Annotated in this window: 107 protein-coding genes, 7 tRNA genes and 1 rRNA gene (2 of these 115 cut by a window edge); 48 read left to right on the top strand and 67 right to left on the bottom strand. The window is 52.4% G+C overall.

Annotated elements, in window-relative coordinates:
• The 4 genes in view from VB016_01555 to VB016_01540 are tightly spaced (at most 4 nt apart) and all read right to left on the bottom strand, a layout consistent with a single transcriptional unit that may run on beyond the window.
• Positions 1–430, bottom strand: partial view of an adenosylcobinamide-GDP ribazoletransferase gene (locus VB016_01555; GenBank protein ID MEA4977225.1) — the start only. It extends 944 nt beyond the left edge of the window; 430 of the gene's 1,374 nt are visible here — the first part of the coding sequence; the start codon lies at positions 428–430; its stop codon lies beyond the left edge, outside the window.
• The gene (locus VB016_01550; GenBank protein ID MEA4977224.1) at positions 427–1,584 is read right to left on the bottom strand and encodes an adenosylcobinamide amidohydrolase; all 1,158 of its coding nucleotides are present in this window, start codon (positions 1,582–1,584) and stop codon (positions 427–429) included. The genes VB016_01555 and VB016_01550 overlap by 4 nt, the downstream gene beginning before the upstream one ends.
• On the bottom strand, positions 1,560–2,582 hold the full coding sequence (cbiB, locus tag VB016_01545) for an adenosylcobinamide-phosphate synthase CbiB (protein ID MEA4977223.1): 1,023 nt from the start codon (positions 2,580–2,582) through the stop codon (positions 1,560–1,562). Before cbiB ends, VB016_01550 begins: the two co-directional genes overlap by 25 nt.
• A gap of 4 nt (positions 2,583–2,586) precedes the next feature.
• Complete coding sequence (locus tag VB016_01540; GenBank protein MEA4977222.1) at positions 2,587–3,705, bottom strand: histidinol-phosphate transaminase; 1,119 nt, start codon at positions 3,703–3,705, stop codon at positions 2,587–2,589.
• A 118-nt stretch (positions 3,706–3,823) separates the two neighbouring features.
• Between VB016_01540 and VB016_01535 the strand changes: the two genes are divergently transcribed.
• Genes VB016_01535 through dcd form a run of 4 tightly spaced genes read left to right on the top strand, consistent with a single transcriptional unit; the run spans position 3,824 to position 6,902 of the window.
• On the top strand, positions 3,824–4,786 hold the full coding sequence (locus VB016_01535; GenBank protein MEA4977221.1) for an ABC transporter ATP-binding protein: 963 nt from the start codon (positions 3,824–3,826) through the stop codon (positions 4,784–4,786).
• Positions 4,786–5,580, top strand: a complete 795-nt coding sequence (locus tag VB016_01530) for an ABC transporter permease (protein ID MEA4977220.1) — start codon at positions 4,786–4,788, stop codon at positions 5,578–5,580. Before VB016_01535 ends, VB016_01530 begins: the two co-directional genes overlap by 1 nt.
• A gap of 1 nt (position 5,581) precedes the next feature.
• The gene (locus VB016_01525; GenBank protein MEA4977219.1) at positions 5,582–6,376 is read left to right on the top strand and encodes an ABC transporter permease; all 795 of its coding nucleotides are present in this window, start codon (positions 5,582–5,584) and stop codon (positions 6,374–6,376) included.
• Positions 6,377–6,410: 34 nt separating this feature from the next.
• Positions 6,411–6,902, top strand: coding sequence for a dCTP deaminase (gene dcd, locus VB016_01520; protein MEA4977218.1), 492 nt, complete (start codon positions 6,411–6,413; stop codon positions 6,900–6,902).
• Here dcd and VB016_01515 read toward each other — a convergent pair.
• From VB016_01515 to VB016_01495, 5 genes are all read right to left on the bottom strand, one after another.
• Entirely contained in the window at positions 6,899–7,900 is a 1,002-nt protein-coding gene (locus VB016_01515) for a class I SAM-dependent methyltransferase family protein (protein ID MEA4977217.1), read from the bottom strand. The genes dcd and VB016_01515 overlap by 4 nt on opposite strands.
• A 5-nt stretch (positions 7,901–7,905) precedes the next feature.
• The gene (gene dph5, locus VB016_01510) at positions 7,906–8,703 is read right to left on the bottom strand and encodes a diphthine synthase (GenBank protein ID MEA4977216.1); all 798 of its coding nucleotides are present in this window, start codon (positions 8,701–8,703) and stop codon (positions 7,906–7,908) included.
• 341 nt (positions 8,704–9,044) lie between these two features.
• Entirely contained in the window at positions 9,045–11,138 is a 2,094-nt protein-coding gene (locus VB016_01505) for an acetate--CoA ligase family protein (protein MEA4977215.1), read from the bottom strand.
• Positions 11,139–11,397: 259 nt separating this feature from the next.
• Positions 11,398–11,892 carry a ferritin gene (locus VB016_01500; GenBank protein MEA4977214.1) on the bottom strand — a complete coding sequence of 165 codons (495 nt, stop codon included), beginning with the start codon at positions 11,890–11,892 and terminating at the stop codon, positions 11,398–11,400.
• A 356-nt stretch (positions 11,893–12,248) separates the two neighbouring features.
• Positions 12,249–12,929: a M48 family metallopeptidase gene (locus VB016_01495; protein MEA4977213.1), complete on the bottom strand. Its 681-nt coding sequence runs from the start codon at positions 12,927–12,929 to the stop codon at positions 12,249–12,251.
• Positions 12,930–13,073: 144 nt separating this feature from the next.
• On the opposite strand from VB016_01495, the gene VB016_01490 reads away from it, so the two are divergent.
• The 6 genes from VB016_01490 to truD all read left to right on the top strand — a co-directional run bounded on the left by VB016_01490 (position 13,074) and on the right by truD (position 18,934).
• Positions 13,074–13,457, top strand: coding sequence for a carboxymuconolactone decarboxylase family protein (locus tag VB016_01490; protein MEA4977212.1), 384 nt, complete (start codon positions 13,074–13,076; stop codon positions 13,455–13,457).
• A gap of 62 nt (positions 13,458–13,519) precedes the next feature.
• Complete coding sequence (locus VB016_01485; GenBank protein ID MEA4977211.1) at positions 13,520–13,846, top strand: iron-sulfur cluster assembly accessory protein; 327 nt, start codon at positions 13,520–13,522, stop codon at positions 13,844–13,846.
• Between the two features lie 124 nt (positions 13,847–13,970).
• Positions 13,971–15,524 carry a helicase-related protein gene (locus tag VB016_01480; GenBank protein MEA4977210.1) on the top strand — a complete coding sequence of 518 codons (1,554 nt, stop codon included), beginning with the start codon at positions 13,971–13,973 and terminating at the stop codon, positions 15,522–15,524.
• A 34-nt stretch (positions 15,525–15,558) separates the two neighbouring features.
• Complete coding sequence (locus VB016_01475) at positions 15,559–17,322, top strand: ATP-dependent DNA ligase (GenBank protein MEA4977209.1); 1,764 nt, start codon at positions 15,559–15,561, stop codon at positions 17,320–17,322.
• A 51-nt stretch (positions 17,323–17,373) separates the two neighbouring features.
• Positions 17,374–17,628, top strand: coding sequence for an RpoL/Rpb11 RNA polymerase subunit family protein (locus VB016_01470; protein ID MEA4977208.1), 255 nt, complete (start codon positions 17,374–17,376; stop codon positions 17,626–17,628).
• Position 17,629: 1 nt separating this feature from the next.
• Positions 17,630–18,934, top strand: coding sequence for a tRNA pseudouridine(13) synthase TruD (gene truD / locus VB016_01465; protein ID MEA4977207.1), 1,305 nt, complete (start codon positions 17,630–17,632; stop codon positions 18,932–18,934).
• On the opposite strand, the gene VB016_01460 is transcribed toward truD, so the two are convergent.
• Positions 18,906–22,631, bottom strand: coding sequence for a tetratricopeptide repeat protein (locus VB016_01460; GenBank protein MEA4977206.1), 3,726 nt, complete (start codon positions 22,629–22,631; stop codon positions 18,906–18,908). The genes truD and VB016_01460 overlap by 29 nt on opposite strands.
• A gap of 186 nt (positions 22,632–22,817) precedes the next feature.
• Between VB016_01460 and VB016_01455 the strand changes: the two genes are divergently transcribed.
• A tRNA-Gly gene (locus VB016_01455) sits at positions 22,818–22,890 on the top strand.
• A gap of 1,100 nt (positions 22,891–23,990) precedes the next feature.
• Here the strand turns inward: VB016_01455 and VB016_01450 are convergent.
• Positions 23,991–24,845, bottom strand: a complete 855-nt coding sequence (locus VB016_01450) for a DUF1638 domain-containing protein (GenBank protein ID MEA4977205.1) — start codon at positions 24,843–24,845, stop codon at positions 23,991–23,993.
• A gap of 315 nt (positions 24,846–25,160) precedes the next feature.
• Between VB016_01450 and VB016_01445 the strand changes: the two genes are divergently transcribed.
• Positions 25,161–25,517 (top strand): hypothetical protein, encoded by a 357-nt coding sequence (locus tag VB016_01445; GenBank protein MEA4977204.1) that lies wholly within the window; start codon positions 25,161–25,163, stop codon positions 25,515–25,517.
• A 182-nt stretch (positions 25,518–25,699) separates the two neighbouring features.
• Here VB016_01445 and VB016_01440 read toward each other — a convergent pair whose 3' ends face one another.
• The gene (locus tag VB016_01440; protein ID MEA4977203.1) at positions 25,700–26,017 is read right to left on the bottom strand and encodes a P-II family nitrogen regulator; all 318 of its coding nucleotides are present in this window, start codon (positions 26,015–26,017) and stop codon (positions 25,700–25,702) included.
• Positions 26,018–26,026: 9 nt separating this feature from the next.
• A complete protein-coding gene (locus VB016_01435) occupies positions 26,027–27,364 on the bottom strand; it encodes an ammonium transporter (protein MEA4977202.1) in 1,338 nt (445 codons plus the stop codon).
• A gap of 323 nt (positions 27,365–27,687) precedes the next feature.
• Here VB016_01435 and VB016_01430 point away from each other — a divergent pair, with 323 nt between their 5' ends.
• Both VB016_01430 and VB016_01425 read left to right on the top strand, forming a co-directional pair.
• On the top strand, positions 27,688–28,551 hold the full coding sequence (locus VB016_01430) for a DUF368 domain-containing protein (GenBank protein MEA4977201.1): 864 nt from the start codon (positions 27,688–27,690) through the stop codon (positions 28,549–28,551).
• 56 nt (positions 28,552–28,607) lie between these two features.
• Positions 28,608–29,174: a tetratricopeptide repeat protein gene (locus VB016_01425; GenBank protein MEA4977200.1), complete on the top strand. Its 567-nt coding sequence runs from the start codon at positions 28,608–28,610 to the stop codon at positions 29,172–29,174.
• A gap of 174 nt (positions 29,175–29,348) precedes the next feature.
• Here the strand turns inward: VB016_01425 and VB016_01420 are convergent, their stop codons facing one another.
• Entirely contained in the window at positions 29,349–31,049 is a 1,701-nt protein-coding gene (locus tag VB016_01420; GenBank protein MEA4977199.1) for a DUF5591 domain-containing protein, read from the bottom strand.
• A 77-nt stretch (positions 31,050–31,126) separates the two neighbouring features.
• Here VB016_01420 and pyrB point away from each other — a divergent pair, with 77 nt between their 5' ends.
• The 6 genes from pyrB (at position 31,127) to rrf (ending at position 34,271) form a co-directional block, all read left to right on the top strand.
• Entirely contained in the window at positions 31,127–32,056 is a 930-nt protein-coding gene (gene pyrB, locus VB016_01415) for an aspartate carbamoyltransferase (GenBank protein ID MEA4977198.1), read from the top strand.
• Entirely contained in the window at positions 32,056–32,529 is a 474-nt protein-coding gene (gene pyrI / locus VB016_01410) for an aspartate carbamoyltransferase regulatory subunit (GenBank protein ID MEA4977197.1), read from the top strand. Before pyrB ends, pyrI begins: the two co-directional genes overlap by 1 nt.
• Positions 32,526–33,056, top strand: coding sequence for an AAA family ATPase (locus tag VB016_01405; GenBank protein MEA4977196.1), 531 nt, complete (start codon positions 32,526–32,528; stop codon positions 33,054–33,056). Before pyrI ends, VB016_01405 begins: the two co-directional genes overlap by 4 nt.
• Positions 33,053–33,319 carry a hypothetical protein gene (locus VB016_01400; protein ID MEA4977195.1) on the top strand — a complete coding sequence of 89 codons (267 nt, stop codon included), beginning with the start codon at positions 33,053–33,055 and terminating at the stop codon, positions 33,317–33,319. The genes VB016_01405 and VB016_01400 overlap by 4 nt, the downstream gene beginning before the upstream one ends.
• 50 nt (positions 33,320–33,369) lie before the next feature.
• Positions 33,370–34,089: a DUF92 domain-containing protein gene (locus VB016_01395; GenBank protein MEA4977194.1), complete on the top strand. Its 720-nt coding sequence runs from the start codon at positions 33,370–33,372 to the stop codon at positions 34,087–34,089.
• Positions 34,090–34,149: 60 nt separating this feature from the next.
• Positions 34,150–34,271, top strand: a 5S ribosomal RNA gene (gene rrf / locus VB016_01390).
• Between the two features lie 273 nt (positions 34,272–34,544).
• On the opposite strand, the gene VB016_01385 is transcribed toward rrf, so the two are convergent.
• The 6 genes from VB016_01385 to VB016_01360 form a co-directional block, all read right to left on the bottom strand.
• Positions 34,545–34,874, bottom strand: coding sequence for a hypothetical protein (locus VB016_01385; protein MEA4977193.1), 330 nt, complete (start codon positions 34,872–34,874; stop codon positions 34,545–34,547).
• Positions 34,875–35,195 carry a hypothetical protein gene (locus tag VB016_01380; protein ID MEA4977192.1) on the bottom strand — a complete coding sequence of 107 codons (321 nt, stop codon included), beginning with the start codon at positions 35,193–35,195 and terminating at the stop codon, positions 34,875–34,877.
• 165 nt (positions 35,196–35,360) lie between these two features.
• Positions 35,361–36,308 (bottom strand): thiamine pyrophosphate-dependent enzyme, encoded by a 948-nt coding sequence (locus VB016_01375; protein ID MEA4977191.1) that lies wholly within the window; start codon positions 36,306–36,308, stop codon positions 35,361–35,363.
• Positions 36,305–37,480 carry a pyruvate ferredoxin oxidoreductase gene (gene porA, locus VB016_01370; protein MEA4977190.1) on the bottom strand — a complete coding sequence of 392 codons (1,176 nt, stop codon included), beginning with the start codon at positions 37,478–37,480 and terminating at the stop codon, positions 36,305–36,307. The genes VB016_01375 and porA overlap by 4 nt, the downstream gene beginning before the upstream one ends.
• A gap of 2 nt (positions 37,481–37,482) precedes the next feature.
• Complete coding sequence (locus VB016_01365; GenBank protein ID MEA4977189.1) at positions 37,483–37,758, bottom strand: 4Fe-4S binding protein; 276 nt, start codon at positions 37,756–37,758, stop codon at positions 37,483–37,485.
• The gene (locus tag VB016_01360) at positions 37,758–38,324 is read right to left on the bottom strand and encodes a 2-oxoacid:acceptor oxidoreductase family protein (GenBank protein MEA4977188.1); all 567 of its coding nucleotides are present in this window, start codon (positions 38,322–38,324) and stop codon (positions 37,758–37,760) included. Before VB016_01360 ends, VB016_01365 begins: the two co-directional genes overlap by 1 nt.
• A gap of 278 nt (positions 38,325–38,602) precedes the next feature.
• Here VB016_01360 and ppsA point away from each other — a divergent pair, with 278 nt between their 5' ends.
• Entirely contained in the window at positions 38,603–40,921 is a 2,319-nt protein-coding gene (gene ppsA / locus VB016_01355; protein MEA4977187.1) for a phosphoenolpyruvate synthase, read from the top strand.
• A gap of 35 nt (positions 40,922–40,956) precedes the next feature.
• Here the strand turns inward: ppsA and VB016_01350 are convergent, their stop codons facing one another.
• Positions 40,957–41,814, bottom strand: coding sequence for a CBS domain-containing protein (locus tag VB016_01350; GenBank protein MEA4977186.1), 858 nt, complete (start codon positions 41,812–41,814; stop codon positions 40,957–40,959).
• A 124-nt stretch (positions 41,815–41,938) separates the two neighbouring features.
• Between VB016_01350 and VB016_01345 the strand changes: the two genes are divergently transcribed.
• Positions 41,939–42,014 (top strand) — tRNA-Asp (locus VB016_01345).
• 25 nt (positions 42,015–42,039) lie between these two features.
• Here the strand turns inward: VB016_01345 and VB016_01340 are convergent.
• The 3 genes from VB016_01340 to VB016_01330 are packed head-to-tail and all read right to left on the bottom strand — an operon-like array spanning position 42,040 to position 44,959.
• On the bottom strand, positions 42,040–42,831 hold the full coding sequence (locus tag VB016_01340) for an ABC transporter ATP-binding protein (protein ID MEA4977185.1): 792 nt from the start codon (positions 42,829–42,831) through the stop codon (positions 42,040–42,042).
• Positions 42,828–43,844 carry an iron chelate uptake ABC transporter family permease subunit gene (locus VB016_01335; GenBank protein ID MEA4977184.1) on the bottom strand — a complete coding sequence of 339 codons (1,017 nt, stop codon included), beginning with the start codon at positions 43,842–43,844 and terminating at the stop codon, positions 42,828–42,830. Before VB016_01335 ends, VB016_01340 begins: the two co-directional genes overlap by 4 nt.
• A 41-nt stretch (positions 43,845–43,885) precedes the next feature.
• A complete protein-coding gene (locus VB016_01330) occupies positions 43,886–44,959 on the bottom strand; it encodes an ABC transporter substrate-binding protein (protein MEA4977183.1) in 1,074 nt (357 codons plus the stop codon).
• 189 nt (positions 44,960–45,148) lie between these two features.
• Between VB016_01330 and panD the strand changes: the two genes are divergently transcribed.
• Together panD and VB016_01320 are read left to right on the top strand one after the other, a co-directional pair.
• Positions 45,149–45,493 (top strand): aspartate 1-decarboxylase, encoded by a 345-nt coding sequence (gene panD, locus VB016_01325; protein MEA4977182.1) that lies wholly within the window; start codon positions 45,149–45,151, stop codon positions 45,491–45,493.
• The gene (locus tag VB016_01320) at positions 45,487–45,891 is read left to right on the top strand and encodes a ribonuclease HI family protein (protein MEA4977181.1); all 405 of its coding nucleotides are present in this window, start codon (positions 45,487–45,489) and stop codon (positions 45,889–45,891) included. Before panD ends, VB016_01320 begins: the two co-directional genes overlap by 7 nt.
• Here the strand turns inward: VB016_01320 and hisS are convergent.
• The 3 genes from hisS to VB016_01305 all read right to left on the bottom strand — a co-directional run bounded on the left by hisS (position 45,882) and on the right by VB016_01305 (position 48,609).
• On the bottom strand, positions 45,882–47,129 hold the full coding sequence (gene hisS / locus VB016_01315; protein ID MEA4977180.1) for a histidine--tRNA ligase: 1,248 nt from the start codon (positions 47,127–47,129) through the stop codon (positions 45,882–45,884). The two genes, VB016_01320 and hisS, sit on opposite strands and share 10 nt — an antisense overlap.
• A gap of 75 nt (positions 47,130–47,204) precedes the next feature.
• The gene (locus VB016_01310) at positions 47,205–47,429 is read right to left on the bottom strand and encodes a hypothetical protein (protein MEA4977179.1); all 225 of its coding nucleotides are present in this window, start codon (positions 47,427–47,429) and stop codon (positions 47,205–47,207) included.
• 79 nt (positions 47,430–47,508) lie between these two features.
• Positions 47,509–48,609 carry a GTP-binding protein gene (locus VB016_01305; protein ID MEA4977178.1) on the bottom strand — a complete coding sequence of 367 codons (1,101 nt, stop codon included), beginning with the start codon at positions 48,607–48,609 and terminating at the stop codon, positions 47,509–47,511.
• 94 nt (positions 48,610–48,703) lie between these two features.
• On the opposite strand from VB016_01305, the gene VB016_01300 reads away from it, so the two are divergent.
• From VB016_01300 to VB016_01290, 3 genes are read left to right on the top strand one after another with little or no spacing between them, the layout of a single operon-like run.
• Complete coding sequence (locus tag VB016_01300) at positions 48,704–49,840, top strand: zinc ribbon domain-containing protein (GenBank protein MEA4977177.1); 1,137 nt, start codon at positions 48,704–48,706, stop codon at positions 49,838–49,840.
• Between the two features lie 58 nt (positions 49,841–49,898).
• Positions 49,899–51,941 (top strand): DNA topoisomerase VI subunit B, encoded by a 2,043-nt coding sequence (locus tag VB016_01295; GenBank protein MEA4977176.1) that lies wholly within the window; start codon positions 49,899–49,901, stop codon positions 51,939–51,941.
• On the top strand, positions 51,868–53,034 hold the full coding sequence (locus VB016_01290; protein MEA4977175.1) for a DNA topoisomerase IV subunit A: 1,167 nt from the start codon (positions 51,868–51,870) through the stop codon (positions 53,032–53,034). The genes VB016_01295 and VB016_01290 overlap by 74 nt, the downstream gene beginning before the upstream one ends.
• On the opposite strand, the gene lysS is transcribed toward VB016_01290, so the two are convergent.
• The gene (gene lysS, locus VB016_01285) at positions 53,035–54,579 is read right to left on the bottom strand and encodes a lysine--tRNA ligase (protein MEA4977174.1); all 1,545 of its coding nucleotides are present in this window, start codon (positions 54,577–54,579) and stop codon (positions 53,035–53,037) included.
• A 100-nt stretch (positions 54,580–54,679) separates the two neighbouring features.
• Between lysS and VB016_01280 the strand changes: the two genes are divergently transcribed.
• Positions 54,680–54,847, top strand: coding sequence for a preprotein translocase subunit Sec61beta (locus VB016_01280; GenBank protein ID MEA4977173.1), 168 nt, complete (start codon positions 54,680–54,682; stop codon positions 54,845–54,847).
• On the opposite strand, the gene VB016_01275 is transcribed toward VB016_01280, so the two are convergent.
• From VB016_01275 to VB016_01265, 3 genes are all read right to left on the bottom strand, one after another.
• On the bottom strand, positions 54,848–56,167 hold the full coding sequence (locus VB016_01275; protein ID MEA4977172.1) for a cation:proton antiporter: 1,320 nt from the start codon (positions 56,165–56,167) through the stop codon (positions 54,848–54,850). It lies immediately after the preceding gene.
• A 52-nt stretch (positions 56,168–56,219) separates the two neighbouring features.
• Entirely contained in the window at positions 56,220–57,968 is a 1,749-nt protein-coding gene (locus tag VB016_01270; protein ID MEA4977171.1) for a hypothetical protein, read from the bottom strand.
• Between the two features lie 66 nt (positions 57,969–58,034).
• On the bottom strand, positions 58,035–58,418 hold the full coding sequence (locus tag VB016_01265) for a CopG family transcriptional regulator (protein ID MEA4977170.1): 384 nt from the start codon (positions 58,416–58,418) through the stop codon (positions 58,035–58,037).
• A 119-nt stretch (positions 58,419–58,537) separates the two neighbouring features.
• On the opposite strand from VB016_01265, the gene VB016_01260 reads away from it, so the two are divergent.
• On the top strand, positions 58,538–59,473 hold the full coding sequence (locus VB016_01260; protein ID MEA4977169.1) for a TerC/Alx family metal homeostasis membrane protein: 936 nt from the start codon (positions 58,538–58,540) through the stop codon (positions 59,471–59,473).
• 25 nt (positions 59,474–59,498) lie between these two features.
• On the opposite strand, the gene VB016_01255 is transcribed toward VB016_01260, so the two are convergent.
• From VB016_01255 to VB016_01215, 9 genes are all read right to left on the bottom strand, one after another.
• A complete protein-coding gene (locus VB016_01255) occupies positions 59,499–60,314 on the bottom strand; it encodes an ABC transporter ATP-binding protein (protein MEA4977168.1) in 816 nt (271 codons plus the stop codon).
• Positions 60,307–63,183, bottom strand: coding sequence for an iron chelate uptake ABC transporter family permease subunit (locus VB016_01250; GenBank protein MEA4977167.1), 2,877 nt, complete (start codon positions 63,181–63,183; stop codon positions 60,307–60,309). Before VB016_01250 ends, VB016_01255 begins: the two co-directional genes overlap by 8 nt.
• Positions 63,180–64,565 (bottom strand): helical backbone metal receptor, encoded by a 1,386-nt coding sequence (locus VB016_01245; protein ID MEA4977166.1) that lies wholly within the window; start codon positions 64,563–64,565, stop codon positions 63,180–63,182. Before VB016_01245 ends, VB016_01250 begins: the two co-directional genes overlap by 4 nt.
• A gap of 51 nt (positions 64,566–64,616) precedes the next feature.
• Entirely contained in the window at positions 64,617–65,393 is a 777-nt protein-coding gene (locus VB016_01240) for a hypothetical protein (GenBank protein ID MEA4977165.1), read from the bottom strand.
• A 500-nt stretch (positions 65,394–65,893) separates the two neighbouring features.
• Positions 65,894–66,268 carry a CrcB family protein gene (locus VB016_01235; protein ID MEA4977164.1) on the bottom strand — a complete coding sequence of 125 codons (375 nt, stop codon included), beginning with the start codon at positions 66,266–66,268 and terminating at the stop codon, positions 65,894–65,896.
• A 191-nt stretch (positions 66,269–66,459) separates the two neighbouring features.
• Complete coding sequence (locus VB016_01230; GenBank protein ID MEA4977163.1) at positions 66,460–66,966, bottom strand: flavodoxin domain-containing protein; 507 nt, start codon at positions 66,964–66,966, stop codon at positions 66,460–66,462.
• Positions 66,967–67,206: 240 nt separating this feature from the next.
• Positions 67,207–67,279: transfer RNA gene (locus VB016_01225), tRNA-Glu, on the bottom strand.
• 78 nt (positions 67,280–67,357) lie between these two features.
• Positions 67,358–68,131: an NAD+ synthase gene (locus VB016_01220; GenBank protein ID MEA4977162.1), complete on the bottom strand. Its 774-nt coding sequence runs from the start codon at positions 68,129–68,131 to the stop codon at positions 67,358–67,360.
• A 39-nt stretch (positions 68,132–68,170) separates the two neighbouring features.
• Positions 68,171–69,691, bottom strand: a complete 1,521-nt coding sequence (locus VB016_01215; GenBank protein MEA4977161.1) for a DUF1846 domain-containing protein — start codon at positions 69,689–69,691, stop codon at positions 68,171–68,173.
• A 76-nt stretch (positions 69,692–69,767) separates the two neighbouring features.
• Here VB016_01215 and VB016_01210 point away from each other — a divergent pair, with 76 nt between their 5' ends.
• Positions 69,768–70,559, top strand: coding sequence for a carbon-nitrogen hydrolase family protein (locus VB016_01210; protein MEA4977160.1), 792 nt, complete (start codon positions 69,768–69,770; stop codon positions 70,557–70,559).
• A gap of 26 nt (positions 70,560–70,585) precedes the next feature.
• A tRNA-Ser gene (locus VB016_01205) sits at positions 70,586–70,672 on the top strand.
• A 53-nt stretch (positions 70,673–70,725) separates the two neighbouring features.
• On the opposite strand, the gene VB016_01200 is transcribed toward VB016_01205, so the two are convergent.
• The 7 genes from VB016_01200 to VB016_01170 form a co-directional block, all read right to left on the bottom strand.
• Positions 70,726–71,175, bottom strand: a complete 450-nt coding sequence (locus tag VB016_01200) for an Rrf2 family transcriptional regulator (protein MEA4977159.1) — start codon at positions 71,173–71,175, stop codon at positions 70,726–70,728.
• A gap of 97 nt (positions 71,176–71,272) precedes the next feature.
• A complete protein-coding gene (locus VB016_01195) occupies positions 71,273–72,592 on the bottom strand; it encodes an O-acetylhomoserine aminocarboxypropyltransferase/cysteine synthase family protein (protein ID MEA4977158.1) in 1,320 nt (439 codons plus the stop codon).
• Positions 72,593–72,643: 51 nt separating this feature from the next.
• On the bottom strand, positions 72,644–73,576 hold the full coding sequence (cysK, locus tag VB016_01190; protein MEA4977157.1) for a cysteine synthase A: 933 nt from the start codon (positions 73,574–73,576) through the stop codon (positions 72,644–72,646).
• 64 nt (positions 73,577–73,640) lie between these two features.
• A complete protein-coding gene (gene nifU / locus VB016_01185; GenBank protein ID MEA4977156.1) occupies positions 73,641–74,084 on the bottom strand; it encodes a Fe-S cluster assembly scaffold protein NifU in 444 nt (147 codons plus the stop codon).
• Positions 74,085–74,088: 4 nt separating this feature from the next.
• Complete coding sequence (gene nifS / locus VB016_01180; protein MEA4977155.1) at positions 74,089–75,285, bottom strand: cysteine desulfurase NifS; 1,197 nt, start codon at positions 75,283–75,285, stop codon at positions 74,089–74,091.
• 520 nt (positions 75,286–75,805) lie between these two features.
• A complete protein-coding gene (locus VB016_01175; protein ID MEA4977154.1) occupies positions 75,806–77,701 on the bottom strand; it encodes a VWA domain-containing protein in 1,896 nt (631 codons plus the stop codon).
• A complete protein-coding gene (locus tag VB016_01170; GenBank protein ID MEA4977153.1) occupies positions 77,683–78,708 on the bottom strand; it encodes an AAA family ATPase in 1,026 nt (341 codons plus the stop codon). The genes VB016_01175 and VB016_01170 overlap by 19 nt, the downstream gene beginning before the upstream one ends.
• Before the next feature lie 171 nt (positions 78,709–78,879).
• Here VB016_01170 and cobN point away from each other — a divergent pair, with 171 nt between their 5' ends.
• Positions 78,880–82,575 carry a cobaltochelatase subunit CobN gene (gene cobN, locus VB016_01165; GenBank protein ID MEA4977152.1) on the top strand — a complete coding sequence of 1,232 codons (3,696 nt, stop codon included), beginning with the start codon at positions 78,880–78,882 and terminating at the stop codon, positions 82,573–82,575.
• Positions 82,576–82,641: 66 nt separating this feature from the next.
• On the opposite strand, the gene VB016_01160 is transcribed toward cobN, so the two are convergent.
• The 4 genes from VB016_01160 to VB016_01145 are packed head-to-tail and all read right to left on the bottom strand — an operon-like array spanning position 82,642 to position 86,950.
• Complete coding sequence (locus VB016_01160; protein ID MEA4977151.1) at positions 82,642–83,709, bottom strand: iron ABC transporter permease; 1,068 nt, start codon at positions 83,707–83,709, stop codon at positions 82,642–82,644.
• Positions 83,709–84,785, bottom strand: coding sequence for an iron ABC transporter permease (locus VB016_01155; GenBank protein ID MEA4977150.1), 1,077 nt, complete (start codon positions 84,783–84,785; stop codon positions 83,709–83,711). Before VB016_01155 ends, VB016_01160 begins: the two co-directional genes overlap by 1 nt.
• A 1-nt stretch (position 84,786) precedes the next feature.
• On the bottom strand, positions 84,787–85,584 hold the full coding sequence (locus VB016_01150) for an ABC transporter ATP-binding protein (GenBank protein ID MEA4977149.1): 798 nt from the start codon (positions 85,582–85,584) through the stop codon (positions 84,787–84,789).
• Positions 85,585–85,621: 37 nt separating this feature from the next.
• On the bottom strand, positions 85,622–86,950 hold the full coding sequence (locus tag VB016_01145) for a hypothetical protein (protein ID MEA4977148.1): 1,329 nt from the start codon (positions 86,948–86,950) through the stop codon (positions 85,622–85,624).
• A 158-nt stretch (positions 86,951–87,108) separates the two neighbouring features.
• Between VB016_01145 and VB016_01140 the strand changes: the two genes are divergently transcribed.
• On the top strand, positions 87,109–87,969 hold the full coding sequence (locus VB016_01140; protein MEA4977147.1) for an ABC transporter ATP-binding protein: 861 nt from the start codon (positions 87,109–87,111) through the stop codon (positions 87,967–87,969).
• Positions 87,966–88,721: an ABC transporter permease gene (locus tag VB016_01135; protein ID MEA4977146.1), complete on the top strand. Its 756-nt coding sequence runs from the start codon at positions 87,966–87,968 to the stop codon at positions 88,719–88,721. Before VB016_01140 ends, VB016_01135 begins: the two co-directional genes overlap by 4 nt.
• Positions 88,722–88,787: 66 nt before the next feature.
• Here the strand turns inward: VB016_01135 and VB016_01130 are convergent, their stop codons facing one another.
• Both VB016_01130 and VB016_01125 read right to left on the bottom strand, forming a co-directional pair.
• Positions 88,788–90,080: a nitrogenase component 1 gene (locus tag VB016_01130; protein MEA4977145.1), complete on the bottom strand. Its 1,293-nt coding sequence runs from the start codon at positions 90,078–90,080 to the stop codon at positions 88,788–88,790.
• Positions 90,056–92,203 carry a nitrogenase component 1 gene (locus VB016_01125; GenBank protein MEA4977144.1) on the bottom strand — a complete coding sequence of 716 codons (2,148 nt, stop codon included), beginning with the start codon at positions 92,201–92,203 and terminating at the stop codon, positions 90,056–90,058. Before VB016_01125 ends, VB016_01130 begins: the two co-directional genes overlap by 25 nt.
• 480 nt (positions 92,204–92,683) lie before the next feature.
• On the opposite strand from VB016_01125, the gene VB016_01120 reads away from it, so the two are divergent.
• The 6 genes from VB016_01120 to VB016_01095 are packed head-to-tail and all read left to right on the top strand — an operon-like array spanning position 92,684 to position 99,330.
• Positions 92,684–93,175 (top strand): homoserine dehydrogenase, encoded by a 492-nt coding sequence (locus VB016_01120; protein MEA4977143.1) that lies wholly within the window; start codon positions 92,684–92,686, stop codon positions 93,173–93,175.
• 1 nt (position 93,176) lies between these two features.
• Complete coding sequence (locus tag VB016_01115; protein ID MEA4977142.1) at positions 93,177–94,175, top strand: homoserine dehydrogenase; 999 nt, start codon at positions 93,177–93,179, stop codon at positions 94,173–94,175.
• A gap of 1 nt (position 94,176) precedes the next feature.
• Entirely contained in the window at positions 94,177–95,745 is a 1,569-nt protein-coding gene (gene cimA, locus VB016_01110; protein MEA4977141.1) for a citramalate synthase, read from the top strand.
• Positions 95,742–96,014, top strand: a complete 273-nt coding sequence (locus VB016_01105) for an ACT domain-containing protein (GenBank protein ID MEA4977140.1) — start codon at positions 95,742–95,744, stop codon at positions 96,012–96,014. Before cimA ends, VB016_01105 begins: the two co-directional genes overlap by 4 nt.
• A gap of 4 nt (positions 96,015–96,018) precedes the next feature.
• Positions 96,019–97,383 carry a PFL family protein gene (locus VB016_01100; GenBank protein MEA4977139.1) on the top strand — a complete coding sequence of 455 codons (1,365 nt, stop codon included), beginning with the start codon at positions 96,019–96,021 and terminating at the stop codon, positions 97,381–97,383.
• A 42-nt stretch (positions 97,384–97,425) separates the two neighbouring features.
• The gene (locus VB016_01095) at positions 97,426–99,330 is read left to right on the top strand and encodes a DUF2075 domain-containing protein (protein MEA4977138.1); all 1,905 of its coding nucleotides are present in this window, start codon (positions 97,426–97,428) and stop codon (positions 99,328–99,330) included.
• Positions 99,331–99,411: 81 nt separating this feature from the next.
• On the opposite strand, the gene VB016_01090 is transcribed toward VB016_01095, so the two are convergent.
• From VB016_01090 to VB016_01075, 4 genes are all read right to left on the bottom strand, one after another.
• Positions 99,412–99,582, bottom strand: a tRNA-Trp gene (locus VB016_01090).
• A gap of 18 nt (positions 99,583–99,600) precedes the next feature.
• The gene (locus VB016_01085) at positions 99,601–99,708 is read right to left on the bottom strand and encodes a 50S ribosomal protein L41e (GenBank protein ID MEA4977137.1); all 108 of its coding nucleotides are present in this window, start codon (positions 99,706–99,708) and stop codon (positions 99,601–99,603) included.
• A 43-nt stretch (positions 99,709–99,751) separates the two neighbouring features.
• A tRNA-Arg gene (locus VB016_01080) sits at positions 99,752–99,853 on the bottom strand.
• Positions 99,854–99,915: 62 nt separating this feature from the next.
• The gene (locus tag VB016_01075; protein MEA4977136.1) at positions 99,916–100,503 is read right to left on the bottom strand and encodes a hypothetical protein; all 588 of its coding nucleotides are present in this window, start codon (positions 100,501–100,503) and stop codon (positions 99,916–99,918) included.
• A 426-nt stretch (positions 100,504–100,929) separates the two neighbouring features.
• Between VB016_01075 and VB016_01070 the strand changes: the two genes are divergently transcribed.
• The 8 genes from VB016_01070 to VB016_01035 all read left to right on the top strand — a co-directional run bounded on the left by VB016_01070 (position 100,930) and on the right by VB016_01035 (position 107,631).
• Complete coding sequence (locus VB016_01070) at positions 100,930–102,429, top strand: anthranilate synthase component I family protein (GenBank protein MEA4977135.1); 1,500 nt, start codon at positions 100,930–100,932, stop codon at positions 102,427–102,429.
• Positions 102,426–103,001, top strand: coding sequence for an aminodeoxychorismate/anthranilate synthase component II (locus VB016_01065; GenBank protein MEA4977134.1), 576 nt, complete (start codon positions 102,426–102,428; stop codon positions 102,999–103,001). The genes VB016_01070 and VB016_01065 overlap by 4 nt, the downstream gene beginning before the upstream one ends.
• 4 nt (positions 103,002–103,005) lie before the next feature.
• Positions 103,006–104,022, top strand: a complete 1,017-nt coding sequence (gene trpD, locus VB016_01060) for an anthranilate phosphoribosyltransferase (protein ID MEA4977133.1) — start codon at positions 103,006–103,008, stop codon at positions 104,020–104,022.
• 5 nt (positions 104,023–104,027) lie between these two features.
• On the top strand, positions 104,028–104,816 hold the full coding sequence (gene trpC, locus VB016_01055) for an indole-3-glycerol phosphate synthase TrpC (GenBank protein ID MEA4977132.1): 789 nt from the start codon (positions 104,028–104,030) through the stop codon (positions 104,814–104,816).
• Entirely contained in the window at positions 104,813–105,430 is a 618-nt protein-coding gene (locus tag VB016_01050; protein MEA4977131.1) for a phosphoribosylanthranilate isomerase, read from the top strand. The genes trpC and VB016_01050 overlap by 4 nt, the downstream gene beginning before the upstream one ends.
• Positions 105,431–106,618: a tryptophan synthase subunit beta gene (gene trpB / locus VB016_01045; GenBank protein ID MEA4977130.1), complete on the top strand. Its 1,188-nt coding sequence runs from the start codon at positions 105,431–105,433 to the stop codon at positions 106,616–106,618.
• Complete coding sequence (gene trpA / locus VB016_01040) at positions 106,615–107,391, top strand: tryptophan synthase subunit alpha (GenBank protein ID MEA4977129.1); 777 nt, start codon at positions 106,615–106,617, stop codon at positions 107,389–107,391. The genes trpB and trpA overlap by 4 nt, the downstream gene beginning before the upstream one ends.
• Positions 107,392–107,493: 102 nt before the next feature.
• Positions 107,494–107,631: a hypothetical protein gene (locus VB016_01035; protein MEA4977128.1), complete on the top strand. Its 138-nt coding sequence runs from the start codon at positions 107,494–107,496 to the stop codon at positions 107,629–107,631.
• Between the two features lie 433 nt (positions 107,632–108,064).
• Here the strand turns inward: VB016_01035 and VB016_01030 are convergent, their stop codons facing one another.
• The 10 genes from VB016_01030 to VB016_00985 form a co-directional block, all read right to left on the bottom strand.
• Complete coding sequence (locus tag VB016_01030; GenBank protein ID MEA4977127.1) at positions 108,065–108,697, bottom strand: TetR/AcrR family transcriptional regulator; 633 nt, start codon at positions 108,695–108,697, stop codon at positions 108,065–108,067.
• A gap of 115 nt (positions 108,698–108,812) precedes the next feature.
• A tRNA-Ala gene (locus VB016_01025) sits at positions 108,813–108,885 on the bottom strand.
• A gap of 49 nt (positions 108,886–108,934) precedes the next feature.
• Positions 108,935–110,359, bottom strand: a complete 1,425-nt coding sequence (gene purF / locus VB016_01020; protein ID MEA4977126.1) for an amidophosphoribosyltransferase — start codon at positions 110,357–110,359, stop codon at positions 108,935–108,937.
• A 9-nt stretch (positions 110,360–110,368) separates the two neighbouring features.
• Positions 110,369–110,539 carry a 50S ribosomal protein L37e gene (locus VB016_01015; protein ID MEA4977125.1) on the bottom strand — a complete coding sequence of 57 codons (171 nt, stop codon included), beginning with the start codon at positions 110,537–110,539 and terminating at the stop codon, positions 110,369–110,371.
• 11 nt (positions 110,540–110,550) lie between these two features.
• Positions 110,551–110,763: an LSM domain-containing protein gene (locus VB016_01010; protein ID MEA4977124.1), complete on the bottom strand. Its 213-nt coding sequence runs from the start codon at positions 110,761–110,763 to the stop codon at positions 110,551–110,553.
• Between the two features lie 69 nt (positions 110,764–110,832).
• On the bottom strand, positions 110,833–111,948 hold the full coding sequence (locus tag VB016_01005) for a YkgJ family cysteine cluster protein (protein ID MEA4977123.1): 1,116 nt from the start codon (positions 111,946–111,948) through the stop codon (positions 110,833–110,835).
• Positions 111,941–113,203, bottom strand: coding sequence for a dihydroorotase family protein (locus VB016_01000; protein MEA4977122.1), 1,263 nt, complete (start codon positions 113,201–113,203; stop codon positions 111,941–111,943). The genes VB016_01005 and VB016_01000 overlap by 8 nt, the downstream gene beginning before the upstream one ends.
• Before the next feature lie 4 nt (positions 113,204–113,207).
• A complete protein-coding gene (locus tag VB016_00995; GenBank protein ID MEA4977121.1) occupies positions 113,208–113,789 on the bottom strand; it encodes a TIGR00296 family protein in 582 nt (193 codons plus the stop codon).
• Positions 113,779–114,264: a hypothetical protein gene (locus VB016_00990; protein ID MEA4977120.1), complete on the bottom strand. Its 486-nt coding sequence runs from the start codon at positions 114,262–114,264 to the stop codon at positions 113,779–113,781. Before VB016_00990 ends, VB016_00995 begins: the two co-directional genes overlap by 11 nt.
• A 4-nt stretch (positions 114,265–114,268) precedes the next feature.
• On the bottom strand, positions 114,269–115,343 hold the 3' portion of the coding sequence (locus VB016_00985) for an ArsA family ATPase (GenBank protein ID MEA4977119.1). Its footprint extends 119 nt past the window's final position; only the last 1,075 of its 1,194 coding nucleotides appear in the window; its start codon lies off the right edge, out of view; the stop codon is at positions 114,269–114,271.

Here is a 115,343-nt window from a genome sequence, read left to right as displayed (position 1 = left end):
TTTTAGGCTCTGCAACGGGGGCCGTCGCATCCTGAGTTTCAGAATGATAACCAGTGGATGGCTCGAATGTGCCAGACGAGCTTATCGCAGGTTCGGCTTCAGGTTCCGGCCCATAATTGGAAGAAGGTTCGATACCTCCCGAAGTCTTGGGTTCGGGTTCGGACCAGCTCCCTGAGGGCTCGATACCTCCCGAAGTCCTGGGTTCAGAATTTCCTTTGGGCTGATAGTACCAGACGGGTTCTTCCGCTTTCGCCTCGGGCATCGGGAGTTCCGACTGATAATCTTTCTCTTCATTCTGTCCCTCGGAGGGTCCTGTTTTTTCGCCGGCGTTCTCCTCATCCGATATGGCATTTGCCCTTGCCTTAGCGGCATCGGATGAAGACATCACCTTCAATTTGGGAATATCTTCTCTTCCTTCTTCGTCTGTCATTTTGGCGCCTCCTCACTGGACAACTGGGTGGCTATTGACACAGCAAAACCAGCGGCAAGGCCCGTCAAAGCCCCCCTGAGGAAGGGTCCCACCCCATCCATTGTCCGTAAATCGCATCTGTTAGATTGCCGTAATAGATTAATACCTATTTGCCCAGAGACTGCTTCGGCGATGTTTTCTGACAAGTCGCCGGCGATCCTTTCGACTTCTGCATTTGTAGGATAATCACTCACCTCGACTCCAAAGAGCAGACCTTTCTTTCCAAGGTTTTCTGCTGTTATGGCACATTGTATCAGCAACGAAAACCTTGCGTTGCTTTTGAGAGATTCCATCATATCGGAGAGTTTCTCCTTTCCTTCATCGTCGAGTTCCAATTCCATGGATATATTATGGATTATATCGCCTACGCCTACGCCCTCTTCGGCAAGCATATCCACATATGTTCCGTGGGAATCGTCCCCCCGGCGGATCAGTGCGGTCCTCACGCATTCCCTGACCGATCTTGCCATGGCTATTCCGATGGGCGTGCCGGTTCCGGCGTATCTCTCTCTTGGGCTTCCGATCGGGGAAACTATCGCTATAGCGTCCGAGGTCGTACCGGTCTCTCTGTATCCCAAAGAACCTAGGGCGGCGGTTTTCGCCTCGGTCATAGCTATCACAATGTTGACCTTTGCTGCCTGGGTCATAGGAATCGGGGATATTCCTATTATGTTTATCGTTCCTGCATGAAGGGCCTCCGACCTCTGACGAGATAGTTTAGAGCGCCTCTCCCAGTCTTCAAGCAGTTCTCCTGCGACTACCTGATTGCTCAGCCCGGCAGTTACGGCAGCGAAGGCCGAAGCCCCTGAAAATTCTGTCAGTTTGGTGTTGAAAACATAACGCACTTCTGCGGCCGTCATGAATCCCACCGCATCAGGAGGGAACCCCAGGCCTTTTCTTACAGATTCGGCGTGCCCGGCAGGGTCTTCGCAGTTGTAGTTTTTTGATACTTCCATGATGAAAAGGCAACTTGACAGCCTTTCCCCTCCGTTCAGGACGGCAGAGCTGAGGACCTCCATCTTGTCCTTGAGGCGAATAACCGCCACATCATAGCCGCCGTAGCTCAATATTTCGCAGTCTGGCACAGTGTTCACGATATTAGTTCCGCCATCCATTCTATGCCTCTTATTATCAGGTCCTCTGCGAACACCTGTACATGGATCCCGGCAAATATGTACAGCGGTACCGTCACGATCAAAAGAAAAAGAATAGACGAAAGTTCGATAAGCCGCAGGCATCTCCTAACGTCGTCCGTGGTAGGCAGCGGCTTTCCGGGATTCATGATATATACGTCTTTCTTTTCCATGCTTATCCCCAGCGCTGCCGAGGTCGAGGTCATGGGCCATCCGCTGTTGGGGCTGGGCGTCATCCCATGCTCCCGGCGGGCGGTCGGCACGCAATCGCGCCAGTTCATACCGAGAAGCATCGCCCCCAGAGCGATGAATATGATAGATGCTCTGGACGTCAGGAACCCCAGAACGTCATCTAACCTTGCGGGAAAATGACCGAGATCGCCATATTTTTCATTCTTGTAACCCCACATGGCATCCATTAGATTTGCGCACCTGAACATGAAGGCCCCGGGCATTCCGAGCAGACCTGCAAAGAACATGGGCGAACACACACTGTCCGCATAGTTCTCCGATACGGTCTCGCAACATGATGAGGCGATGTGTTCCGAATCCATCCCTTTGGTCTTGCGGCTGACGATCATCTGAACCTTTGAAGCCGCTTCCTCGGTCCTTCCCTCATCGAGGTCTTTGCGTATCGGGTCGCAGTGCCTCCTAAAAGAGAAAACCGCGAACGATATTTTGATAAGGAACGCCGTGGCGACGATCCATAATATCTCGCCGTACGGGTCTGGCACATATACGCGGAGCGATGCTGTGGCCAATACTGCGATTCCTCCGAAAATTATGAGTATAAATATGTATGAAAGGAATCCGAGAGTTACGGCCCATGCTCCTTTCCTTTTCTTAAGACGGCGGTCGATCCATCCAAGCACGTTGCCCATCCACCTCAGGGGATGGAATCTGTTCGGAAGCTCTCCTATGAAGCGGTCGATCAGTAATGCGAGAATAATAATTATCAGAGCGTCGGCCCATAGAAACATATTATCACCTTAGCGCCCTCACTGCGGATTCGGCCGCTGTGATGAAACGTTCGTTGCGCTGACGGTCCTTGACGCTGTATCTGACATACCCCTCAAAGAGGTTGCCGAAAGAAGAGCAGTCACGAAGAGATACGCCTTTTTTCTGCATGATTTGATTGACTTCGGAAGCTTTTACCCCCAAATGCTCTATGGATCTGAAATAAAAGAACGAATCCGATACGTTCCCGTCCGAAAAGCCGATCTCCGATAGCCTGCAATTCATTATTGAAGATTCTGCGGCCATCAGCTTCGCTGCCTTCTTCACGTAGTCCATCCTTTCGCCCATCAGGACCGTGGCAACGGTCTGCTCTACCTGTCCGACGTTCCATGTCATCCTCACTTTATCCATCTCTGCCACGGTATCTGAGGATGCGAACCCGAATCCGATGCGTATGCCGGGGATTGCAAAAGATTTTGTCAGTGAACCCGCGATCACCATATTTGGATATTTATCGACATATCGGACACATGATATGTCGTCATGGTTCGGAACCAGCTCCAGCAGCGTCTCGTCCAGGAATAGCATCGTCCCTTGGTCGAGGCATTCTTTTGCCACTTCCAATATCTTTTTCCTGGGCTCGATCCTGCCGGTAGGGTTGTTGGGGTTGCAAATATAAACGGCCTTGGCTGCCGGGATCATCTTGCCTAGGGACTCCCTGTCGATCCTGAAATCATTATCCGGTTCCAATGCCATGCGCCTTACGTCTGCACCGGCGATGCGGCACTGGTGGCTGTATTCGGCAAAGGAGGGGCTAGGTATGACTGCCGTTTCTCCTGGGGATATGAACGTATGGGGGAAGTTTCGGATTATGTCCGAGGAACCTGCCCCCACCGTTATGTTGTCGGCCCTGACGCCGTAGGCAACGGATATCGCATCCTTGAGGACTGAACAGGAATCATCTGGATAGTGGCCGATCTCTGTTGCCGCAGAGGCCATTATTTCGGCTATATCTTCCGGGGGACCGAAGGGATTGAGATTGTGGCTGAAATCTTCGATGCCCTTCAACTTCCAACCCTGTCCGCCGTGCACGGTTTTGGGAAGTACTGCCAATTCCTTACGGGCCGCCACTCCTGGATCGAACATCCTTTTGGTATCTCCAGTATCGGATATAATAATATGGATGGTCCATCCCTCCATACCGGCCGCCAGGTTGTTTGCAGAGGAGATAACAATTCATATTGGTATGCGACTACACTCGGCAATGAAAAATGTCATCGAAGTGAACGACCTTGTCAGGGAGTTCTCGACCCGAGGCCGACCCACAAAGTTAGCAGTGGGAGGTATTTCATTCGATGTCAAGCCTGGAGAGATCTTCGGCCTCCTGGGTCCGAACGGCGCCGGCAAGACGACCACGATAAAGATGCTTGCAACTCTGTTGATCCCGACATCGGGCAACGCGCGCGTCCTCGGCTATGATGTGACCGACGACCGCACCGTCATGCAACTGAGGAAACGTATTAACGTAGTATCCGGCGGCGACAGGGGACTCTACTATCGTTTATCGGCAAAACAGAACCTGGAGTTCTTTGCAGACCTCTATGGGATCCCGAAGCGCGAACAACCGGAGATGTGCCGTAGGCTCCTCGGATTGGTCGGCCTCTCGAATGCTGCCGACATCAAGGTCGAAGATTTCTCTCGGGGGATGAAGCAGCGGCTCCATATAGCCAGAGCCCTGGTTAACGATCCCGAGCTGCTTTTCATGGACGAGCCGACGATCGGCCTGGACCCCGAAATCTCCCGAAGCATAAGGTCGATGATAAGGGGCCTTTCGAAATCCGGCAAGACGATTATCCTCACTACACATTACATGTACGAGGTCGAGGAGCTGTGCGACCGCATGGTTATACTTTCTCATGGCAAAATAGTAGGTCAGGGAACGGTCGGAGAGATAAAAGACATGGTTTCGGACTCCTCGGTCATCCACATCGTTACAGACCGGGATCCTTCGGAGGCCCTTAAGACATTTAGCTCGGATCCGGATATCACCGTTGTCTCCAGCAGGACCGTGGGAGGCAGATATGATACGCGTTTCGCGTCCGTTTCGGGAAAAAGCGACCTTCGGGCGCATGAAGACGTATTCGGTCCGTTCGGGATCAGGCTCATAGGCCTGGACGAACCCACTCTCGAGGATGCGTACATCAGACTCACCGGCGGAGAAGAATAATGAGCATCAGGGCAGTATATGCGGGATTCAAACAGCAGGCGGTGCAGTTCTTCGCTGACCCTCAATGGATAATACCGAGCTTGGTCTCTCCGTTCCTTCTTGCCATGGTGATGATATTCCTTAGCTCCGGTGGCACCTCGATAGAGGGGCCCGTCGTACTGCAGGCTGTTTTGGGGGGCGGCGTGCTCGGCATGTGGGCCAACTCCTTGTTCTCTTCGAGTTCCAGTGTATCTTTCGACAGGATCAACGGGACCTTCGAGCCCATGTTGGGCTCCGGCACAAGAATAATCTATATTCTCGTAGGCAGGTCCCTCTGGAGCACCCTGATAGGTCTGCTGAACGCATTCGCTGTCTTCGCAATAGCAGAAGTGATGTTCGGTGCCGGAATGAACATCCATAATCCGATTTTATTCTTTTTGGCGCTCCTTATGACTATGCTGTCCCTGTCATCCGTGGGACTTCTGATATCGACGCTTTTCGTCCTTACGAGGAAGGGCGGGACGATATCCTCTGTCCTCGAGTATCCGATCTATGTGATGAGCGGCGCCCTGGTACCGATATCCATGCTGCCGGTATGGATGCAGCCGGTGTCCCTTACCCTGGCCCCTACATGGGGAGTGGATGCGATAAAATACTCCGCCCTGGCCGGATACGAAGGTATGCTGGGCATATCTTTCATTACCGATATCGTAATGTGTCTGGCACTTTCAGTTTTATTCATTATTGCGGCATATTTTGTAATGCTTTATGTAGAACGCAAGGTACTGAGGGACGGGACCGCGACGAGGTATTGACATGGGCGGCGCTTTAACCGTAATAGCCACATCTGCCAAGAGCGACTTCATATCGAAGTTCACGATCGTCCATCCGCTTACGAGACTTGTCGTGATAATGTGCATGAATCTTTTCAGCATGTATTTCTTTTTCCTGCTCGCATCCTACGTGGGCAATCCGAACGTCAGTCCCGAGTATGTGATCATCGGTAACGTAGTGCAGAGCGTGTCAACTTCCACGTTATATTCGGCGACCAACATCTCCGGGACCGAGAAGCATACCGGAACTTTAGAACCCATATTGTCTTCTCCTTCCCGGCTGTTCTTCGTTTTCTTCGGAAAGTCTATTTTCAGCATATCCACTGGATTCGTATCGGTCTCCGTATCGCTCCTATATGCCGCATTCTTGTTCGGTGTGGACTTCGGTTCGGCGAACATCGGTGCCATTGCCCTAGTATGCGTGCTGACCTGTCTTTCGCTGGCAGGAATGGGGCTCGCCATAGGGAGCATTGGCATATATCTAAGAACCTCGGCGATCCTGGCCAATCTTTTCGGGTACATCGGACTGCTGATATGCGGAGTCAATTTCCCCATATCGTACCTCCCGGAATGGCTTCAGATATTCTCCTACGGGATGCCCCTCACCTATGCCGTGGAGGCCACAAGGTCTGCTGTCGACGGGTCCGCTTTGACAATGATGGCAGAGCCTCTGCTCATGATGGTCTCACTCGGAATCGTCTATCTGATCGCGGCCTGGTTCATCTTCGGGTTCTTCGAGAGAATTTCTAGAAAAAGAGGCAGTCTGGACTCATTCTAACAGAGATTAATACTGCCTGTGCATTCCATGTATTATGACAGTGCTTTCGGACATCGACATCGCACACGGACTGAGCACAGGGTACCTCGGCATCAGCGACTTTTCTGAGAAGGGCCTTACTCCAAACGGCTACGACCTCAGGATTTCGGAGATTTCTGTCCGAGGTGACCCGGAAGTAAAAACACACGGCGTTGTGGCCATCCCGCCCAGGACCATGTTCTATGTGTCCACTTTAGAGAGGGTCCGCCTGCCGCCCGACCTTTGTGCGCAGCTTTGGCTGAGGACGACGTGGATAAGGAAGGGCATCATGGGCGCTTTCGGGAAGATAGACGCGGGATTCGAAGGAACCCTCACGCTCGGTGCATATAACGCTACCGACGATATAGTGGAACTCCCCATCGGAGAAAGATTCTGCCAGATGATATTCGAGAGCCTTTCTTCCAATTCCGGCAAAGACTACTCCAAGCGTAGCGGAAACTATCAGGGACAGACGGGCATCACCCTCGATCCGGTAAAGAAGAATTAATCCTTCACTATGTCGAATACATAGACGCTCATCGTAGGAGAGTAGGTCTTAAGCTCGGATATCCTCGCTATGTGAATGTCGTAGCCTGCCGATTTCATCCTATCCACAAGATCGGAAGCAAAAACATCCGCCTCGGCCCTCTCCAGTACACGGTGCATATGGACGACCGCGCCGTTCTTGGCCGCCTCCAGAGCGGAATCGAGAAACGCGTCGGACGATTGCGGTAAGTTCATTATTATACGGTCGGCCTTCGGCAGTCCTTTGACCGCTTCGCGTGCGTCGCCTATTATGGGAACGATGTTCTTCGCATGATTGTTCTCGATATTGATCTTCATGAACCTTTCGGCATCCGGATTCAGATCTATCGCGTAGATCACCTCCGGATGCGCCAGTTTTGAAATTACCAGCGGGAAGGGGGCCACGCCGGCGAACATATCGATTATCTTTTCCCCGCCTTTCACGGACAACGCTACCCTTGCCCTTTCGGTCGCCAGCCTGGGATTGAAATACACCAGGGATGGGTCGACCGTTATCCTGACCCCGAACTCCTTGTGTACTGTTTCGGATGTTCCGGTACCGGCTATCTTTTCAAGCTCCCTTACTCTGAACTCGCCCTTGACGCCGGAATCCATCATTACCGTGCGGAGACTGGGCGTCGCTTCCATCATCGCCTCCCCGATGCTTTCCTTATAAGGCACAAGCAGATCTGAGATCTTGATTATCGCCACATCGCCGATTATATCATAGGAGCTCGGGAGCTCCTCGTTGAGCCAGTCGGGAAAATCCAGTATCGTCTTGTAATCTGTAGAATGACTTTCAAGTACATCCGCCGCCGAATCGAACGCCTCGTATCCCTCGAAGGAATCGCACAGCACCGGTATGTTAAGGTACTCTCCGTCCCGGCTGATCTTGTGCTTGGCATCCAACAGCTCTGAATCGGCGAGGCGCTTCCTGATGTCTTCGCCGTCTCTTTTCGGGACCTTGATACATCTGGGCACGCCTTTCACTCTTCATCGATTATTTCTTCGGGAGCTCCGGCAAAATACACCAGCGCATACGCTTCCATAAAATGCAGATCGCCGGGCAGCACCAGCGTGAACAGGGGCGAACCCAAGTCCATGCTTAGCAGGTCCCGAGGATATCCTGCGGTGATCTTCTCTTCCGGCGAGCCAACTTTGGAGGCCACGCACAGGAGCGTCTTATCGCCTATCAGTCCTTCGCCCCACTGCGCCTCTCCGGCCATCAGCCACTCTATGGCCTCGCGGGCGGTCATGTACCTGCCCTCCGACTCCCGTATATCCAGCAATATCATGGTGTGAAGTCCGCGCTTCTTGTTCTCCATTATGTTGTCGTACGGGGATTTGGGGCGGTAGTTCATCTCATAGAGGGGGAGCGTCACTGTGCGGCCGAACTTGTAAGGCTGTAGTCCCAGCGACGCGGGGCATGCGGTGAATATGGAAACGCCGTGAAATATGCGCACGGGTATTCCTGCCTCCTTCGCCTGTATCCTGAGGTCGACGTGCGTCGTTGCAAGCATCGTGTCCCCGGCGGTTACGAAACCGACCCTCATCTTCTTTGCATCTTCGATTATGCTGTCATCCTCTTCCACCTGCGAGCGATATAGAACATCGATGTGTCTGCCTACGACCTTCTCCAGATCCTCTGTTTTGGCACCTATTAGTGTCGACGTGTAGAATTCGGCGTATATCTTATCGCACTCTCTCAGAGCGGCCAATGCTTTCACGGTCATCCCGTCCGTGCCGCTCATGCCGAGTCCCACGAATACAAGTTCGGAAGTCATCCGACCTGCATTACGCTTGTCCGATTAAACTGTTCCTAGAAGGAATGTTTCCCGATAAATACAAAAATAAAGTTTTTTTAGAGCGGTCATGCATCGTTCAGCGTTTCTATTTTTATATTGCTGTTGATGTTCGCAATTAATTTCTGAGCCTGAGATAGGAAATTAGAATCGCGGCTTACCACAAGTGCCCCATACATTCGCACTTAGTAGGCATGCTTGATTAAAAATATCTTGCTAAGGCCTCCCATCTGCCCTCCGGCGTCTGACAGATGAACCTCGGAGACTGTATATCACTGAAAAAAAAAATAGTAAGCTCCCCGGCTCGCGCCGGGGAATTTGTTTCAGTTCAGGGTGCAGAGGGCGTCGACGGCCCAGCAGCCCTTGCCCTTCTTTCCTACGATGACCGGGTTTATCTCCAGCTCGTGGATCTCAGGGTTCTCGAGGGCTATGAGGGCGATCCTTCTGACCGCATCCTTTATGGCCTCGATGTCCGACGGCTCCGTGCCTCTGGCACCGGACAGGAGCCTGTATGCCTTGGTGGACGTGATCATTTTGTCCATCTGCTCCTCCGTCATTGTCGCATGGGCCTGGGATATCTCGCCCATTATCTCGACGAATATGCCTCCGAGGCCGAACGATACGACGGGGCCGAACTGGGCATCGCGTATCATGGACAGGATGACCTCCTCTCCGGAGACCATCTGCTGGATAGATACGCCGTCCAATCTGGCTTCGGGTTTGGCCTTCTTGCATGATGCCATGATCTTTTCGTATGCCGCCTTAGCCTCCGCATCGTTCTTCACGCCTACGACCACTCCTCCGACATCGGTCTTGTGGGCGATGTCCGGGGACAATATCTTCATGACGACGGGATATCCCATCTTGGAGCTCTCCTTGGCCGCATCTTCCGCGTTCTTGACCAGAGCCTCTCCGGGAATTGGTACCCCGTATGCCTTGAAGATCTGCTTGCCTTCGGCTTCGGTGAGAGCTTTCCTTCCTTCCTTCTCGGCCTTCGCCAAAATATCCTTCACCGCTTTCCTTCCGCCCGATACCTTGGGCATCTTGAGCGGGGTTCCTACCGCTTCCTTGCGTAGCGTGTATCCCCTCAGTATGGAGAGGGCGCGCACGGCCCTGTCGGGAGTGGGGAACGTGGGAATAAGCCCGTCCCTGAGTATGTCCAGCGCCTTTTCGCACTTGAATCCACCTGCGAAACAGACTGTCGTGGGCACGGGTATGTCGTCCCTCATTTCAACGAGCATTTCGGCTATCGCCTCAAGGTCTGCAAAGTCCAGGGGCGATCCCATGATTACCAGCCCGCCTACGCTGGGGTCCTTGATGACCGTCTCTATTGCGTGCTTGAAGTATTCGGGCTTGGCGTCTCCCCTCACATCGATGGGGTTCGTGAGCCCTGCGATCGTCGGCACTTTTTCTACCAGCTCCTTGAGAGTCGCCTCTGTCAGTTTGGCCGCCTCGATGTTAGGTGCATCGAACGTCGCGTCCGCGGACATGACGCCGAGGCCTCCTGCGTTGGTGATAATCGCTATTCCGTTCTTCTTCATCTCGCTGCATGTGCTGAAGACGCTGAGCGCATCGAAGAACTCGTCCGCGTCCATAGCCCTATAGACATTTAACTTTTCGAATATGACATCATACACGGAATCGGCCCCGGCAAGGGAGCCTGTATGGGAAGATGCCGCTGCGGAACCTGCGGCGGTCCTTCCGGACTTGAAGGCCACGATGGGTTTCTTGGTCTTCGTGTTCTGCATTGCCTCCATTAGTTCCTTTCCGTTGTCGACACCCTCGATGTACATTCCGATAACCTTGGTGTCCCTGTCCTCGGAGAGGATCGGGATCATGTCGGCCTCGCTCATATCGCACTTGTTCCCATATGTGATAAACTTGCTGAACCCTATCTTCTGGCCGATAGCCCAATCGATTATCGATGAGCCGAACGCCCCGGACTGCGACATGACGGAGACATTACCGATCCTGGGCAGAAGGTGTGCGAAGGTCGTGTTGACCTTTCCCTTGGGATTCATTATGCCGAAGCTGTTCGGACCGAAGATCCTGACGCCGTACTTCTTGGCGGTCACCTTGATCTCCTCTTCGAGTTTCTCGCCCTCGGGTCCCGCCTCTTTGAAACCTGCCGTAAGGATGCTTACGTACTTGCTACCGGATTTTCCAACTTTTTCGATCTCTTCGCTCACAAAGGGTGCTTTGACCGCTATAACGGCAAGATCGACGGGTTTTCCGATTTCGTCAAAGGATTTGTACGCCTTCACGCCCTGTATCAACCCGCCCTTCGGGTTCACGGGGTACAGTTCGCCGTCGAACTTTGCACCTATCATGTTTTTCAACAGCATTCCGCCAAGCTTTGTCTCGTCGGTAGAAGCGCCTATGATGGCCACCGACTTGGGACTGAGAAAGTCGCTCATAAGGGGGGAGTAAAATATTGTTCGCTATAAACCTTACTGTATTTTTTATTTCGGCGTACGATTTACAGTATTATATATTCGGAAATCGTAGAAAAAGTGCTCATTTTCTGCAAAAACAGGTAATTTTACGTCAATTGTAGTAATTTTTGGGGTACAACGGCATTTAACGCAATGAAGATACGGCAAAAAATGTATATGCGCCCTGCCAGCACGGGCAGGGGGCATTAAGGCGTTTGGTTGCCCGTCCGGGCCTTGATATTCACTCGTCTTCTCTCTTTCCGAGATGGTGGTCGATTGCGAAGATCGCGCTAACGTCCTTCCCTGCCCCCTCGAACATGTCGATAATATTGCGGGTGTTCTCTTCTTCCTCGACCTGCTCGTCTATGAACCATTTGAGGAACGATGCCGACGCGTGGTCAGCCTCTTTGACCGCCAGTTCGTAGATCCTGTCGATAGAAGCTGAAACTTTCATCTCGTGCTCGTAAGCGGCTTTGGCGACATCCAAAGGCGTCGTCGGGACTTTACCGGGGGCGTTTATGGTCGCAAGGGTCGGCTCCTGTCCTCTCCTCTTCAAAAAGTCCATGAACTTTTCGGCGTGCTCCATTTCTTCCTTGTACTGGACGAACAGCCAGTTCGCATAGCCTCTATATCCCTTCCCGTCCATTTCGTTAGACATCCCCAGATACAGGAACGCGGAATAGTATTCCATGTTAATCTGGTCATTTATGGCTTTAACTACTTTTTCAGAAATCATGCTCATACTCCTCGGCGTTTTCGCCTGACGATGTATTGTGTGGGGCGTATATAACATAATCAAAACATGGGGCCCCGGTGGAATTCTTTATAAATAACGGGCACTGTAGCGACCTTACCGGACCGGCGAAGGGGCGTGATATGTGATCGCCATGTGCACGGACCGGCTAACAGCGGCCCTGTACTAAATTTGGGAACTTGCGGGAGATGCGATGTGTCATCGTTGCGATGACCGGAAGACAACGCAGGGTCCGATACATACCCCCGGCGTAAGTCAGTGCTTCGAGGCCGGCGTCATCGCCGGACCATGAAAAGGCGTGTTAGCGCCCGGGGGACACCCGCCCCCGGGAGTTCTTCTTATAGATACATACACAACCTCCTAAGCCAGTCTTCGGCTTCCTTCTGTCTCGGATATTTGGATTCCAGCTCTGCGAACTCGCTCCCGTGCTTTTCGGAGGACGGGTCAAAGCCGATCAAGATGTGGCAGAGCTCGTGGTACATCACATAGTCCGCAACAAAATCCGGGATCTCCGAATTGTCCAGTGCAGAAGATACTGCTACCACCTTCATGAGCACCGAGCAGTATCCGACCTTCCGCACGTTGGGCTCTTTCGTCCATGACATGAAGATCTCCGGGTCGTTCTCCACAAGGCCGGCATCGATCAGCCTCTGATAACAGGCGTCCAGGTTTCTGTGCTCGCCCTGTCCGGACCTTGAGAGGTTCCTGCTTCTTCTCAAGAATATCGGTTGCTTGTACTTCGAAAAGTCCGGGGACGTCACCCATTTGCACATCTCCTCCGAAAAGTCAGGGTCCCCTTTTCCGCATATCCTTGCGAAAAGCGTCGATGCCAACCCCTCGAGGACCTCGGAGGGCGCATCGGCCATGTAATCAGATACCTTGAAATCCGCCCATTTGTAAGAGCGCTGCCAGCGTACCTTGAACTCCTTGAACGGGGTAAATTCCGCGTTCACTGTCTCATATCCGTGCTCCTTCCCAACTTTCCTGAACATCTCCCGAAGCCCTTCGTCGTTTTCCATACCTGTTTTCTCCTTTGGCCCCTTTCATCGGGGCGTGCAGAAAAATTGTTGGATGACGAAATATAACAGAAAAAGTACAGTTAGTTTATCTGGCTCTCCGCTTCCTGCGACAGCTATTTTTACAACCATGTTCTACAAAAGTACATGGAAGAAGATCCCAAACAGAGGGAGATAACAGATAAGATATTAGCGGCGATAAAGAAACAGTACGGCTCTATACCTCTAATCAATCAGGTCCTTTCCGAACGTCCAGACCTTTTCGTGCCCGTGGCTAACCTGGGGAGATCCGCCCTGGAAGGCCGAGGGGTCATGGAAAAGAAGACCAGGTTCCTGTGCGCCGTTTCCGCCGCATCGGCCGAGGGCGCCGAATACTGCATCAAGGTGCAGGCCGAGCACGCCATACAGGCGGGCGCTACCAGGGACGAGATATTGGAGGCCATGCTTATCGGCTCATATATGGCACTCACCAGATCGCAGTCTTACGCTTTAAGGGAGTTCGCGAAGCTGTTCGATGTCAATATAGAGTGAGTAACAATCGTTAAGTACTATGATTGAATTATATACCTCGATAAGATTCAAGGAGCGATCAAATGGTAAAAATAACCCCAGAAGCTGAAAAGTTCATAGTTGATCTTATGGACAAAAACAACAAGACGGGCTATGGCATCAAGATCTACCTCGCCGGTTTCGCTTGCTCCGGACCTCAGTTCGGAATGTCCTTCCAGGAGAAGGAAGCGGAGGGCGACATCGTAGACACCTCGGCCGAAGCTTTCAAGATGTACTACGACAACGAGACCGCAGATCCCCTGAAGGAATGCGTCATCGAGTTTATCGATGACCCGAACTTCGGGACCGGGCTCACCATCCGCGACCCCAATGCAAGCGGATGCTCGTCCTGCGGCGGCAGCTGCCACTAAACCCCAAGGGGCGTTCAACGCCCCGCCCCCTTATTTTAGGAAGGCGTGCAGAATATTGTTGCATACCACTTTCGGACACCTCCCTGTTATCCTTTTATCCTGACCCATCTTATTCTGTGACAGAATGAAATATCTCTCCCATCCCAGGATAGCCGCCGGAAAAATAGAGGAAAGAGAGTACCAGATAACTATGGCGAAAGGCTGTCTGGGCGCAAACACGTTGATAGTCCTGCCCACCGGCCTAGGAAAGACCATCGTGGCGCTGTATGTTGCGGCGTGCGTACTGGAGCGCGGGGAAAAGGTTCTGATGGTCGCGCCCACAAAACCTCTGACGGACCAGCACGGGGCATTCTTCGAAGAGAACCTGGTCGGGACCAAGGTCGGAATCGTTAACGGCAACACGAAGCCGGATGTTCGGACCGCCATGATGAAAGAATGCGACCTGATGGTCTCGACCCCGCAGACCATAGCCAACGACCTGGAGAACGGCAGGTATGACCTTGGGGACTTCGGCCTCATCATCTACGACGAGGCCCACAGAGGAACGGGAAACTATGCTTACGTCACTGTGGCAAAGCACTGCGGCGAACGAATACTTTCGATGGGTATGACCGCCTCCCCGAGCGGAGATCTGAACAGAATAGCGGAGATCTGCAGAAATCTGGAACTTACCCGTATCGATATCCGCAGCGATGAAGATCCCGATGTTTCGCCTTATGTTTTCGACACATATGTGAAAAGAATAGAGGTAAGCATGCCGAAGGACCTTGTCAGCATCATATCTCTTCTGCAGGGCATGCTGGACCATTACATAATCGAGCTTACGCACCTCGGTCTTTTCGACCCGAACTGGCCTCCTTCTACCAAACACCTCCTGGTCGTGGGCGAGACCCTCCAGAGGAGGCTCGCACGCGGGGAAAAGACGGCGGTCGTGTTCAGAGGACTGACCGTACAGGCGATATGCCTCAAGCTTCTCCATGCCGTGAGCCTTGCCGAGACCCAGGGCATGAGCGCGCTGCGTGCATATCTGCTTAAGATAGACAGCGAAGCGAAAAAAGCAAGTGCCAGCAAGGGAACAAAAGAGCTTATCGAACTAAAAGAGTTCAAAGATATGGCACATATCGCCGTAACGTCGCCTGTCGAGCACCCTAAGATCTCAAGGGTCATGAGCATCGTGAGCCAGGTGCTTAATTCTTCCGAGGGGTCGAAGATCATTGTTTTCTCCCAGTATCGCGACACCTGCGACATGCTCATCGAAAAACTTTCCACTATTCCGGGGGCGAGGGTGGGAAAGCTCATCGGACAATCACGGGGCGGTTTGAAACAGAAGGAGCAGATGAATGTGCTCAGCGACTTCCATTCGGGAGTTTTCAACGTAGTTGTGTCCACATCCGTAGGCGAAGAGGGGCTGGACGTGGCCAGCACCAACGCGGTGATATTCTACGAGCCGGTGCCTTCGGAAATACGGACGATCCAGAGGAGGGGGCGCACGGGAAGGAGCGGCGACGGAGAAGTATATGTTCTGGTCGCACGCGGAACCGTCGACGAGGTGTTCGAGAGGTCGAGCAAAAAGAAGGAGGAGCTCATGCGCACACGGCTCGAGGGGCTCAGCAGGACGCTTAAAGAACACGTGCCTCCGAATAACGATCGGGGGCAGACCCGTCTTGTCGATTTTTGAAAACGATTAATAGTTTCTCCGATATGAAGGTGATATGCTTTTCTCGGAGCTCGCCGGAACGTTCGACCGAATAGAGGCCGAGCCGAGCCGTCTTGAAATGACATCGATACTGGCCGGGTTCCTGAAGAATGTAGATTCCGATGATATCCCCTATGTGGTGTATCTTTCCCAAGGGAAGCTGCACCCTGACTTCCACCCGATGGTGCTGGGCATGTCCGATAAACTTGTCATCAAAGCGATTGCGGCGACCGTCGGTATGAAGGAGTCGAAGATAGTCGACATGGTGGTCAAGGAGGGGGACCCTGGTACAGCGGCCGAGAAACTGGTGAAGGATAAAAAACAGATGACCCTGTTCTCAGACCCCCTCACCCTGGACAGGGTCGTCAAAAGTCTGACTGCGATAGAGAACGCGGAAGGAAGGGATTCCCAGGATAAAAAAACAAAGATCCTGTCCAATATGCTTCATGATTCCAATCCGATAGAGGCCAGATACCTTTGCAGGATAGTAACCGGCAGGATGAGGGTCGGCGCGGGGACCATGACTATCCTGGATGCTCTGGCGGAAGCGTTCGCCAGCAAGGAGGACAGGCCCGAGATAGAGAGGGCATTCAACATAACTTGCGATCTGGGCCTTGTAGCCAAAACCATAGATAAGGGCGGAATGGATGCCGTACGGAAGATCGAAGTAAGCGTAGGCAGCCCTTTGAAGGTCATGCTTGCGGAGAGATTGCGCTCGATCCCCGAGGTTGTTGAAAGGCTCGGCGGAAAATGCGCGATGGAATACAAGTACGACGGCATCAGAGTACAAGCGCACATAACGAAGGATTCGGTGAAGCTGTACTCCAGAAGGCTGGAGGACCTTACGCCTAACTTCCCGGACGTAGCGCTTTCTCTTAGAGAGCGCTGCAAAATCGATGAGGCCATAGTCGAGGGGGAATGCGTCGCCGTCGACACCCAAACGGGGAACATGCTGCCATTCCAGGAGGTCACCCACCGCAGGAAGAAACATGGCATTTCCGACGCCGTAAAGGATTATCCGGTCCGTATGTTCATGTTCGACATGCTATACGCCGACGGAAAGGACATGACCTCCGAAACGTACCTCGAGAGGCGCTCGTCGATCGAATCGAATTTCAAAATTTCCGATAATATCCAGATGACCGCGATGAAGATAATATCTTCCCCCGAGGAGGGACAGAAGTTCTTCGATGAGGCCGTTACGGCAAGATGCGAGGGGATAATGGCCAAATCCATCTCCGAAGATTCCGTTTACAGGGCCGGGTCCAGAGGATTCCTGTGGATAAAATACAAGAAAGATTACCAGCAGGCTTTGGTAGATTCCTTCGATCTTGCCGTGGTAGGTGCTTTCTACGGGATGGGCAAGAGAGCGGGAAAGTACGGGGCGCTGCTCATGGCCGCCTACGACCAGGACGCCGACCGGTTCGGCACTGCCTGCAAACTTGGCACGGGGTTCGACGACGAGTTCCTGGAAAAGCTGCCCAAGATGCTTGAACCTTACATCAGCCAGGATAGGCCCCCGTCTGTGGACGCGCAGATGATACCGGACGTCTGGTTCGACCCGTACATGGTCCTTGAGGTCACAGGCGCAGAGATAAGCATAAGCCCCATACACACGGCGGCCGTAGGTTACGCCAAGGACGATTCCGGACTTGGAATAAGGTTCCCCCGTTTCACGGGAAGGGTGCGTGACGACAAAGACCCGACCGAATGCACGACGTATTCGGAGCTCGCAGACATATATGCTCTGCAAGAGCATGATTCGAACGGATTGGTTTAACTGCGTTTCGGGCACACAAAGTTTAAGATATGAGTGAAGGTTGGGGAGCGCATGAAGACCTATGTTGCCGAGAAGACCGAAGATTCAGTCACCATCGGACTCAAAGAAGCAGACATGACACTTTTACAGCCACTCATGAATGCCCTGTACGACAACAAGGATGTTCTCATCGTGAGGTATGAGGAGCAGCACCCGGACCTGGATGACGCGAAGCTTTTTGTAAAGGTCAGAAAGGGCGATGCTCTGGCAGCCGTGAAGAAGGCGGCGGACAACGTCGCCGGATACTTCTCGGAGATCGTTTCTTAAGATGAGCTACAGGCCCTGTAATACCGACGAGACGAAAATCGGTATGCTCTACTATCTGAGCGGCGCCGAAGGAACAGGGGGCCGCATTAAGGTCCTCCCGGAAGATTTCCTTGTAACGGAGATATCCCAGGGTCCGCCGGAAGACCCGAATGGAAAATTTACCATCGCAAAGGTCACAAGCACCAATTGGGAGACCAACCGCATGGTACGCCTCCTATCGAGAAGCCTGGGCATTTCACGCGAGAAAATAGGTTTCGCGGGAACGAAAGACAAACGTGCCATCACATCACAGCTTATGTCCTTCGAATGCTCCCCCGACAGGCTAGAGACCATTGGCCTGAAAGACCTTGAAATATCAGATGTATACAGGTCCAAACGTCCTATGAAGATCGGCGACCTTATAGGAAACCGTTTCTCGATAAGGGTCAAAGATTCCCAGATGCCGATAGAAGATATACCTGGCACATTGGACAGCGTGATATCTGACGTCCGCGCGGCCGGAGGTTTTCCCAATTATTTCGGAGTTCAGCGGTTCGGGGTCGTCCGACCGGTCACCCACCTTGTGGGGGAGCAACTTGTTCGCGGCAACATCGAGAGCGCGGTGAGAACCTATCTGGCGGCGCCTTCTGAGTTTGAGAATGAGGAAGTTTCACTTGCAAGGGAAGAGCTGGCACATCGTGATGACTGGAATTCGCTCATAAAAATCATGCCCGAATCAATGGGATTCGAGAAGTCCATGGTCGGACACCTTATAGAGGCACCAGGCGACTGGGTTGGTGCGATCGGGATTCTGCCGAACAACCTGCAAATGATGCTTGTCCACGCTTATCAGTCATATCTTTTCAACATGATGCTCAGCAAAAGAATGGGAAAGGGGTTGCCTCTCAACCTACCGGTTACCGGCGATGTCGTCATCCCTATTTCGGCTGAAGGCACGCCGGATCACGATCATCCCGTATGTGCCACACCGAAAAATCTAGACCTTGTGGCCGCACAGGTTAGGTCCAGGCGGGCCTTCGTTTCAATAACATTGTTTGGAAGCGACAGCGTTACGCAGGACGGAGAGATGGGAGAGATCGAATCTTCCGTACTGGAAGAAGAAAAACTCAAAGCTTCGGATTTTATAGTACCCGGACTTCCCAGATGCAGTTCCAGAGGCAGCAGGCGCGAGATACTGTGTCCCATAGAAGACATAGGATATTCCATGGGCCAGGACTATTACGATGCAGAGTTCTCGCTCCCCAAGGGCAACTATGCAACAACGCTTATGCGCGAGTTCATGAAGTCCCAGATGATGAATTACTGAGCAACTTAACTGCTCTGGCACTATATACTCCGAGTTCGTGCTCCTTCATTATGTCGAAAACTGACATGTCGGTTGCAGTTTTCGAAGCCAGGTTCTTAACATCGTCGGACAGCATCTCGATGCTCATCTTTCCGTTAATGGCTGAATAAATGTATGAAACCAGGATCTTTGCCTCGTCCGCGTCTTTGGCACCTCCGGCCACGAACGCGCAAGGTATGGTGATGATGGGATCGGTATCTATGTCTGTAAGGGCCGCCCTTATCACTGCGCTGTGAGAAAGCTCCTCCATCCTGAAGAACTCCGGTGTTCCAGGAATGATCTCTCCGTAATCGGTTATATCTGACAGATATGACATCACGGCCTCGGACGTCGCCTGGTCGAGTTCCAGCATGTTTTCTATGCCCGGATCGTCCAGTGAGCGCTTGCTTACGTACGCCCTGCGCAACAGTCTCTCCGCATATCTTTTGACAGAGTCAGGAGCCATTTCCTCATCTCCTTCCGTGTCTGACTTGGTCGCGGCCCTCTGGGACAGGACCGTGGCCTCCTGGGAACGGCCGCTCCTTGAAAGTATGTCGGACATCTCCTCCAGGAGCTTCGGGTCCGGGTTACTGGTCCTGAGAAGCCTCTTGTACATCTCCAGCACACCGGGCTGGTTGCGGCGCTCGGAGAATATCCTTGCCTTGGTAACAAGCGCCTCGGAATTGTCGGGCTCCTCAGAGAGCACGGTATCGACGACCTTGTCGGCATCTTTTATGTCTCCGTTCATATAATGTGCCGATGCAAGACGGTTGCGTGCGGTGTTATCGGAGCCGCATTTCGATACTGCTATCGAATAATCGGATATTGCGCCCTCTACGTCGCCGATCTTGGACCTTAGGTCCCCGTGTTTGATGTATACGGTGCAGTTTCCGCCGTCCGCATACTTCATTACGTTCTGATAGGCTGCGAGCGCGCCGGGTATGTCGCCGAGCGAAGACCTTAGGTCCCCGTCCTTTTCCCAGAGGACCGGGTCTTCCTGCGATATCCTAAGGCCTTCGGCCACTACGGCCTCAGCACCTCTGACGTCACCGTCGGCGGAATACACCTCCGACCTGAAAAGGACATATTCCGTATTTCCGGGCTCCAGTTCCAGAGCGCGGTCCGCCATCCTCGCCGCGCCTCTCAGATCGCCGGTGGAATAAAGCGAGTTAGCGATGTCGAAAAGCGCCTTGTCGTCATCGGAATCATCGACCTCCTCTGCCTCTGGTTTTTCTTCCGCAGCGCTGGCTACAGGTTCCTTTGCAACCTTCGCAACGGCTTCGGCCTCTTCTTCGAGCTCGGCGAATATCTTTTCGGCGGAGACCTTATCGCCGTTGGAGAGGAACGCATGGGCTAAGTCGTTCTTGACGGCACGGTTCTTCGGGTCTTTTTCGAGTATGCGGTAGCATGTCGCAATTAGCTCCGGATAGTTGCCCATGGACGTGAGAATGATTTTTCTGGACAGCAACAGAGGAATCGACGACTGGTCCTTGGCGAGCTTGGAATTTATGAATGAAAGGGCACCGCTGCGGTTTCCCAGTTTCATCATGCAGTCCGCCGCATCGGTTATCGCATATGTATCCTTGGGGTCGATGATGGATATGTCCGAACATACGCCGATGGCCTCTTCGTACATCCCGGCGTGCATGCATATTTCCTTCTTTACAACATAGATATCTTTGTCCCAGACATCTACCATGATCGCCATATCGATAAAGTAGAGAGCTTCCTTGTACTTTCCCGCGCGGGCAAATATCATTCCCTTTTTCACAAGTGCATATGCGCTTTCCGGATTCAGCTCTATGGCGCGGTTCAGCGATTCGATCGCCCCGTGAAGGTCTCCCTTCTTCTCCTGCACAGAGGCTTTGGACATCCAGAACTCCGGTTCGTCCAGGTCCATAAGCACCGCACGGTTGTAGGCTTCCTCGGCCGAGTCCAGGTCTCCGGCGGCCTCATCGGCCATGCCTTTGGAGTGCCAAATTACCGGCGAGAACGGATCCGCAGCGGCGGCGGCGGCGAACGAGACGGATGCTTTCAGGTATTCCCCGAGGGAATATTCGGCATTGCCCCTGAGCCTGCGGACCAGCGCTATGCTGCCATATTCCGCATCCATCTCCTCGCACAAAAGGGCGGCCTCTTTGTACATGCCGTCCCTGATAAGGGATTCCACTACAGTGATAAAATTCTCCGGCCTGCGGTCGGCCCTGATCGCCTTGCGATATGACGAGAGGGAGCCTTCGGTATCGCCCATCGCCATCATAACCTCCGACGAATCCAGCATTATGTCGGCATTCTCGGGGTCCAGCTTGAGTATCCTCTCGCACATCTCCAGAGATGCGCGGTTATTCCCCTGCGCGGCGTATATGTCCTTGATCAACACCATGATGCTTGTGTCGGACGGGGAAAGTTTGAGCGCCGCCTGAGCCTCCTTCATGGCCTTTTCCGACCTACTCATAGAGAAGAGTACTTTTGCGCGCTGAAGGCGGGCGTCCGGGTCCTTGGGGTCCGATTTGACGGCTGCCGTCGCGGCGTCCAGGGCCCCGGGGTAGTCTCCTTTGACCGCGTCGTTCTTGGACTTGAGAATATTGGCCTTTGTATTCTCGGGATAATTCATCAGGATCTTTCTGACCACTGGCTCCGCATGAGCGTTCATGGAGCCGGAGACGAGCCGCTCGGCGCAGATGAGGTATGCGTCGAGGTCCGCCCTCTCGGTGTCCAGAAAATCGAGCATACATTGGGCGGCGTCGTCTCTGCGGCCCATCTTGGTGTATACGTCGGTAAGGCCCTCCATCACCATTGGAGAATGCGGGTCGGACGCCTCGGCGTCCCTGTATAAAGAAAGCGCCTTGTCGATCTTTCCGCCGTTCAGGCACACCCGGGCGGCCTCGCATGTGATATGAGTGCAGCCTTGTTTCACGAGACCGTCATATAGGACCTCGGCCGAAAACCAATCCTTTTCGTCCGCGGCCATCCGGGCGGCAGCGAGCATGTAATCGGAATACTTAGCGCTGTACTCTTTCGAGCCTACCAGCGCATCGGTCGCGGCATCGCGAGCGCCGCCGAACCAGTCCGAATAGATGTGATATAATCTCCGCTGGGGGGTATCTTCCTCTTCGGCCCCGCATGCCACGGTGGACCTTCCCGCGTAAAGCAGCTCTATATTTCTATAGAACATCCACCCGCCGGCCGGGTCGGCCTCCTCCAGAAGTTTATAGATGCGCTGATCGAGGGGGTCGCTGCACCTGCCGTGCAACAGGACCTTCTTCGCCGACGGCTTATCCCCCCTGTCCAACAGCAACCGTGCGTGGACGCTGCTCCTGAGAGGTATATCCAGCCCGTCACGGACTGTTTCGAACATCTCGGCGGCCATCTCGGAATCGCCCATCCTCTGATAGAGGACCGCCGCCTCCAGCGCCGGGGCGCAGTCTGTAGAGCGACGCTTTGCTACCATATCCGGCAGGATGGACGCGAGGCGTCCGCTGCCCCCATCGAAGAGGGTGTCCATGAGCCTGACAAGTACCGCGGAATTCACGGAGCCTTTGGAGGCTAGCACCTCATTGGCGACCGCTTCGGCCGCGTCGCCTTTCTTCCCGAGTGCAAACTTAGCAGACCCAGACCCCGAAAGCCTTCTCCACATCGCTAAATCGGAGGAACTCTGGAATACCGGCCCTGAACCCATCGGAATGGTATGAAGGATTCAGTAAATAAAAGTAGGCAGAGGAGAAGAATACGAAGCCTGACCGCTATTCCGGCTGGCTCTTTGCCGCGTGTCCGGTGCCCGCGGACCGGGGACGATGAACGAGGCCTAAAACGGACGGACCTTACATCATGATTATATACCAGTGAAAAATTAAGGGAACCTGGTGCAGCTGTAATCTAGCTGGTTAGGATTCGAGCCTTCCAAGCTCGTCGCCCGGGTTCGAATCCCGGCGGCTGCACTTATTTTCCTATATCTGGACACTTTTGACGGTGCAACCTTCTCTTTTTGAGTGCATCATATGCCGCATATCGGATGAATATTGAAAACTAGAACCAAAGCCGGGCGGTGGCAGATATAAATGGCGAACCGGTCGACTCTTTTTTCGGTGCTTTATCTTCGATTCCGTATCGTCCGCGGGACATCGTTCCTTTTCTTCCTTTGTCTGATAGGCAACTCAGGTCGCTCCCTTGCGGTTCCCATTCGAGAGTAAAGCCCCTTCTGAAGAAATAGAGCATAGCAAAAAGAGAGATGAACGAGAGGCATTCGAAAAAAAGGCAACGGCTTAGGATACTATAGGACGGAGATAGAATTCCGGCCTTCGAGGGCTTCAAGGTCAGATGACGAAGAAGATGCAAGTGGGCGGAGTTCAAGTATCGAATTGTCTTGATTAATATCTGCAATGAAGGAAAAATTATTCAATCTCTGATTTCATTAGCAAAGGAGATTGTATGGAAGAAAATATATGTCATTGCTCAAAGGTGCGCAGAGCCTCGAATGCTATCACAAAAACATATAACAAATACTTATCGCCGAGCGGAATAAGTGTTTCGCAATTCTCACTGATGGAACACCTCACTACGTTAGCTCCTGTCACAGTCAGCCAATTGGCAATCAGATGTCAATTAGACAGAACTACTCTGGTTAGAAATTTAAAATCGCTTGAAGATAGCGGCTATGTTTCCGATATTTCCGAAACGGGAGTGCGAAAAAGACAACTTTTGTTGACAGATCTCGGTAGGGAGAAATTAGATTTTGCAGAAACATTGTGGCTCGAAGCTCAAGAATATATAAAATCGTCCACCGGTGAATCGAACTTAATCGCACTCACAGATATACTGCTAAAAGTAGAGGATGCCTGTTCCGACGATTGCACATAAATCAGATATTACGTAATGTTAACATCTAGCAATAAAAACATTGTAATTTGGCCCGTTTGGTCACGTCGGGATATTAACATGGGTTAACAATTTGTCAATCGCTGTTAACTCTGACTCATACATCCATCTTTGAGGTATTCACTACTAAAAAATTAGTCGAACGCCCCTTGAATCGGATGCCTCATGACCTCATATTTCTCTTGCATGCGGCATATATGTCCTCAGCGGGTTGAAGGGTCGCCCATCCTGGCTCTGCTTCTTTGATTTTTAGTTCCAAATTGTTTGACATTTCTTCCAAATTCTTATCGAATTCATCCATATCTGCCAGACCGCTATCTATCTTCAAAATATTCTTGTACCCGCAGACATTTAAAAGCCACTTCATGTACTCCTCGGGCGTATTAATTCCTAATTCCCGGAGGGAATCGATACTGTTCATGGATTTTATTATCTTTTTATAGTCGCCCGCGACCCCCGCGCCAAGAGCGTCCCTCCAATTGGAGGCTGTGGCCGGAGTAGCATAAAGCATCCCCGTATATTTTTTCACAAGGTCTAGATATCTCGGACCGCCGCCTACGCACACCCCTATGCAATCATCACAGACGTGCCCTTCAAAATCACGGAAAACTTCTGTAGGTTTATACCCCATACTTTTACACCAGACAGAAAGATCCCAACCTATGTTTCCACAAAGTCCATAATAAATGCCCAATGCATCGACATCGGACTGTATCTCTGCAATCTGCTTCTCTACAAGGGCCCTAAGGTCCTTGGGCTCGGCATGAAGTCCCAGATCATTCATCTTTATGACTATGTTGAAAGAATCTTCATTGATTTTTACTCTACCTAGATCAAAATCGGTTTCTGAAAGGACTTCGTAGGGCACTCCCTCTCCATTTAATTTTGTCTTTAAATTTCCACAATGCTTAGTGTCCAAAACATATACCATCTTTGGTTCAGAGTCGTTCTTCACAGAGTATATCAACTCGTCCTCGAGCATTGGACACGCAATTATGCCAAGAATTCCAGAAGCCATATTCATAAGGATGTGCCCGCGGCTATATAATTATAGTGTATATACACTATATGGAACACCGATGAGCGAGTGAAATTTACCAGTCATATTCAAGGATCGTAATCTACAAAAATACCACATAACAAACCAATTCTTTTTCGATAATTTGCTTCCAATTCGTATTGTCCGCGAGACATATTGTTCCCTTTTCTCTTTACTTTAAAAAAGGCCGCGTAAGCCCGCTTCCTTGAGGTCGAAATTCAACGGTTGCAATAATAGTTTGGCAACATAACGTAACGAGAATGTTTTTTGTACTCACATGCCGTTCCGAGCGACATGGCTACCGTGATCGTCGATATGGCATTCTGTGATAAGAAGCACAAAATCACCGCGAAACTCAGAGAAGACGGGGACCTCGACATCCATATCGCCACAGATTGCATGCACATTAGGGAATACGCCGAGAAGCTCGGCAATATCGTCACGGTCAAAGATGTCACGGACTGGCACGGCAGCAGGGTTTACGACCCCGAGATATGTTCTGCTTCATCGTCAACATGTCTTGTGCCCTCCGGCGTCATAAACGCCACTTGGCTGGAACTGGGTATGCTGTCCAAGTCCCGGGCGAAGCATGTCCATGCCAACTGCGTACGCTTCACTGAAAGGGACTCCGACGAACTTATAGACGACTGACCGCGCCCATCGTCGGACGGGGGCCGACCATGATGACGGTCGTCCCTGTATCCTATTGTGTCGGACCGCAGTATGTTTGCCCGGGCGCATTGACCGGCGGCTTCGGTCGCGCCCGGGAAATCCGGCCCGCGGGGGCCGGATTATTTTTAAAAGGTTGTAAGTGGTTTGGAGGAAATCGCCGCTCATTCATCGTGAACTTTTATCGATTCTTCGACCGGTATTACGAATATGCGCCCGTCGCCTATGTGTCCCGTCAGCGCAGCCTCCTTTACGGTATCTATGGTCAGTTGCTTCTGGTCGTCCTCCACGACTATCTCCAGCATGACCTTCTCTATCTCGTCCACACGAAAGATTCCGGTCCTGGTGGAGATGTTTATCCCCGATTGGGAACCTCTTCCCTTCACCTGGACCATTGTCATGCCCATTATGCCGTTGCACCTGAGCGCATCCTTTACGTTCTGGAGCCTTTCCGGGCGGATTATCGCCACTATCATTTTCATGTCATCACCTCAGTTGTACGCAGACTCTCCGTGCTCTGCGATATCTCCGCCTATCAGTTCCTCGTCCTCGGTGTAACGTATCCTCATCACGAGGGAAATGGCCTTCATTATCACGAAGGAGACTGCGAAACAGTACGCCAGCGTGAACCCTACGGCTACCAGCTGCCCCGCGAACAGATCGACCCCTCCGTCGATGAGCCCGGGAGTGTCGGTCAGCATGGAAGATGCGAATATGCCTGTGGCGATCGCCCCCCATATGCCTCCGATGCCGTGTATCCCGAACACGTCCAGCGCATCGTCCACTCCCGATCTCTTTCTCATGAATATCACTCCGAAGTAGCATATGATCGCAGCCACAGCGCCGATGAGTGCGGCGGACGCCGGACTGACGAACGCACATGCCGGAGTGATGGCGACCAATCCCGACAGGAAGCCCGCGCACATGCCCGAAACGCTAACGCGCCCCGCGTGCAACACCTGCACCGCGCCCCATGCCAGCATTGCGACCATCGAGCTGATGATGGTCGTCGCGATGACGATCACCAATGTCTCGTTGACCGCTAGCCCGGACCCTCCGTTGAAACCGATCCATCCCAGCCACAGCAGTATTGCCCCGAGATACATCCAGGGGATGCTGTGAGGCCTGTCCTTAATCGTCCTGCTGCTCCTCTTTCCGAGGACCATCGCGATCGCAACGCCGGTTATTCCCGCACATATGTGGACAACCGTTCCTCCTGCGTAATCGAGAGATACGATATGGCCTCCCGCCGTCGAGAGCAGCCCGCCTCCCCATACCATATGCGCCATAGGGGCGTACACCAGGACGGACCAGAGGGCCAGGAACAGCATTATGGCCGAGAACCTCGCCCTCTCTGCGCTGGCGCCGATCACGATGCATGCGGTCACCCCTGCAAACATTCCCTGGAACATCAGGAACTCCATATCGGGTATCGTCAGGCCCAAAGAACTCGAATCGTACGGTACGTTGTACATGAGTGCGAAACCCAGGTCCCCTATGAAGCCGCCGAAGTCCCCGCTGAAGGCCAAAGAGTATCCTACGAACACCCATATGACGAAAACCAGCGCGACCCCCATAATGCACTGGGCGATGGTGGAGGTCATGCTTTGCTTCCTGAGCATCCCTCCATAGAACAACGCCAAGGCGGGAGCCATCATGAATACCAATATGGTCGCTACGAGCACCCACGTCATATCGGTATGGTCCAGTACGCCCGCGGCATCCTCCGCCAGTATTCCAGCGGTTTCCGCTGACACCTCCGGTAAAAGGAAGAGCGACACCGATGTGATTGCAACTGCGACGATCGCGATCATTATTCCCAATTTCATCTTAAACCTCCATCCGTTCGCCTCATTTTCGATCAATCTATTCATTGCGATTGAGGCTAATTAGACAAATGTCTAATCATATATTAATAATTTGACAAATGTCTAATTTAAAATCAATTTACCGACAAATGATTTATAATTAGAAAAATATGAGGCAAATATCTAAGATAGACCAAAAATACCGATACACATGCGGGCGCACCGTCCGTTTTTCAATTCCTTCTCCCGTTTGTAACGAATGGCCGGGAGCCGGACCATCGATATTTCCGCAGCGTTTTTCCACCTGCGCCTTATTATATACAGACACTCGATGACATTGTTCCATGGGCAGGGTCGCCGATATAAAGAACGGTCTTGTTGGAGCGTTCATAGGCGTTCTGAGCATCCTTCCGGGTGCCAGCGGAGGCGTTGCGGCCGTAGTGTTCGGAATATACGAGAGACTCATGGAGGACCTCGGAGATATCTTCCACAAATGGAGAACTGATTTCAGGTTCCTGTTTTTCGTCGTCGGAGGCATGGGCCTCGGAATGATCGTCACCGCCTTCGGATTGGACTGGCTTCTGGCAAATCTGGAGGTCCCGGCCATGTTCTTCTTCACAGGACTGATTGTGGGGCAGTTCCCTGACGTCTACAAGATGACGCGCGAGGACGAAAAGAAAGGTTCCGCTCTGAATTATCTCGCGCTAGTAGCCGGTATCGCCATAACGGTCCTGCTTATGTTCGCCGGTACAGTGGAGGAAACAGGCGCCGACACGGAGATCGCCCACGGAGCGATTATGTATATCGTGCTAATCGTAACAGGATTGATAATAGCCGCTTCCAAGATAGCTCCGGGAGTCAGCGGTAGCGCAATATTGTTGGCGATGGGCCTTTACAAACCCCTGATCAACTCCTTCACAAACTTCGACATCGTCGTAATCGTGCTTTTCGGGATAGGTTTGGTCGTAGGGCTCGTCCTCTTCGCAAAAATCGTAACATGGGCCCTCAGATCCTATCGTAAATCGACATATTATCTCATATTCGGCCTAACAGTGGGTTCCACACTGATAGTGGCTTACAGCACCTTGACCGCGACCGACACCTGGATCGAGGCGCTGGGAGGGTTCGCGGCGCTTATCTTGGGACTTGCGCTCAGCGTATTCCTTTCGAGAATCAGCAAAAAATATTCCGATGAACTGCAGGAATGACCCTTTGCTCATAGGTGCGGCGCAATTGATTTAGCATTCCAGGCCCATGGGCATCCATGTTCGGTCGCGAAGGAAGCCTGTGGAAGCTCAAGAGAGCGGCCAAATCCGGGGACTGCGAGGCCGCGTTCGAGGTCGGGGCATGCTATCTGAACGGCATAGGCGTCGACAAGGACGCGGACAGGGCCGTAGAATTCTTCAAAATGGGCGCCGAGAACGGTTCGCCAGGCGCTGCGCTGACCCTCGGAGACATGCTGGAGCACGGTTTCATAAACAATGACGGCCAGAGGATTGCCGATTTCGATGTTGCATTCCAGCTGTTCAAAATAGCATCGGACGGCGGACTTGCCGCCGGAACTTACCGTATGGGCCTGATGTACAGGGACGGCAAGGGCGTCCCCCAGGACATGGCTGCCGCCCTGATACTGATAACCGATGCCGCCTGCAGAGGGTTCGACCAGGCGCAGATGGCCTTATTCTACATGTACAGGGACGGTTGCGGCACGGATTGCGATATGGGAAGAGCTATCGAATATCTTAAAATGGCCGCAGAAAAAAGAAACGAAGAGGCTATTTCCAAACTAGAGGACCTTTCTTTTAAAGGCTGCAATGACATTGAAAAATGAAAACAGAGGCAAGGTGGTTGGATGGGATGCGAAAAATTGTCCCTGCCTCTGATGGAAGATCATTAGATGCGTCGGGGGATGCATTTCATGTCTTCTTACACAATCATCGACCATATAGTATATGAACCGAATCGGAGGAGGTCGCTGAAAATGACCGAAAGTACGAAAACAGCATTATTTTGACTTGTGGCGAACGCGCACCGCCATGCCACGGCTCAACTGGACCATTTCCCTGCCGCACATCTCGGCAACGCCGACGCCTGCGACCTTTCCGTTACGCAGTATAACGGCCTCGCCGCCTATCCTTATATTTGGATCCGCATCTACCGCACCGACCGCGAACAGATTGCCCTTCAGGTCGAAATCGTTCATATTCACAATGAATGTCCCGGTCCCGGACAGTACTTCCGCACCCTCGATGGTCAGGGAAATCATGCCTCTTTCCGGCGTGAGCATCCCGAGCTGGGTTTTTTTGGTCCGGTCTTCTGGGTCCTCCCTTATTATCTTCCAATAAGGGAATTTGCCCGTTGCGAACGTGTTCTCGTCCATTATCGCGTCTGCGCACCCCTGCCCGAACTGGAACTGCAGGACCGAACGTACTGTCTCCTTACGGTCGACCATGTACCCCGGAAGGTCCATGCCTCTCGCAGCCTCCCTCAAGGCTGCGTCAAGCCGCCCGAGCGATCCGAACGATGTCGGGTCCCCGTTATCCACGGTATATTCCATGTCTGCCAGGTCCTTTATCATATCAAAGTCCGGGAAGTGGCATATCACTTTGTCATATCCCTGTTCCAGGAGCCCTGAAAGCATGGACCTGATCATCTGCTTCTCCTGGCAGTTCCACTCGCCCGTGACCGGTATGTCATACGCATTGGCGGGATAGAAAACATCCAGCTCCCTGGGCACCAGTCCCAGAGGCGATGTGAGTATCACCTCGTGCACCAGCGTGTCGTGGTCGCCCGTGTGTATGGCCGATGAGAAGGCCTTGTGGGATTTTGAAGTGTGATAGGGTTTCCTTGCGGAACATGGGAGAAGCAACAAGATCCTTTTGTGGTCCGGCTTTCTGTACTGCTCGACTATCGCCCTGCGGTAGCGCTCTACGTCCGGCCTGCGTAGGGCCTGGACGGTGTTGCTGCAGAACCTCCCTCCTGCGAGAGTGCAAGCCTCCTCCTGATAGTCGTAGCCCTGGCTGTCGTACAGCCTAAGAAGCGCAACGGAGGACGGCGAGGCCGCTGACCTCTGGTCCACAAGCTCCCTCAACCGTCCCGACGCGATGAACATCGATACCTTCTCGATCTCGCTCTTCAGCTCCTTCGCGTTCTCCCTGGACATGTCGGCTCCCACGGCCAACTCGCCCTCCGGGATCGTCCTCATGCCCATGAGTCCGGCGGCGTTCGGAAGTACATCGTCGAAAATATCGACGCCCATGTAGCTCAGCAGAGATACGGTGGAGGGTTCAGCTATCCCGGACATGTATACCAGGCGCCCGAAGCCCGCGAGCCCCCTTACCTTCATAACGGCGTCCAGAAGCTTTCTGGCGTCTCGTCTTAGCTCGAAAGCGTTCGGAACGACCACCATATCGCAGTTTTCCGGAATCTCCTCGGTGCCGTCGACCGGGAGCCTCAGCACACATACCTTCCCGTAAACCCCGCGTACGCCTCCGCGGCCTGACGAAGCCGTTGTGAGCATACCCCCGTCGAGCGGCACGTCCGTGCCCATGAAATGCAATACCCTGCCCTCGGATTCCAGAGATATGTAGGGTCCGGCAGACCTGCCCAGAGTTACGGCCGCAGGCGTGACCAGGACGTTTTCTCCGTCCTTGTATTCGCAGACCCTTCCCCTATGGGACCTAGTGATAATATCCAGCATCTGCATTCAGTGAGCGCCCCCCCGTTAATTAATGTTGGTACGCGCGAGCGAAGGGTTATATCACTATGGCAGGATTAGCCATTATGGACTTCTATGACAGGGACGTCGTTTCCATAAGGGACCTGACGAGGGAAGAGATCGAATCTATTCTCGACCTATCTGAAAAAATGATGCCGTACGCTACCGGCGAAAAGGTCAACCGGGTTCTTCATGGAAAGATACTGGGCAACCTGTTCTTCGAACCTTCTACCCGTACAAAGTTATCGTTCGAAAGCGCCGCGTACAGGCTCGGGTGCGACGTCATAGATGTATCTGAAATGTCAATGACATCCATCTCCAAAGGGGAGACGCTCGCGGACACCATACGGATGGTCGACGCGTACTGCGACCTGATCGTCCTCAGGCACCCCTACGAGGGCGCCGCCCGTCTGGCCGCCAATTTCTCGATAAACCCTGTGATCAATGCCGGCGACGGCGCCGGATCGCACCCGACCCAGACCCTCCTAGACCTTTTCACGATGCGCCAGGCGAAGGGGTCCCTCGACGGTCTGAATGTAGTGCTAGTAGGCGACCTGAAGTACGGAAGGACCGTCCATTCCCTCGCCGAGGCCCTAACGATGTTCGGTGCAAAACTTACACTCGTAGCCCCCGACACGCTGCAGATGCCCGACGACATAGTCAACCACATCAAGGAGAAGGGATGCCGGCCTGTGAAGACCACAAGCCTGGAAGAGGTCATGGACAAGGCGGACGTGCTTTACGTAACGAGAATTCAGAAAGAGCGGTTCCCGGACCCTGCCGAATATAAGAAGGTCGCCGGGACCTACCGTATCAACAATTCAATGCTGAGAGAGGCTAGGAGAGACATGGTCATTATGCATCCTCTACCCAGAATCGACGAGATCGCGCCCGAGGTAGATGCATCGGAGCACGCAAAGTATTTCCAACAGGCATTCAACGGGGTGCCGGTAAGGATGGCCCTGCTATGCGCAATATTGGGAGGCGAGCTCTGATGGATGTCAAAACCATAAAAGAGATCAAACTTGCACCCATAAGGAACGGCACCGTGATAGACCATATAGCCACGGGACAGGCGCTGAACGTGCTGAAGATCCTCGGCGTCAACGAATATATGGATTCGACCATAAGCGTCGGCATACACGTGTCGTCCAGGAAATCGGCCGAATGGAAAGACATCGTCAAGATCGAAGACTGCGAACTCGACCAGAAAACTGTGGACAAGATCGCTCTGATCGCGCCTGATGCCACCATTTCGATAATCAGGGACTACTATGTTGCAGAGAAATTCACGGTAACGCTGGGCGACCGGGTCATGGGGCTTGCTAAGTGTTGCAACCCCAACTGCATCACCAATAAGAACGAGCCTATCGAGACCGAGTTTGTGGTCATCAGCAGGCGCCCCACCAAGCTCAGGTGCTCCTACTGCGACAGGGCATTGTGCAACATCTCGGACAACCTACTATGAAAATATTCATCGTCACCGGAATGCCCGGATCGGGCAAGGAGGAACTGCTCACAGTAGCTCGTGACATGAATATCCCGTTCCTGAGGATGGGGGACATCGTACGCGAGCAATACGCGAAATACCATTCCGAAAAGGGCCTTACGATCGGCGAGTTCGCCGACAAGGCCAGGAAAAAGAAGGGTAAGGACATATGGGCCAAGATGGCCATGGAGAAGATGGCCGGCAATATCTTCCTGGTCGACGGATGCAGGAGCATGGAAGAGGTCGACGCCTTCAGGACACTGAGCGAGGATGTGTATATCATCGCGATACATTCGAGCCCGGACACGAGGTACGGGAGGCTTGTCAGGCGCGGGAGGGAGGATGCCCCCAGAGAATGGGTGGAGTTCGCCGACCGCGATACCCGGGAGATATCCTGGGGACAGGCGGAGGTAATAGCCCTCGCCGACATAATGTTCATCAACGAATCGACGCTCGAGGACTTCCACAGTGATGTGCAGAAGGCCTTGGAGGAAATCAGGGTATGAAGTTCACGATCGCCCGCCTGTGCGGCGGCGCGGCGCTTATGGCCGTCCCGCAGGACAAGATCGAACTCGATATGGCAAAGGCCGCAGAGGTCATCGGGCAGAAGGGGCACCTCATCAAACAGAAAGATGAAATGATGATAATCTTCATGTGGGACGATATGGAAGCCACGCTGTACGTTCAGGGCAAGGTCATGTTCTTCCCGCTCGAGAACAAGTCCCAGTGCATTGAGTACGCTACCTCGGTCCTCGAGAGCATTATGTAATTAACGCTTTCGGCACATCATTAATAACCGCCCTATCAATTCCTGCGTCCATGGACCCCCTGTTGCAGGCCACGTTGACAGTTTTGCTTTCGGTAGCGCTTTCTTTCGTGGCATGGAAGGTTGGAATGCTCACCACGGACGGCGCGCTTGCGGCCGCCGCGGTGCTGCTGGTCATCGGGCTCATGGGGGACCTATACTGGCTTATCATGCTCGTGATCTTCGCGGCGATAGGTTTTGCTGCAACCAGGTTCGCATTCAAGAAAAAGAAGGAGGAAGGTCTCCAAGAGGGAAGGCACGGCGAGAGGGGCTGGAAGAACATCGCCGGCGTGGCCCTTGCGCCCGCTGTGGTGGCCATCGCTGATTTTGCGGTCGCCGGTTACGACAATATGTTCATAATCGCCTACATAGGCTCTATTGCGGTCGCAGCGTCCGACACCGTGGCGAGCGAGATCGGAGTAAGGGACAAACGCGTATGGCTCATAACCACTTTTAAAAGAGTGGAGGCAGGGACGAACGGTGGAGTGTCATTGCTGGGAATGTACGTATCATTGGCGGCGGCCATAATGGTTTCGCTGATCGGATGGACGCTTCTTTTCCGCAATCTGAGCTGGCTGATCGTCATACCTGTCGTCGCAGGTTTGGCCGGAAATCTTCTGGACAGTTTTTTCGGTGCCACGATAGAGGATCGCCTTATATCGAAATATACAAATAATTTCATAACCGGGGGAGCGGGAGCTGTGCTGGCCGCAGTCCTCTACATGCAGTTTTAAGTGCATATCGGAGCTTTATTCCGAAATGTTTTTATACTTTACATATATCCTATGAATTGGTCTGACGGCCACAGCGGCGGGGAAACACCCGGTCCCATTCCGAACCCGGAAGTAAAGCTCGCCTGCGTCTCTGTCTGTACTGTACTGCGCAAGCGTACGGGAACACAGAAACGCTGTCAGCCACTTTTCATTTCTACTTGTTAGCGTCGGCCATGTTTTGAGCCGTGACAACGGAAAACCGAAATTCACCTTATAAAAATGATCCCGGCGGCATCGGCGCCGGTAAAGGATTTGAACGGAGACATAATTTACACAGCCAAAAAATGCTGGACTTATTATGTTTTAATCGTATAATTACATACTAATTATAAAATAGTATACGCTTCGTATTGTCACATTATTGTTAAAATAATAAATTAGGTAAAAAGTTTGAAACAAGCACGCACCTCTGCAAATCAGGCGATTGCCTGGGGCTTCGATGCCCCGGCATACTTGCCGTTTAAAAACACCAGTGCTGCCCAGATCGCCACGACGATTATGAGCATGGCTCCGCCGACCATAGCCATCTCGTTCAGCATTACCATGGTGTCCCCCGGCGTAGCCATTGCCGTAAGGAACGGGAACCAGGGAACGACCTCGCCGCTCCAGAGATGCTCGACCGCCAACGCTCCGACTGCCGTCCATAGCATGATGTTAAGCCAATTGACATGATATTTCTCAGGTATCCATCTTGCACAAACCGTCGTTATGATTGCGGCGGCCGCGAGTACTAAAAAACAAGCCATTTAACATATCTCCTTTGTATCTTCTTTCTGTTCTGCGACTATTGTGGCGTGAGCGCGCATTCTCTGCACCATCACAGCGAGCTCCCACACGACTAATACGGGAATCAGCATGCAGATGCTCAGGACCAGAGGCTCGGCGCCTATCTCCAGGAACGGTCCCTCGGCACCATCTGCGAACCATCCCATCACATGGTCCGCGAACACACATGCCGTCAGCGCCCAGAGGCCAAGGGAAAGTTGTCCCGTGTAGTATTTCTGAGTCTGGAACAGGTATATTCCGGTCGCTATGAGGGCCGAGATCGCAAAAATTACCAACCACATTTCTTTATCTCCGGGTACATTTACCCGAATTCGTGTTACTGCATACTATTATTAAATTGTTGTTATTAAATGTTAATAATAATTAAATTATTATGTAATTAAAAAATCCAGCATCACGCCGGGCGATATTGAAACAAGAAGCGGGGGCAAAGCCCCCTTTGTGGTTTAATCCTTAGAAAGGCGGATGAGCTTTTCCCATCTCTTATCGATGTTGGCCTGCATCTTGTCAACGACGTGGGCCCAGCGCTCTTCCTTGAGGTGCCTGTATCTTCCCTGGGCATTGATCCAGTCGGTTACCGGCTTCTTCTCGATCTTCCCTTCGGCGATCTTGAGGCTTTCGGCTGTCAGCGCGTACTTGCCGTCGACGACCTCGTAGAGAGGCCAGACGCAGGTTTCCACGGCCAGCTGCGCCATGTCCACGGTCATCGAGGGAGAAGTCCTCCAGCCCCTGGGGCAAGGAGTTATCGCATTGATGAACGCGGGGCCTCCGCAGTTGAATCCCTTCTTGGCCTTTTCGACTGTGTCCCTCCAGTTGTGGGGGGACGCCTGTGCGACGTACGGGATGTTGTGTGCGACCATTATGGCCGTTAGGTCTTTGGAATACTCCTGCTTTCCCGGGGAAACCGACCCCGCGGGCGAGGTGGTGGTGTCGGCCCCCATACCGGTAGCGCTAGATCTCTGGATGCCTGTGTTCATGTACGCCTCGTTGTTCATACATACATACAGCATCTTGTGTCCCCTCTCCATCGCTCCGGAGAGCGCCTGGAGGCCGATGTCGTAAGTGGCACCGTCCCCTGCGAAGTTGACGAAATCCATCTCCTCTTTGATCTTTCCCTGCTTCCTGAGGGACTGATATGCAGCCTCGACCCCTGCGCATGTTGCCGCACCGTTTCCGAACGCGGTGTGTATCAGGGGCACGTTCCACGACGTATACGGATACACGGTCGTGGAAACTTCGAAGCATCCGGTGGAGAGAGAGACCACGAGCGGCCTCTGGGTGCCCATCAGTATCTGCTTGACGAGAAGAGGTTCGCCGCATCCGGCGCAGAGCCTGTGCCCGCTCGTCAGCTTGACAGGCAGTTGATTGAGATTTTTTAGCGATGTGCTCATCATAATTTCATCCCCGCATAGTTGATCTTGTCTGCAGTACCCTTGACTATCGATTCCATCGCGCCCTTGAGGATCGACACGCTTGTGTCCGCTCCTCCGATGCCGTATATGAAATTGTACATCTTCGGCATCTTTTCAAGGTCGGCCGCCGCAGCGACCACCTCCGAGTACATGGGCCCATATGCTCCAAGGCTCACGTGCTTGTCGAATATTGCGACCGCCTTCTTGCCCTTCATTATCCTGGCAAGCTCTTTCTCCGGCCAAGGTCTGTATATGTGGGGCATTGCCGCCCCGACCTTGATGCCAGCTTCGCGCATCTGGTCGACGGTCTCCTGCATCGTCCCGTAGGATGATCCGAGGATTATGGCGACGTACTCTGCGTCGTCGCACCTGTACTCGTCCACAAGGTGGTATTCCCTGCCGGTCAGCTTCTTGAATTCCTTGAACACCTGCTCGGAGACCTCAAGTGCCTTGTCCATAGCCTCGACCTGCTGGTGCTTGTGCGCATAGTAGAAGTCCGGCCCGTCCAGCATCCCGTGGGATGTTGGGTGCTTATAGTCAAGCAACGGGCAGACCGGTTCGAACTCGCCGACGAACTTCTTGACGTCCTCGGTATCGATCGGGGTCATCCTTTCGACCGCATGGGTCAGGATGAAACCGTCCAGATTCGTTATTATCGGAAGCTGCACGTCCGGATGCTCCGCTATCCTGGGCGCTATGATAGCGTTGTCATAAGCGCTCTGGACATTGTCGGCGAACATCTGTATCCAGCCCGTGTCCCTCGCAGCCATGGCGTCGCCGTGGTCGTTGTTGATGTTTATCGGACCGCTGACCGCCCTGTTGGCTACGGCCATGACGACCGGAACCCTCATTGCCGACGTTATGGGGAGCATCTCCCACATGTACGCCAGTCCCTGGGACGCCGTGGCTGTGAAAGTCCTAGCGCCTGCCGAGCAGGACGCCGCGCAGAGGGTCAGGGCGCTGTGCTCCGACTCGACGCAGACGTACTCGGTTTTAACTTCCCCGTTCGCGACGAACTTGGAGAAGTCCTCGACGATGATGGTTTGAGGGGTGATGGGGTATGCGGCGCACACGTCGGGATCGATCTGCTTCCATGCGTATGCGACGGCTCCGTCGCCGTTTATCGCTATATCTTCCAGTTTCTTCTTTGCCATACTCACGCCTCCGTCATTTTGATAGCTTTCTTAGGGCAGACCTGGGCGCATATGCCGCAGCCTTTGCAGTGGCTCATCTTGAATCCTTCGAGCTTGCCTTCTTTGATTATAACCGAGTTGTCAGGGCAGAACATCCAGCAGTTCAGGCAGTTGATGCACTTTTCCTTGTCGACCACGGGGGTGTAAGATCTCCAGTCGCCTGTGAGAATCGCCTCGGAGCTTCCGGGATTGCAGACTCTGGCCCCGATCGGCATGTCCTTGATCTTTATCTTTGCCATCACTGCACCTCCTCGTATGCCCTCTTGAGAGCTGAAAGATTGCTGTTGATGACCTTCTCGGAAAGCTTTGCTCCGAGCTTGCTGATAACATGTTCGGCTATCATGTCGAACTCCACGATAGGCCTTAACTTGACGAGGGCGCCCAGCATGGACGTGTTGGCCATGGGCCTCCCGATCTCCTCGATAGAGATCTTGGTGGCATTGACCGTGTGACACTCCAGATCCGTTCCGATCGCGGCTCGAAGTTCGGCCGGCGTACCGTCGTAGTTGGCCAATATGAAACCGTTCTCTTTCAGTCCGGCGGCCACGTCGACCTTGCCGATAAGAGTGCCGTCCAACACGATCACTATGTCAGGCTCGTACACTTGGCTGTGCACCCTGACAGGTTTATCGGAAATCCTGGTGAACCCTTTGATCGGAGCTCCCATCCTCTCCGGCCCAAACTCAGGGAATGCTTTCACATACTTTCCGGCACTGATAGCTGCTTCGGCGAGGATCTCGTTCGCGGTGACGACACCCTGCCCGCCCCTACCATGCCAAACTATTTCCATATCCATGGGGACCATCAGTTACGTCAAAGCGACATCTGATTTAAACCCTTCCGCTTTGAACTATGATGAAATTCCACTTTCGTACGAATTTTATGGCGAAATTCTTAGTTTTCCGCCTTATTTCTACGAAAACTGTAGTAATATATACGAATATCGAACATAGTTATAAACTATCCAAATGTGTAGCAGACTTACCAGAATTGTTGTTAGTTAGGGCAAACAATATTAAAAAGAAGGCCTTATTCCGAACAGTGCATCTGGTGCACCCAAATTCTTTCCTACGGGGGACATAGATGGAAAATAGAATTGTAGATGTCAATGAGCTGCGTGTCGAGGACATTCCGCTGGTAGGTGGTAAAGGAGCAAACCTTGGAGAACTGACCTTTGCCGGTTTCCCGGTTCCGGGGGCTTTTGTTCTGACAACTAACGCTTATGACTATTTCTTTAACAAGAATACTCTGACGAAGGCTGTCGAAAAAGAGCTGATGACGATCGATGATAGTTCGGACCAGAATCTGGCCGAAGCGTCCGACCGTATCAGAAAGCTGATCGAAACGGGGGAGATCCCCGATGACCTGAGGTCGGAGATCCTGTCCAAGTACAACGTCCTGTTCCCGAAGGGAAAGAAGGGATTCGTCGCCGTACGGTCGAGCGCTACGGCCGAGGACCTGCCGGACGCCAGTTTCGCCGGCCAGCAGGAGACGTATCTCAACGTCATGGGGGAGGAGGACCTTTTAGATAAGGTCAGGAAATGCTGGTCCTCGCTGTTCACCGCGAGGGCGATTTCATACCGCCAGAAGCGCGGATACGCCAGCGAGGAGATCAAGCTCGCCGTGGTCGTCCAGAAGATGGTCAACTCCGAATGCTCGGGCATAATGTTCACCGTGGACCCCAACAGCGGGGCCAACAACATAATCGTCGAGGCCGGTTACGGTCTCGGGGAAGCTATCGTCGGCGGAGAGGTCACCCCCGATACATACGTCGTCGACAAAACCGAGATGAAGATCATCAAAGAAAAGACCAGAAGGTCTACGCAGAAATGGAAGTACGTCAGAGGGAAAAACGGCGGGGCCGTCAAAAAGGACGTCGCTCCCGAACTGGAGAGCGCCCAGAAGATCCCTGACGACAGGATACTCGAGATAGCCGAGATAGGAAGACAGATAGAAATCCACTACCAAAAGCCTATGGACATGGAATGGTGCATAGAGGACGGAAAAGTTTTCATAGTACAGGCCAGACCGATCACCGCCGTCGGCGACTCCAAGACCAACGAGTCCGCCGGCAACGACGTATCGCAGGAGAGCATCATCACCACGGGCATGGGCGCGAGCCCCGGACTGTCCACGGGACGCGTTGTAGTCTATGATGTCAGCATGAGCCTGGACGTGATAAAGGACGGCGATGTCCTGGTCACCACCATGACCATGCCCGATATGGTCCCGGCGATGTCCAGGGCCGTGGCGATAGTCACAGACGAAGGAGGAATGACGTGCCACGCCGCCATAATATCCAGGGAACTGGGGACACCGTGCATCGTCGGAACAGGCAACGCGACGTCCGTGCTCAGGGACGGCATGATCGTCACCGTGGATGGGACGACAGGTACGGTCTACAAAGGAGAGATCAGAAAGAAAACGGCGGCACAACACACCGACACGCAGTCTGTGGCCGCCGAATATGTACCTGTGACCGGCACCAAGATAATGGTGAACATGAGCATGCCCACAAAGGCCGACGAGGTGGCAGCATTGCCGTGCGACGGCGTAGGCCTCATGAGAAGCGAGTTCCTATTCACCAACTACATAGGAGAACACCCGATGTCCGTCATAGCCGACGGCCGCTCGGACGAACTGATTGAAAAACTGGCGGAGGGAATAGCTAAGGTTGCGAGGGCGTTCTACCCTCGCCCCGTGGTGCTTAGGACATCCGACTTCAAGACGAACGAGTACCGCGATATGCGCGGCGGTGCGGACTACGAACCGAACGAAGACAACCCGATGATCGGCTGGCGCGGATGCTCCAGATATGTATCCCCGGATTACAGGGACGCGTTCATCTGCGAACTGAGGGCCATAAAGAAGGTCAGGGACGAGATGGGGCTGAAAAACCTGAACATCATGTTGCCGTTCGTAAGGACCATAGAGGAGGTCCAGGACATAACAGAGATGATGAGGGAGATCGGCCTCAAAAGAGGAATCAATCTGAAGCTGTATCTGATGGCCGAAGTTCCGGTCAACATCTTTATGGCCGAGGAGTTCTGCCAATACTGCGATTCGTTCTCGATCGGGTCGAACGACCTGACCCAGCTCGTACTGGGCGTAGACCGCGATTCCGATGTCCTCGGAAGGATGGGATACTTCGACGAGAGAAACGAAGGCGTAAAGAGGGCGATCAAACAGCTGATCGAAGTGGCCCACAAGAACGGAAAGACCGTAGGTATATGCGGCCAAGGCCCCTCCGTCTATCCGGAGTTCGCTGAATTCCTGGTAGAGTGCGGGATAGATTCCATCTCTCTGAACCCGGACACGGTAGTCAAGACCAAGAGGGCCATTGCTTCCGTGGAGCAGAAAATTATGCTCAGGCAGCTGCACGAGCTCACCCGCAAAAGTTAAACCCGGCCACGGCCGGTAAACCTCTTACTTTCTTTTCAAAATTTCATATCCGAATCCGAATCGCTGTTGTCTATCAGCCTACGGTTGATCGACAGCGCATCCTCATCCGGAAGAAGCATGGTCGCCGCCTCCATGAGCGGGTGCTTGGAACCCTCGATTATCTTAACATCGTCCAGGGTCTTCAGTTTCCATCTCTCGGCGGTCTTCTCGAGACCGAGCTTCACATCCAACTTGTTAGGCTCCAGTACGATGGCCTTGAAACTTTTTAGGCCGAGCTTCTTAGCGGCCATTATCCTGTGATGTCCGTCGACCACCAGATACCCGTTGCGCCTGGCTATTACGATTATAGGTTCGTTCAGTCCTCTCTTGATCTCATACTGGCGACCGATCAACTCATCCATGTAGACCTCTTTCTGCGTAGGCAGCAACTGATCCATCGGGATATCTCTGTTGACGATGCGCATCCTAAGGCCGTTTTGTTGCTCCATGAAGTTTTTGACCGTCATTACCTTCCCGGGCCTGGACTTCTCTATCTGCGAGCGTACGATGTCGATGTTGGAGATGATCCCCACGAGCTTGCGGTTCTCGTCTACTACAGGCAGGTTCCTGAGGCCATACCTGAAAAGAATCCTGGTGGCGTCATCTATAGACATGGACGGGACGGCACAAAGCGTGCCGCGCCTCATGACCTCCCGCATCTTGGCGTCCGGAGTGTATATGTATCTCAAAAGTTCCTTGGAGGTTATGAAACCGAGCAGGTACCCGTTTTCGGCTATAGGGAAACCGTGAAAACTGGACGAGATGATCTTCTCCCTGACCTGGCTGACAGTCATATCTGGTGTAATTGTGAGGACGTCCCTCACCATATAATCGGCCACAACGGCTTCCGGCATAGTTGATCTCCTGAATATGTATGCGTCAAAGTCTCTATTTAACCTTATGAAACTACCAGCATGGACGTCCTGGGGCCGATATTGCTGATAACCTTATATAGTGTTTCATATTATCTGGAAATGCGCCCCGGTAGTGTAGTGGCCTATCATGGAGCCCTGTCGAGGCTCCGACTCGGATTCGAATTCCGACCGGGGCGCCATTTGTTCGTTTGTTCCGCTGGAACATTAGGATTCGTTTGTTGTCGAACCGTGCATGATTATTGTGTTTTTACCTGTTTTGGAGTCGACGGACAGTTCCGCATCGACACCGAAGACCGTGCGCATGTTCTCCGGCGTAAGTACATCCTCGGTCTTCCCCAACGCATGTATCGTATGGTCATGGATCATCATGATCCTGTCGCAGTAGCGGGCGACCATGGGCAGGTCGTGGGAGACTATTACGACCGTGAGGTCCTCGTTTCTCGATAATGAATAAACGAGATCCAATATATCGAACTGAGCGCTTATGTCGAGATGCAGCGTTGGCTCGTCCATAAGGAGTATCTTGGGCGTCTGCGCCATTGCTCTGGCTATTATCACCTTCTGCCTCTCCCCGCCGCTCATCGTGTTGACATAACGGTCCGCCATTTCGAGAACGTTGGTCTTTTTCATTGCATCATCTATTATCCTCAGATCTTCCGAGGAATCGCCCTGGAAGGCCTCCTGGAAGGGCATCCTGCCCATAGAGACGATCTCCTTTACTGTGAAGGAGAAGCCCACGCGGCTGTCCTGTGGAACCACCGCGATATCCTTGGCTATGTCCTTCTTCTTGTGCTCTTCCAGGTCTCTGCCGTCGAGCATGACGCATCCGCCTTTAGGACTGAGGTTGCGGTTGAGATTCCCAAGCAACGTGGTCTTACCGCAGCCGTTAGGCCCCAAGATGCCCAAGATCTCTCCCTCTTTGATTTGGAATGACACGTCCTTCAGTACGGGCTTTCCATCGTAATTATAAAAAAGGTCACGGATGTCCAGGCTCATACCCAGCCTACCTCCCTCTTCCTTCTCCTTAAAAGATATATGAAGTACGGCGCCCCTATCAGCGACGTCACAACCCCTATCGGCAGAACTCCCAGGGACTGGGCGAACAGATGTGCGATATAGTCGCAACCCACCAGATATATCCCTCCGGTAAGAACGCACATAGGCAGCAACATACGGTTGTCAGGGCCCAGCAATATACGGAGTATATGCGGTATAACCAGCCCCACAAATCCTATGGTGCCGACGAAACATACTGCCGCGGCAGTAACCAATGAAGAGGCTATCAACAGTGCCAGCCTAGTCCTTTTTACGTCAATCCCGAGGTCCATGGCATGAGCGTCCCCGAGCATCATGGCATTGAGGTCCTTCGCATAATAGAGCATGGCAAAAATACCGACAGCGCTCAAAATAAGCACAATGGGGATCTTTACCCAGGGAAGACTGACCGTCAGACTGCCCATGCCCCAGAAAACTATTTCCGAGATGTTCTCGCCGGCGATGTATGTGAGCAACGATACGACGGCCTGGGCCAGTGCCGCCACGGCGATTCCGGCCAACAATAAAGTCTCCATATGCGTTTGGTTGCCTACCTTGGCCAGAGAGTATACGAGGAACATAGTGCCCAGGCAGAATAAGAAAGCCAATATGGGGACGGATGCCACCACCGGAACGAACGAAAGCGGGAAAAGGATGCCTATTGCGGCGCCCAAGGATGCTCCGGATGAAAGACCCAACGTATATGGCGAGGCCATCGGGTTCCTGAACAGGGCCTGCATCACCGCTCCGGCGACCGCCAGACCTGCTCCGACTATCATCCCGAACAATACCCGCGTCAGATTGAGATCGATCACTATGATCCGATAGTTCCTGTTATTGCCTATCAGAGAGTCCCAGACCTCCTGAGGGGAAAGGAGCCAGAGCTGGGCCCACCTCAGCTCCAGGAAAAGGAGCATGGCGAACATCACCACTAGTGCTGTCAGAATGATCGCTATTTTCTTTCGCCTGTCCATATTTCCACGTTCTTGTAAGTGCAGTAGGTTCGGTATAAAGTTTAGTGGCGCCTTACCAGTACAACTGCTACTGCGACTATTATTATCAGTACCAGAACAGAAATTGCTATCAGTGCACCGTTTTCTGAGATGAAGGGCCCGTCATCATCGTAAAGCGGTGCCTCATAAAGCTCCATGTACACGAATTCCAGGCCATCTGCCATGCTGGGACACGGATTGTTCCAGTCTTTGTCGAGCTTCACCACGTTGTAGCTCGCAGGCAGAAGGAACTCCTCTTTGAACTCGGCCGCTGTCCCATCATAATTGCCGTCCAGGAACACCACGTCCGGGTCCGCCTGTATTAATGCGCTTGCATCGGAATCATAGTATGCCGATTCTCCATTGAGGCCTGCGTTGGTCGCCCCGCATGTTTCTATCAGAGATACTGCCAGCCCGCTGTTGTAGATCCTGATGTTCCCGCCATTGACCGATACATATATGGCGCTCGGCCTTTCTTCCCCGGGGACGGCTGAGACCTTGTCGACAACGGCCTGTCTGGTATCTTCCATTTTTTTGACCGAGCCGGCAGAGTCCATACCAATAGCGTCCGATATGATCTTTACGACATCCATCGATCCATCATAGGTTTTCGCTCCCAGGCAGATAACGTTGTATCCCTCTGCCACAAGATTGTCGTACATTGCTCCGGAAGCGAGCGTCGAGGAGAAGTTGTTTATGAATACGACGTCGGTCGCCTTAATAAACGTTCCATTGTCTACCAACTGTGCCAGTCCCGTCAATAGCGATTCTTTGTTAGAATTGTATCCGGTCCCTAACATGGCAGTTCCGTCGAGTTCCTGCATCCTTTCGTCCTCTGTGTAGCTGTATGTAGAGTATTGGTCATAGCCGACGATCTTGTCAGTGCCTCCCAATTCCATAACCGTCAGAGTGAATGCGAAACCCATCGTGACCACATGCTCGGCAGGCACGCTCAATACGATATTATGACCTGCCGAGTCCGTGATATCTATCGGCGAAGTCGCGGAAACCGTGTTTTCATCGGTAAGCGATATAAGGGATGCCGCAAGCAACATCGAACATGTGACCAGAACGATCATGATTTTTTTATTATGCATGCGGCCTCCATGTTTCATCATAATATAATGTTTATGTTATTTTTTAATATTCTTGTTACTATATAACATAAAAAATGTTAATCATAATAATGTTACAAAATATGAAATCGATATGTCAAAAAAAACAAAGTCTCAAACATATGGCGTTTGAGGGAAAGTTTCTTTAACCTGTAACGAACACTATCACCCATGCGTTGGATGTTACGCAGCAAGATACACCGTGCCACGGTCACTGAGACGCGCCTCGACTATGAGGGAAGCATCACTGTAGACGGCGAATTGCTCGATATGGCAGGTATACTGCCGGGTGAGAAGGTCACTATAGCCGACATTAACAACGGCAATCGCTTTGAAACCTACACAATATATGGAGAGAAGGGCTCCGGAGAGATATCTATAAACGGGGCCGCGGCCCGCCTCTGCAGCGTAGGCGACCTGATAATAATCATGGGGTACGAACTGACCGACGATCTGGTGGAAACCAGGATCGTGAAAGTCGACAGGTCCAACATTCCCGTGGTAGAAAAATGCTGAGGATTTTCTCAGATGGCGGATCCAGGGGGAATCCGGGGCCTTCCGCTTATGGTCTCGTGGTGACCCGGAACGGAAAGACGATTTATGAAGAATCCGAGTATCTGGGCATTCGCACGAACAACTATGCCGAGTACCGAGGTCTGATCGCCGGTATAAGGAAGGCTATCGAACTGGAGGCCGAAGAGGCCGAGTTCGTTATGGATTCGCAGCTCGTCATAAAACAGATGAGGGGCGAATACAGAGTAAAGGCCCCTGAACTTATCGAACTTCACCGTGATGCGACCGCCCTGAGCTCGATGATACCTAAGGTCCGCTTCACGGACGTCCGTAGGTACGAACTGCTTATGCCGAGGGCGGACGAGCTCGTGAACGCAGAGCTTGACAGAAGTCATCCCTGAATTACGCTTACGAGCTCCGAGATAGAGACCGTATCCTGGTCACCCGACTCCATATCTCTCAGGGTCACGGAGTCCGCCTCGAGCTCGGCCTTACCGACAATGACGGCAAACTTCGCTCTTGCGGACGAGGCGTACTTCAGGGCCTTAGCCATCTTGCGCCCCATGATGTCCATGTCGCAGGAGATTCCGGCTTTGCGGAGCATTGCCGTTATCTCGGTAGCCTTTATCCGCACATCATCGGACACCGGAACTACATAGACATCGATGCCCATCTGTTCATATGGTATTCCCTCCTTCTCCATGGCCAGGAGTATCCTGTCGAATCCTATCGCGAAACCTGTGGAGAATACCTTCTCCCCCCCGAACAATTCTGAAAGGGTGTATGAGCCGCCTCCGCATATCTGCTTCTCCGCCCCCAGCGCAGGCGCTTCCGCCTCGAAGACCATCCCCGTGTAATAATCGAGACCGCGGACGACGCCCAGATCTATCTCGAGGCCTCTCACCCCCATCGCCGAAAGTATAGCTATCAGGGACCTCAGGTATTCCCCGGCCTCGCCCGGTACTTTATCAACGATATCGGTTCCGCCGACAGTTTCTGTAAGCTCGAATATCTCGTTTATAGCGTCTTGGTCGACGTTGAGGTCCTCCATCATCGGGCGCGCCTCGTCGTAAAGTTTCTTATCGAGCTTCTGTAGAACTTCGGCAGTCTTTTCCTTTGGGACCCCGGCATCCGCCAGCTTCTGTCTCAGTACGCCTATGTGACCTATCCGGATCTTGTAATCCCTGAGGCCCAGCGCCTCGATCATGGCGGCGGCGAGAGCTATCGCCTCCGCATCGGTCTCGGGCGTTGCCGAACCGATCAGCTCTGCACCGAACTGGAAAAATTCGCGATATCTGCCGCTCTGCGGCCTTTCGTATCTGAAGCACTGGCCGAAATAGAATAGCTTGATGGGCTTCGGCTCGTTGCTCATGCTGTTGACGAACATGCGTATGGCAGGGGCGGTCATCTCAGGGCGCAAAGCGAGCTCCCTGTCCCCCTTATCTTTGAAGGCATAAAGTTCATTGAGCACGTTGGGACCGCTTCTCAGGATGAAAAGTTCGGCGTCCTCGAATATCGGTGTCTGCGTCTCCCGGAATCCGAACCTCAGGGCCACGGACCTCATGTTCCCCTCGTAATATCTGCGCCTCTCCATCTCATCTGGAAGGAAATCCCTCGTTCCGCGGGGACATTGGATCATATGCTCCGCTATAAGGGAAACAATAATAAACATGTTGCTTCAAAAATGTAAAAGAAGTAAATTGTTTTTCAACTTTCAGAACTTTTCTTTCCGACGGTAGAGGAACATCTCCATCACGGACAGGATGACTATTCCTGCTAGGGCGACGTAAAGCCAGTCCGCTTCCACATTCTCGTTCGACTCCCTGAGGTACTCAGGATGGGCTGCGTCGGCCTCCTCGGCCTCGTAGACGACGGCTCCGAATGCCGCCGCGGAAAGGGCCAGGACCGCGACCAACATGATCTTAGTTTTGCTGTTCATTTTCACACCCTGCCTAAAGAGGCGGAAATCCTGGTGTAGGTAAGGGCCAACCGGCATTTAATGCCAGCGCCCCGATGATTCAGCGCCTTACGATTATGGAAAGAATATCCTCGTCCTCCATGACGTGGTCCATACCCACCGTCTGACCCGGGAACTTGGCGCTTTTTCCCCATACCATCGCATATCTGAACTGATTCCTGAAATCCCTATGGATGAGCTCGCACACGTCGCCGACATTGTTTCCCCTCTTGACGATCAAAGGCACATCCATGTCGGCCTCCTGTCCCTGGGGCTTGAGGTATACGCGTATCATGTCGATGGTGTCGTACAGCGCCTGCTTCAGGTCCTCTATCCCGGCACCTGTGGCTGCCGATAGAGGCACCGTGCGGAATTCGTTGTGCTTTTCCTTTACGGCCTCGAGCTGCCCGGGCAGAGCCAGATCGATCTTGTTGACCGCCATTAGCGATTTTATGTAAACTCTGTTTCCTGACAAAACGTCAAGCATCTGCTCTACATTGATGTCCTCGCGGACGACCACGGTAGCGTTGATGTGCCCATATGCTATGGTCATATCCTTGATCACTTCCTCCGTGGTCTTGGTCAGTTTAAGTGTGGGCTTTATAAGGACGCCGCCCTGGCCCGTCGGAGTTATGACCACGTCCGGGGCCTTCTGGTCCAAACGTACTCCGGAAGTATATAACTCGTTGAAAAGGACATCGATGCTGGGATTGAAAACATCGACCACGAAAAGGATTATGTCTGAAGCTCTGGCCGCCGCGATGACCTCGCGCCCGCGCCCCTTTCCGCGGGAAGCGTCCTTGATCAGTCCCGGCATGTCGAGTATCTGGATTTTCGCATGGTTGTACTCCAAGATACCTGGCACAACGTCCAGCGTTGTGAAGTGATATGCGCCGATCTCGGATTTGGCATCTGTAAGCTGGTTAAGGAGAGTTGATTTACCCACGGAGGGGAATCCGACCAGTGCCACAGTCGCATTTCCTGCCTTTTTTACATAGAATCCTTTAGTGGGTCCTTTGGAAGAGCGCCTTTTTTCCTCCTCTGCGGAGAGCTTGGCGATCTTTGCCTTAAGCTTTCCGATGTGACCTTCGGTGGCCTTGTTGTATTTCGTATTGGAGATCTGTTCCTCCAATTCCTTAATCTGCTCCTCGATGGTCGCCAATTGTTTCCCGTTCCTTGATAGTGAAAGGTTATATTAGAGTTGGCACGAAAAACTACTTAGATACTTTTTAATTAACGAACCCGTTACAGGCCCGATGGCCATAGAGAACACCGAGAAATCGGCAGATAAAAAGAAGATAGAATTAACCACAAAACAGCTGGCGGGCCTCGCCGCAAGTTTTGTGCTGACACTATTCATCCTCATGTCGGGGATATACATGATGTTCAGCTGCTTCGCCATGATCATAGTGGCCGCAGTCCTTTACATGGTGCCCCACCTGCTTAAGGTCAAAAACGTCAAAGTGTTTGTATTCCACGGCGTGGTTTTTGCCGTGGTCGCATTACTTGCCGGAAGCCTGTACTCTTCGCCCGCCTATGTAGGTGCGAACGACGATTTCGAGGAGAGCGGCGATTTCACCGCAGCGACCTATACTGTCTCATCCGACACCTATCAATTCACCGTGACCTATACCGACACGGATTCCGACCACAAGCCCTTGGCCTTTGTCTCCATGATCGACATGGTCGGATATTCCAGCACGTATGGGGTTTCCGGTTCGGAGAGGACCCTGCAGCCTGTTTCTTACGATCAGGCCAGCGGTACTGCGACTTTCGACGTCCCGGTCGACAACGAACTGTACATAATATATTTCTACATGGCCGACACAGCGAACTCCGACTCGAAATTGAGTAATTCCCAGTCCGTCACTTTCTTTTTGGACGAGCTGACCTCCAGCTCAGCCAAAAACTCGGTTTACTGGACCGGTACGGCATATTACCTGGGACTGTGCATGTTGCTCTACTTCATGATATTGTTCCTGACCTACGGAATGAGGTCCAGCGCCAATAAGACCCGCGACAAGATGGTCAAGCAGGGCCGCCTATACCCTCCGGGATACGGAAGGTGCAAACAGTGCAATTCGATAGTGCTCCCCGGCGAGGTTAAGTGCCGCAAATGCGGATCGTACATCGACGTGCCCCAGGAGATAAAGCCCGATAAGAAGGATTCCTTTATATGTTCGGACTGCGGCGCTGAAGTTCCAGATGATGCAAAGAAGTGCCCTAAGTGCGGTGCGGGTTTCGACGATGATATCGAATTGGAGATACAGCACGCTGACGGCACCATTGAATTGTCTGATTCGACCTTCGAATGCCCCGAGTGCGGAGAGGATGTCCCCAGCGCATCGGAGTTCTGTCCAAGTTGCGGAAAAAGGTTCGAAAGCAAGAAATGACCTGGGCAGGCCACCATACCGATAAAGGTAAAAACGGCCCAGGCATTCGTACCATCGGATGCGCTCTACAGAAGATGTTACCGATTCGGGACCGAAGGCCAATGGCAGGTCCATAGCGTACAAATTAGCGGACAAACAGCAGGAGATATCGGTCGCCGAATTTTTCGAGAAGAACAAACAGATACTCGGATTCGATTCGCGTTCGAAATCTCTTCTGATGGGCATAAAGGAGGCCGTAGATAACTCGCTCGATGCATGCGAGGAAGCGGAGATACCTCCTGAGATATCCGTCAGGATAGAACGTCTTGACGATGACGACTATAAAATAACCGTCGAAGACAACGGACCTGGCATAGTTCACAACGCGATTAAAAACGTGTACGGCCGCCTTCTGTACGGATCCAGGTTTCACGCCCTCAGGCAGTCAAGGGGCCAACAGGGGATCGGTATATCTGCGACCGTCATGTACGGCTATCTCACTACAGGAAAACCGGCTCATGTAATATCCAAGATATCGGGCGACGATGAGGTCGCCTGGGAGATGGATATTGTCATAGACACCAAGACTAACCGTCCTCTCGTTACAAAAGAGAGGGCTTTCACCTGGGACCGCGAACACGGGACAAGCATAGAATTTACCATCAAGGGCAGATATGTAACCGGCAAACAATCTATTTTCGAATATCTGAAGAACACTGCGATCGTGAATCCCCACGCATCCGTAATATTCCATGACCCAGATGGTAAGAAATGGACGTTCGAGAAAGCAACAGAGATCATTCCTCCGAGACCGAAGGAAATCAAACCGCACCCTGAGGGAATGGAGATCGGCGACATCATAAAATTCGCCCACGGCAGCAAACAGAAAAACGTCAGATCTTTCCTCAAAGAAGATTTCTCAAGGGTTACGGGACGCATAGCGGACGATATACTGCAACTGTCGAAGATCGACCCGATGATTTCGCCCCAGGACCTTACGAGGGATCAATGCGCCGCAATGATCGATGCTATCGGTAAAGTTAAGATCATGGCACCTCAGACAGACTGTCTGTCGCCTATAGGGGACACGCTCATCAAAAAGGGGCTCATGCATGTTATGGAGGGGCTGCGTCCTGATTATTATGCAACGCCTGTGACCAGACCTCCCAAGACCGCCAACGGGAACCCGTTCGTGGTCGAGGCGGGCATCGTTTACGGTGGGGACATCCCTTCGGATGGCCAGGTGAATATACTGAGGTTCGCGAACCGCGTCCCGTTGCTGTATCAGCAGGGAGCATGCGCGATCACCAAGGCGATATCCGATATGGATTGGAGGCGTTATGGCCTGGAACAGAGGGGCGGAAAGGGGATCCCATATGGGCCTGCGATAATACTTGTGCATGTAGCCTCCACGAAAGTGCCGTTCACATCCGAGGGAAAAGAGGCCATAGCCAGCTATCCGGAGATACTTAGCGAGGTATCTGCCGCCCTTAGACTGTGCGCAAGGAACCTTAAAAGCCACTTGAACAAACTGGAGAGACGCACGAAAACACATGCCAAGTTCGAGATCGTTCAGGAGATCCTGCCTGACCTGGCAAAAAAGTCGGCCGATTACCTGGGAAGGCCGATGCCGTCCTTGGAAAGGACCATCACCAAAATAATGAACGTGGTGTGGATCGAACCAGCGATGGAAAAGCTCAGCAAAAAAGAGCGCAAATACACCTACATGATATACAACTACACGAACACCGTGAGAAACTTCGGCCTGCACGCACAGGTTCCTAAGGAATCCGTTAATCTGGCACTTTTCATGAACCCTTCTTTCGTAGAGCTCAGCGAAGACGGAAAGGCCTATTGGGAGATAAGGGACCTGCAACCATCGAAATCGACCATCGTTTCGTTCGAGCTGAGCGGGGAGATGGCAGATACCTTTTCGCAGGAAGACGTTTACGTTTCGGGAATCAACCCCGCGATAATCATGGGCGCGGAGCCACTGCCCGGAGACTGGGGCATAAAGGGCATGGAAATCACAGAGGAAGAGGATATCCTTGCCGAAGAAGACACCTCTGAAGAGGAAGAGGAAGAACTCGAGGAAGAGGAATTCGAAAAGGAGGCTGACTGAAATGACAGATAAAAAAGAGAACACGATAGAAAGCCTCACCAAAATCGTCGAAGGTCTATACGACAATATAGACAACGGAAACGTGCCTGCAATGAACATTTCCCTCAGATCGAAGAGGAACATCGAATTCGATCCGAAGTCCAGCGTTTGGAAGTACGGCGACCAGAAATCTGTCCGTACGGCAAAGACCGTCAAGGGAGCCCTCATGCTGCTCAGGACCGTCTACACCGCAGACTTCATAAAGAGCATGCTTAACGCCAACAAGTCCTCGACCCTGAGGGAGATGTACTATATCTCCGAAGGATGGAACAACGCAAAGTTCCACAGTCAGGACGAGAGCAACATTCTGGCAGAGGACCTGGAGGTCATAACCGGATGTATGAGGGAAGAATTCAAACTCCGCCCCGAAGAGGACGGCGCCAGGGTCTACGGTGACCTTACGCTCACGGAACTTACCCGCAAGGGCGAGAAGAAAAAGATCAACTGCATCGACGATGTCGGAGATTCGGGATACGGCATACCTTACAACGTCGGGCCCGACAAGATCGATTTCAAGGATTGCGGCGCGAAATTTGTCATGGCAATAGAGACGGGAGGTATGTTCGACAGGCTCGTGGAGAACGGATTCCCGGAGAAGTACGATGTACTGCTGGTACATCTCAAAGGGCAACCTACGAGAAGCACAAGACGTTTCATAAAAAGGGTCAACGAGGAACTGCGCCTGCCCGTCACGGTGTTCACCGACGGCGACCCCTGGTCGTTCAGGATATTCGCGTCGGTCGCATACGGCGCGATAAAGACCGCCCACATATCCGATTACCTGGCGACACCTTCTGCCCAGTTCATAGGTATAACTCCATCCGACATTCTAAACTACGACCTGCCGACCGACAGCCTCTCGGAAAAGGACGTGGGGGCCCTCAATGCCGAACTTTCGGACCCGCGCTTCAAGGACGAGTTCTGGGAGAACGAGATCCAAGCCATGCTGGGAATGAAGAAAAAGGCAGAACAGCAGGCCTTGGCCAAGTACGGCCTGGACTTCGTTACCGACACTTACCTTCCTGAGAAGCTCACCGACATGGGAATACTCTGATCAATTGGAAGCCTGAATTATCCTGTTGATCACGAAGCTCTTGTCCATGCTGGCCAAGAACGTACCCAATCTGGGTCCGGCCTTCTTGCCTATGAATATCCGGTACATGGCGCCATACCCTCCCTTGAGTCCCAGCGGGGAATCCTTGGCCGTGTCCGCTATAGTGGACCCGATGGAATCGGGATCCCAATTGCAGTCGTACATCTTAACAGACAGGGCTTTCAGGAAGACCTTCTCGTTCATCGAAAGCTCGATACCGGACGGAACGGTGCTGCTGACCGAAAATTTGACGCTGTCGGGTGCAAAACCGTTGAGCCAGTATCTGACACAATCTATACGGCGCGACAGCCTTTTCCTGTCGCTTTCGGTCATGTCGGAAAGGTCGTCAGTACGTTCGAGGATCTCCACAACCCCTTCGAATGTTGGGGCCATCTGTGCCACGTTGACCAGATGCCTGTATGAAATCTGATGCGGAAGACGAGTCGGAATATGATTATGCTGCGCGATCACGTATGCCTGTACGGAGCTGTCCTCGGCTTCGGCCCATTCACCTCCGAAGTAAAGCTTTTCCATACGGTCGTACTCGTCGGCGATATCCAATGTCCCCAGGCCGGAGTCGTAATCGATCGCCCTGGAAGGATTTACCCTTAGGAAAAGATAGTTCAAAACTTCTGGGGGAGTCATATTGATCGCATCGAGCCCCGTAACCGGGCATCCGAGCGATTTGTGCATCTGCCCCACTCCCTTCAGCTGTACGAACTCGTACGGAATAGGATAGGGTGCATTTCCGCCGAAGATCTCGTCCACTATCCTCTTGCCCGTGTCGTAAGAGCCGCCGGCGGCCGCATGGTCCTTTCCGAACGGCTCGGCCGACGTGCCGAAAATCATCCACTTGGCAGGCCACTCGAGCCTCCATGTAAGCTTTCCTTCTGCCTTGCGTACGTCCGCCTTCCCGTGATTTCCGCATGTACATTCGTACTCCATATATGGGAATTCATAGGTTTCGAAGACAGGCTTAGTGAACCTTCCGCAGGCCGAGCACAGGGGATTGTATGGGGCATATTCCGAGTTCTCGGCCTTGCCTGTGACGTCCGTCATTATCCTTATGACCTGATCCCTCTTCTTCATAGACATGTCTACGGCTTTGGCGAACTTTCCTTCGTCGTATAGTTCGTGGGTCCATATTATCTCGCACTGGACGCCCAGCGAGTCCACGGCGTCAAGGAACGGCTGGACGAAGTGATGGGCATAGTTCTTGTGCTTGCCGCAGGGACAGGGTATCCTTGATATCGGCATTCCGACGTACTTTTCGAACTCCGGAGGCAGAAAATCATAACGTTTGCGGAGCGGGTCGAAGGAATCGATGAGATATATCAATCTAACTTCCTTGCCCAAGCCCTCAACTGCGCTTCGCACAGACTCACCGGTGATGGCCTCCCTGAGGCTGCCTACGTGGATGATGCCCGTGGGACTGATGCCCGTGGCTATGAGTGGCTTCTCGCAACTTTCTGCGATGTCCTTAGCAATTACGTCCGCCCAATGCATTCGAATCGGAGCATCAACAGCCACGCTCTATTAAGACATTTTCCAAGCTGAACGAACGAAACGGATAACCTTTTTATATAGACCCATAATTGTAAGTCCGATGGCACAGAAAAAGAACGACAGCGGATTCCAGTCTTCGGCCGGGCTCATGAGATATTTTGACTCGGAGACCGACAAGGGGATAAAAATCACACCCAAGGCCGTCATCGGCATTGCCATAGCCTTGGTCGCCATAGTTATTGTGGCACAGGTATTCTTCCCCGTCTGATCAGGGCTCTTCCCAGCATGAGATTGCGGGGTTTTCGGGTATTCCGTCAGGGTACTTTTTCTTATAGGCGCGCGAAAGCAACGGGGGCGCTATGACAGTTGTTATCACCGACATCAAGACTATAGTTGCATTCATGTCAGGAGTAAGGTGTCCCGATACAAGACCGATCGATGCTATTATTATTCCGACCTCCGCCCTCGGAATCATACCTATTCCTATGATTTTTGCAGAGCTTTTATCTATCTTCTTGTCCGCGAGCCTTGCTCCCAAGTAAGATCCCAGGTACTTTGTGACTACCGCAAGGACTATGATATACGCTGCCAGCATCAGTACGTTGGCATTGGTGAGCGATGACAGTTTGACCTGCAGTCCGACGTTGAGGAAAAACAAAGGAAGGAAGAACGTGGTTATGGCTTCCACCTTTGGCTTGAGGTTCCATTTCTTGGCGTAATCTGCAAGTATCATTCCCGCAAGGAACGCACCGATTATCGCGGCCAGCCCGAGTGCCTCGGATGCCGCTGCCATGAAGAGGCACACGGCGATGGCGATCATCATCTTGTCCAGCTTGCGGGCCTCTTTCTCGGTTGGAGGCTTGCATTCCTTCTTCTTGCCGTACCATGAGGCGATGCGTGGGGTGCACGAGTTGCAGAAGAAGAACACCGCGAGTACGAACGAGACCGAGATGAATATTATCCTTGCGATCCCAAGTATGCTCGTGCCGTCCGCGGAAGCCATTCCTGCCACTATTGCCAGGACTATCATTCCCAGAACGTCGTCTATTACGGCGGCACCGACTATTATGCGTGCTTCCTTCGTGTCCGAGGCGCGCATGTCCATTATTACTTTGGCAGTCACGCCCACGCTCGTCGCGACCATGGCTGCCGCCATGTACATCGCATGGGTCATATTGTAATCGTAAAAGTAAACCGTCATACCTGCGGCGAACGGGAATACGACACCCAGTATAGCCACGGTCAATGCTGCCTTACCTACTGACATCAGCTCGCATACGCGGGTCTCGAGTCCCACCGAAAAAAGTAGAAACATCGCCCCTATCTCGGCCACCAGGAATAGGAACTGATAGTTGAACGAACCGTCGAAGCCGTTGAATGCCACTTCGACGTCCAGCATTCCGAGGAAACTGCCGCTGCTAAGAATGCCCGAGAATGCGGAACCGTCCCATATCAGATTTACCAGTATTATTCCGACGAATATCTCTCCGATGAGGCCGGGAACACCGAAACGCTCAAAGACCTCTGAACCGATGACAGCCAGAACATACAATACGACCAACATCGCGAGGATGGAGAACAGATCCATGGTCGAACCAAAGAAAAACTAATATAATAAGTTTAAGAGGTTTGATGGAGCCTCAATAGAAGCTGTGTATTGACTCGGAACCGCCACTGCCGAAAACGAACGAAATCAGCGGCCTGGGAGCCTCGGGCTCCGGAATCTCTTCTGTATCGACGGCCTTCACTTCTTCCGCTTCGGGCGCAGATATCATCTCGATCAGCGTTCTGACCATTTCGTTGATCTCTGTCTCGTCCTCGGGCGTCAGCGTGTAAAGCGTATTCGGTCCCGCCGCTTCCGATGCTTCTTTTTCGCAAATAGCTCCGGACACTGCGTTGACCGCCCTTACCGCCTCTTCGATCATCGGCTCGACTTCGATCGCCTGGATATCTGCAACGGATACCGTTTCAGGCTCCTGCGCCACGGACGTTTCGGTTGCATCCGCGAGCTCGATCAAATTTGACAGGTACTCTCTCTCCCGGTCGACGATCAGGCATAGTTCCTCCATCCCGTCCTCGGGAATGTCCGATTCCTGTATCGATGCCGCGTCGGAGTACTCCATCTCGTCGCTGGACATGCCAGCGACGGTAAGCTTCATCATACCGCTGACCTCGTCTTCGATCTCGACGTACTCGGGCATCTGCGAGATCGTACGGGCTTCCGGGACGATCTCCCTGGGCTTGCGCCTTACTGGCTCCGTTACAGGCGGCAGGAAGTCATATCCTGCGTAATCCGAATATTCCACGATCGGCGTGGTTCTGATCGCGGCGGCGGACGAAGTTTCTGCCAACTGGCATGTGCATCCTGCGCTGGACGATATCACTTCTTCCTCGGCGGCGACGGCATCGGCGATGGGTTCGACGCCTTCAGCGTAAAGTCCCGACGGGAGATGCGCCATGGCCGCGAGGGCCGACTCCTCTGTCCCCTCGAGAGCGGCCTTGACTTCCTCCTCGGATGCCTGCACAGCCTCGGAGAGCATCAGCATGGCTGCGGGCGGAGCAACGGCCAGCAAACTGGATGATGCCGGGAGCGCCATGATTGCGATGGGCTGTGCGAGCGCGACCGGGATCTCTGGGACCTCCGGAACTTCGACGGCCGTCGCCACTACTTCTTCGGGCATCTCCGGAGCTATTGACTTTTCCTCTTTGGGCACATGGCGTGCTGCCGGGAGGCGTTCCGCATGGACGGGCGCCGGCGGAAGGCGTTCGACTTCTGTCCCCATGATATTGTTATCGTCGGATCTGGGGGCTCCGATGTGCTCGACCTCAACGCTGTATTCCGACTCGAACCCGATTATGTTCGAAGAATTGGTGTCGGGCGCCGATACGGAGGACGACGTCATGGCCGTCTGCGCAAAAGGCATAGAGAATGACATCATGTCGGACTCCTCTTTGACGATGACCTTCTCCTCGAAATCGGATTTGCTGAATTTAATCTCCGGCAGGGCGTTATTGAACACCATGCTCGGCTCGTTGATCTTACCGGATGCGGGCTTATATGACTGCCTCGCAGTGGCCGCTGGAACGGAGAGCAGTCCGCTGAGGAACCTCCCTCCTGTCTTTTCTCCCTTCGGCTCGTCGAAATCGATGAACGGATCCTCGCTCGACGCCGAAATATAGACGTCCGTGCCTGCGCCGAGACTGTATTTCACGTACCCGTTACCTTCGAAGCTCCTTACCGACTGATCGGAAGAGGGCCTCTTGTAGTCGCGTCCGTTGCCCGACCCTTCGTTTTCATCCTCAACCCCCTCTGTGTTTTTTCCAAAGAGGCGCCGCTTAAAGGATACCTTTAGAGTGCTACCGCTGTTTCTGCCTGAGTTTATACCCATGCCTATCCCATCCGTTTTTCAATATGCTTTACGCAATATAAAATGATATAGATGATGCTAAATTCATCAGCTTTTTACGAATTTTACATAGTCCGCTTTTGCAACGGATTGGATCTCCCTCAACATCGATTTTATCTTGTCTGCTTCTGCGGATATGACCATTACTTCGAGGCACTTATGATTGAGGAGATGCGAATGCATCTGTGTTTTTATGGACTCCTCGTGCTTGGCCTGTATAAGGCTCATCCACGGATCGACATGGTCCCGTCTCACGATGATCAATACGCCTTCGATGAACCCGCTGAGCTCCTCGATCTCCTTCACCTTGGACCCTGCCGCCTTTATCGACAGGCGGACGGCCTCGCTGCGCCCCGCGAGGGAATAGGCCTCCTGTATCGCCTCGAGCGTCGCCATGCTTTCGCCGTCCAGCGAAACGCTTATTATTGCCATGGAAGGAGGACAGTGCCCCATGTTATTAACTTTATTCAAAAAATATAACAATTCATAAAATCATATTTTCCGTGGAATGTAAGTCAGCTTTTTATAATGCTTGATACTCACAATACTCTATGATCGCGGATGCCGAACCGATTGAGTGGGCAGGTCTTTTCCTCATACTCATCGTACTTCTAGCCTTGGATATATTTGTCATCAACCGCGGTTCTAAACACATTACCACAAAATCAGCCCTGCTGCAGACAGCTGGATGGATAGCCATCGCGATGATCTTCGGCATATACATATGGATGACGCGCGGCGCCACGGTGGGCATGGAATTCTACGCAGGATACGTCATCGAAGAGGCGCTGAGCGTAGACAACATGTTCGTGTTCATACTGATATTCGCAATGTTTGCGATACCGGACGACTATCAGCACAAAGCCCTCTTCTACGGGGTAATCGGCGCGATATTGTTCCGCCTGTTGTTCATATTCGCCGGATCCGAGCTCCTGCTGAGATTCCACTTCGTGATGTATATCTTCGGGTTCTTCCTGATATACGCGGCCATAAAGACCATGTTGAGCAAAGAGGGCTCTGGGTCTAGCAATAAGATCGCGACCCTCCTGTCCAAACATATGAACGTCTCGCCGGAGCTTGACGGAAACAAATTCTTCACGCACAGGGACGGCGTCAGGATGATCACCCCTTTGCTGCTGTGCATAATCGTAATAGAATTCACCGACATTGTGTTTGCCCTCGACTCGATACCTGCGATCCTAGGAATAACGACCAACAAGTTCGTAGTCTACTCGTCCAATATATTCGCGGTCCTGGGACTGAGGTCCCTATACTTCGCGATCAGAGGTTCGCTCACCCACCTGAAATACCTGAAGTACGGCCTCGGGATAATCCTGATATTCGTAGGATTAAAGATGCTGATTGCCGAATATTACGAGTTCGACATAGTCCAATCCCTGTCCATCATCATTTCGGTCCTGGCAGTAACGATAGTTGCATCGATAATGTCCGGAAAGAAGGAAAAACAGAAGGAAATGATTCCCTGAGTTCGGTCGGCACGTTTGTCTGATTTCAGATGCGCCCGTGCTCGGATTCTGCCCTGTATCTCTTAGGCAGTACGAACAGCTCGCCGTCCTTGTCGAATCCCACCGATGCTGAAACGCCGTACACGTCTTCGATCAGCTCTGACGTTATGATCTCTTTCGGGCGGCCGATTTCGACTATGCTTCCCTGCTTCATTATGATGCAAAGGTCGCAGTACCTCGCCATGAGCGAAATGTCATGCTCTGCCACCAATATGGACATGTCTTTCCGCACCATGGCGTTAAGATATTCCATCACCTCCAGCTTATATTTCATATCCAGGTGTGATGTCGGCTCGTCCACGAGCATGAGCTTCGGTTCCTGCACGTACGCCTTGGCTATCAGCACCCTCTGCATTTCGCCGCTGGAAAGCGTGTTCAGCTGATTGTCCTGAAGGCCCTTCACGCCGAACTTCTCCATGGTCTCCATCACGAAAGACTCGTCCTTCTCGGTCTCCCACCATATGTTCTTCAGGAATGGGTAGCGCCCCATCATCACGGTTTCGTACACCGTAAGGCCAAAGTTGTTCCTAAGCTGCGCCGGAACGTTCGCCACGCTCCTGGCCAGTTCCGCAGGGGTCTTCTTCCTGACCGATTCGCCATCTATAAGTATGTCCCCGGACGAAATATTGTGGAGCTTGTTGATGCACTTCATCATGGTGGATTTACCGCACCCGTTCGGCCCTATCAGACCGACAAGCTTGCCCGAGTCTATGCTGAAGGACACGTCTTTCACGGCGTGGAACCCGTTATTGTAATATTTGTTGAGCTTCCTCAGCTCAAGAAGCGGCGTGCCTTCAGTCACCGTACATCCTCCCTTTCTTCATTATGAGATAGACGAAAACCGGCGCTCCGATGATGGTTGTTATCGCACCGACCGGAAGCTCGATGGGGGCGATAAGCATCTTGGCCACGAAATCGGCAGCCATCATGAGCAAACCGCCGAGCACTATCGAGGACGGCATCACCAGTCTGTGGTCCCCGCCCAGGATCATACGGCAAAGATGGGGGACTACAAGTCCCACGAACCCTATGGTGCCCACGAAAGCTACGCACACGGCCGTCAGGACGGACGCCAGTATGAGCATCGCCCTGTTGAACTTCCTTACGTCCAGACCCATCTCTTGGGCCTGGTCCTCGCCGAGCAGAACGAGATTGAACTCCTTGGCCCATATGAGCGGTACGAGAGCAAGCAGAATGGCGGGAATGAGCACCAGCCATATGTTGCCCCAGTCTATGCTTGTGAAACTTCCGAAAAGCCACGTCATGGCACTGTGTATCTTATCTCCGGCGCTGTAGAGCAATAAGGTCTGCACCGCACCGAACCCGAGGCCCACTATAACTCCTGCCAGAACGTAATTGGTGGACGAACCGCCGGCCTTCTCCGCTATGATCATCGTTGCTCCGAAAGCTATGAGGCCTCCTGCCATCGCCATCAAAGGCAGTGAATATGTAACAGTGCTGAAGACTCCGAAGAATGTGAAACCTGCAGAAATCGTTGCAACTGCAAACGTTCCGGCGCCGGCGGAAACTCCCATAATATATGGGTCCACCAGGGGATTCCTTATTATGGCCTGGTACACCGCACCGGCCATCGAGAGCCCGATCCCCACCGCAAATGCAGCCAGCGCCCTCGGGAGCCTTGAATCGAATATTATCGTCTCGTCGCCCGTCAGGCCGTGCCCGCCCTTCGATATCGCAGATCCGAGAAGGCTGAACGTTTCGGACATAGAGTAATTTCCGGAGGGGCCGAATGCCAGGCATAGCAGGAACATAACCGCGGACGCCACCGTACCCAGAACCAGAACCCAGAACAGCCGTTTCTTGTTGCGTTTGATCTTTGATCTGCTCTCGGAATTGCTTCCGAGCTTCTCGGATATCTTTCCCCTGATGTACGGGATCGGCGGAACGTCCAACTTCTTTCGGACATACACGCAATATGCCAGGAAGGCTGCAAGTATTGCTACCAGCACAGAGACGGCCCATAGGATAATGTTTTTCTCCTGTTGGACGGCCGAGGGTATCGGCAGGAACCCTCCGGAGAAAGAATAGACTCCACCGTCGGTTCCGGAGTATATCCAGTTATCTACTATCACCGGCGGAGACATGACATATTCGGCCACCGATTCCGGCTGCTCGTATTGTCCCAGAAGGCTGCCGTCGGTACCTATTATGTACATGTGCCCTTTTCTGTCGTATTCCGATGCGACGATGTATTCATCGTTGACGAGGATTCCGGGCGCACGTACATTGCGGATATTGCCATTTATGAGCTCGTAGCTTCCGTCCAGATATATTTTGACCAGGCCGTCGGAGGTGAATGAATATGCTCCGCTGAACGAGCTGTCGGACTTGATCATGTATGAAGACGAAAGACCCAGCTCTGTTACTTTACTTATTTTGCTGAGGCTTGTGCCGTCGAACTTGTAGACTGCATAACCTCCGCTTGTGGCATTCATGCCCTTGCCGTCGTTGAATGAGAAGATCAGACGGTCTTCGACCTGCAGGATGTTCGATACGAAGCCGCACATCTTCCCATATGCCTCAACGCTGTATACCGACTCGTTACATATCGCATCGCCGCTGAACGCATCGAATACGTACATCGAGCCGTCGAGTGCTCCTATGAAAAGCCTTCCGTCCTGTACGGTCGGCGCGTTGAAGTACACTGTGCCGTCGACTGTGCCCTTCCACAAAACATTAAGATCCAAATCTGTACAGAAGATATATCCGGCGGCGGTTCCGAAGTACAGCGCCCCGGAATAATAAACGATTGATGCCGGCCCCGTCGCCCATATGATCCCTTCCAACGGAGAGTCCGTGCCGTCTCTGACGGAACCGAAAACCCCGTCCCCGCTTACCGTAACGTTTGAACCGCCTTCGTTCGGTCCCGACAACGGAATTTTATAAATGTGTCCGTTCGTGGCTGGAACATATATGAAATCGCCGACTATGACGCCTGTGGCCGTCTCGTAACCCGCTCCGACATCGTATTCATAACTCCACTGCTCTTCTCCCGTGGTCCGATCATAACAGTAAAGCGTCGGTTTTTGGGGAGCGCCCGAGGTTGTACCCATATTGCTTGTACCGCCGGCGTTCACGAAGACCCTGTCCCCTGCGACCAGGACGGCCGAGTTGACAAAGTTGCCTTCCCCGTACGATTGGGTCCAGCCCGCGACATTTTCTCCGCTCAGGTCCGCATCCTGGTGCCCTTCGGATTCCGAACTGCCCCTGATACATGTCCAGGATGATCTGTTCGATGGCGTCTCGACAGGGGCCGTTCCGCCCGGATAGTAGGCCAGCGCCACCGATGTCGTCGGAGATGCCGCATTACCGTCAAAAGATGCCGTACCGTCCTCCCAACCGGCATCCGTCCAAACGAAATACCTCCAGGATACTGTAACAGGCGAGGACCTGGCAGATATCCCATTGACGATAATATCGGCACCGGCGTCGTCGTACGTTCCGCCGATTCCGCCAACGGCAGTACCCAGTAGACCGGAGATCGTATCCTGGGAAGCATCCGCTTCAACCCACTCGGTTTGGCCGTTACCGAAATCGATCAGTACGTATCGGTCGCTGGCGGCAGAAGATTCGTCGCTGGCATAAACCATCGATAGCGGAGCCAAAAGGGCCGAGGTTACTACCAACAATGTCAAAAATGCCTTCCTCATGCAAATCCCTCCGTTACCGGGTCCTTAGTCAGTGAAATATAGTCCCTGTAGTCGTCCCCGATATACATAGGCATATCGCCATCGAACGCCGTGTCCTGAATGATGCGCGCCATCAGCTCGGTGAACTGGGCGACCCTGGGGCCGGCACGGGATGCGAGGTCGGCTGCCGAATCCGTCAAGAAATATATTTTCCCGTTTTTGTACGCGTCTGTACGTTTCCATTCGTCTCCCAATGAATCCAGAACCTTGTCGTACTCCCTCTGGGTGCTGGGGCCGTCGGAGGCGATTATCACAATAAAATCAATATCCTCTTTTACCAGCGACTCGGAGTTCACCATCACCCATCCACCAAGGTCGCCGAAGCTGTTGCCTACCGATATAATGTTCAATATGTCGGAAGCATACGTGTACGATCCTGAAGTCCACGGGGATTTGTCCGTCGATAACGCGATCATGCCGTTCTTCGGCGCAGAGGAGTTGCCGTCGACTATGCTCTCGATGTTGAAGATCTCTGCAGCTATGCCGTCAACGGTATTGTCGGCCGTCTCCCTTATCCCCATGGCCGTCCCGACCATCATTATGCTTTCCAATATCGAACTTACGTCCTCTCCTCCATCGACCACCACTACGTTGATGCCGGCGGAACGGAGCCTCTCCGCCATGTTGAGATGAGAATATTGACTATTGATGCACACTACCAGGTCCGGGTTGGTCATTACGATAGACTCATAGCTGGGATTCGTGAATCCGCCTATGCTTGCTATTTCGCCTGACGACCTAGCCGATTCTACGGACCCTGGATAGTTGCTGTATTCATCGGTACCGACCAATTTGCGCTCTCCGCCTACCGAACAGATCATCTCGGTGCACGAAGGTGCCATCGAAACAATTCTGGACGGGTGCCCGTATCCGTAGAAGCACTTCCCCGTGGCATCTACGGCTCTCGAGGGGTTTCCTCCTTCAGAGCAGTATGCCCATGCGACCGCGGCGTAATCTTTGATTTTCACGTCTTGCGGATTTGTAGATGTCTTCACCCACGAGTATGTTTCCTGAATGTCCGATACGGGCTTTTCCACAACATAAAGTGCCCATGTCCTGCCGTCCGTCCCGGAAACCGATGAATCGATCGAGACTACTTCTTCGCCGTCCCACACGGCATCGAAACCGAAAATCGTACAAGTTACGTCGAGCCATTCTTTCGCATCGGGGTCCTCGCTGTCGGCGATCGTTCCGAAATACGTTTCACCCCCGCCGAAATCGATGATGAGGCCATCTGTCCCCTGGGCGTTTGTCTGGCCCGATGCGGCAAGCACCGTGAACATTACACATGATACAATGATCGCCGCGGACAGCACCGTCTTGATCCTCACGGTTTTTTCCAATTGTACACCTTGTTAAAATTCAGTAAAGGGTTTATTCCGTTTATTAATGGATTACATGGTCTCGGTGCCGTATACCAGCTTCATGCTGTGCGTTTCGGAGGTTGGCATCTCGTCCATCATCAGCGTGCTGGTTTCCCACCCGGTCCCGTCGCCGGTCGGCACCTTCTGTATCCACCACGACCATTGGCCGCCCTCGTATGCGTATGTTATTCCGAACAGTGACTCGACCCCGTTCGCCGGGTTACCCGATGGGACGAAGGGCACTGCGTATCTGTCGGTTGCATCGATCAACGCCTCGATGGCCGTTTCGCCGGTGCCGTTTATCTTAAAGCTCACTCCAGACTTGGACTCGATGGTGAATACCGTTCCATCCGTGCTGTGGTTCCAGACCTTTGCATCGTCCGGGTCGACAGCGGGCACTTCGGATCCATCAGAATATACTACGGCCATGGCCTCTACATCGGAAGTATTGTACTGGTCCATGTTGTAATCGTTCAGGACCCATGCTCCGTCTGTGTAGCTGTATTGGCTCCAATAGATCCAGTTGTTATCTGCATCCGGTCCCACCATTCCGAGTGAAAAAAGACTGTCTATCCAGCCGTTGGCGAATACAACTTCGATGTCATATTTTTCACATGCATCCGTAAGAGCTGTCAACTCATTGTCACCGTCTCCCTCGATCCAGAAATACACTCCTTCGTTGTCTTGAACGAGGATCTTGGTTCCTTCCTGAGTTTCGTCTCCTCCGTAGTAATAATAGACTCCCGCGCCGGCAACGGCCACGACTATAATCGCCGCGGCTATCAGGGCCATCGTTTTGTTTTGCATGTTGAACACCTATCTCGATTTTGACTGACGGAATATAAGACGCTTGCCGATTTATACCTTTGGATGAATCATCCAACCTGATGAATTGTAACTTGTTCTTCCTTGATTCGCAACATATGTTTTTCGGTTTCAGAGGGGAAATTTGCTTTCGGTTTATTGACGGGGGAGATCGTGACGTCCGGTTGTCTTGATCTGACAATAGAGATATCCATGATGGCAGAAGAGCGTTTTTTCCGTCGCCTGGTACCATAAGGTTCTGCTGATTTATGGCCACAAAAAACAAGTTGCGAAATAGATGCGAAACTACCGTTGCAGCCATAATGTCCTATCTAAATACTGGTCGTAATGACATTTACGTGTAACCAAAGACGGTGCTCTGATCCGGAGAATCGGATATGGCTGGGTCGACGATAGATTGTTCATTGAAAGACATACCGGGCAATGCACCGACGGGTGTACTGCGGATGTCGGAGTGCCACGCCCGCCTTATAAAAAAATGATTACATCAGAAGCGACAGGGCCCTTCCGATGAACGCTCCGAGGAGACATCCTCCTCCATTGAGGACTACGTTCCAAGCGGCCTTCATAATTTCGTTGTCGTAGAACAGATATACCGTTTCCGATGTGAAGGTCGACATTGTAGTGAATGCACCGAACACTCCGGTGAACAGGAAAAATACGGTATTTTTCGACATGTGGCCGCTGAATGAGAATGCGATGAACGTCAGTAGCGTGCATCCGATGATATTTATAAGGAACGTACTCCAGGGAAATGCGGACGTGCCCATATAATGCCCGACCAAGTACCTCAGTACCGCTCCTATCGCACCTCCTGCGGCAACGCATGCTACGATGGTCAGCATATCCCAGTTCATAGAAAAGGTGGATTTTATTCTTCGATATAATCCTTGGCCCGCCTATTTATCCATCGTCACCGCTCGACCGGCAAATGACCGGTATATCGGAAAGGATGTTTGACAGAAAAACCGCGGATAATAAAAATCCAACCATCGTTTACCATGATCTGCGAATTTGACATCGGAGCCGACGGATAATCGATTTGTCTTTACCTGCCGAGGATGGCGGTAACGAATATCTCTACCGTCTTTTGCCAGCCCTCTTCCAGGGGCCCTTTCAGATTTTCAGGTTCGACAAAAGCCTTCATTTCTGCCACCTTCATCATGCCCCTGGCCTTGAGCTGTTCATCGATCATTGGTATCGTGCGACGCCATTTTTCCAACTCTTCTTCCGACGGCATCTTACCGGTCTTCTTGTCAGGCCTTGCTGCGCTGAACGTGGCGAAAACCGCATACTTAGCCCCTGATGGCAAAGCCACTTTCTTGACGAAATGTACCATGCCTCTGGTAGCCTTCCCGAAATGCGTCGGAGAACCGAAAACGTATAGGTCGGCCTGCGGCAGATCCCTCGGGCTCGCTTCTCTGATGTTGCGTACGTTGACATGGTTGCCCTCGGCCTCCATGAGCCTCTTGAACTCCTCCGCCACCCTGACTCCGTTTCCGTATTTCGAATCGTGATAAAGTTCGATATCCGTTCCGATGCCCCCTGAAAACATATCGCGGTGAATCTGTATTAATAGTCGTCGAAGATTTTAGAATACCAGAAATGGTAAAGAAATGATGTCCGGCCCTGATGGCCGATCATCGTGGAATCCCCGCCGATATCGCCAGTCTCGTGCTCGATTCCTCTGCATGGGTCCGGGCGCAATATACCTCGGTAGTCGTTACCGATCCATAAAAAATTCAATAGCCGAACTATTGACTTTTTAAAAACGACCGATGGATAATAAAATTAGTGCTCCCGTCGGGATTTGAACCCGAGTCGAAGCCTCGAGAGGGCTTCATGATTGGCCGCTACACTACAGGAGCTGTTAAAGCCTTGATTACTAAGTCATTAATATAATTTGTGCGGAACCAAGCCGATTCTGGCGCCTGACCAGGACTTTTTCAGGGACGCAGAGGCTGAAGGCGCTTGTGCTCCATGGATGCAACGAGCCCCCGGACCTCCCTGACCTTCTCCTTCGGGATGCCCAGATCTTCGGAGATCTCGTCATCGTCGAAATCAAGGTCCATATCATAAAGGATGGCGTCCAAATCGTCATAGGATATACCCATCTCCGACTCGTCCGTCTGTCCCTCCCAGAATCCGGCCGATGGGGGCCTATCGATTATCTCCTGAGGTATGCCTATCATGGCGGCGATCTGCTTCACCTCGGTCTTGTACGTGCTGGCAAGCGGCGTGAAATCGCATGCCCCGTCCCCGAACTTTGTGAAATAGCCGGTCATCAGCTCGCTCTGGTTAGAAGTGCCTGCCACGATGTAGTTCCGCTTCTTCGCCAGGTTGTACAGTACGATCATCCTGCATCTCGCAGAGATGTTCCCCCTCTCCAACGGTGCTTCGATGTCTGAAAGAAGCACCGAGGTCAATGCGTCCACCGCCGGCTGGATGTCGACGATCTTGTATTCGGTCCCCCATTTCTGGCTCAGGTCCTTGGTCGTCTTATAATCGGCCGCAGGAGTGACACGGGAAGGCATGAAGACGTTCAATATCCTCTCCGGATCCATGGTGTCCGCCGCCAACTTGGTCACTACTGCAGAATCTATGCCCCCGCTCAGCCCTATGACTATGCCCGAGCACTTGGTGCTCTCGACACTGTCCCTTATGAAACTCCTCAGGTTCTGAACGTCGTCGCTGGTTACCTTGGGGATCCTTCCCACCATGGTGGACAGATAGACGGGCGACCTTAAAGAATTGTTCCATCATCTGCCCTGGAAAAGCCTGTCGCTCCCGTACTTGGGATCGCATGTGACGTGGATGCCGAGCTTCCTCATGAGCTCTTCGTCGTCGTCCGGAAGTATGACCGAGGAATGGGCCTCGCATCCCCTGAGTTCCGGCAGGCGCTCCAGCACAGCGGTGGCGACAGGATTGGTCGTGGCGCATACCGACAGCGCGATGAGCATCTCGGATGCGTGGAGGCTCGCGCCCCTGTCCCCGAGATACTTGGTCTTCAGATCCTGGACCGGCTCTATCACGGACGGCGATATCAGATGCATCGAATCGTTGATGCCTGCGAGATTCTTCAAGGCGTTAAGCATCATAGCCGACGTCGCCGCCAGGAGAGCAGACGTCTTTCCGGTGACTATCGTCCCGTCGGGCAGGGATATCGCAACAACGGGCATCTCCTGGACGCTGGGGTGCGAATGTACCGCCATTGCGACCTTGCGGTCCTCTGTGCCCACTCCGGCCTGCTTCATGAGAAGTTCCATCTTCCTTACGCTGTTATCCGAGGCCGCGCCGCGCTTGCGGTCGCACAGCGTCCAGTAGTAGCGGCGGATTATCTCGTCCTTGGCGGCCCGCACTACCGTCTCGTCGTCCGTAATGCAATAGCCGGCCATGTTCACGCCCATATCTGTGGGCGACTTATAGGGCGATTCGCCGTGGATGCCTTCGAATATGGCCTTCAGAACAGGGAATATCTCTATGTCGCGGTTGTAGTTCACGGCCGTCCTACCATAGGTTTCGAGATGGAACGGATCGATCATGTTCACATCGTCTAAGTCTGCGGTTGCCGCCTCGTAGGCGATGTTGACAGGATGCTTCAGGGGCAGGTTCCATATCGGGAACGTCTCGAACTTTGCGTAACCGGAATGTGTTCCCCTCTCATTGTCGTGGTACAGCTGTGACAGGCAGACGGCCATCTTGCCGCTGCCGGGACCGGGCGCCGTGACGACCACCAGCGACCTCGTGGTCTCAACGTAGTCGTTCTTCCCATAGCCTTCTTCGCTCACCACCAGGTCGATGTCGGACGGGTATCCGTCGATCAGATAATGCTTGTAGACGCGTACGCTCAGAGACCTGAGCCTGTTGCAGAATGCATCCGCGGACTTCTGATTGCTGTAATGCGTCACGACGACACAGCTGACGTACAATCCCCGGTCGCGGAACGAATCGATGAGACGCAGAACCTCCAGGTCATAAGTTATGCCTATATCGCTCCTGAGCTTGTTCTTCTCGATATCATAGGCGCTTATGGCTATGACGATCTCGGCGACGTCCTTGATGCTTACCAGCATGTTCACTTTGCTGTCCGGGAGGAACCCTGGAAGAACACGGGAAGCGTGGAAATCATCGAAAAGCTTTCCGCCGAACTCCAAATAAAGTTTCCCGCCGAACTTGGAGATACGCTCCTTGATCTGTGCGGACTGAAGGTCGATATACTTCTGATTGTCAAAACCTACATTGAGAGATTTGGATACAGCCGCGGTCCTATTGTCCTGCATATCTCATGAACACGTACGATGCTATTAAACATATCGGACAGGGGTTTTTTATGTTACAAAATGCATATCGCATCACGTGGAGCTCAACCTCAAGGTATGCCAATACCGCCCCGTTCCAGCAGATCCCGAACGGAACTCGGAACGCATTGCCAGGGAGTTGGATTCCGAATGCCCAGATGTTCTGATTTTTCCGGAGATGTTCCTAACAGGGTACGGAAAGGACTGTTCGTCTATGGATAAAAAGACAGGAATTGCGATAAAACGTATTGAGGAGGCGTGCCGGGATACGGGGAAGGCCGCGGTCTTTGGAGGCCCCTGCTATGAAGGCGAAAAAATATTCAATTCTCTTTACTTTGTCACTCCTGACGATACCAGAGTTTATAGAAAGATCCATCTGGCACGTTTCGGCGTATACTCGGAGGACGGTTTTGCTTCCGGCAGTTCCCCCGTTATCGGAGAGTTCCGCGGAGTGAAGTTCGGACTCTGCATCTGTTACGATATTTTCTTTCCGGAAGTCCTCAGGTCTTGTACTCTGGCCGGATCTGTCGTTAACATATGTATCTCGGCTTCCGCATGGCAGTCTAAGACTTTTCTTGAGACCGTCCTCCCAGCAAGGGCACTGGAAAATGTCAGCTATACTGTTTTCGCGAACAACTCCGGAGAGATGGCTGGCACCTTGATGTTCGGAGGATCCAGAATTTTAAGCCCGTTCGGAGATGTGATGTGTTCCTTGGACGAGGGCGAAGGTTCCTGCGAAGCTACGTTTAGCGACGTGGCTCTTTCAAAATTTCGAAACATAAGACATCATATTTCGGATGCACGCAAAGATATCGACTGGAATGATATCGAATCCTTAGAAAGATATTAATGCAAGGACAAAATGTTCTGTCGGTAGCCGAGATGGCCCAGCCCGGTAAGGCGCGAGCCTGGAAAGCTCGTGGCGATTTCGCCTCGGGAGTTCGAATCTCCCTCTCGGCGCCATTTTTACCTTCATTTTCATCAGGATATCTTCCTTAAGCCGAATGAATTCCCTGTCATTCTTTCTCGGAACCGTCTATGGAGATAATATCCTTCTCGACCTCCCATCTGAGAAGGTCCGCTAACGTCACGTTGTCGACGACCGACGATATCGCATCGCTGACCCTCGCCCATAGCCTGACGGTGGTGCAGGTGTCGTACCTGTCACAAAAATCCTCGCCGTCTTTGACGCATTGTACGACGGAGAGATCTCCCTCCATGACCCTGAGTATAGAACCGACAGTGTATTCTTCGGGCGATTTTACAAGAGAATATCCTCCCTGCGGTCCCCTCGTGCTCTTGACGAGCCCCGCACGGTTCAATTCCGAAATTATCTGCTCCAGATATTTCGGGGAAATATCCTGCCTGTCGGCTATGTCCTTGATCTTGACCGTCTCGCCCCTGCCATATTTGGCAATGTCGAGCATCAGCCTCATGGCGTACCTTCCTTTGGTAGAAATCTGCATGCCCATGGTGTTATCCTGGTATCTTTATTAATCCTATGGAGATTGCTGGAAATGGTTTGAAAAGTTTTTCCCGACGGAGGCTTGCCGGGATCGGAGATCAGATCTTGTCCAATGCCTGGGACAGGTCTGCCAGTATGTCGTCGATGTGTTCCGTACCGATCGACAGGCGGACCGTGTTAGAGTGGATCTCCTGTTCCCTCAGCTCTTTTTCGCTGAGCTGCGAGTGTGTTGTGCTGGCAGGATGTATCACCAAAGACTTTACGTCGGCGACGTTTGCCAGCAGAGAGAACATAGACAGGCTGTCGACGAACTTCCTGGCCTCCTCCTTCCCCCCTATGATGTCGAAGGTAAATATCGACGCTCCGCCCTCCGGGAAATACTTATCATAAAGCGCTCTGTCCGGGTGGTCGGGGAGAGAGGGATGATTTACTTTCTCGACCTTAGGATGGTCCCTGAGGAATTCCACGACCTTCTTTGTGTTCTCAACATGACGCTCGACCCTCAGCGAGAGGGTCTCGAGGCCCTGCAACAGTATGAAAGCAGTGAACGGCGAGATGGTCGCCCCCGTATCGCGAAGCAGGGTCGCCCTGATCTTGGTCACGAACGCCGCAGGGCCCAATGCATCGGCAAAGCTTATGCCGTGATAGCTGGGATCTGGCTCGGCTATGTGGGGGAATTTTCCGCTTTCCTTCCAATCGAATCTTCCCGCTTCGATTATGACTCCGCCGAGAACGGTACCATGGCCGCCAATGAATTTTGTCGCGCTTTCGACAACTATGTCGGCCCCGTGCTCGAGAGGCCTGAAAAGATAAGGTGTTGCGAACGTATTGTCCACAATCAGCGGTATCTTGTGCCTGTGTGCGACCTCCGCAAGTTTCTCGATGTTCGGGATCGATGCGTTAGGATTGCCGATGGTCTCGACCAGGATCGCCTTTGTGTTCCCATCTATCGCCTTCTCGAATCCCTTTACGTCGTCGTAATCTACGAAAGTTGTGTCGATACCGTATCTTCTCAACGTGTGTTCCAGGAGGTTGTACGTCCCCCCGTATATCTGCTTGGACGATATGATGTTGTCCCCGCTTCCCGCAAGAGTCTGAACAGTGTATGTTATTGCGGCTGCCCCGGTGGCCAACGCCAACGCGGCGGACCCGCCCTCCAGGGCCGCGATCCTGGTCTCGAACACGGATTGTGTGGGATTAGTGAGCCTCCCGTATATGTTGCCCGCATCCGACAGGCTGAATCTTGCCGCTGCGTGGTCGGTGTTTTTGAAAACATACGACGTGGTAAGATATATCGGAACTGCACGTGAATCCGTGGTCGGATCGGGCTGCTCCTGACCAACATGCAGCTGCAACGTTTCGAATTTGTATCCGCCGCTGTTACCCGGTCCTTTCGGCACATTGTCTTTTTTTGTCATTTTTATACCTCTCATTTTCATTTTTTTAGTTTGATCCAAGTAATTACTTTTTCAAAATGCGAACATGGGCGTAGACAGGTATCTATCTCCGCTGTCCGCCGATATGACCACTATGTTCTTTCCTTCGAATTCCGGCCTGGATGCCACCTTGATGGCCGCCCATATCGCCGCGCCCGTGGATACTCCCACCAGTGCGCCCTCGACCTTGGCTATCTCCCTTCCCGTTACGAATGCATCCTCGTCCGTGACGGCGATGATCTCGTCGTAGATCCCCGTGTTCAATACGTCCGGGACAAAACCGGCCCCGATACCCTGTATCTTATGAACTCCGCTGCGGCCCTCTGAAAGGACTGGGGAACCGGCCGGCTCCACCGCGATTATCTTGAGGCCCGGATTCTTGGTTCGAAGGAACTCACCCGCACCGGTTATGGTGCCACCGGTCCCTATTCCGGCGACCAGTACGTCGACGTCCCCTCCGGTGTCCTCCCATATCTCCGGGCCGGTGGTCCTGCGGTGTATTTCCGGGTTGACCAAATTCACGAACTGACCTGGGATGACGCTTCCTTCGATCTCTTTCACGAGCTCGTCGGCCCTCACTATTGCGCCTTTCATCCCCTTGCTGCCTTCTGTCAATACCAGTTCAGCACCGTACGACCTGAGGATGTTCCGTCTTTCTGCGGACATCGTCTCTGGCATCGTCAATATTACCCTGTACCCTTTCGCAGCTCCCACCATCGCGAGGCCTATTCCCGTGTTACCGGAGGTCGGCTCGATGATGACGGACCCACCTTTAAGGACGCCTCTTTTCTCTGCCTCTTCGACCATGGCCAAAGATATCCTGTCCTTCACAGAGCCAGACGGATTGAACATCTCCATTTTTACGATGAGCCTGCCTTTGGTTCCGTGTAATTTCTCCATCCTGCTGAATCTGACCAGCGGGGTCCTCCCCACCAGCTCGCCCATATTATTGTAAATTTTTGCCATTTTTTGTCCTTCTCCGATCTGAAACATTCGATATTTTAAAGCTAAATTTTGCTGTCTGGCTCTTTTATTCGGAATCTTCGTGGTCGCCTATGTCCGACTTGGGCTTTTTGAGCCCTTCTATCACGACGCCGTTCTTCTCCGCGTAATCCCAAAGGGCCGCGCGGATCGCCTGCTCGGCAAGCAGCGAACAGTGCAGTTTGACCTGCGGCAGTCCGCCCAGGGCCTTGGTCACGGCCTTGTTGGTGATTTGAAGCGCCTCGTCTATCGTCTTGCCCTTCACCATCTCGGTCGCCATACTGCTGCTGGCCACCGCGGCCCCGCATCCAAAAGTCTTGAACTTGACGTCCCGGATGATATGATTTTCATCTATATCGAGAAAAATTCTCATTATGTCCCCGCACTTGGCGTTACCGACAGTGCCTATGCCGCTGGCATTCTCGATCTCCCCTACGTTTCTCGGGTTTGTGAAGTGATCCATCACTTCCTCGCTGTATACTCCGTCGTACATCTCGTCATACCTCCTTTTTGTTGGTCCCGTTCTTTATGTGGTCTGCGTACAGAGGAGACATCTCCCTGAGCCTGGCCACTGATTCCTTGACCGCATCTACCGCCTCATCGATATCGCCCTCTGTCGTCTTGTAAGAGAGCGTGAACCTTACCGACCCGTGGGCCACTTCGTGTTTCAATCCTATGGCCAGAAGCACGTGGGATGGGTCCAGGGACCCGGACGCGCATGCCGAACCTGTGGATACGAATACGCCCCTGTGGTTCAGAAGCATCAACACGCTCTCGCCTTCGACGAACCTGAAAGCTATGTTGACGTTGCCGGAGAGCCTCTCGGACCTGTGTCCGTTAAGCTTTGTGAATGGCACCTCTGTGAGAAGACGATTCATCATGTGGTCTCTCAGCTCTGTCTCCCTGGCTATGTGCTTATCCATGTCCCTCTTCGCTATCTCGGCCGCTTTTCCCATGCCGACTATTCCCGGGATGTTCTCGGTACCTGCACGGATTCCTCTTTCCTGCGCACCTCCGTGCATTAGCGGCTCAAGCTTTACGCCGTCTCTTATGTAGAGCGCCCCGACCCCCTTGGGACCATATACCTTATGGCCGCTGGCACTCAAGAGATCTATGTTCTCTGCCTTTACGTCTATCGGCACATGGCCGAACGCCTGCACAGCGTCAGTGTGGAATAGGACCCCGTGCTCTCTTGCGATTTTTCCTATCTCGGCGATAGGTTCGATCGTCCCTATCTCGTTGTTTGCATACATGACGGATATGAGGATCGTCTCCGGCCTGACGGCCTTCTCGACATCCTCGGGGTTCACCCTTCCGAACTCGTCGACATCCAGATATGTGATGTCGAAGCCGTTCTTCCCGAGGAACTCGCATGTGTTCATTACCGCATGATGTTCGATCTTCGAAACTATGATGTGATTCCCTTTGGAGCGGTTGCCGAATGCGACGGACTTCAGGGCCCAATTGTCGGATTCGGTCCCTCCGGCCGTGAAATATATCTCCTTCGGTCCGGCGTTGATCAACTCTGCCACCGATGCTCTGGCATGTTCGCGCGCGTCCCTCGCGTACTTGGCCAACCCATGGATGCTGGACGGATTTCCATAATAGTCCTTCAGATAGGGGAGCATTGCCTCCAGCACTTCCGGGTGCACCTCCGTCGTCGCCGCGTTGTCCAAGTAGATTTTTTTGCTCATATCTTGTCTCCGTTTACCGTTATTTCAATCGATTGGGTATAGATTGGTTGCACGGTATATTAATCTATTGTTTTCCTATCGACTTAGTATGATTTAATCGCCAAAAATGCCCTGCATCTGTGAAATTAAAGAGATCTCAGAATATGTGCCCTCGAAGATATTCCGTTGACCTCGATATACGACGCAGATTCGAGCCGATGACAACTTCATAAAGGGTCCGGCCTCTGATCCTCTGGAACGATGGGCGCATCCTCGGGTTTCAAGGCTTCTTCCTTGTTCCTCTGTTTCCATAACTCGATCGGCATGGGAAATTTCTTCTCGGCCGCCACGCGGTATTCGGGGCCCCGTTGTAAGCACAGAGGGGAATGACATGAAAGTCTGGCGTTACATAATGGACGACGGCTCACTAAGATGATCTTCAGACAGATTTACCGCACAAAACAACAATCCGTGATGTGAACCAGTAAGCCGCGATTCCAGCAAGTCTTTTTTCACACACGGAGTAGAAATTATCATATCATTATCTGATGACCGCTCTGATATTCTCTGCCAGCCTGTCCGAGTTCAGATCGTCCAGCCTGAAGTATGTGCCCTCGAGTTCCATTGCCAGCTTTTCGGCGTTATCAAAACGGACATATCCGGAGCCGGCATCGATTACGATCCAGTCCACCTGGGGTATGGACATCTTCGATGCCAGTTTGATCACCTCTTCGTTGGCGTCGGCGCCCCGATCGATCGGAACGTTGGCGCGGCCGTCTGTGATGACCACGATGTAACACATCTCCCCTGGGTGCGACCTGGAATACGATGTCATGACCTTTCCGGCCGAAACCAGGGCCTCGGCGAGCGGGGTCTTCCCCCCGGTGGGCATCTCCGCCAGTTTCCTATACCCGTACTCCGCGGACCTGGTAGGCGGCAGTATCAACTCGGCAGAATCACGTCTGAACGCCATCAGCCCCACCTTGTCCCTTTTTACATAGCTGTCCTGAAGCATCGAGAGGACTGCGCCCTTTACCGCTGACATTCTCTTTCTGACGCCCAGAGAACCGCTGGCGTCGACAAGGAATAATATCGTGCATCCGGATTGCCTTTCACGAACCTTCTCTCTGATATCCTGGCCATTTATCGATATCGCAAGATCTCCATGATCTCTGGACCTCTGATACGGTGCCGCAGCACGAATGGTTGCATCTAACGCAATGTCCTTGGCTTTCCCTTCCGGACACCTGGAACATATGTATCTTCCTGTCGTGTCCGAACTTTCTGCGGCCTCTCTGCGGCCCTTTCTGCTAGATGTCTTTCGGACCTTGCGACCGGTCCCGTGAATATAGTCGATAACTCTGAACTGCTCTCCGACTTCGAAAAGGATATCCTCTGCCGTCCGTTCGGGGCCCGGTTCCTCGGAGTCGGAGCTCTCACCCCGATCGGGCGGTTCTTCGGCCCCGTGATCTTGTCCCTCTCCATTGCTTTCCTGCCGCTGCCCTTCGTCTCTGCGAGGCTCCCTTTCTTCATCTTGTCCCTCCTGCTCCTGCTCCTGCTCCCGCCGCTCCGGAGGTTCGGGAGAAGTATTGCGGCGGTGAACCAGGCACAGTGCCGCCACCTCTTCCACATCCTTTCTGGTTACCTCGTCCCGTCCGTTGAGGGCTGCCAGAGCCATGGAGGCGTTGATTATTGCCAGGTCGCCGCGGAAACCTTCTGCGGATACCTTTGCGGCGAGCTCGACGATTACGCCCAAAAGGTCGTCGGACATCTTTACGATGGGAAGAATAGATTGGGCCCTCTCGACCTTAGACCTGAGCAAAGATTCCTCATCCCCGTACATTTCGGAGAACGATGCGGCTCCTTTTTGATATTCTATATTCCTGCGGAGCACCTCTTTTCTTCCGCTCTCATCCTCGGGAAAGACAGAGTATGCGCACAGATCGAAACGGTCGGTCAGATGCGAGCTCATTTCGGGACCCAGCGGGTTCATCGTTGCGATCAGGGTGATTTTGCATTCGTACTCGGCGGATATTCCTTCTCTTTCCAGAACCACCTTTCCGTTCAGTATGCAGTCGGTCAGTGCCGCGGCGATCTTCTGATCTAGGAGATTTATGTCATCTACGTACAGTATCTTCCCGTCTGCCCGGTGCATGATCCCATTCTGTACCACGGGCCTTCCCTCTCTGAGGGTGGCCTCGATGTCCATTCCGCCAAACAGCTGCTCCTCTGTAACATTGAGTGGCACGTTCACGACCTCCCTGCCCATCAGGGCGCCCGTCGCCCTGGAAAGAGCAGTCTTTGCAGATCCCGAACATCCCATTATCAGAACCGTACGTATGCGGGGGTTGACCATGGAGCAAAGCACTGCTTTTTTCGGGTCGTCCATGCCATATATGGCAGTGAAAGGAAGCCCGCTCATATAGTCTGCATACATCTGTCGAGTTCCTCTTTGTCGAATGCTTCTTCCTCGAACGGGCGCCGCCGCATACGATGAGAAAGTGCCAGAGGGGCCGCCTCCCTGACGTCCTCTTTGGTTACGCGGACCCTCCCGTCCATGGCAGCGTTGGCCTTGCTCGCTTTAACCATTGTGATATCTGCCCTGTGGCCATCGATGCCCAGGTTTATCGTCATGTTCACTATCGCTCTCAGAACATCGTCGTCCACCGAAACGTCCGGAAGGATTTCCCGGGCCTTTGACAGCCTGGACGTCAGCTGTTCCGACTCTGCCCCGTATTTTTCAGTATATTTTTCCGGGTTTGTGTCGAACTCAAGCCTTCTTCGGACGACCTCCATGCGTTCGTCGGTGTCTCTGTCCCCTTTTACTTCGACGGACAACCCGAACCTGTCCAAAAGCTGCGGTCTGAGGTCCCCCTCCTCCGGATTCATCGTACCAACCAGAATAAATCTAGAAGGATGAGAGAAGGAGACCCCTTCTCTTTCCACATAATTGACTCCCATTGCCGCTGAATCGAGCAATAGATCTACGATGTGGTCGTCCAGAAGGTTCACCTCGTCTATATAGAGCACATTCCCGTTGGCCTGTGCAAGTACTCCGGGATCGAACTTCCTTTCCCCCGTCTTGAGGATGTGTTCGATATCCAGAGTGCCCGAGACTCGATCCTCCGTGGCGCTCAGAGGGAGTTCCACAACCCTCATTCTGACATTTACGGACCTCAGGTCCTTTCCTGAAAGGATCTTCTCTTTGCAGTAGGGGCACAGCCTGCCGGGCAACGAAGGGTCGCAGTTGAACGCGCATCCCTCCGCCGACATACGCCAGGGAAGGATCTGCGAAAGCGATCTGACGGCCGTCGATTTCGCCGTTCCCTTTTCACCCTTTATGAGTACGCCTCCGATGCTCGGGTCCACAACGTTGAGCAGCAGTGCTTTTTTCATTTCTTTTTGACCTACGATCGAGACGAACGGGAAAAGTAATCTGTCCATGATAATTCCCAACTGGTTGGCTCATATATCCAATTTACCTATAATAAACCTTTATCCGATAATGAATGATTCTAACTGGAACATTAAATTTATTTATATTGGCTTATACATCCAATATTTGAAGATATGAAAGTCGTTTATATATCAATTCAGAGTTCGGACGCCCACAATATGGAAGAGCCCGCAAGGGAAATATCCCTGGAGAGAAAATGGGACATAGAACTGTTCTGCGTTAACGGGGAAGATGTGGACGATGATCCGCTGTTGTACCAGGAACTTGTACGCAGGTCCAAAGTTGCAGATCTGACAATAATTAGATCCATGGCCGAACCGTCACGGATGAAGAGATTCGCCCAATTTGAAAATGTGCTCAGAGAATGCCCCGGCTATGTCATGTCCTATGCCGGGAACGTAGAAGTGCGCCTCATGTATCGCGATTTGTTCAAGGGCTCCGATGAAGATTTCAAACTGTTGGGGGAATATATCGGAAACAGGGGCAGAGAGAACGACAAGGGCATCCTGCAATGGCTGAACAACAAGCTTACCGGCGATGGGGCCGTCCCGGAACCGATTAAAAACAGAGAGGACGGCATATATCATCCGGATTATTCCAGAGACGTGGACCTGAAGGATTATCTGGAACATCTGGTCCCCGGCCGTCCTACCGTCGGGATACTGTACACATCTAATCTGTGGATATACAACAATCAGGAGCATATCGATATGCTCATCAGAAAGCTTGAATCAATAGAGGTCAACGTCATCCCGGTTTTCTTCAGCACGAGGGTCAGCAGCTCCGAGGGGAGCGGGGGCACTCTTTCGGTGGTTGAAAAATATCTTATGGACGGAAAAAAGTGCAGGGTGAACGCAATTATAATGGCAACCCCGTTCTCACAGCTCAATAACTCCAGAGACTGCACGGGCATCTACACTCCCGATGAACAGAACTTCTATCATTACCTGACGGACGTCCCGGTCATACAGGCCATGACGGTGGGCGGCCACTTTTCAGATTACGAAGAGAGCGCTTCCGGACTGAGCAACGGCGAACTGAAGATGAGCGTGGTCTGGCCGGAGGTCGACGGTCAGATCATCACCGTGCCGATCGGTAGCAACGAGGGATGCCTGGGCGGAACGAAGAGGTATTCTCCGGTAGAGGACAGGATAGAGCATCTTTCCAACGCAGTAAAATGCTGGGCCAAACTGTCCATGAAACCAGCCTCCGAGCGTAAGGTTGCAATTCTGATGTATCAATCCCGTCCGGAATCGGGGCGCATAGGGAACGCTGCGGGCCTCGACACCATCGAAAGTGTGAACGACATGCTCATAAGATTCGACAGGCAGGGCTATACCGTGAATCACGTGCCCCTGAACGGAAGGGCCCTTATCGATGAGATTTTGGACAATATCACGAACGACCTTGAATGGTCTTCCCCCGAAAGAGTGAGGGAAAAGGCTGCAGACATGGCCGACCTGAGGGAATATAGGCGGTACTACTCGGAACTGTCCGAGTTCAACAGACGGCTGATGGAAGAAAATTGGGGAAAGCCTCCCGGAACTATATGCGTCGAAGACGGCAAATTCGTTATCCCCGGCCTGCTGAACGGCAACATATTCATCGGTTATCAGCCCCTGAGATCTTGGGCCAACCAGATGGAGTCTGTTTATCATGATCCCGTGGTGCCGATGCCCCATCAATATCTGATGTTTTACAGATGGCTCAAGTTCGACTTTGGAACGGACATCGTCTTTCATATGGGGACGCACGGAACTCTGGAGTGGCTCCCTGGCAAGAGTGTCGGATTGTCTTCGAAATGCTTTCCGGACATCGTGCTCGACGGGATCCCGCACATCTATCCATACATCATCGACGATCCTGGAGAAGGAATTCAGTGCAAGAGGCGTTCTGAGGCCGTGCTTATAGGGCACATGTGCCCTGCGATGGCTCGGGCGGGCTCGTACGACGAGTTGTCCGCGATTGATAACGCTCTGCAGGAATACTTCAAAGCGAGGAATTCCAGCGACGGAAAGAGAATGGCGCTTGTAGAGCGTGTTTTGAACGGCGTCCGCGAAGCCAAAATGTTTGGGGACCTGGATATTTCCGAAAACATTTCTGCGGAGGAATTCGAAGGCCGCCTCGACGATCTGCACGCATATCTTACGGATATCAGAGATGCGTTGATCCGGGACGGGCTCCATATACTGGGGAGGGCCCCGGAAGGAGACCGTTTCGACGAGATGATATATTCCATCATGAGATTGAAAAACGGAGACGTCCCCTCGCTCAGAGATTCTTTTGCAGAGGTACGGGGATACAATATGGATGTCCTTCTCGACAATCCATCCGAGGTCCGCGAGGGCGAGCTGAACTCCGTTGTTATCGATTCTCTGGAAAAAGACCTGCTTGACCTGCTGACCGCAATGAGATGCGCTGATTATGAAAAGGACAGCTGCATGAGACTTGCGGAAGAGGCGGCCGGAGGCATGTCACCTGGCTTCGGGTCTTCGATAGCCTATATCTGCGATTCCCTGGCAAGGAACATCATGAGGATGACTGACGAAATGGACAATCTTATCCATGGGTGTAACGGAGGTTACGTCCTCCCGGGCCCTTCTGGAGCCCCAACCAGGGGGAACGCCCATATACTTCCGATGGGCAGGAATTATTACGGCATCGATCCGGACATCGTCCCTCCGCCTTCCTCTTGGGAGATCGGTAAAAAGATGGCCGACCAGATGGTCGAACGCTATATTGACGAAACGGGGCACTATCCCCGCGAGGTCGGTTTCATCATATGGGCGACCGATACCATGAAGACCAACGGCGACGACGTCGCTTATATACTATGGCTGATGGGCATAAGGCCCGTGTGGTCCAATGTTGGCGGGCAGGTCGTCGGGCTGGAGCCCGTTCCCCTGTCTGAGCTGGGGAGACCACGCATAGACGTGACCGTCCGCATCACGGGATTGTTCAGGGATACTTTCCCTAACCTTATCGACCTGATAGACGACGCAGTAAAAATGGCGGCCGGCCTGGACGAGTCCGAAGAAGAAAACTACCTAGCGGCGAACCTGCGCAGAGATATCGTAGAGGGAATAGAGAAGGGACTGCCGGCGGAACAGGTCAAAAAGGAGGGCCTTGTGCGCATTTTCGGCTGCCCGCCGGGAGGGTATGGCCCTGGCGTTAACCACGCCGTGGAAACTGGCGATTGGAAGACCGTGCAGGACCTTGCTGACATCTACATCACCTGGGGGAGCTATGCTTACGGGCGCGGCATGACCGGAGAGAGCATGAGGGACCAGTTCGTCAAGAGGTTCGGCAAGGTCGGCGTGACCGTGAAGAATATGCCGGACAGGGAGATCGACGTGCTGGACATGGATGATGTGTACGGGTATCTCGGAGGGCTCAACTCTTTTGTGAGAGCATACGGCAAAAAGGACGCGATATCTTTGATCGGCGACGGTTCGAATCCCGACAAGGTTAGGTTGAGAAGCACCAGAGAAGAGCTTCAGTTCGTTTTCAGGAGCAAAGTGCTAAATCCGAAATTCATAGAGGGGTTGAAACGGCACGGTTACAGGGGGGTTGCAGAGGTAGCCAACCTTACTGAATACATGTTCGGATGGGACGCCACTTCCGAAACAGTAGATGACTGGATGTACGAGAAGCTTGCCGAGAAGTATCTGTTCGACGACGATACGCGCGAATGGATGAAGGACGAAAATCCTCACGCCATGATGGACATGATGAACCGCCTCATGGAGGCCTGCGACAGGGGTATGTGGGACGCCGACCCGAAAACACTCGAGAAAATGAAGGAAATATTCCTGGGCCTGGAAGAGCGTATCGAAGAGGTCAACGACCGCTGAGCCTGTATATATGTGGCCGTCCGGGGTACGGGGCCATTGCCCCGCTTTTCCCCGGACGTTGGATGATCAGTACCATATCCTGCGCTTCCTCTGTACCAGTATGTATATGAAGAGGGGGCCCCCGACCATCGCGGATATGACACCTACGGGTAGCCCGGTCTCGCTTATCACTTTGGCTATTGAGTCCATCACAAGGAGGAATATGCCTCCGAATCCCGCACATGCCGGCAGAAGATACGTGTTGTTCGATCCAATGAACGTCCTGACTATATGTGGGGCCACGAGGCCGACGAATCCGATCGTGCCGGTGAAGCTGACAGCGAATGCCGTAAGCAACGCGACCAGGACCAGGCAGACGAGCCTGGTCCGGTATGGGTCTGTGCCCAGCGAGATTGCTCCCTTGTCTCCTATGGACATCGTATTGATCTTTCCCGCGAAGAGTAACAATATCGCAATGAGGATCGTCATCGAGGGAGTTACCAGCATCAGGCTGTCCCACGAGGCCTTACCGAGGACTCCGACGCGCCACGAATATGCGTCCGAGAGATGCTCAGGGTCCGCCAAGACCATCAGCATCGTCGATACCGAACTGAATGCGTACATTATGGCCACCCCGCACAGTATCATGGTCGTAGGCGTGGTCTTTCTGAATTTGGATATTGCTACGATCAGAAATACCGGCGCGAGCGAAAGGATGAATGCGTTCAATACCGTGGCGTCGTCTCCGCCGAGGAACGGGATGATGGATATACCGCATGTTATCGACAGCACGGCACCGAGGAAGGCACCGGACGAAATGCCCATGGTATACGGTTCCGCAAGCGGGTTCATCATCAGGTTCTGCATGACCGCGCCGCCCACTGCCAGCGATGCCCCGACGAATATGCCCATGAGGGCTCGGGGGACACGGTATTCCCAGATGATCATGTTCTCTGTTGTAGCCTGACCGTTTCCGAAAAGATTGTCGACAAATATCCTATACGACTCGCCGAAAGACAGCTCGTATTTTCCGATGGAGATTGTCAGGAAAAAGACAAATATGGCTAGTATCAGACAGGTTATTGTAAAAACGATTTTCTTGTGATTCTCGTGGCAATACTTCTCCACGAATCCATAGATCTGCTCATGAACCATCAGTACACGCCCCTCCCTCTCTTTAATCCGGTCACCATCAGCAGGAATATCGGGCTGCACAGCAAGGACAGGACCACGCCAACGGGGATGTCTGTAATATTTGACACCAAACGCGAGATGAGATCGCATGAGACCAGCATCAGCGCGCCGACAATCATGGAAGCGGGAATGACCACCCTGTTGTCCGAACCTATCACCAGCCTGGTGATGTGAGGGGATATGAGACCTACAAAACCCAGTATGCCTGTGAAACTCACGATGGCAGCCGTCATTACCGCCACCATAATCAAGCACAGCATTCTGAACTGTTCAACGTCCAGACCCATGCTCTTTGCGCTGTTCTCTCCCATCGTGAGCAGATTCATGTTTTTGGAAAACAGCATCGCCACGGCGGAACCCGCCGCCGTTATGACCAGCATCAGCGGTACGCTGCTCCATGTCATGCCTGTCAGGGTTCCGACCTGCCAGAGATATGCGGCCTGCAGATCCTCGGCGGTCGCAGTAACCATCATGAGAGTCACGGCCGCATTGAAGAAGTAAGATATCGCGACCCCTATCAGAATCAGTGTTGCGGGGGTCGCGTTTATGCGCCTGCTTATCAGTATGACGATCATAGTCGGAACCAATGCGCCTATGAAAGCATTGGTCACGGTGGTGTATCCGCTGCCCAGCGATGCGAACGAGACTCCTGCTATCAGGGATGCCACCGCACCGAAGCAGGCACCTGAAGATATCCCCGTGGTGTAGGGATCGGCCAGAGGATTGCTCATGATGCTCTGCATGACGGCTCCACATGCAGCCAGACCGCAGCCGCCTATTATTCCGACGACCACGCGAGGCATCACATTGTTCCAGATGAAGTAGTCCTTCCACCACATTTCGGACCTGAGCGGATATATCTCTCCGGCAAGATGTTTCATCATTATCTCGTACGACTCTGACACGGTGATTCCCTGGCCGACCGCCAGGGAGTAACCTATGACCAGCATAAGCACGGCGAAGCATGATATTATGAAAACGACTTTGAGGAACAGATTGTGACGGTATGCCTCGACGAGCCCCTTTTCGTCAGGCAATTCAAGCACCCGCGCAGATGTTTGTTTTCGGGTCGTCGTCATCTTCGAGGATCACATGCGGCCGACCGTTATTGATGACGGTTTTCGACCTGACACCGTACACAGCCTCTATGTTCTCCGGATTGATTGTGTCCTTCGGCGACCCCTTGGCGAATATGTTCCCCCCGTACAACATGATGACTTCGTCAGAATACTTTGCAGCGATGTTGAGGTCATGGCTGATCATTATCACCATTATGCCCTGCTTGTGCGAGTAGTCACGCAGCAATCTGGTAACGCCCATTTGGTGTTTGATGTCCAGGTTCGCCGTGGGTTCGTCCAGAAGCAATATCTGGGACTCTTGCACGAGCCCTCTGGCGAGCACCACTTTTTGACGTTGCCCTGCCGAAAGCTCGTTGAAAGGTCTCATGGCAAGATCCTCGATCCCCAGCAGCCGCAATGTCTCCTGCACCTTCTCCAGGTCCCTGTTCAGGGACCCCCATTTACTGTGGGGATTTCTTCCCAAAAGAACCGTGTCCGTTACGGTCAGGGGGAATGTGTCCAGCGAAGTGCACGGGACGTATGCGATTATTTTAGCCAGTTCCTTCAGTTTGTAATCTTCGATATCTTTTCCGTTTACATACACCCGTCCGTCTGTGGGCTTCAGTATCTTACTGAAGCAGTGAATGAGCGTGGTCTTTCCGACTCCGTTGGGACCTATTATCGACACCATTTTGTTGCCTTCGAGGTCTACGTTGACATCGCTCAATATCACATTATCATAATACCTGAAACCCAGATCGACGGCCTTCATCTCCATGTGATCACTCTCAAAAAAAGAGGGGGAATACTCCCATTTATGACACATCCGCATAGGTTATCATCGTGGTCATGTCCTTGGTGACATCGAAGTCACCGAGATACCCCATATAATTGTCCACAAACTGCTGGTGCACGCTGTCCCCGTACCCCTCTTCAAAGAGGTCTGGGTAGAATATCTCGGCGATGTATGCCATCCTGCAAGTCACAGGCATGCTGGTGTTGATGTACACCAGGTTTTCATACGACTCTCCCATCATGTCGAAATAACCGGAATACTGGTCCCATGTTTCCTGCGGGGTCTTCGTGCTGTTGCTTGAGATATCGGTGTAGTCAATCGAATAATCCAGCGTCCTGAAGCTGATTATGTAGTCGGGGCTCCAGTTGAGATAATATTCGTCGCCGTCGTTTATCTTGACCGAACCAGTGCCCTCCAGCGTCGTCACCGTGCTTCCGCCTGCGTACTCGCAAACCCCTGTATACGCGGAGTCGGTCTGGCTGATATAGTATCCCATTGTGATTGCCATGAAGGTCTTCTTCTCCGATTCTTCCAATCCACTCACTCTTTCTGTGATTTCTTCCAGCACCGCATAGCTGAGCTCGGCGAATTCGTAAGAGGTTTTCTCGGTCTCGCTTCCGTAGATGTATCCGATTGTGAGCGCTCCGCCGACAGAATCCATTCCGTCCGAGGAATCAATCCTGAGGATGGGTATCCCCGCGCCGGAGATGTACGCCGCAGACGTCTTGAGATATGAAACTGAGGGCATCGTAATCACTGCATCAATCCCCTTTTGTGCGTCTAGATTCTGGAAGTTTGTTATTGAGGTGTCAGTGTTCAGATCGAAGATTGACCCTCCGATGCACGTCGCGTTATCTATCACGGGTGCGTGGGCGACACCGTAATTTGTCTTTGTGTAACCGACGATATAGTCTGCCGCGCCTACCTGGATGCATGTAGAGAGAAGGTTCGTCCCAACGACAACCGTGCTTCTGAGCGGATATGTTATATCCTGTACATACGGGGTCCCGTCGGCATTGGAACAGACCACGTTTATCGTTATGCCGGATTTATGGTCGATCATGTCGCGAAGAAGGTCCGCGTCTTCCTGGTCGACGTCTCCGTCGTTGTTCGCGTCGGCCAATGGGTGGTCGGCGGGGTCCGTCTCGCCACTGATTATTTCTTCAATAATGTCAAGGTCGTCCTGGTCGATCTTAGAATCTTCATTGGCATTCCCCATTATCGCCAGTGATGCATCGACATAGACGCTGTCGTCGTCCGCGTCGTTGAGAAGTGCATACGCTCCAATCGCCCCGACCACGACGGCCGTCGCGGCGACTATTGTGATTATCTTGATTTTCATATCCATTCGATCACTTGGATGTATCATCCAATACGACATAATGTAAATTGTATTTAATAATGATGGATTATACATCCAAATCGAATAATCGGTATTCTAGATTAACCTAATACGCAAAGGATATGGATATATAATCCAACTATGTTTTGTCCCGAGTTGATTAAATGAATGATATCATCATCATTGACGATCTTGTCAAAAAATTCGGGGAGAAAACGGCTGTAGATCATTTGAATCTGAGGATCCGCCACGGAGAGCTATTCGGATTCCTGGGGCCCAACGGCGCCGGAAAGACGACGACGGTAAGGTGCATCGCCACACTGACCGGATATGATTCTGGTACCATCACAGTCGATGGTTTCGATATCAAGAGGGACCCGACAGAGGCAAAGAATCGGATGGGGGTCATACAGCAGCAGATCTCCCTTGACAAGGACCTTACCGTTATGGAGAACATGGTCTCCCACGCAATGTACCATATGATGCCGAAGAAAGAGAGAAACGAAAAAATCAAGGAGCTCTCGGACTACTTCGGTCTAAAAGAATATCTCGGAATGCCCGTTGATTCGCTTTCCGGAGGTTGGAAGAAAAGAGTGGCTATAGTCTGCGCCGTCTTGCATGAACCGAAGGTCCTGTTCCTGGACGAGCCCACGTCCGGCCTCGACATCAACGCAAGGCGCCTCCTATGGGATGTAGTCAGATCCCTCAACCGAAAGGGCACGACGATCTTCCTGACCACTCACTACATAGAAGAGGCGGAGGCTCTGTGCGACAGGGTCGGAATCATAGACCAGGGCAAAGTAATAGCATTGGATGAGCCCAAAAAGCTCTGCGATGCCATGGGTTCGACGGCGGTCGAGTACATGGCCGAAAAAAGGACCCAGTATAAGTATTTCCGGAGCAGGGACGAGGCCAAGGCTTTCGTCTCATCCCTCGATAGCGAAGAGAATGTACTGATAAGGAACATCAACCTTGAGGACGTATTCGTAGAACTCACCGGAAAGAGCGTGGGGGCACAGAAATGATCAGCTTCCTTAAGCAGACGTATTACGTTGCCTGGGGAGACCTCATGTTCATCAAGCACAATTTCCTGAACATTCTGGTTATGAGCGTCATGAGCCCCTTGCTGTATCTTATCGCGTTCGGATACGGGCTCAGGACGGGGACGACCGATATCGGAGTATCGTACGTTGCGTTCGTAATACCGGGTATCGTTGCACTCTCTTCCCTCTCGTCGTCATTCTCGTCGACGTCCACAAGAATGAACGTCCAGAGGCTCTACTACAAGAGTTTTGACGAAATGATGATGTGCCCTTTGAGCCTTCCCGCCATTATTTTCGGAAAATCTGTGCTTGGGATATTCAGGGGATTGATGAGCTGTGTCCTGATTTACGCCCTCGGGTTGTTTCTGGCGCCGGAACTCGTACTTTCGCCGTTATTTGCGCTGTGCGTGATCTTGTCCTGCCTGGCCTTCTCTTTCCTCGGCATGTCCGCGGCGCTGCTGGCCAAATCTCATCAGAGCCTCGCGACCTTCAACAGCCTGATCATACTTCCGATGACATTTCTGTGCGGAACGTTCTTTTCGGTTTCTTCTCTGTCCCCGATTTTCCAGGGAGTGCTGTATTGCCTTCCGCTGACCCATGCCAGCGAGTGCATAAGGGCCGCGGCGCTACCCGGCTATTTGGATTTCCCATGGATTTCGCTGATGGTGTTGGCCGCGTTCAGTCTGGCATTCTTCGCTTTGGACTACTATCTGCTGAAGACGAGAAAGATCTGAAACCCTTTTCCCCCCTCCCCAGGAACCGCCGGGAAGGGATTTTTGTTATGCGACGGGGATACTGGGTCAATTTCCCCTTACGCCGTGCAGGATCTCATCCAGTATGTACATCGCGCCCTGTACCCCGTACACCGGGCGAGAAATCACGTCGTCAAGGCCCATCGAGGAATATCCGATGGGCACTCCGATCCTGCACCCGCCGTTCAATAGCATCGTGTAGGCGGTTATGCCTTCGCAGAAGACTGCGCCCGAACCTTCTCTCGGTTCCCGGCCAAAAGATTCGGGGTATCCTGCCGAATCCAAAAATACCTTAAGCGCCTCGACCTCGTCTTTATCGGCCCCGGGATCTACCGATACCGCGACCGGCGCCATGGCCAGATAATGATAGAGCCACTCTGTCAGCGACCTTATGACCGATGCCGTGCCGGCTGCGGAAAATGACATTCCTTTTATGCGCAGCGAATTATACTTCGTACCGACAAATTTCTCATATACTCTCTCCTTCGCCCTGCGGACGGACCCCAGCGCCGACGTCGGGTCCCTGCCCGTAGCCTCCGCTATCGACGTTATCCATCTCTCGGTGGCATCGAATCCTACGGGGGCGCCCGCATCCGAGCGCACCACTTTCACCCCATATGATTCGTAAAGCTCGGACAGGCCGGCACACGCCTCCGGGCACACCACGATGCTGTATTCCGCATTAACGGAGTCGCGGAGCTCCGAGGTGGAAGCTCCAGCACCGGGAACGGACTTTACTTTCAGGCCCATGGACTCGACCAGCCCCCGCAGCTCGTCCGCGGCGGCCCTCCAGTCCTTATCCATGATGGTCAGGCCGATTATATTGACCGTATTCTTCTCCCGGCGGCCTCTTTCCGGTCCGAGCTTCTCCACTACTGCTCTGAGCGTGTGGCCGTAGCAAATGGTGAACGGCATAGATATGAGGGATTCGTCCATGCATACGACCTTGGATTCAAGTCCGAGCTCCCACACGGCCTTTTCGTGATTATCGCCGATGAGCCCCGCGCCCGGTGAATCGATGATCACTACGAGGGCCGGCTTCTTGGATGAAACTATATGCAGTCCTTCCGATAACTTATACGCCGCACCGTTTATGTAATCATATTCGTCGAGATATGTTGCTGGCACCCTCGGGTAGCTGTAGAAATATGGTATGTCGTACCCATCCTTGTCTCCAGGGTCCTCGCGGGGAAAGACGGCTGTCGAATGGACCATGTGCCTTACCCTGCATCCTCCTGGGCCGTGCAGGAAAGCTATGGCGTCGGTTATGCTCTCTACCGCCATGATGGCACCGTTGAAACCGTCGGGCAGGGTCCTCATACTTTCCTTCCCTCCTTCCAACCTTCCTCCCGGGGAAGCCTCATTATATTTTCCAGGTACTCGACGTACTCTTTGGTCGGGAGAATGCCTATGCCTATCTTTCCGATCCTGGATATACGGCACCTGCTCCCTATAGGCCCGGTGAATTCACCGATGATAAGGTCTGGGTCCATGTTAGCCAGGTCACGTCTGAGGTCGTCCGTGTCGTAATCCGACATTATGATGTCCGAGTGGCGGGATGCGGATCTCGACCCGGACTTGCGAGCGCTGGGAACACATCCCACCCTGCAAATTTCCGCTCCTAACCAGATCAGCATGTCGATCAGCCAATCGATATTCTGCGACGTCCTGTTCATTACGATGACCTTTCTGCCTCTGAAATGGCGACTGTGCGCCTCTATGAACTCCTCGTGATCCGATTCTGCCCGTTCGATCTCTCTTTCCGCTTCCTCTTCCAGATCCATCATCTTTCCTATCTGGCGAACCCACTCCACATAGTCGTGGAGACCGACTGGCAACGGCACGGACAGCGCCACCCTCTCGGTCTTCGATTCTATTATAGAGGCCATTTCCCTCGTTGTGGCGGAGTCGTTGACCATCAGATCTATGTGACCTCTGCAAAAGCCTGCCACAGCTTCCGAAGATGTCTCGTCCAGAAACCTGCAGTTCTCTTTTAGGCCGAAAGCGGAGAATAACCTTTCCACCTCTTTCGCGTTCCTGAGTGAATGAAGATCGAAAAATGACGTACCTATGATGTTCACCGTGCCCCGCTCCTTCTCCAACGAGGTGTCCATGGTCTCCGTTATTTTTTCGACGGCCATCATGAATCCGTCTGTGAATTCGCCGTTGACGTCCCCATCTGCCGGGACATAATGGATGCTGACCCCGGGGTTATCCCCGATCACCTTTTTTATCACCGTCAGACTGTCATCGCCGATGATGCCGGGCATACACGTTGTTACCACTGCGATTTTCCTGTATCCCTCCCCAATTGTATCTCTCAGGGTCCTTTCGAGGTTCCCGACCCCTCCGAATATGGAGGAGCTGTCGTCCATCATCGTGCACCTAAGATTGTGGTTCGGATCCGTAGAATATATTCCGCCCGCATAAAGTTCGAGAACTGCTTTGGCGCGCGCCGTGTCCATGAGATACGCGCAGCTCAGCGGCCCGTGGAGGACTACGGCCACGTCGTTCATTTTGAGATATGCTGCTGCGGCCCCGTATGCGGCGCAAGAGCTCATTATCTTCGATTCTTTGATAGAAGTCCTGGGATTGCACGTCGTACATCTGGGTCGCAGTGCTTCTCCGCATGTTCCTCTGCGTATTTCGCGTCCTGCCGCAAGGTCCGACATCTGGTCGTCGTTGAGCGGATGGGAAAACGACGCCTGGTTCTTCCCATCGCGAACGTCGATGACGTACTGTGCCACTGAATCCATCGTTTCTGATAACTTTGAACTCGGGAACATCTCGCGGACCGTATGGCCGGATGATTCGGCCTCATAGAACAGCCTATGGCGGGGGATGACCGCTATTATCTTGGTCCCCGCGGCTTCGGCGAACCGCCTGACGGTTTCCTCTTCCCCCTCCACTCCGCGCGAATTGAGTATGATTCCTATCAATCTGGGTTTGCCTGTGTCAAAGTTGGTCAGCCCCTTCATTATGTTGTTGGCGGCGTATAACGACATGAACTCGCCGGATGTGACCAGCACTATTCCGTCGGCATACTCTCCCCTCAGCGGGACTGCAAAACCACCGCACACCACATCCCCGAGGACGTCGTAAATCTTCACTTCGACGTCGTAGTCGTCTGCGCCCAGTTTCTTCAGCGTATCAAACGCCGTCAGTATACCGCGCCCCGCGCATCCTATGCCTGGTTCGGGACCTCCCGCCTCGATGCACAGTATCCCGGATGTGCCTTTCATCATCACATCTTCGATCTTTCTCTTTCCTGCCGGTACTTCACGCACGTAGTCCAGTACCGTCGTCTGGACCCGCCCCCCGAGAAGAAGTCTTGTCGAGTCGTGCTTGGGGTCGCACCCTATCTGCATCACCCTGGCTCCCTTGCCCGCTAGGGCGACCGATATGTTTGCGGCCATGGTCGACTTTCCTATTCCTCCTTTCCCGTAGAATGCTATCTGATACATTTCCGGCCGGCATCCAGATTGACAGAAGCCTATATAATTTATTGGATATATCATCCATCCTCTACTGAAGAACTGGGTCATTCCCTAAAACCTCAAACGTCTCTGAGCGTACTTTCCGGTAGGGGGCCTATCCTCTCCAAGAGAATGCGGCATTGCGACCGAGCTGCGATCCTGAACAGCCTGGACCTTTGAATGGCAAAGTAAATTCTTTGCCTCCGGCGGAACAAACGAGACAGGGCGTTGTTCGGCCACCGGTATTTTCGATGGGACAGTATGAACACTGTACGGCGGTCCTGAATTACCAGATATTGCTCTGCAGGCCGTCCGACCCCGACCTGCGGCGAAGAGACGTCCGACCTCGAAACCGTGCATAGGTGCCGAGAGGCTGCAGCTCTGCAGACCGTTTTGTCGCGGATTCCCGTTTTTCGCGCACGCGGACGATAATATAATTAACGAGGGGCATATATTCAGCAGATAAAAATGATAGTGAACGCAGAACTGTACGTCAAAGACCTCCCCGGTCAGCTCGTGGGTTCCCTCGAACCGATATCCATGGTCGACGGGAACATCATGGGCGTCGTCCACGACCGCGAGCAGATAGTCAATCACAGGATTTCGCTCAACGTCACTTTCGAGGTCGAGGACACGACGCAGCTCAAAAGACTGGAGGACATATGGAAATCCAGGGACATCATAATATCCAGCATAGGTTCCGTATACAGCACGTTCTCGATGGAATATCTCCTGATAGGGCGTATCACAGCTTCGTACATCGAACAGCTCATGGACGAGGCCTCTCATGCGGTCATGATAGACTCCGTAGACATCCAGTACTCGTCGAAGAACCATGACGAGAAGCGCACAGCGATGATATCTGTGAAGGTACGCGAAGAAAACGACCTCGATAAGTTGGACATGTTCCTAAGGCACGCATGCCGGGAAAGCGCTATCACGTATATCAGGGGGCTTTGATATGCGCATCTTCATAGCCGGATTCGGTACGGTGGGGCAGGGCTTCGCGGAAGTGCTGGAGTCGCGCGAAATGTTCTTCAAGAAACGTTACGGGGAGAATGTGAAGATCGTCGGAGTGATGGATTCCAAAACCTATATCGTCGATCCCGAAGGACTTGCGCCGATGGACCTTGTGTCCAGGAAGATGGAAACGAAGCGGGTCGGCACCAAGACGTACAAGGACGCGCTCGAGATATTGGACTCGGTGGATTATGACATACTTGTCGAGGTCAGCCCCACCAACTACGAGACCGGAGGGCAGGGTCTGAAGAACATCGTCCACGCGCTCGAACACGGCAAGGACGTGATAACCACCAACAAGGGGCCCCTTGCAACGAAGTTCGGGGAACTGATAGCGCTTGCCAGGAAGAACAGGTGCAAGCTGAAGTTCGAGGGTTCCGTAGGCGGCGCAATGCCGATAATCAACCTCTGCCACGACAATCTCGTCGGAGAGAAGATACTATCGATACGCGGCATACTGAACGGTACCTGCAACTATATATTGAGCAAAATGGACAGCGGGCAGCCGTTCGAACAGGCCCTCAAGGAAGCGCAACAGCTCGGCTATGCCGAGGCGGACCCTACAGGAGATGTCGGGGGCTACGACAGCGCATGCAAGGTCGTGATCCTGGCTAACTCTGTCTTCGGCCGCAACGTCACTTTCTCCGATGTTTCGATAACCGGGATAACCGGCATCACGGAAGAGGCCATCACGCTCGCGAAATCGCGCAATATGGTCGTGCGCCTGATAGGAGAAGTTACCGATACCAAGTTAGAGGTGGCACCGAGACTCGTGCCCAGGGGGCACCCGCTTGCTGTCACCGGGACATTGAACGCGGCGCAGATACTCAGCGACCTCGCCGGCCCGATCACCATCACCGGACGCGGGGCCGGACGTCTGGAGACCGCATCGGCGATACTCAGCGACCTGATATCCGTGCTGGACGACAGAGAGGAATGAAATGTCAGTTATCATCTACGACACCACGCTCCGCGACGGCGCACAGAGCGAAGGAATATCTTTCTCGGTGCAGGACAGGGCAGACGTATTGCGCGAGCTGGACGAATTCGGCATAGATTTCGTCGAATGCGGATGGCCCGGGTCCAATCCTATGACGGACGAATTCTTCGCCATAGCGAAGGACATGGACTTGAAGAACACTAAAGTGACGGCCTTCGGGAGCACCCGCAGGCGCGACACCAAGGCCGAGGACGATGCGAACCTGAAGGCCATCGTATCGTCGGGGGCCGGGTGGGCATGCATATTCGGTAAGACCTGGGACTTCCAGGTCGTACATGCGCTCAACACCACTAAGGAGGAGAACCTCGCAATGATCGGCGACAGCGTCAGATTCCTGAAGAGATCAGGGATGCGCGTGATGTTCGATGCCGAGCACTTCTTCGATGGTTTTTATTCCGATCCGGAGTATGCTATGGAGGCGCTCGGGGCCGCAACGGACGCGGGCGCCGAGTGGCTGGTGCTCTGCGATACTAACGGAGGTACGCTTCCGGACCGCGTCACCGATGCCGTGAAGGCGGTGCGCAACAGATACGGCACGGCGGTGGGCATACACTGCCATAATGATTCAGACCTCGCGGTGGCATGCTCCCTGGCGGCCGTGGGGGCAGGGGCGACCATGGTCCAAGGATGCATAAACGGCATCGGCGAGAGGACGGGGAACGCGAACCTCTGTTCGATCATACCCAACCTGATGCTTAAAATGGGGCGCAGCACCAATGTAAAGGACCTTTCGAAGCTTACGGACCTTTCGAAGTTCGTAGGCGAGGTCGCCAACACCGCGCCGTCGCCTTCGCTGCCATATGTAGGGGAGAAGGCATTCGCCCACAAGGGCGGCATGCACGTTTCGGCAATGAAGAAAGATACCAGGACGTATGAGCACATAAAGCCCGAGATCGTGGGAAACAAGCGCAGGGTCCTCATATCCGACCTGTCAGGCAAGGCCAGTATAATGGAGAAGCTGAACGAGCTCGGGATCGGTACAGACGGCAGCGACAGCGGCCTCATAACCGAAACGGTGAAAGAGTTCGAATCCAGAGGATATCAGTTCGAAGGAGCGGACGCAAGCTTCGAACTGCTCGTCAAACGTGTCAGGGGCGATTTCAAACCCTATTTCACGATCGCAGGCTTCAGACTGTTCATAGACGAGGTTGAAAACAGCAGGCTGATCTCCGAGGCCAGCATCAAGGTCAGGAACAGCGACGGAGAGATTGAGCATACCGCATCCGACGGCGATGGTCCGGTCAACGCGATGGATAATGCCCTCAGAAAGGCGCTGTCGAAATTCTACCCCGTACTGAACGGCATACGCCTCTCCGATTACAAGGTCAGGGTGCTGGACGAGAAGGCCGCCACAGCGGCCGCCGTAAGGGTCCTAATACGCTCCACCGACGGCATCGAAAGCTGGACGACCGTAGGTGTCTCCCAGAATGTCATCGAAGCATCGCTGATAGCGCTCGTGGACTCGCTGGAATACGCAATAATGATCAACGAAAGGAAGGCTGTAAAATGAGCAAGACAATAGTCACATTAGTAGGAAGGGACCACGTCGGGATCATAGCCGCCGTGTGCAATTTCTTCGCAGACAACAACATCAACATCCTGGACATAAAGCAGACCACGGTGGGCGATTACATCAACATGATGATGATCGTCGATACAGACCTGTACAGAAAGACTTTCGCCGAACTTTCGGATGGACTAAAGGCAGTGGGTGAAAAGGTCGGATGCATCATTCAGGCCCAGCACGAAGATATCTTCAACATGATGCACAGGATCTGATCGCATGGTCGATTTCGAAGAGATCTTTGAAACCAACTCTATGATCAAAGACGAGAGCCTGGATGTCAGAACGATAACCATGGGCATCAGTCTCATGGACTGCTGCGACCCGGACCTGGACAGGCTTTGCGAAAAGATATACAGAAAGATCACAGAGAAGGCCAGAGATCTTGTTTCCGTCGGCGACGACATTGGCCTCGAGTACGGGATCCCGATAACGAACAAGAGGGTCTCGGTCACCCCCATCTCGATCGTAGGGGCGTGTGCATGCAAGACCCCGGACGACTTCGTGAAGATCGCCGAAGCCCTCGACAGGGCGGCCAAGGATATCGGGATAAACTTCATCGGCGGATACTCCGCACTTGTACAAAAGGGAATGACGAACGCCGACAGGCTGCTCATCAGATCGATACCGAAAGCGCTGTCGTCGACCGAAAGGGTCTGCGGCTCCGTCGCTGCAGGCTCCACGAGGACAGGCATAAACATGGACGCGGTACGGATGATGGGCGACATAATCCTGGAAACGGCAGAGCTCACCAAAGACAGAGACTCGATCGGATGTGCAAAGCTCGTGGTTTTCTGTAATCCGCCCGACGACAACCCGTTCATGGCAGGCGCGTTCCACGGGGTCACCGAGCCGGAGACCGTCATAAACGTTGGCGTATCTGGGCCCGGCGTGGTCAAGACATCCATATCCAAGGTCAGGGGCGAGAGCTTCGAGGTCCTCTGCGAAACCATCAAAAGGACTGCGTTCAAAGTTACAAGGGCAGGACAGCTTGTCGCAAAGGAGGCCTCGGCGAGGCTCGGGGTCCCTTTCGGGATCGTGGACCTCTCTTTGGCCCCCACTCCGGAGATAGGGGATTCCATCGCCGACATAATCGAAGAGATGGGCATCGAAATGACCGGCGCCCCCGGTACGACTGCGGCGCTGGCCATTCTAAATGACCAGGTCAAGAAGGGCGGGGTCATGGCGTCTTCTTACGTCGGAGGGCTGAGCGGGGCGTTCATTCCTGTATCCGAGGACAGTTCGATGGTCCGCGCGGCCGAGTGCGGTGCGCTGTGCATCGAAAAGCTGGAAGCTATGACATGCGTCTGCTCTGTCGGTCTCGATATGGTCGCCATACCGGGCGATACGTCGGCGGAGACCATATCCGGAATAATAGCGGACGAGATGGCCATCGGAATGGTTAACCAGAAAACGACCGCATGCCGCCTCATACCGGTCATCGGAAAGAAGCCGGGAGACCATGCTGAATTCGGAGGACTGCTGGGTTCTGCGCCGATCATGCCCGTAAGCAAGTTCGGTTGCGAAGGATTCGTTAACAGGGGCGGAAGGATACCTGCGCCGATACACAGCTTCAGGAACTGAGGTTCACAATCGATATAACTTCAGATCGCTTTACAGACCCAGATGATCATATACAGCGGCACATTGGCAGATTTCGAGTCTGACGTCGACAGCGGCCTGTTGACGGGAAAGCTGAGCGCCGCCGTGTACGAAAAAATGGGAAGGTCCACACCGCATTCCGAATTCTCCTCTTGGCAGAACTCGTTGAACGATATGTATATCGTCCTCGGAAGATCGGAGGTCCCGAAGGATGCGGGCGTAGCGGTGGAGTACAATATCCCGTACACCGGAAAAAGAGTGGACATGATCATCACCGGCACCGATGACGAAGGCATCGGTTCGGCGGTGGTCATAGAACTCAAGCAATGGACGGTCGCGGAATCCGTTGTGGAGAAAGACGGCATCGTGAGGACCATTCTCGGTGGCTCCATGAACGAAACGACGCACCCCTCTTTTCAGGCTTGGTCTTATGCGCAGGTGATAAGCGATTACAATATCTGTGTCCAGGACGGGCAGTTGAGATTGCGGCCCTGCGCCTATCTCCATAACTATGATATCGGGGAAAGGGACCCTTTGACGGATCCCGCCTATAATTTCTATATGACCCAGGCCCCTTTGTTCGGAATACACGATAAAAACAGGCTCAGAAAGTTTATCCAGACATATATTCGTCACGGCGACAGCGGGAACGTAATAGAGATGATAGACGGCGGAAGGCTGCGCCCGTCAAAATCGCTTCAGGACTGCATAGTTTCTCTTGTGAACGGCAACCGTGAATTCATAATGATAGACGGACAGAAAGTGGCCTTCGAAGAGATACTGGACCAGGCAGAAATGTCGAGGACCGATTCCTCAAAAAGAGTCATTATAGTGGAGGGCGGCCCGGGTACGGGAAAATCGGTCCTTGCAATCAATCTTCTGGCCAAATTAACCGAGAAAGGGGACGTGGCCGCCTATGTGACAAAGAACAGCGCCCCCAGAAACGTCTACTTCCGGAAACTGAGCGAGGGCAAGGGCAACCTATCGCACAGCGTTACAAGCGTGAAAAACATGTTCAAAGGTTCGGGTGCATTCGTCGCCAGCGGTAAGAGCGATTTCAATGTCTTGTTGGTCGATGAATCCCACCGTTTGATGGAAAAATCAGGGATGTTCAAGAACAAAGGAGAGAACCAGATCAAAGAAATCATCGATGCATCCAAATTATCCATTTTCTTCATCGATGAGAGCCAGCGTGTGACTTTAGACGATATAGGCACGGTCGACAATATAGAGAGGTCCGCCCGTTCCTCGGGCGCTCGCGTCAAAAGAATGGAGCTGGATTCGCAGTTTAGGTGCGACGGGTCGGATGGCTATATGGCCTGGGTCGATGAAGTATTAGGGATACGCGAGACCGCTAACTTTGACACCGTTGATGATTTCAAATATGATATCCGGCTGTTCGATGATCCCAACGAGCTCAGACATTACATCGAAGAAAAGAATCTCGCGGCTAACAGGTCGCGCATGGTGGCCGGTTATTGCTGGGATTGGAGATCGGACAAAAAAGACGATCCGGAATACCATGATGTGAGAATACCGAACTTCGAATTCGGAATGAGCTGGAATCTTGGTTCCACCGGCACATGGGCCATAGATGAGGCCTCCATCCACGAAATCGGATGCATTCATACGTGCCAGGGACTTGAATTCGATTATGTCGGAATAATAATCGGAGACGACCTGGCCTACAGGGACGGAAAGGTCGTGACGGACCGCACGAAAAGGGCCAGGACGGACCAGTCGCTACGTGGGCTAAGACAAAAATACCAGAATCCTGAAGAACAGGAGAAAGTGGCCGACCGTATAATACGCAACACTTACCGCACCCTGATGACCCGTGGAATGAAGGGATGCTACATCTACTGCACGGACAAGCCCTTGCAGGAACATTTGAGAATGCGCATAAACAGATTCAAGAAAACAAAATAAAGATATCAATCAGAAGAAAAAAGAAGAGAAAGTTGTTAAGCCCCCTTTTCGGGGGGCAAGATGCTTCTAAGATACGCAAGGTGGGAGCAGAGGGATTTGAACCCCCGTCAGCGGGTTTCCACCACGGGGGGAGCTACCCCCCGCGAAATTATTGAGTCATCGCTCCAGTTATTCATCATAACTTCAGCAACCTCAATTCAATCACGCTCGATAACTGGAGCCCGCCAGTCTGCCAGGTTAGCCTATACTCCCTTGTCAGAATGACTGTGATCACTGCTTGCGCATCTTAGCTGCTCTCTTTCTCCTTCTCATCTTCTTCTTGCGCCATTTCCAACGCTGATTGCCGCGTTTTTTCCAGGCGCGTGAACTTCTTTTCATGTTATTTTCCTTCCTGGACACCTGCCCCGAGGGCGGCATCCTTTGGCGGGCCCGTCGGGAATTTCGGTTCCTTTTTATGAAACTTTCGAACCCGAGGCGTCTGGCTTAGAAGGCCAGCGCTATATCCTGGCTAAGCCACGGGCCCACTCACCCAACAACGCCTTTACTGATTTAAAGGTTTACATAAAGATGATATCGCAACGGCTCTCAGGAAGTATAATCCAGATAGATTCCGTACACGGATCCGTATCCTAGGAAGACGCTCGCTCCCTCTACCAAGCACAGCAATCCGAGGATCATGAGTAACGGCCACCAGTTCAGGATCTTACCGAAAAGACGTATGATCTCCTCGATGAAGTTGGTGATCATATACACTATCGCGCCCGCTACCAGCGCTATGATTATCCTTACGTATCCCGACGCGAGGAACGATATTTCGATACCGTAGACCAGCGTGCCATCCAGTTCGCCCAGCAATATGTAAACGATGACCATCACGAAAAGTGCCAGTATTACCGAGAAATGCACTTCGCGGAACGGCCTGATGATAAGCGCAAAACCACCCACGGCGACGATTATTGCCGTTGAAAGTGCCAGCCCCGACCATGAGACGGCCGCGATATATATCATCGCTACGCCGGCCACCAGCCCCAGGAAAACAGCAAACTTATACTTGGTCGATCCCTCGTCCTTTAGGTACAGATATACGATAAATATCGCAAGCAGACCTCCGATGACGAGGACCAGCTCCGGAGAGTGGTCTTTGATTGATGCTATCATTGCATCGATGTCCATGGACGGTCATATTATCCGGCAGTTATAAGCTTTGAGAGCGCCAGTCATCGCTTTGCATTTTTCGGGCCCGTATGATGAACGGTAGCGAAGAACTGCGGACCTCGTGTTTCGATAAAAAACATGCACATCGCGCAGACGGGGACGGCGATGTGCAACATCAGTGTATGTGTTCAAGTCTTCCGTGGATTGATGCATCTGTTCATTTTGAAGATATTATCGTGACAGGATGGTCGCTTTGGACGGACGTTAGCGGACATATTCGGAGAATGCCAAGGATCTTATGCACGGCGGATGCTGGAACGCCAAATTATTTTCCGGTTTTTTAAATCACCTATAAGGTTTATTAATGAACTAAAATGTACATCAATGTAGTTAAATATATACGTGATGTAGGTTTAAGGTTATTGAAGAAGGGGTAAAGGACCTGTGTTTGCAAAGTCGGATGTCGTCAAGGAAATGATAAAAGTAATCTGTCCCAGCATTGAAGAGATAGGGAAATTGGCCAATAACGGCGCGTATAAAACAGCTCCCGTAAGCACGGAGATTCCGTCGGGCGAGAAGACACCGATCGATATACTTCGCATTCTGAAAAACATCTCGGGCCACTGCTACATATTGGAGTCGGTGGAAAAAGATGCGACATGGGGAAGATACACTTTCCTGGGTTATGATCCCAAGACATCGATAACATGTGTGAACGGAAACATGAAGGTGGATTCACTGTCGTTCAAGACCGACGATCCGGGAAAATATATAAGACAGATATTGAACGAGCATAAGAGTCCGCGTATGGATTATCTTCCTCCCTTTTCAGGGGGATTTGTCGGATACTTCTCATATGATTATCTGAAATATTCCGAACCCGTTTTAAATCTGGATGCTGAAGATACTGAAGGATTCAAAGACGTTGACATAATGCTTTTCGATAAGGTGATCGCCTTCGATAACCTTGACCGCAAGATCGTATTCATCGTGAACATCGATCTTTCTGATGCCGATACGAATTATAACAAAGCCGTTCTGGATCTGCAGCAGATGGTTGACCTCGTTGACAACGGTAAACCGAAAAAGAATGAACCCGGAAAGATGATGACGGAATTGAAACCCCTTTTCGACAAAGAAAGATATTGCGCCATGGTCGAGACAGCAAAACACCACATCAGGGAAGGGGACATATTCCAGATGGTCCTGTCGAATCGTTTGGAGACCGAATATGAAGGAAGTCTTCTAAACACATACTGTGCACTGAGAAAACTCAACCCTTCCCCGTATATGTTCTACTTTTCAGGTTCGGACATGGAAGTGGCCGGTGCATCTCCCGAGACACTGGTGAAACTCAAGGACGGAATATTGCATACGTTCCCTTTGGCGGGTACACGCCCCAGGGGAAAGACGGAAGAGGAAGACAAAGCTCTGGAAATGGATCTCCTGTCTGATACCAAAGAACTTGCAGAACACAATATGCTGGTAGATCTTGGAAGGAACGACGTTGGTAAGATCAGCAAGTTCGGTACGGTTAAAGTGGAGAAATATCACTCCGTGGAGCGTTTTTCCCACGTGATGCACATTGGTTCCACGGTATGCGGAGAAATACGTGACGGTTTTGATGCACTTGACGTACTGGATGCCATATTGCCCGCAGGAACACTTTCCGGAGCGCCCAAGATAAGAGCGTGTCAACTGATAAACGATATTGAGAAAAATAAACGCGGAATATACGGCGGAGCCATAGGATATATTGATTTCACCGGAAATCTGGACACGTGTATCGCAATCAGAATAGCATATAAAAAGAACGGAAAGGTCTTCATAAGAACAGGCGCAGGAATAGTGGCCGACTCGGTACCTGAGAGAGAATATCAGGAATGTATCGACAAAGCTGCGGCAGTGGTAAAAGCTCTCAAGATCTCGGAGGGATCGGAATGATATTGCTTATCGATAATTATGATAGTTTTTCATATAATCTGTATCAGCTGATTGGTTCTATAGACCCTGACATCAAGGTCGTCAGAAATGATAAGATCACACTCGATGAGATCGAGAAAATGAACCCGGATGCAATAGTATTGTCGCCCGGACCGGGAAGACCGGAGGATGCGGGCATATGCGTAGATGCGGTCAGCGCATTCGGAAAGAACATCCCGATATTGGGGGTCTGTCTCGGACATCAGGCCATATGCGAGGCCTACGGCGCAACTGTATCGTACGCAAAAACACAGATGCACGGCAAACAGTCCATAGTGAAATTACACACCGAAAGCCCGATATTCAGAGGATGCCCGGAAAGTGTTCCGGTAGCACGTTATCATTCTCTGGCGGTTGTTCAGGAAACTCTTCCCGCATGTCTCAGAACTATAGCAAAGAGCGAGGACAGAGAAGTCATGGCCGTATGCCACAGAAGTTATGACGTTTATGGGGTCCAGTTCCATCCGGAGTCCATAATGACGCCCGACGGAGAACAGATCATGCGTAATTTCTTCGAAATAATGGGCAGATGATATCATGATCAAAGAAGCAATAATCAAGACGGTCAACAAAGAGGACCTCACGTATGACGAGGCCTATCAGGTTATGAACGAGATCATGACTGGGCGGACCACCCAGATCCAGAATGCGGCATTTCTCGCTGCATTGAGCACGAAGAATACCAATGCGGAGACCATTGACGAGATAACGGGCTGTGCCGCAGCCATGAGAGAACATTCCACAAAGATCGTACATGATGCGAAAATAATGGATATAGTCGGCACAGGCGGTGACGGGTCGCAGAGCTTCAATATCTCGACGACGTCCGCATTGGTGGTCGCGGCGGCAGGTGTCAAGATTGCAAAACACGGCAACCGTGCAGCCTCATCTAGATGTGGAACAGCCGATTGTCTGGAGGCGTTGGGGGTGAACATAGACCTCTCGCCTCAAAGATGCGTTGAACTGCTCGATGAAGTGGGTATATGTTTCATTTTTGCACAAAAATATCACACATCGATGAAGTATGTCGGTTCGATACGGAAAGAACTGGGATTTCGTACCGTGTTCAATATCCTCGGCCCTCTGACCAACCCTGCATCACCATCCATGCAGCTTCTGGGGGTGTACAGCGAATCGTTGGTGGAACCGTTGGCAAAGGTACTGATGAAACTCGGAGTAGAACACGGAATGGTGGTATACGGACAGGATAGATTAGATGAGATTTCTATAAGCGCTCCGACTACGGTTTGCGAGATAAAAAGTGGATACTACAGGTCATTCGAGATGTCCCCTGAGGATTTCGGCCTCCCTATGGGTAAAAAAGAAGAACTTGTCGGAGGCACACCCGCTCAGAATGCGGCTATAACACGTTCTATACTGGACGGAGAAGGGGGAGCCCGCCGTAATTCCATATTGATCAATGCAGGTTCGGCCCTGTATGTAGCCGGCAAAGCGGCCAACATCGGTCAGGGGATAGATCTCGCGACAGAGATCATCGACAGCGGTGCGGCTGCGTCTAAACTGGAAGAATTCATCAAAGCCTCGAGTGCGTGAGATACATGACGGACATTCTACAGACGATAGCGGAATATGCCAAGGTTCGTGTCAAAGAATCGAAAAAGCACATCTCCTTCGAAGAAATGAGGGCCTCGGCATCGTCTATGGAATGTGATACCGGATTCCCATTCGAGAAGGCCTTATCGAGCGATGACATGTCCTTCATATGCGAATGCAAACGAGCTTCTCCGTCCAAAGGAAAGATAGTAACCGATTATCCTTTCGAAAGGATAGCTGGAGAATACGAGTCCGCCGGCGCGTCATGCATATCTGTATTGACCGAACCAAAATGGTTCTTGGGTGACAATGAACATCTGAAGAAAATAGCCGGGACCGTATCGGTACCCTGTCTGAGAAAGGATTTCACGGTTGACGACTACATGATCTATGAGGCGAAGACGCTGGGCGCTTCAGCGGTGCTGCTGATATGTTCGATCACGAATAGCGACGATCTTCACAGATACATAGGGATCTGCGATGATCTCGGACTGTCCGCACTGGTAGAAGCACACGATGAACATGATATCTCATCTGCCTTAGATGCGGGCGCGAGGATGATCGGCGTAAATAATAGGAATTTGAGCGATTTCACGGTCGATCTCGAGAACAGCATAAGGCTGAGAAAAATGGTACCGGAAGATGTGCTTTTCATAGCCGAGAGCGGAATAAACAATTCGCATGATGTGGATATGCTTCGAGCATCCAAGGTGGACGGGGTGCTTGTCGGAGAAACATTGATGCGTTCTGATGATAAGAAGAAAAGACTTAACGAACTGAAAGGCGTCCAATGACGAAGATCAAGATATGCGGTATCAGGACACCCGAGGATGTGGAATGCATCAATGATCTGCTCCCCGATTATGCAGGATTTGTATTCTTTGACAAAAGCCGCAGACATGTCACGCCTGAGACGGCGGCCCATCTGCGTTCTTTGATGGACCGCAGGATAACAAGCGTCGGAGTATTTGTCGATCATTCTGACGAATTTATTGTAAAATTAGTAGAAGACGGAACTATCGGAATGATACAGCTCCATGGCAGCGAGGACGATGCATTCATCGGAACCATACGCAAACAGACGGACGTACCAATAATGAAAGCATTCGGAATAAACAACAGGAACGATTTCGAGGGGGCGATCGCGTCTTCTGCAGATATCATATTATTGGATAACGGAACGGGCGGTACGGGAGAACGATTTGACGGAACGCTGATTGACAAGGGGTCTCGTCCGTTTTTCTTTGCCGGAGGGTTGGATCCGTACAACGTGTATGACATTGTGAGATCGTTCCGCCCATATGCCGTCGACACCAGTTCCGGAGTGGAGACGGATGGGAGCAAAGATCGTCAAAAAATAAAACAGTTCATTGATGCTGTTAGAAAATCGAATGAAGAAGATGAGTAAATGACAAAGAAAGGAAGATTCGGAGAACATGGGGGACAGTACATACCGGAGACCCTGATGAATGCGGTCATTGAGTTGGAGAAAGCATATGACCGTTATAAGGCGGATCCGGAATTCGTTTCCGAATTGGATAGACTCCTCAACGAATATGCAGGAAGGCCCAGCAGATTGTATTTCGCAGAAAGAATGTCGAATGATCTGGGCGGTGCGAAGATATATTTGAAACGCGAAGACCTGAATCATACCGGCGCACACAAGATCAATAATGTGCTGGGACAGGCGCTGTTGGCCAAAAAGATGGGCAAGACACGTCTGATAGCCGAGACCGGAGCCGGACAGCACGGGGTGGCTACGGCTACGGCGGCCGCGCTGATGGGGATGGAATGCGTAGTATTCATGGGCAACAACGACATGGAACGCCAGGCCCTCAATGTTTACAAGATGAGGCTCCTCGGAGCCGAAGTGGTATCTGTAGGATCGGGTACAGGAACGCTCAAGGATGCTGTTTCCGAAGCCATGCGCGAATGGACAAATCGCATTGAGGACACCCATTATTGTCTCGGATCTGTGATGGGCCCTCATCCGTTCCCCATGATCGTCAGAGATTTTCAAAGCGTGATCGGTAAGGAGATAAAACAGCAGATATTGGAAAAAGAGGGCAGACTTCCGACTGCGATAATAGCATGTGTGGGAGGAGGTTCCAATGCGATCGGTTCATTCTACGATTTCATAAACGATGATAATGTTCGTTTGATCGGTTGCGAAGCAGCAGGGCGCGGAATAGATTCGTTCGAGACGGCCGCTACGATCAATACCGGACGTGCCGGGATATTTCATGGAATGAAATCTTATTTTTGTCAGGATGAATATGGTCAGATCGCTCCCGTGTATTCAATATCGGCGGGATTGGATTATCCGGGCATAGGGCCTGAACATGCATGGCTATATGATATCCGCCGGGCCGAATATGTTCCCGTTACAGACGAGGAGGCGGTCAAGGCTTTCGAATATCTTTCAAAAATGGAGGGCATAATCCCCGCGATAGAATCGGCACATGCTCTCGCACATGTAATGAAGATCGCCCCGGAAATGGGAAGGAACGACATATTGGTCGTCACGCTTTCAGGCCGCGGAGATAAAGATTGCGCTGCGATCGCAAGATATAGAGGGGAGGATGTCAGAGAATGAGCAGCATCAGAGACGCATTTGCCAACGGTAAGGCGTTTATTGCATTCATCACCTGCGGAGACCCCGACCTCGAGACAACGAAAAAGGCAGTAAAGGAAATGGTCATGAACGGTGCGGACCTGATAGAGCTGGGTATCCCGTTCTCGGATCCGACGGCGGAAGGACCGACCATACAGGCTGCCAATGCACGTGCTTTGAAGAACGGGGTCACAACAGACGATATCTTCGATATGGTCCGCGAGATACGTAACGATGTGAAAGTGCCAATGGTGTTCATGACATATGCGAATGTAGTGTTCTCATATGGTTCCGAGAGATTCATATCGATATGCAGGGACATCGGCATTGACGGCCTGATATTGCCCGATGTACCATTTGAAGAAAAGGACGAGTTCGATCCGATATGCCGTAAATATGGATTGGACCTGATATCGTTGATCGCACCCACATCCGAGGACCGTATATCGATGATAGCCAAAGAGGCCAAGGGATTCGTATACATTGTTTCCTCACTGGGAGTCACAGGTACAAGGGCCGAGATAACGACCGATATCGGGTCCATGGTCGAATTGGTGAGAAGGAGCACAAATATTCCTTGTGCTGTGGGGTTCGGCATCTCCAAACCCGAGCAAGCAGCGAAAATGGCCGGTCTGAGCGATGGCGTCATCGTAGGAAGCGCCATCATTAAGATCATTGCCGAAGAAGGTAAAGACTCTGTTTTTCACATAGGTGAATATGTGAGGTCCATGAAGGATGCGATCCGCGATATTTGAGGGCGGAATCGTCCACATTCCAATATCGTTCGAAAATAATCGATTACAGAAAAGCCAAAGTCTAAATATAGTATGGTACAAGGCGGGTCAAGTGACTATTGCATGGCGATGAGCAAAAAACAGTTATCGAAGCAGAACAAGGTTAAGAAAGAAAAAGCGGAGGAACTTACTCGGCAGGTAAACTCCGGAGACAACGGTGCAAAGAAGAAGCTTGCCAAACTTGAGAAGAAGATCAGGTAAATCGCTTGGTCTTTGAAGGATATCTTCTCTCATTTGACAGACTGAAAGGGATTTAATCCCTTAGTCTGTCACTGAAATATCAATAATTCACATTTTTCTGCGACCGTCTTTTAGAATTTTCCATCAGACGACATATGGTTTGTCCGGATTCGCCATTTTAGAACCTTTGAAAGATGGGCCTTTGATTTTATTTGTTAATTTACACCAAGTAACCTATTTATACTTAAATTACTATGTGTAACTTAACTTGCAGAACATGCAAGGGGGCATAAAAATGAGCTTCAAGAACAAAATAGCAGAAATGAAAAGCAACTACGCAAAAAAGAAAGCAGAGAAAGCAAAGGCAAAAGCAGAGAAAAAGTAAAGAATAAACTATTTCGCGTTCAACCCTTTTCTTTTTCTATGCCGTTTGAACGACGGCGTGGATATTTTCTCACGAACAGTTCATCGATTTTAGTTTTATAAGGATATTCTCACGGTATATCCTGTTGAATCTGAATATCTCCTTGTTTGAATCCGTATCGTTCATTTTAATCTTCATGAACGGATATAGGCCTACGGCAAATGATATCTGATACAAGACGAAATCAACGGCAGTGTTATCGTCGATGCCGGGAACGAGATGTTTTATCAATTCCTTGATTGCCCGGATATATCCTTTTAAAACACTTTCCGGTCCGCTGTTGTATTCGGCAGAGATCGTCTTTTCGATGGATGAAGAATGAAGCGACATAACGTCCATGATCCTCTTGTTCTTCATCATGACATCTGTCCATAATGTGGCGATCTCTTCCTTCGTATATTCTGAAGAAACATCGAAACTGTCCGTGAGATCGTTGCATAGGTCGTCGAGATCCCTGAGAAGTATCTCTACGAGGATCTCATCTTTCGTTTTGAAATATTTGTATATTGCAGGGCGCGTGATATTCAATTTCTTTGATATTTCTTCAAATGTCAGACCCGGATAACGCAATTTATCATACAGCTCTGCGGACACATCGAGTATATCTGAGAATCTCTTCTCTTTATTCTCTTTGCTACGTGCCCTTTTGAATTTCAGGTCCATGACAGACTCTACGATGTGTTTTGCTCTAATAAATCTTTACACCGTGTAAATTAAGTCACCACATGGTGAGTATTAACATATCAACTCAAGTTTGACAGTCTAATATTGAAAAGAGTGGACAGGGCGAGATTCGAACTCGCGACCTCTACAATGCCAATGTAGCGATCTTCCAACTGATCTACCTGCCCGGTAGGATTCAGTGATTAATTGTTCCTATTAAAGGTTTCCTAGTGGCCATCATACAGTTTTGCTGTTGAAGTCCTCTACGAGGGTGGACTGGTACCTGTGGACCTCGCCCGGAATGAGCGTCGGATACTTTCCGCATACGCATGCCAGGCACAGATCGCTCTCCGGTATGCCGACCGCTTCGATCAGACCTTTCACACTGATGTACGCCAAGCTGTCGGCGCCTATGATCTGACATATCTGATCGACGGAATGGTTTGTCGCAATGAACTGGTCGCGGGTCTTCATGTCCACTCCGTAGTAGCACGGAGCGATGACCGGCGGACATCCTATGCGAACGTGGACCTCTTTGGCTCCGGCGCTCCTCAGCATGCTGATAAGTTTCTTGAGCGTCGTTCCGCGCACTATGCTGTCGTCCACGATCAGGATCCTCTTGCCGTTGACCGTGCTCTTGATGGGATTCATCTTGGTGGACACGGCCGCCTCTCTCTGCCTCTGGTCGGGCAGAATGAACGTGCGCTCCGCAAAACGGTTCTTCATGAACCCTTCCTCGTATGGGATCTTCGATTTTACCGAGAAACCGATCGCGTGTGCACGCCCTGAGTCCGGTATCGGCATGATGAGGTCGACGTCTGCAGGGCTCTCCTTTGCAAGGATCTCGCCGATCTTTCTTCTTACATCGTAGACCTCGCGGCCGTCCATTATAGAATCGGGCCTCGCAAAATAAACCCACTCGAACATGCAGTGGGCCTTGGGGCCCGTGGTGTTGTATGGGTAGCTGATTATCTCGGTAGGGGTTATCTCGACTATCTCGCCGGGCATGACGTCCCTTATGAGCTCGCCGTTCATCGCATCGATCGCCGCAGATTCGGAGACCAGCATATATCCGTCCCTTATCCTGCCGATGCACAGCGGCCTCATGCCTCTCGGGTCCCTTATCCCGAAAAGCCTGTTGCCGACCAGCATGACCAGTGAGAACGATCCGTCGAGGTCGCCGCACGTGGCCTTAAGGGCCTTGACCGGGTCGGTGTACTGTGCCGAGTATTTGCTGAATATCTTTGTCACAAGCTCGCTGTCCGAATCCGTGAAGAAAGACCAGCCTGACGAGAGGTACATCTCCTTTAGAGAATCAAAATTCGTTATATCGCCGTTATGCGCGATGGCCAACGGGCCGTACCCGGTAGTGGCTGTCAGAGGCTGCGCGTTGCCGTTGATCCTTGACCCTGTGGTCGGATATCTCACATGACCGATGCCCACGTTACCGTGGAGTTTGCTCAGCATGTATTTTGGCAGAGCGGTCTGAACCAGACCGTTGTCCTTGACAGTATCTATAGTACCTTCAGAATTGTACACGGATATTCCAGCACTCTCCTGTCCGCGGTGCTGGATTATCATGAGAGATTTTTGCAGAGCAGGCACAACGTTGTTTTCGGAGCTGATTCCTACAACACCGCAACTGTGTTTCGGCCCTGTCATATTTCTCACTTAATCGTGGCACTTAGCCCAGGTGTAGCTCCTGAGCTTGGCGGTTTTACCGTATCCACAGGAAGCGCATGCGCTCTTCCTTACGTGGTACGAGCGTTTTCCGCACCTGCGGCATGGGATGTGAGTCCTGTTGCTGTTGTGTCTCCCCTTTGCCGATGTTCCAGTTCCCATTGTATCACTCCTTATGGCGAAATGTAAATTATGTTGTCCCCACGCACTATTGCCATTCTGTGCTTGGCGACAGGCTGACCTTCGAAGAGCTCGTCAGCGTTCTTCAGCACTACGTTCATGAACTGATCGTATCCGTCGAGGACGCCCCTGTACTCCCTTTTACCCCTGAGGACCACGATGACATTGTTGTTCACCGCTTTGCCCAGGATAGATAATGGTTTCATCATCTAAAGCCACCGAATGTTCATAAGGGGTTTACTATTTGAAGGTTTGTCAATACCTTCTTCAGCACGTCAGATGAACGCCCCTATGGCAGGTGCGTCCAAGCGGTCCATGTCATAGAATATTATCGCTTCCCTGATGCCCTCGGCACCCATCCCCGTTCCCATGAAGTGGTCCAGCATGGAAGCTCTCCAGAGAAGGTCGATCACGGAAACGGCTAGCGTTCCGTAATATGCGTTGGTCATGGAGTCCTCGTATCCCGCGGCATCGATATTGCTGTAAACGTTGCCCATGAAGCTTTCCCTGCGGTTGAGAATAGATATGTATTGTGCCAACACATCCCTTCCGCTGCCCTCCAAAGGTTTCAGAGGTATCTTCGAGGCCGATGCGAACGCCTTGTGGATAAGGTTTCCGTCATCGTCCATGACCATCCATTCCAAGCTGTCGTCGTCCGCCATGAACATATTCCAATTCCATTTTTCGTCACAGTATATCGGGACGCTCAGAGGATCGTCGGAGGACATGGATTCCATCGCGGCGGAACGGGCCGCATCGTCCAGGTCCCCGATGTCCGGATCGATCTCGGGCACGACCTCGGAAATAGACATGGCGTCCTCGGTCTGAGACATGTCCAGTATGCGTCCCAGGCAGTTCGGGTCTGTAAACTTGGAAAGCGACACCGATACGGATGTGCGTATGGCGGACGGGTCGCCCATGACCCCGGCTTCCATGCAATTCCTGTAGAACTCTTCGTAGACCTTCTTGGACTCGCGGAAGGCCGGGAATATTCTTTCCGATGCGGCCTCCACTATCCCTCTGGCTTCGGCCTCGGCATCGGCCCCCCTGCCGGTCCAGGCCCCCCTGCACGACAGGTCGAGCTCTACCGATATCTTCTCTCCGGCGTATATGTGAATAGGGAACTGCCTGCAGTATGCGGGGCGGTGCTGATATACGTCGCACTTCCTGCCATTCAGGAACACGCACGATCCGTGACCCTTTTTGAGTGCAAGTGCCAGATATGAATCCGGAGGCCGCGTCTTAACCAGGCTTTCCGGATATTTGCTCTTGAAGAAGTCCTTCTCTTCGGAAAGAACCTCGGGCTGACAGAGGCAGCACATCCCGCACTGCGGGGGACATTCGATAAACTTGCCTCTTACCTCTGAATAATCAACGTTGAAATCAACCAATTATGTCCTCTCCCATTGCTTCTCCGCAGAACTCCCCGTCCTGCAACTGGACCTCTCCCCTCAGCAGCACCATGTTCGGAAATACGGCGCTCCATCCGTCGTACGGGGTATAGCCCGCCTTGCTATGCATCTTCATAACACTGATCTGTTCGGAATTACGGAGGTCGAATATGGAAAGATCTGCATCTTTTCCGACCTCGATGGCCCCCTTGTTCATTCCGAATACCCTTGCAGGCGCAGCAGAGCACATCTCCGCCACACGCTGAAGCGATATAGTCCCCATGCGTACCATGTGCATCATTATCGGCATCGTCGTCTCTATGCCAGGGATGCCGCTCGGTGCGTAATCGAACTCCTGGCTCTTTTCATCTGCAGTATGCGGGGCATGGTCGCTTCCGATCATCGTAATGGAACCTTCCTCGAATGATTTGTATAGGGACTCCCTGGTCTTGATATCCCTCAGCGGGGGATTTACCTTGAATTGCGTGCTCTTCCCTCTGCCGGCATCGAACATTAGATGATGCATTGTAACCTCGGTCGTGAAGCCCAGAGAAGATGCCAGCGCCAGAGACTCGGCGGTCGTGATGTGGCATATGTTGATCTTCATGCCCTTGTAGGGGGAGAGACGCCCGATCGCGTTCATCTCGGCGGCCGCGGGGCGGTTTCTCAGATGGTCCATGCAGTCGTACTCGGGTTCGTGCAGCAAAAAATTGTTGTCTTCGGCGTGTACGCTCAGAACTTTTCCGGAACCGATTATGTCCTTTGAAGCTCTGGCTATCACCGAATCGTTATTTGTAAGGATATCTCCTGTGGTCGATCCCATGAACAGTTTAAACCCTGCTACAAGCGGCGCGATCTTGGCCGGTGAGCGGTTCTTCGTAATCGCGCCGAAAAGTCCGTAATCACAGTAGGAACGTCTTCTAAGACGTGCCTTCTTGTCCCTGATGGACTCGATGTCCATGGCCGGAGGTTTTGTGTTCGGCATGTCCAGCACGCATGTTATGCCTCCGCAGATGGCCGAAGTCGAACCTGTTCCGAAATCTTCCTTCTGGGTCATCCCCGGGTCTCTGAAATGTACGTGGGGGTCGATGCCTCCCGGGAGAACTATGCGGCTCGTTCCGATGTCTATTCGGTCGCCGCCCCTATCGGCCTTAGGCCCGACGAATACTATTTTCCCGTCGGTGATACCGATCTCGGTTTCCTTCAGCTCTCCGCCGATGAGCGCTCTTCCTGCAATAACTAGCTCCGGTCCCATGGCCTCATTTCCTTATTACTTCGCCTTTGGGCGATTCCTCGGCGAATATCTCGCCTTCGAACCTGTCGATGGCGACGCCTTTCTTCTTCCAAGTGTCCGAAGGCAGACCGGCCTTCATCGACAAGTGAGATAAATACTCCTCCTTGCTCCAGCCCCATTCGGCAGGGACCTGCGGGAGCAGCAGACCGCGGCGCCCCATATACGATATTATCAGGCCGTCGCGTCCGATCCGGATCTTGTTCAGAAGGTCTTCGGCCGAAGAGAATGTCATGCGTTCCGGCGGCGTCAGTATCGTAACTTCAAAGACATCCTCTGACGCTTCTTTGTATGTCAGCGGCAGGAACCTGGGGTCGTGGCACGCCGAGCGCGCCGCCGAAACGATGGCCTCTCCCAGCGGGAGCACGGGCTCCGGATATCCTATGCATCCCCTCAGGTCCCCCGAAGGATATTCGGATATGGTCACGAAAGCACCGGAACGATGACTGAATCCTTTAGGAAACTCGATGTCTTCCGATCTGCCTTCGGCCTCTGCTTCGGCAGCCTGCCTCGCCGCTCTGACCGCTGTGCGGCCGAATTCAAGATCCATCTTGCTCTTCGCTCGCAGGCTTCTTCCTTCTCCGGGTGACGGTCTTGGGGACCTCGTCGGGGGCGTCGATGGCTATGGATTTAGACTCCGCCTTCGGCTTACTCTTGGGCTTGCTCTCTTCCGCAGCGGGCTCCTCCGATTTCGGCCCTTCCTTTTCTTCCTTTATGAAGTCCGGTACCGGCATGGCCCTGAGGGCGGCGTTGATCCCCATCATCATCTCGAATCCGGCCGTCATGAAGTGACCTTGTATCTCTGGGTCCATTGCTACCTTATAGAGCTGTCTGACCGTATCTTCGGCGCCCCTCTTGGCCTTGTCTGCATGCTGGCGGGCGCTGTCTATTTTTTCTTCGTACATGCTCTCGGCTGCCTTCCTCTCCTTTTCGATCAGGGCCTCGATGAACTCCCTGTTCTTGTAGAAGAAATCCTCCATGTCCGATCTAGAGCTGCTTTTGTCTTCCTTTCCGTCTTCGCCCATCTTGTCACCTTGCTCTGTTATCGGCGTTCTGCCGTTTTAGCTTAACTGTGAGCTCCCCGCCCTTGAGCTCGGCCCCTATTACCTCCGCGTTCTTCAGCGTCAGCGGCAACGTTATGGTCCTCTTCTGGCTCCCCACATGGATGATGAGGGCGTCGCCTCCGCCCTTGAACAGTTCCACTCTGTCTTTCTTCACGAACGGCATCTTGATTATCAGATGGTCCGTCCCGTCCACCGTCTCGAAGCGCATCGGGCTCTCAGTGGCATATATCTCGGAGGGGTCCGAATCCCCGAATATCATATCGGCCATGTGATCCAAACCTGCCGGCCCGCGGAGTTCGGTGGGCATCTGGTAGGCATACATCATCTTCAGCGGATCGAAGGCGTGATGTATCTCTTTCATGTACTTCTCCTGCTCAGCGAGCCTGTCCTTGAAGTATCCGTCCTCCATCCCCTCTTTCGGATACACTTTGTTAACTATCAGGCACTCCACCGTTTTATTGTAAAGACATATGTATGTGTAAGCGCGCATGGTCTCGTTTATCACCATGTGCTCGGGATTGAGGACCAGGCGTATGGTCGTCACTTCCGGGTCCTCCAGCAGATACTTCACTTTTGACATCTTGACCTTGATGTCTTCTATGCTATCCATGACTTCCTTGTTCGGAAGAGGAAGGTCGATGACCCTCGACACTGTCACTCTGGCTATGGATACGACCCTCTTTAGCAATGAGTACATCCTGTCGATGTACCAGTTTGATATATCCGGAAAGCTCAGGAGCCTCAGGGTCTCGCCGGTGGGTGCCGTGTCCATTATGACTACGTCGTAAGAATCCTCTTCCTTGAACTGCAACACATAGAACAGGGCTGCGACCATCTCCATCCCGGGTATTATCGCCATCTCTTCTGCCGTTATGTCGCCAAGTCCCTGCGAGAGCATGAATGCCGAGATATAATTGCTGATCTCGGACCATTTTGTGTTCATCTCATGGATGATGTCCACCTCAAGGGCGTCCAGGTTTTTCTCGATGTTCAGGACATAAGGGGGGAGTTCGACCCCCAGGGAGTCGCCGAGCGAATGA

The sequence above is a fragment of the Methanomassiliicoccaceae archaeon genome (assembly GCA_034928305.1).
In the GTDB taxonomy this organism is placed as follows: Archaea; Thermoplasmatota; Thermoplasmata; order Methanomassiliicoccales; family Methanomethylophilaceae; genus VadinCA11.
This window is presented reverse-complemented; position numbering and strand designations above follow the sequence as displayed.

Excerpts from the sequence above, each read along its gene's own strand:
- VB016_01550 (MEA4977224.1), bottom strand. The coding sequence starts at position 1,584 with ATGGATGGCGGAACTAATATCGTGAACACTGTGCCAGACTGCGAAATA.
- cbiB (MEA4977223.1), bottom strand. The coding sequence starts at position 2,582 with ATGTTTCTATGGGCCGACGCTCTGATAATTATTATTCTCGCATTACTG.
- VB016_01540 (MEA4977222.1), bottom strand. The coding sequence starts at position 3,705 with ATGTTCGATCCAGGAGTGGCGGCCCGTAAGGAATTGGCAGTACTTCCC.
- VB016_01535 (MEA4977221.1), top strand. The coding sequence starts at position 3,824 with ATGAAAAATGTCATCGAAGTGAACGACCTTGTCAGGGAGTTCTCGACC.
- VB016_01530 (MEA4977220.1), top strand. The coding sequence starts at position 4,786 with ATGAGCATCAGGGCAGTATATGCGGGATTCAAACAGCAGGCGGTGCAG.
- VB016_01525 (MEA4977219.1), top strand. The coding sequence starts at position 5,582 with ATGGGCGGCGCTTTAACCGTAATAGCCACATCTGCCAAGAGCGACTTC.
- dcd (MEA4977218.1), top strand. The coding sequence starts at position 6,411 with ATGACAGTGCTTTCGGACATCGACATCGCACACGGACTGAGCACAGGG.
- dph5 (MEA4977216.1), bottom strand. The coding sequence starts at position 8,703 with ATGACTTCCGAACTTGTATTCGTGGGACTCGGCATGAGCGGCACGGAC.
- VB016_01505 (MEA4977215.1), bottom strand. The coding sequence starts at position 11,138 with ATGAGCGACTTTCTCAGTCCCAAGTCGGTGGCCATCATAGGCGCTTCT.
- VB016_01500 (MEA4977214.1), bottom strand. The coding sequence starts at position 11,892 with ATGATTTCTGAAAAAGTAGTTAAAGCCATAAATGACCAGATTAACATG.
- VB016_01495 (MEA4977213.1), bottom strand. The coding sequence starts at position 12,929 with ATGGAAAACGACGAAGGGCTTCGGGAGATGTTCAGGAAAGTTGGGAAG.
- VB016_01490 (MEA4977212.1), top strand. The coding sequence starts at position 13,074 with ATGGAAGAAGATCCCAAACAGAGGGAGATAACAGATAAGATATTAGCG.
- VB016_01485 (MEA4977211.1), top strand. The coding sequence starts at position 13,520 with ATGGTAAAAATAACCCCAGAAGCTGAAAAGTTCATAGTTGATCTTATG.
- VB016_01480 (MEA4977210.1), top strand. The coding sequence starts at position 13,971 with ATGAAATATCTCTCCCATCCCAGGATAGCCGCCGGAAAAATAGAGGAA.
- VB016_01475 (MEA4977209.1), top strand. The coding sequence starts at position 15,559 with ATGCTTTTCTCGGAGCTCGCCGGAACGTTCGACCGAATAGAGGCCGAG.
- VB016_01470 (MEA4977208.1), top strand. The coding sequence starts at position 17,374 with ATGAAGACCTATGTTGCCGAGAAGACCGAAGATTCAGTCACCATCGGA.
- truD (MEA4977207.1), top strand. The coding sequence starts at position 17,630 with ATGAGCTACAGGCCCTGTAATACCGACGAGACGAAAATCGGTATGCTC.
- VB016_01460 (MEA4977206.1), bottom strand. The coding sequence starts at position 22,631 with ATGGGTTCAGGGCCGGTATTCCAGAGTTCCTCCGATTTAGCGATGTGG.
- VB016_01450 (MEA4977205.1), bottom strand. The coding sequence starts at position 24,845 with ATGGCTTCTGGAATTCTTGGCATAATTGCGTGTCCAATGCTCGAGGAC.
- VB016_01445 (MEA4977204.1), top strand. The coding sequence starts at position 25,161 with ATGGCTACCGTGATCGTCGATATGGCATTCTGTGATAAGAAGCACAAA.
- VB016_01440 (MEA4977203.1), bottom strand. The coding sequence starts at position 26,017 with ATGAAAATGATAGTGGCGATAATCCGCCCGGAAAGGCTCCAGAACGTA.
- VB016_01435 (MEA4977202.1), bottom strand. The coding sequence starts at position 27,364 with ATGAAATTGGGAATAATGATCGCGATCGTCGCAGTTGCAATCACATCG.
- VB016_01430 (MEA4977201.1), top strand. The coding sequence starts at position 27,688 with ATGGGCAGGGTCGCCGATATAAAGAACGGTCTTGTTGGAGCGTTCATA.
- VB016_01425 (MEA4977200.1), top strand. The coding sequence starts at position 28,608 with ATGTTCGGTCGCGAAGGAAGCCTGTGGAAGCTCAAGAGAGCGGCCAAA.
- VB016_01420 (MEA4977199.1), bottom strand. The coding sequence starts at position 31,049 with ATGCAGATGCTGGATATTATCACTAGGTCCCATAGGGGAAGGGTCTGC.
- pyrB (MEA4977198.1), top strand. The coding sequence starts at position 31,127 with ATGGACTTCTATGACAGGGACGTCGTTTCCATAAGGGACCTGACGAGG.
- pyrI (MEA4977197.1), top strand. The coding sequence starts at position 32,056 with ATGGATGTCAAAACCATAAAAGAGATCAAACTTGCACCCATAAGGAAC.
- VB016_01405 (MEA4977196.1), top strand. The coding sequence starts at position 32,526 with ATGAAAATATTCATCGTCACCGGAATGCCCGGATCGGGCAAGGAGGAA.
- VB016_01400 (MEA4977195.1), top strand. The coding sequence starts at position 33,053 with ATGAAGTTCACGATCGCCCGCCTGTGCGGCGGCGCGGCGCTTATGGCC.
- VB016_01395 (MEA4977194.1), top strand. The coding sequence starts at position 33,370 with ATGGACCCCCTGTTGCAGGCCACGTTGACAGTTTTGCTTTCGGTAGCG.
- VB016_01385 (MEA4977193.1), bottom strand. The coding sequence starts at position 34,874 with ATGGCTTGTTTTTTAGTACTCGCGGCCGCCGCAATCATAACGACGGTT.
- VB016_01380 (MEA4977192.1), bottom strand. The coding sequence starts at position 35,195 with ATGTGGTTGGTAATTTTTGCGATCTCGGCCCTCATAGCGACCGGAATA.
- VB016_01375 (MEA4977191.1), bottom strand. The coding sequence starts at position 36,308 with ATGATGAGCACATCGCTAAAAAATCTCAATCAACTGCCTGTCAAGCTG.
- porA (MEA4977190.1), bottom strand. The coding sequence starts at position 37,480 with ATGGCAAAGAAGAAACTGGAAGATATAGCGATAAACGGCGACGGAGCC.
- VB016_01365 (MEA4977189.1), bottom strand. The coding sequence starts at position 37,758 with ATGGCAAAGATAAAGATCAAGGACATGCCGATCGGGGCCAGAGTCTGC.
- VB016_01360 (MEA4977188.1), bottom strand. The coding sequence starts at position 38,324 with ATGGTCCCCATGGATATGGAAATAGTTTGGCATGGTAGGGGCGGGCAG.
- ppsA (MEA4977187.1), top strand. The coding sequence starts at position 38,603 with ATGGAAAATAGAATTGTAGATGTCAATGAGCTGCGTGTCGAGGACATT.
- VB016_01350 (MEA4977186.1), bottom strand. The coding sequence starts at position 41,814 with ATGCCGGAAGCCGTTGTGGCCGATTATATGGTGAGGGACGTCCTCACA.
- VB016_01340 (MEA4977185.1), bottom strand. The coding sequence starts at position 42,831 with ATGAGCCTGGACATCCGTGACCTTTTTTATAATTACGATGGAAAGCCC.
- VB016_01335 (MEA4977184.1), bottom strand. The coding sequence starts at position 43,844 with ATGGACAGGCGAAAGAAAATAGCGATCATTCTGACAGCACTAGTGGTG.
- VB016_01330 (MEA4977183.1), bottom strand. The coding sequence starts at position 44,959 with ATGCATAATAAAAAAATCATGATCGTTCTGGTCACATGTTCGATGTTG.
- panD (MEA4977182.1), top strand. The coding sequence starts at position 45,149 with ATGCGTTGGATGTTACGCAGCAAGATACACCGTGCCACGGTCACTGAG.
- VB016_01320 (MEA4977181.1), top strand. The coding sequence starts at position 45,487 with ATGCTGAGGATTTTCTCAGATGGCGGATCCAGGGGGAATCCGGGGCCT.
- hisS (MEA4977180.1), bottom strand. The coding sequence starts at position 47,129 with ATGATCCAATGTCCCCGCGGAACGAGGGATTTCCTTCCAGATGAGATG.
- VB016_01310 (MEA4977179.1), bottom strand. The coding sequence starts at position 47,429 with ATGAACAGCAAAACTAAGATCATGTTGGTCGCGGTCCTGGCCCTTTCC.
- VB016_01300 (MEA4977177.1), top strand. The coding sequence starts at position 48,704 with ATGGCCATAGAGAACACCGAGAAATCGGCAGATAAAAAGAAGATAGAA.
- VB016_01295 (MEA4977176.1), top strand. The coding sequence starts at position 49,899 with ATGCGCTCTACAGAAGATGTTACCGATTCGGGACCGAAGGCCAATGGC.
- lysS (MEA4977174.1), bottom strand. The coding sequence starts at position 54,579 with ATGCATTGGGCGGACGTAATTGCTAAGGACATCGCAGAAAGTTGCGAG.
- VB016_01280 (MEA4977173.1), top strand. The coding sequence starts at position 54,680 with ATGGCACAGAAAAAGAACGACAGCGGATTCCAGTCTTCGGCCGGGCTC.
- VB016_01275 (MEA4977172.1), bottom strand. The coding sequence starts at position 56,167 with ATGGATCTGTTCTCCATCCTCGCGATGTTGGTCGTATTGTATGTTCTG.
- VB016_01270 (MEA4977171.1), bottom strand. The coding sequence starts at position 57,968 with ATGGGTATAAACTCAGGCAGAAACAGCGGTAGCACTCTAAAGGTATCC.
- VB016_01265 (MEA4977170.1), bottom strand. The coding sequence starts at position 58,418 with ATGGCAATAATAAGCGTTTCGCTGGACGGCGAAAGCATGGCGACGCTC.
- VB016_01260 (MEA4977169.1), top strand. The coding sequence starts at position 58,538 with ATGATCGCGGATGCCGAACCGATTGAGTGGGCAGGTCTTTTCCTCATA.
- VB016_01250 (MEA4977167.1), bottom strand. The coding sequence starts at position 63,183 with ATGAGGAAGGCATTTTTGACATTGTTGGTAGTAACCTCGGCCCTTTTG.
- VB016_01240 (MEA4977165.1), bottom strand. The coding sequence starts at position 65,393 with ATGCAAAACAAAACGATGGCCCTGATAGCCGCGGCGATTATAGTCGTG.
- VB016_01235 (MEA4977164.1), bottom strand. The coding sequence starts at position 66,268 with ATGAACTGGGATATGCTGACCATCGTAGCATGCGTTGCCGCAGGAGGT.
- VB016_01230 (MEA4977163.1), bottom strand. The coding sequence starts at position 66,966 with ATGTTTTCAGGGGGCATCGGAACGGATATCGAACTTTATCACGATTCG.
- VB016_01220 (MEA4977162.1), bottom strand. The coding sequence starts at position 68,131 with ATGGTGGGAAGGATCCCCAAGGTAACCAGCGACGACGTTCAGAACCTG.
- VB016_01215 (MEA4977161.1), bottom strand. The coding sequence starts at position 69,691 with ATGCAGGACAATAGGACCGCGGCTGTATCCAAATCTCTCAATGTAGGT.
- VB016_01200 (MEA4977159.1), bottom strand. The coding sequence starts at position 71,175 with ATGCAGATTTCTACCAAAGGAAGGTACGCCATGAGGCTGATGCTCGAC.
- VB016_01195 (MEA4977158.1), bottom strand. The coding sequence starts at position 72,592 with ATGACAAAAAAAGACAATGTGCCGAAAGGACCGGGTAACAGCGGCGGA.
- cysK (MEA4977157.1), bottom strand. The coding sequence starts at position 73,576 with ATGGCAAAAATTTACAATAATATGGGCGAGCTGGTGGGGAGGACCCCG.
- nifU (MEA4977156.1), bottom strand. The coding sequence starts at position 74,084 with ATGTACGACGGAGTATACAGCGAGGAAGTGATGGATCACTTCACAAAC.
- nifS (MEA4977155.1), bottom strand. The coding sequence starts at position 75,285 with ATGAGCAAAAAAATCTACTTGGACAACGCGGCGACGACGGAGGTGCAC.
- VB016_01175 (MEA4977154.1), bottom strand. The coding sequence starts at position 77,701 with ATGTATGCAGACTATATGAGCGGGCTTCCTTTCACTGCCATATATGGC.
- VB016_01170 (MEA4977153.1), bottom strand. The coding sequence starts at position 78,708 with ATGGACAGATTACTTTTCCCGTTCGTCTCGATCGTAGGTCAAAAAGAA.
- cobN (MEA4977152.1), top strand. The coding sequence starts at position 78,880 with ATGGAAGAGCCCGCAAGGGAAATATCCCTGGAGAGAAAATGGGACATA.
- VB016_01160 (MEA4977151.1), bottom strand. The coding sequence starts at position 83,709 with ATGGTTCATGAGCAGATCTATGGATTCGTGGAGAAGTATTGCCACGAG.
- VB016_01150 (MEA4977149.1), bottom strand. The coding sequence starts at position 85,584 with ATGGAGATGAAGGCCGTCGATCTGGGTTTCAGGTATTATGATAATGTG.
- VB016_01145 (MEA4977148.1), bottom strand. The coding sequence starts at position 86,950 with ATGGATATGAAAATCAAGATAATCACAATAGTCGCCGCGACGGCCGTC.
- VB016_01140 (MEA4977147.1), top strand. The coding sequence starts at position 87,109 with ATGAATGATATCATCATCATTGACGATCTTGTCAAAAAATTCGGGGAG.
- VB016_01135 (MEA4977146.1), top strand. The coding sequence starts at position 87,966 with ATGATCAGCTTCCTTAAGCAGACGTATTACGTTGCCTGGGGAGACCTC.
- VB016_01125 (MEA4977144.1), bottom strand. The coding sequence starts at position 92,203 with ATGTATCAGATAGCATTCTACGGGAAAGGAGGAATAGGAAAGTCGACC.
- VB016_01120 (MEA4977143.1), top strand. The coding sequence starts at position 92,684 with ATGATAGTGAACGCAGAACTGTACGTCAAAGACCTCCCCGGTCAGCTC.
- VB016_01115 (MEA4977142.1), top strand. The coding sequence starts at position 93,177 with ATGCGCATCTTCATAGCCGGATTCGGTACGGTGGGGCAGGGCTTCGCG.
- cimA (MEA4977141.1), top strand. The coding sequence starts at position 94,177 with ATGTCAGTTATCATCTACGACACCACGCTCCGCGACGGCGCACAGAGC.
- VB016_01105 (MEA4977140.1), top strand. The coding sequence starts at position 95,742 with ATGAGCAAGACAATAGTCACATTAGTAGGAAGGGACCACGTCGGGATC.
- VB016_01100 (MEA4977139.1), top strand. The coding sequence starts at position 96,019 with ATGGTCGATTTCGAAGAGATCTTTGAAACCAACTCTATGATCAAAGAC.
- VB016_01095 (MEA4977138.1), top strand. The coding sequence starts at position 97,426 with ATGATCATATACAGCGGCACATTGGCAGATTTCGAGTCTGACGTCGAC.
- VB016_01085 (MEA4977137.1), bottom strand. The coding sequence starts at position 99,708 with ATGAAAAGAAGTTCACGCGCCTGGAAAAAACGCGGCAATCAGCGTTGG.
- VB016_01075 (MEA4977136.1), bottom strand. The coding sequence starts at position 100,503 with ATGGACATCGATGCAATGATAGCATCAATCAAAGACCACTCTCCGGAG.
- VB016_01065 (MEA4977134.1), top strand. The coding sequence starts at position 102,426 with ATGATATTGCTTATCGATAATTATGATAGTTTTTCATATAATCTGTAT.
- trpD (MEA4977133.1), top strand. The coding sequence starts at position 103,006 with ATGATCAAAGAAGCAATAATCAAGACGGTCAACAAAGAGGACCTCACG.
- trpC (MEA4977132.1), top strand. The coding sequence starts at position 104,028 with ATGACGGACATTCTACAGACGATAGCGGAATATGCCAAGGTTCGTGTC.
- VB016_01050 (MEA4977131.1), top strand. The coding sequence starts at position 104,813 with ATGACGAAGATCAAGATATGCGGTATCAGGACACCCGAGGATGTGGAA.
- trpB (MEA4977130.1), top strand. The coding sequence starts at position 105,431 with ATGACAAAGAAAGGAAGATTCGGAGAACATGGGGGACAGTACATACCG.
- trpA (MEA4977129.1), top strand. The coding sequence starts at position 106,615 with ATGAGCAGCATCAGAGACGCATTTGCCAACGGTAAGGCGTTTATTGCA.
- VB016_01035 (MEA4977128.1), top strand. The coding sequence starts at position 107,494 with ATGGCGATGAGCAAAAAACAGTTATCGAAGCAGAACAAGGTTAAGAAA.
- VB016_01030 (MEA4977127.1), bottom strand. The coding sequence starts at position 108,697 with ATGGACCTGAAATTCAAAAGGGCACGTAGCAAAGAGAATAAAGAGAAG.
- purF (MEA4977126.1), bottom strand. The coding sequence starts at position 110,359 with ATGACAGGGCCGAAACACAGTTGCGGTGTTGTAGGAATCAGCTCCGAA.
- VB016_01015 (MEA4977125.1), bottom strand. The coding sequence starts at position 110,539 with ATGGGAACTGGAACATCGGCAAAGGGGAGACACAACAGCAACAGGACT.
- VB016_01010 (MEA4977124.1), bottom strand. The coding sequence starts at position 110,763 with ATGAAACCATTATCTATCCTGGGCAAAGCGGTGAACAACAATGTCATC.
- VB016_01000 (MEA4977122.1), bottom strand. The coding sequence starts at position 113,203 with ATGGGACCGGAGCTAGTTATTGCAGGAAGAGCGCTCATCGGCGGAGAG.
- VB016_00995 (MEA4977121.1), bottom strand. The coding sequence starts at position 113,789 with ATGGATCTTGAATTCGGCCGCACAGCGGTCAGAGCGGCGAGGCAGGCT.
- VB016_00990 (MEA4977120.1), bottom strand. The coding sequence starts at position 114,264 with ATGGGCGAAGACGGAAAGGAAGACAAAAGCAGCTCTAGATCGGACATG.